Genomic DNA, 89,671 nt, shown 5'->3' with positions numbered 1-89,671 from the left:
CCTTCCCGAACTCAGAAGTGAAACCTCTTCGCGCTGATGGTAGTGTGGGGTTACCCATGTGAGAGTAAGTCATCGCCAGCTCATTATTCTAAACACCCTCAACTCACGTTGGGGGTGTTTTTTTATGCAAAAAGAAAATAAAGTTAGAAAAATAAAATTATAAAAAGAAAGGAAACATAAAAGTGAAGGCAAAATAAAACCATCTGAGGATGGCTTTAATTCAACGGGTATTGGCTACTTTATTAAGCTAGTAAGTCAAAATTAAAGTGCATCTTTTAAGTTTTTTTGGTGCTGTTTGACTTGTTTCGCGTAGCGTTTACCTTGCTTTTTCATTTTTCGATTACTATTGTAGCCAGTAGGTCCCACATTGTAATAGGCCAAAGCTTTAGGCCATTTACCCGACTGATTTTTATAATGATTTAAAATAAATGTACCACAGTTGATATTGGTATGTTCATGGAATAAATCGCCAGGACAAGTCTGCTGCCAATAACGTGGAATAATTTGTGTGAACCCAACTGCACCTGAAGGTGAAACAGCATAGGCACGATAATTCGATTCTTGTCTAATAACTGCAGCGACAAGCAGAGGATCAACATTATGTTGTTCTGCACTTTGTACAATGATTGGTGCTACACGATTTGCTGTATCAGGATGCACAGCATAAGCCTTTTGGATCCCTGTAGAAAGTTTAGCTGAGCGTTTTGCAAGAGAACCACCTCCTAGTGGAGAGCAAGCTGCTAGCGTTAAAACAGTACAACCAATACTGAATATTTTTATAGATGGATATTTTCTAAAAGTATTAAAAATCATATTAAAACTATATCTGTCATTTTGGCGTATGTGAGTATATATACTGATTTTGAGGTGAGCGATTGACCTAGTCAAGCCATTCACAGATTTGAATTGTATCGTGTCAGCATAATACAGAGGTTTCGTTTTGTTTTATCGAATGATTGGATAAACCAATGGAGTCCGATCTATCCTTAGGTTTAATAATATGTCAAATTGATGACAAGTTTTTTATTTAATATAAACTATTGGAATAGAACAAATAAACTGCAATTTTAAGATAAAAGTACGTACAATATCGGCTTTTTAGCACTTTGAAAATTGCTTATTGCACAGGGAGTAAGTGTGTTAGAAGTCTTTGTACAATTATGTGGTGGTATTGGTCTATTTTTGATTGGTATGACCATGATGACAGACAGCTTAAAAAATATGGCAGGGGAAACTTTGCGTATTTGGTTGTCTAAATTTACAGGCTCACCCATTAAAGCTGTGCTTTCAGGCATCGGTTTAACCTTAATTGTACAATCTTCTACAGCAACGACTTTAGCCACAATTGGTTTTGTCAGTGCGGGTATTCTTACTTTTGCTCAGGCAATTGGTGTCATTATTGGCGCGAATATTGGCACAACCAGTACGGGTTGGATGGTGGCATTTTTAGGTGTTAAATTTTCCATCACCAGTTTTGCATTACCTTTGCTGGGTTTGGGTGCAATGCTCAAATTATTTAGTCAGGGGCGAGTTGCATTATTTGGAATGACATTGGCAGGTTTTAGTCTGATTTTCCTTGGCATTGATATGTTGCAAGTTGCCATGTCAGGTTTTGCTGAACGTGTCGATTTATCAGTATTTTCAAGTAGATCTTTGATTGCGCAACTCAGTTTGGTTTTGGTCGGTATTATCATGACCATTCTGTTGCAATCTTCAAGTGCTGCAATTACCGCGACCTTAGCAGCATTGGCCAGTGGTGCGATTGATTTGCAACAGGCTTTAGGTTTGGTGATTGGACAGAATATTGGTACGGTGGCGACAGCCATTATTGCTGCAATTGGTTCAACTGCAAATGCCAAACGTACTGCAGCGGTTCATGTGATTTTTAACATCATTTCAGCCATTTTTGCTTTTATTATTTTAAAACCGTTATTTCTTGAGCTAACACAAAATCAACGTCTTATGGCAACATGGGACAATGTGGTGATTGTTGCTGCATTTCATACAGCATTCAGTATTTCTGGTACTTTGATTATTTTGCCTTTTATCCGTCAGTTCGAAAAACTGATTATGAAAATTATCCCAGATCAAACTCAATCGGTTTTATGTTATCTCGATCAAGCGAGTTTATCTGTGCCCGCCTTGGCTATTCATGCTGCATCAAAGGTGATTTACCATAGTTTGTATGACGTTTTGGTGATGCTAAAACTGGCTATCCAAGAGGGAAGATTACCTTCAAAAGTACGTTTATTACAGCTAGATGAAGTACTCATTCAAGTCCAACGCTATTTGGAAGAAATGTCGATTTCAGAAAATGAAGCTGATCAACAGCGTTTAATGGCGATGCTTCGTTTGATGGTGTATTTACGTGTTTTACGAAGTGATTTGGAAAATATTACTTTAGCAAAAGAAATACGCACCCAACCTGCAATTTATCAAGTTGGCATAGATTTTGTACAAATTCTTGATGAACATCTAAAAGAAATGGATGATTTTGATGTGCATAAACATGTACTAAGTCTAAATACCGAATTATCTAATTTGAAAAAATGGACAGAAGATCAACGTGCCGAAAACCGTGAAAAAGTGCTGCAATATATTGCCGTGAATCAGCTCAATGCTGCGACAGGTTTAGAGTTGTTGGCGGCACAACGTTGGTTGGATCGCGTGATTGCGCATGCACAGCGCTTAGCTAACGTGTTGGTTGAAAATTCACGTAAACCAAGTTAATGATTTTAGGCTATTTTTTCGATAGTTACTTTTATATTTAAAAATGGCCTAAGCGAATTCACTTTTAATCTCAATCAAGCGTATAATTTGAGCATCGTTTTTTACAGTATTTTTTCAATGACTCCAGCAGCTAAACTTTTAAAAGCCAAGAAAATTCAATTTTCTATGCATGAATATGAACATGATCATAATGCTAAAAGTTTTGGTTTAGAAGCTGCGGAGAAGTTAGGCTTAGATGTCACAGAAGTATTTAAAACTTTATTGGTCAGTGATGATAAGCATTATTTTGTGGCGATTTTACCTGTCCATTACCAATTAAATCTTAAAAAAGTTGCGGCTGCTTTTCAGTGTAAAAAAGTACACATGGCTGATCCTAAAGATGCTGAGCGTTTGACAGGTTATTTGGTTGGGGGCATTAGTCCAATTGGGCAGAAGAAACAACTGAAAACAGTGATTGATGCATCCGCTCAACAGCTTGCAACTATGTATGTGAGTGGAGGGAAGCGGGGATTAGATATTGGTTTAACACCAAGCGATTTGGCAAAAGTTTTAAATGCTAATTTTGTAGATATTGTAGATGCATGATATGTTGAACTTTATATTGTTTTGAGTCCAAAGCACACAGATGCTTGTTCTTGTATGAATGTAGCAACTATTCCTATTCGTTTCATCTCAGTGATTCTTGTTCCAAGCGACCATTTAATAACAAAAAAAGTTATCTTTAAGCAATAAATAGGGTAATTAAAAACTCGTATTGATGATTTTTTAACAAACTAAATTTTATGTTATATTAGTGAAAGTTAAGAAATTCTGAGAGGTGCAGTATGGGTAAGCGTCTTAAAGACTACACAATCGAAGATCGAAAAGCTCGTCCAATGTGTCCAGCTAAACCTATTGACTTTGGTGATGATGAGACTACCAATCGCATTATGTTAGATGCTGCTAAACGTGTAATTCGTCGGCATAAAAAAGAACTTATTGCGCTTGCTCACAAATGAGTCTAATGCCCTCAACTTTTGTCGTTGCTGTCTATTTTGATATATCTTTATTACGTTATGAGGCAGTCATTTAGAATGACTAAATTTTCTGCCTTATGACTTAATATCAGCCAAAAACTTGCGAAATCTCTCTCACATCGCAAACATAGACGAATAGTCAGATGAAGTTTACAAAACTTACAAGAGAATAGTTGAATAATAATTACAATAATATATTATAAAAACATATATTGTTTTGGGTGTTCAAAATGCATGATTATCTGCTGGCATTAATCGGTGGTGGATTGCTTGGTCTTGCAGTCGTGGGCTATTTATATGTTCATGGTCGTATTGCAGGCATTAGTGGTTTACTGGCTCAAGTATTAAATCCGCAAACGCTGTTCAAAACGCCTGCATTGTGGTTTGTGTTAGGTATTTTCATTGTGCCTTTTTTCTATGGCATCGTGGCTCAACCTAAAGTTGAATTGAATGCAAGCCCATTGATGATGATTGTGGCGGGATTGTTGGTTGGTTTCGGTACTCGTTTGGGTTCGGGTTGTACCAGTGGACATGGTATTTGTGGCATGAGTCGTTTATCTAAGCGCTCCATTGCAGCAACAGCTACCTTTATGTTAGCTGGCTTTATTACCGTTTATGTTATCCGCCATATCACAGGAGCATTCTAAATGAAAAATTTCTTAGCCTTTGTTTTCGGTGGTATTTTTTCAGCTGGATTGATTCTTTCTGGTATGTCGAATCCTGAAAAAGTTTTAAACTTCCTCGATCTTTTCGGTACATGGGATGCAAGTCTGGCATTTGTTATGATGGGTGCAATTGCGGTTGCCTTTATTCCATTCCAAAGAATTATGCGCCAAGCTGAACCAAAAACCATTTTAAATGAACCAATTGATTTGCCTAAACAAACTCAAATTGACTCTAAACTGATCACAGGTAGTTTTATTTTTGGTATCGGTTGGGGCGTTGCAGGAATTTGTCCTGCGCCAAGTCTAACCTTGATTGGTTTAGGTTATTATCAAGCAATCTATTTCATTGTTGCAATGTTGGTGGGGATTCTCATTCATCGTAAGGTTGCAGGAGCATAAGATGCACGCAGATATTCAGCATTTTTTTGATGAAAATACTAATACATTCAGTTATGTGGTAAGTGATCCTGTAACGCGTCAATGTGCCATTATTGACAGCGTGTTGGATTATGACCCTGCATCTGCGACTACTTCAACAATTCATGCCGATGAAATCATTGCTTACATCCAAAAAAATGAATTAACGGTTGAATGGATTTTAGAAACGCATGTGCATGCCGATCACCTGACAGCTTCTCAATATTTAAAAGAGCAGTTGGGTGGTAAAATTGCCATGAGCCATAAAATTTCGATTGTGCAAGAAACATTTAGTGCTATCTATAACTTGGATATCAAGTATTTCAATTCACATCAATCATTTGATTATCTGTTTGACGATCATGAAACTTTTACGATTGGTGAATTACAAGCCTATAACATCCCTACACCGGGGCATACGCCTGCTTGTTTAAGCTATGTGATCGGTGATGCTGTATTTGTAGGTGATACTTTGTTTATGCCTGATTATGGTACGGCACGTTGTGATTTCCCGAAAGGCAGTGCAGGGCAGTTGTACGATTCTGTGCAAACGCTATACGCATTGCCTGAAGAAACACGAGTGTTCTTATGCCATGATTATCTACCAGAATCACGTGAACAATATGAACATGAAACACTGCTCAAAACTCAAAAAGAGCAGAATATTCATATTCATACAGGGGTAAGCAAAGCTGAATTTATTGAGATGAGAACTCAGCGTGATGCTACTTTAACGATGCCTAAATTGATTCTGCCATCAATTCAAATCAATATGGACGCAGGTAAGTTCCCACAACCTGAGGCCAACGGCATTCGTTATTTGAAGTTGCCTTTGAATTATTTTAAATAAAATTTTAAGAAAAGTTCATCTTGTATGTTATTGCTTAGGCTCACACAAATAGCCTAAGTGATATTATAAGTTTCACCGTAAAAAGCACATATAAAATTTGATTTATAAACTCAAAACTCATTAAATAGATCAATCATTTGAATTCAAGTTTAGAGTCTATTTTATGTTGTTAAATTATCAAATCACGCAAAATCAGCCTGAATCTACATTGCCACCTTTGGTTTTTATTCATGGTTTATTTGGTAGTTTGAGTAATTTAGGCATGCTCGCACGTGCATTTCAAGAACAGCGCACCGTAATTCAATTAGATGTGCGCAATCATGGTAAGTCTGCGCATTGTGATGACATGAATTATGCAGCAATGGCACAAGATGTTTTAGAAACGTTGAACAGCTTGAATATCGAACAGTTTTCTGTGGTTGGGCATTCAATGGGCGGTAAAGTTGCAATGACTTTAGCTCCTCTGGCTGCTGGGCGTTTACAGCAATTGGTTTTATTGGATATTTGTCCTTTTGCTTATCCTGAAAATCGTCACGATCAAATTTTTACAGCCTTGTTTGCTGTGCAAGATGCACAAGTTGAAAGTCGCCAAGCGGCAATGGAAATTATGCGTGAGCATCTTCAAGAAGAAATGGTTGTGCAATTTTTGATGAAGTCATTTAGCAAAGGGCAATGGTTATTTAACTTAAATGCGCTACATGAACATTATGCCGAAATTTTGTCATGGCAGACGGTGCATAGTGATGTCAATACTTTGTTTATTCGTGGCGGTAATTCACCTTATATTGAGTTACCTGAGCATTATGCCGCTATTCAAGCACAGTTTCCTCACGCAAAAGTTGAAACAGTCGCTCATGCAGGGCATTGGTTGCATGCCGAAAAAACAGCAGAGGTATTGGCATTCATGACTGAGTTTTTAGATTAATCTTGTCTAGTATTTTGCATCATTCGATGATCTAAAATGATCTCAGTTTTTAAGTCAATTTTAAACCAATACTTCATTTGGAGTATTGTTTTTTTCTTCACACTGATCTGCATAGATGAACGGTTTAGCTTTTATTCTCAACAATAAAAAAGAGCTGATGTTGAATCATCAGCTCTTCATTTTAAACTTAAGCAACCTTAAATTGCTTATGCTTTTTCTTCTTCATTGCCTGCAAGTTGCTTTAGCAAATGCTTTTCAAGATAGTGAATATCCATTGCTTGTTTGCAGAAGTTTTTATCTTGCAGAATTAAGTCTTTGTGCAAAGGAATGTTGGTTTTAATTCCTGTTAAGATGGTTTCATCCAAGGCTTGACGCATACGCGCAATACTGGTTTCACGATCTTTACCATGCACAATCAGTTTAGCAATCATTGAGTCGTAATACGGCGGAATGCTATAACCTTCGTAGATGTGTGAATCTACACGAACACCTGCACCACCTGGGGCATAGAAGTGTTCAATTTTACCCGGTGAAGGTACGAAGGTGGTTGGGTCTTCTGCGTTAATACGACATTCGATTGCGTGACCACGAATTTCAACCTGATCTTGCTCAATGTCTAAACCTAGACCTGCAGCAATACGCAATTGTTGTTCAATGATGTCAATGCCTGTCACCATTTCAGTTACAGGGTGCTCAACTTGAACACGGGTATTCATTTCAATGAAGAAGTATTCGTCATCTTCAAATAAGAATTCGAAAGTACCTGCACCACGGTATTGCATTAACTTACATGCATTAACACACGCTTCTAAAATATCGGCACGTGCTTGTTCTGGTAAGTTAGGTGCTGGCGCTTCTTCAAGCACTTTTTGGTGACGGCGTTGTAATGAACAGTCGCGGTCATAAAGGTGAATCGCGTGACCATTACCATCAGCCAATATTTGTACTTCTACGTGGCGTGGCTTTTGTAAGAAACGCTCCATATAGACCGTGTCATCACCAAACCACATTTCTGCATCACGTTGAGCTGCTTGAACTGATTCAAGCAAGGTGTCTACGCGCTCTACAATACGCATACCACGACCACCACCACCAGCAGCAGCTTTTACAATGAGCGGGAAACCAATTTCTTTGGCTTCAGCTAAAGCATTGTGCGGTGTAACGGCGTGTGCTGAACCTGGTACAGTTGGTACGCCAGCTTTACGCATTGCAGTAATTGCAGAAACTTTGTTACCCATTAAGCGAATATGCTCAGGGCGTGGACCAATGAAAATGAAACCTGAACTTTCTACAATTTCAGCAAATTCGGCATTTTCAGCAAGGAAACCATAACCAGGGTGAATGGCATCTGCACCTGTAATTTCTGCTGCAGTAATAATTGCAGGAATATTCAGGTAACTTTCACTGCTCGCACCCGGACCAATACACACGGCTTCATCACAAAAGCGTAAGTGCATCAGGTCTTTATCGGCATCTGAATAGATACCCACGGTTTTGATCCCTAAAGTTTTGCAAGCTCGGGTGATGCGCAGGGCAATCTCACCACGGTTTGCAATTAAAACTTTTTGCAACATTGTGAATCCCCGAGGTCTTAAGCGCGGTAGCGGAAGAGTGGTTGACCAAATTGAATCACTTCGCCATTTTTAACTAGAATTTCTTCAATCACGCCACTTTGAGTTGCTTCAATTGGGTTCATGATTTTCATTGCTTCAATAATACCAAGCGTTTCACCAGCAGAAACAGTTTGACCCACTTTAATAAATGGTGCTTCACCTGGGCTTGGTGCTGCATAGAACACGCCAACCATTGGAGAAGTTTCAACTGCACCACGTGGTGAAGATTTAGGTGCAGATGGTACTTCTGCAGAAGGTGCAGGCATTGCAGGAACTGCTGCCGCTACTACTGGACTGCGACGAGTTAATGCAATCGACTGATCGCCTTCTTTAACTTCAATCGCTTGTAAGTCAGATTCAATCATCAAGTCGATGAGTTTCTTGATTTTACGAATATCCATGGACAGTATTCCTAGTTTAAGATTGTGTAGTAGGTTGAATTTTTTCAAGAACAAAGTCGAGTGCTGCGGCATAGCCTTTTGCGCCTAAACCGCAAATCACACCAATGGCTTTGTCTGATAAATATGAATGATGTCTAAACGCCTCACGTGCATGCACATTCGACAAATGGACTTCAATAAATGGAATAGCGACCCCTAACAAAGCATCACGTACCGCAACAGAGGTATGCGTCAATGCAGCAGGGTTAATAATGATATATTGTGTGCCATCTAACGCGGCTTGATGAATTCGGTCTACAATTGCGCCTTCCCAATTACTTTGGAAAGTATCTATAGAAATTGATGCTTTTTGCGCTTGTGAAATGAGCTGTTGATTTATATCCTCAAGAGTGAGGTAACCATAAACTTCGGGTTCACGCTTTCCTAGCAAATTTAGATTCGGTCCATGAATAACCAAAATGGTCGAACTCATTCCGCTTGCTCCAATAAATAATTGCAATAATACTTTGCAAGATGTCTGCAAAGTTTGCTAATTATGGCATAAAATTCCACATTTTTTTTGTAATTTGTTTAATTTGACGTAGAAAGCGTGTGCCAAAATGAGGCTCTATAATGAAAACTTTGCAGGGAATTCGCAATGTTAAAAAATTACATTTTTAGTTTTTTTTGCTGATTTTTATATTCTAAAACAACTGACCAAATCTATTCATTTGTTTTCTGTAACGACTGATCAAGCGAGTGACTTGAACTGGTTTGATTCGGAATGTCAAAGCCAGAAAACAACCAACATCAATATCGCATTTATTTATAGTATGTAATTCCTTGCTGTTTATAAAAAATGGCGATTCCATTTTTTCAGTTCATTCAAAGTAGATGACCACACAAACTGCAGTGGATCATCTAATACGTTTTGTGATCATCGTTCAAGTGGTTATGGATTCGATAGAAAGATCATTTCGATAATAAGATATTTTAAAAATTCAACTTTATTTAAATAAAACATGAGCTTAAATGGAATGCTTTGATTGATATATTTATCTATATTTTAGTCTGGAATAGATGCTCCTACGCTGCGTATTATATTTTGAGTGGGGTGCTGTTGGTTTTATGTACACTTTAATTAAGTTGTAGATTGATCACAAGACCAAGCACATGCACGATCTGCACGGATATCTACCTCATTTAAAAATATGACGTGGTATCGAACAAAAAAACGGTGATGAAAGTTTCAGCAATTTTTTTCTAGCCAATGTTCTTCTACTCAATAGCCCGCAGCATCTACATCATAGATAAAATTTTAGAACGCATTGACCTTTTATTTCAAAAATCACCTTAAAAATGGCGTTATCGTAAAGTAGAGCAATATGTTCGGTATTGGCAAAAGTTAAGTGATCTTGTTCTGAATCTTGCTTTATTTGCTGTTAAAGCTCAGAAAAGCTTAATCCGTCGGTTGTTTCTCTGTTGCAGAAGGTGCTGCATCAAAACTGACAATCACTTTTAAACCTTGCGGTTGGTTAGCCTGAAATTGAAGTAGGTAGCCATATTGCTCTAATAATACTTTGACTAGAGTTAGACCTAAGCCATAGCCTTGTTTATGCGCAGATTTACGCCAAAAACGCTGAGTCAGAATGGTAAAATCATCTTCATTCAGGCTTTTGCCTTGGTCTGCAATGATCAATTGCAGGTCTTGCATATAAATTTGAATGTTTGGCGCATCCTCTGCATGCAAATAAGCATTTTGAATCAAGTTTTTCAGTACCATGTGCAACGCAGGCGCTGGAATATTAATGTGTTGTGCTACCAAACTCGCCCAATCAATCTGTAATTTCGCTGATAAATTGGGATATTCCACAGTCAGTTCCGACAAGACTGTTTCTAATACGCTACGCATATCTGCATGGCTATGTGCCGCTTGAATACCTGCTTCAGTTTGACTGAGCAATAACAGTTGTTCCAAAAGTTGTTGATAACGTTGGATGCTGCGTTCTGCGTGTTTTAAATTGTCGATGACTTTGGCTGTATCTTGGGCAGATGCGGTTTGATTCAACATCAATTGGCTCAGTTGCACATGCGTTTTAATAGCCGTTAACGGCGTGCGCAGTTCATGCGCAGCAAATGCACTAAAGTTTTTTTCGTGTTCCAGACTTTTATGTAGGCGTTCAATCAGCATCAATAAGTTATCGACAAAAGGCTGAATTTCTTTAGGAATTTTTTGTGATCTCAGTTCAATTAAATAACGAGAAGCTTCATCTAAAGATTGTTTTTTCTGAATTAAGTGGCGGGTGATGTGATCGAGCGGTAAAAACTCCAGACGGATAATCCACAAAATTAGCAAAATACAAATAATCAAAGTAAGCAGTAAAGGAATCAGTACCGCCTGTAAAATTTGTTTAAGTAGGTTTTGCCGTAACTGAATTTTTTCAGCCACCACCACCTGAACTTCACCTTCACGCAGTACATAACTACGCCATTGCAGTCCATTTTCTGTCCATGTGCTGAAACCGACTTGTTGGTTTTTTAAATTTTTCGGTGCGCCTTGAGTGCGTGCAATCACATGCTGTGGTAATGAAACATCGGCACGGAAAATAGAGACTTCACAAGCAATTAAACTATGTAGCAAGGCATTTTCTGATTCGGCATGCAAACTTTCTGTGAGTTGTTCTAGGGGCAGTTGCTGAATCAGGCGGGCGACCATACGGGCTGAGGTAGAAAGTCGTTCATCCAGCGTATTTTGTAAGCGTTGTTCCAAGTCATGGTAGAGCCATGCAAAGACAATCACCCACAGCAAAATAAATGCACAGCTGATGGTCGATACCAAACGCCATTTCAGACTGTAGTTTTTCATGTCAGCAGCTCAGGTTTAAAGATGTAGCCGACACCACGCACCGTTTGAATAAAATCGGGGTGGATTTTATGCCGTAAATGGTAGATATGCACATTTAAGGCATTGCTTTCGATACTGTCTTGAAAGCCATACACTTTATCTATCAGTTCTTCATTTTTTAAGATTTGGTTCGGATGCCGTAAAAAGGTTTCCAATAGGCTATATTCACGGCGTGAAAGCTGAATGTTTTGTGAATGCCAACTGACTTCTTGTGTATCGAGGTTCATGTGTAACTGACCACTTTGCAGTTGGTTCGATGAATAACCACGATGACGGCGGCTTATTGCATATACACGGGCAATCAGTTCATTTAATTCAAAAGGTTTAGTTAGGTAGTCATCTGCTCCTAAGTTGAGCGCCTGTACGCAGTCTTGAGTATGATTCCGCGCGGTTAATACCAATACTGGAATATGAATGGCATCTTTACGCCAGTTTTCGAGTAACTGTAAACCATCTTGGTCAGGCAGACCTAAATCGAGCAGGCACAAATCTACCGCACTATGACGTATGAAGTAATCGGCATCGCGCGCGTTATTCACGTGTTCGACTGAAATACTTAAAAATTCGAGTGCTGCCACAATACTTTGGGCAATATAAGGATCATCTTCCACCAAAACGACGAACATATTTGCTCCTATACCACAGTCAGCCCAATATATGACACATCTCGATCACGCCACAAATTTAGATTAGGCACCTACAATGCTCAAGTTTACAAAGAAAAATCTTTATTAATGTTCTCTTAATCTACACTTACCGATAATACAGTCAGTTTTTTAATTTTTAGTATAAATACATGATTTTTATTCGCGTCATTGCTTATTTTGTGTTGAGTCTGTGTGCGGTGTGGGTCAATGCTGCCAATGAATTTTTAGCGTCCGATCAAGCTTTTAAGTTTCAGGCGACGTCATTGTCTGAACAAACGGTTGAACTGAAATGGGATGTCGCACCGCATTACTATTTATATCACGATCAATTCAAAGTCAGTCAGGCTCAAAAGCCGCTTGCTTTTAAATTGCCTGCAGGGCAGGAAAAAGATGATCCGACTTTCGGGCTGACACGTGTGCATTATGGGCAAGTGACAACACAGATTCAGGTGAAGCCTAATCAGCAATATCAAATTACTTGGCAAGGCTGCGCTGAAGATGGTTTGTGTTATCCCGTACAGCGTAAAACGATTCAAACCGATGCCGATGGTTTATTGCCACAGCATAATTTAAGTGCGGGCAAAGGTAATTTACTTCAGCAACTCAATCAGAATAATCAGGCTGCTTTAAACACTAACTTAAATGATGCAGATAAGCATCAAGCCAATGGTTCTAGTACACAAAAACAAGTTACGACAACTGCAAATACTGTAACGACAAAAGAACTCAAACTTGAACAGCAAACGCTAGAAAACAAAGCACAGCTTGCTGAAAATGCGGTTGCTGTAACACAAGCTGATCCTAAACTTACCCCTGAATCAGTAGAAAACGTTGATTTAGCAAATTCCTTAGAGATTGAAAATACAGATACGGCATTGACAGACAATACATTCGCTGCATCAGCCAATTCAAGCAATACGGAAACAGCCAGTAGTACGAGTCTGAATCAGCAATGGAACAATGATCAATTTTTCCTGAATTTATTGTCTGGGCAAGGGTTGTTACTGAATGCGTTTATCTTTTTAGGTTTTGGGGTATTACTGGCTTTTTTACCGTGTTCATTGCCGCTGATTCCAATTCTTTCTGGCATTTTGGTGCAGCGCAATACAGGCTATAAAGCGGCAGCAATTGCGATCACCTTTATCGTCAGTATGGCGCTAGTCTATGGCTTGATGGGCGTTGTTGCGTCACACATTGGTTATAGCGTACAGCGTTGGTTCCAAAATCCCGTAGTGATTGCAGTTTTTGCTATGTTGTTTGTGCTCTTTGCTTTAAACCTGTTTGGACTGTATCAGTTGTCATTACCACAAGCAGTGTTACAGCGTTTAGATCGTATTCAGCAATATCAAAAAGGCGGTACTTTATTGGGTGCGGGCGTTATGGGGGTGATTTCTGCACTGATTGTCGGGCCATGTATGAGTGCGCCTTTAGCGGGAGCATTGCTATACGTCTCACATTTGGATCAAGCAGCATTGGGTGGTTTATATTTGTTCCTGCTCGGTTTAGGTATGGGAATTCCTTTACTTATTGCCAGCGTGTTTGGCGCGAAATATTTGCCAAAGCCAGGTTTGTGGATGGAACGGCTAAAATTTAGCTTTGGTTTTATCATGTTGGCAATGGCTTTGTATTTTGCTCGTCCGCTATTTTCTGTGACTTGGTACTATGTTGCTTTTGCTGTGGTGTTATTTGCCTTCGCTGCATATTTAATTGCAATTTTGCGCCACGTGTTACATCGTCCACAGCGTTTTTCGTTATTGGCTTTGGTGGCAGTAATCGCCAGTAGTGGAATTTGGCATGTCAATCAGAGTATTGCCAGTGTCAATGCGCAGGTACAAGCAGACCAATTACAGCCATGGATCAAAGTACGCACAGAACAAGAGTTGAATGCAGCTTTGGCCGCACATGCTCATCAAAAGATTGTGATTGATGTCTATGCCGATTGGTGTGTGGCGTGTCAGCCGATTGAGCGTGATGTGATTCCTCGTACCGATGTGCAAGATGCTTTAAAGCATGTGGTGCGGATTAAACTCGACTTAACCGAACAGCATCCTTCACAAGATGCCTTATTGAAAAAATGGCAGATTTTAGGGCCGCCAACGTTGTTATTTTTGGCAGATCCACAACGGGAACAACGTGAATTGCGTCTAACAGGTGCTTATAACGCAGCGCAATTGATTCAAAATATTCATCAACTGCAAGAGGCTGCGCCATGATTCAATCCGCAGTCTTGCAGTTAGGCATGTTGATGATTCCATGGCCATTGGTGTTTTTATTGCTAGGACTGATTGTCGTCTTTGCAATGGGTAAATTTTTTCAGCGTCGTTATACATGGAATGCACAGACTTGGACAGGTTATCAGGATGCATTATGGAATGCGCTGTGGATTGGTGCTTTAGTTGGGCGGGCAGTTTTTGTGTTGCAGCATTATGAGCTGTACTTTGCCAACCCGATTGATATTTTAAAAATTCAGGACAAAGGCTTTCATCTGATTGCCGCAGTTATGGCAGGTGTGGCGTGGTTTGTCTGGAAAAATCGCGCTATTCAACGTGTTGTTCTGGCATGGGCAGTTGCGCTCTTTATTACAGTACAAGTTGTAGGTTGGAGTCTTATCCAACCTTTGCAGACGCAGCATGCCTATCCCAATCTAGTATTGCACAACCTAGCGCAACAACCTCAAGATTTAGCTCAATTTTCAGGTCAGCCCACCGTGATTAATCTCTGGGCGACTTGGTGTCCAGTTTGTCACCGTGAAATGCCTGTTATGCAACAAGCACAGCAAGATTTCCCTGAGGTCAATTTTGTATTTGCCAATCAACGCGAATTTGCAGCAGAGATTCAAGCCTATTTACAGAAACATCGATTTCAGTTTGAACACGTGTTATTAGACCCTGCAGCTCGTTTAGGACAACACTTCAATATGTTCGGTTTGCCAAGTACTTTGTTTTTTAATGCACAAGGAGAATTGGTCGATCATCACATGGGTGAATTGACCAAGCCGATGCTGCAGCATTATCTGAAAAAAATACAAGCGAATCCATAAACGCGCTCTTAACGATTTGAAAGAAAACCCGCCGTGAAGCCAAAATTAAGGACAATCAATATGACATCTAACATCAAAAATAACATGCTGAAACTGGCGATAGGTATGAGTCTTGCCAGTAGTGTGAGTATGCTGCAAGCACAGGACAACCTCAAACAGCACATTGAAAAAGAAGGTTTTAAGTTTGTGCAGCAAATTCAGGCACCTGCACAAATGACAGGTTGGGCAGGGCATATTGAACAAAGTCCTGCGACAGTGTTTATTTCCAATGATCAGAAATACTATATTGTAGGCACTTTGTTTGATGCACAAGGCAATAATTTAACCGTCGATGCTTTAGACCGTTATGTGAAAAAGTCGGTACTTGAAGATGTGTGGCAAAGTCTGGAACACGCCACTTGGATTCAGGATGGGCAAACCAGTGCTGAAAAAATTGTCTATGTGTTTTCAGACCCGAATTGTCCGTATTGTCATACCTTTTGGAAGCAGGCACGTCCGTGGGTGGAATCTGGAAAAGTTCAGTTAAGACACATTATTGTGGCGGTGATCCGAGCTGAAAGCAAAGGGCAGGCGGCGACTTTATTAATGGCGAAAAACCCACAGCAGACCTTTAATGAGTTCCATCGTCAATACGGACAAAAAAAGCTGATCGAGCAAAAAACTGTGCCTGTACATGTAGAAAAAACCTTAGAACAGAATCAGGCACTGATGGATAAATACGAGTTCTTTGCCACACCTGTTGTGCTTTGGAAAAATAAACAGGGCGAATTACAGTCGGTACAAGGAATGCCAAAATCTATGAAAGATGTGTTTGAGTGATTTTAAAAATTTCCGAGCAAATATCTAACTGAATATTCAAATCTAAAGCGCAAAAAAGCTTGCTCTAATTGCATTGGAGCAAGCTTTTTGATGTAAAAGATTCAGTCTTTTATTTCTGAATACGAATCGCAAATTGAATGACGTGGGATTTGCCCTGATGCAGTTTGCCTTCTGAGCGTTCTACATCGCCCACAAAGAAATGAATCAGATGATCGTGTTTAAAATGGCTTAAAAACTCGATAGGATCGTACAGCATTTCTACTGCACGTGGGCCGCCCGTTTTATATTCTAGCTGACGAGTAGAATACAGCTCACCAACAAATAAACCGCCGTTGACCAAAGTTTCGCGCACGCCATTCAATACTTTTTGCTGTGTTTCAGGGTTAAAGTGACCAAATACGCAAATCACGTTGTCATATTGATTGGCTTGCCAATCCACCTGACTTAAATCTTGCTTTCGTGTATTTAGGCTTAAACCACGTTGCTGTGCATAGCCTTGAGCCTTATCTAAAGCAACTTGCGAGTAGTCCCATAAATCTGCTTCAAATGCTTGCTCATTGGCTTGTGCCACAGCTGCCAAATATAACAAGTTACGACCTTCACCTTCGGCCAAGCCCAAAGTTTTGCCGTGAATAGACAGTTTTTGCGTAATGTCCTGAATGAACGCATTGGCTTGTTCACCATAAATATGGTCATGTTGGCTGTAGCGTTCATCCCATTCATTATGGATATTTAACATAGTTTCGACTCGGTAAATAATTTGATGCTGTTATTCGGCTGTAGATGGAGAAAACTCTTTAAATGCTGCCACGGCGTTTGCGGCATACATGAGTGATGGGCCACCGCCCATATAAACAGCAATACCTAAAATTTCATTCAATTCTTCAAAAGTCATGCCCATTTTGACCAAAGTTCTGACGTGAAAACCGATACAACCATCACAGCGTTGTGCCACACCAATTGCAAGCGCAATAAACTCTTTGGTTTTGGCATCAATTACGCCGTCTTTCATCGCAACTTGTGATAGGGCATTAAAGCTTTTAAGTAAATCGGGAGATTGTTCTTTAATGGATTTGATATTAGACGAAATTTCAGCAGTGAGTTCGGTATATTTCATGTTGTTTCACCATCAAGCAGATTAGAACCTAAAGACAATATACCATACATTTAAATATATTATGTTTGTATATATTAATTAGCAACTTTGCTTAAATTCAGTAAATCTGTATTTATAGCATTATCAATTCACCCAAATCACTTTATAATGTTGCCGCATATTCTGGAGTCGCTGTTAAATAGTTGCGATGACTTCAAACCTCATTTTTTAAGTCTTATTCTCCCTCTTGATTCGGCTTATAAATCAATATTTTATAATTTTGTGTCTGAGTAGGCACATACAATAGGTGCCTGCATGGAAATTAAAGTCAATTATTTAGACAACTTGCGTCTTGAAGCTAAATTTGACGATTTTACCGTCATTGCCGATCAGCCCATCCGTTATAAAGGCGATGGTTCTGCGCCAGGCCCATTTGATTATTTCCTTGCGTCATCTGCATTGTGTGCTGCGTATTTCGTGAAGGTTTATTGCCAATCACGTGATATTCCAACCGATAATATCCGCTTATCTCAAAACAATATTGTCGATCCTGAAAACCGTTATAAACAGATTTTTAAAATTCAGGTGGAATTGCCTGCAGATATTTCTGAAAAAGACCGTCAGGGGATTTTACGTTCTATTGACCGTTGTACCGTAAAGAAAGTCGTGCAAACAGGCCCTGAGTTTGTGATTGAGCAAGTTGAAAGTATTGATGCCGATGCACAAGCTTTGCTGATGCCGAACTTGACTTCATCTCAAGCGACTTTTATTGCTGGTAAAGATTTACCGCTTGAAGAAACTATTGCCAATATGTCGGGTATTTTGGCAGGTTTGGGCATGAAAATTGAGATTGCCTCATGGCGTAATATTGTGCCAAATGTCTGGTCATTGCATATTCGTGATGCGCAATCGCCAATGTGTTTTACCAATGGTAAAGGCGCAACTAAAGAAAGTGCATTAGCATCTGCTTTGGGTGAATTCATCGAGCGTTTGAACTGTAACTTCTTCTATAACGATCAGTTCTGGGGCGAAGAGATTGCCAATGCCGAGTTTGTGCATTATCCAAATGAAAAATGGTTTAAGCCTGGCCCAAATGGTGAATTGCCTAAAGAAATTTTAGATGAGTATTGCCTAGAAATTTATGATCCTGAAGATGAGTTGCTGGGCACACATCTATATGACACCAACTCGGGTAATACTGAGCGTGGTATTTGTTCATTGCCATTTGTGCGTCAATCCGATGGTGAAACGGTATATTTCCCATCAAATTTAATTGAAAACTTATATTTAAGTAACGGGATGAGTGCAGGCAACACGCTGGCAGAAGCGCAAGTACAGTGTTTATCTGAAATTTTTGAACGTGCAGTGAAGCGTGAAATTATTCAGGAAGAAATGAGTCTGCCTGATGTACCGCAAGAAATTTTGGCAAAATATCCAAGCATTGTGGCAGGTATTCAGGCTTTAGAAGAACAAGGTTTTCCAGTATTGGTGAAAGATGCGTCTTTAGGCGGTCAATTCCCTGTCATGTGTGTGACCTTAATGAACCCACGTACAGGCGGTGTCTTTGCTTCATTTGGTGCACATCCAAACTTTAAAGTCGCTTTAGAGCGAAGCTTAACCGAGTTATTGCAAGGGCGTAGTTTTGAAGGTTTAAATGATTTACCACAGCCGACCTTTAGCACGAATGCGGTAACTGAGCCGAATAACTATGTTGAACACTTTATTGATTCAAGTGGTGTGGTGTCTTGGCGTTTCTTTAGTGCGCAGGCAGACCATGAATTTGTAGAGTGGGATTTCACCAACAATGGTCAATACAGTAATGTCGAAGAAGCTGAGGCTTTATTTGCGATTTTGGAAGAAATGGGCAAAGAATCTTATATGGCGATTTATGAACATTTAGGTGCGATTGCTTGCCGAATTTTAGTCCCTGATTATTCAGAAGTGTATTTGGTAGAAGACCTGATTTGGGATAATACCAATAAAGCTTTGCTGTACCGTGAAGACATTTTAAATCTGCACCGTTTGGATGATGAGCAACTTGAAGCTTTAGTTGAGCGTTTGGAAGAATGTGAGCTAGATGACTATACCGAAATCAAAACCTTAATTGGCATTGAATTTGATGACAATACCGTTTGGGGGCAGCTCACCATCCTCGAATTAAAATTGTTGATTTATTTGGCATTAGAACAGTTTGAAGAAGCTAAAGATTTAGTCGAAGCATTCTTACAATACAACACCAATACCGTAGAACGTGGCTTGTTCTATCAATGTATGAATGTCGTGCTTGAAGTTATTTTAGATGATGAAATGGATATTGCCGATTATGCTGTCAATTTCCGCCGTATGTTTGGCAATGAACGTATGGATGCAGTCATGGGTTCTGTTGAAGGCACAGTACGTTTCTATGGTCTAGCCGAAACCAATATGCAGCTTGAAGGTTTAGATCGTCATTTACGTTTAATCGACAGCTACAAAAAACTGCATAAAGCACGTGCCAAGTTTGTTGGGCTGAATAAAGACTAATCTTGCAGAAGTAGAACGCTGTTCTGATTTGAATCACCGTCCAAGAAAAAGACTCGGCTTTAAAAGTCCGAGTCAGGTATTATGGCAACAACATGGTGTTGCATTTCAAATGCTATCTAAGATTTGCTGTTGCTATAGGAAAGGCAAAATAATAACCCTCGTTGTTGAGGGCTATTTCATTTAAGCGAGATGGTCACGAACAAATTGAGGATCTAAAATAAACAATTTAATCAGTGATTGAGCTGCTCCTGAAGGTCTTCTAACACCTTGCTCCCAAGATTCTAATGTACGTTTAGAGATACCTAAAATTTTAGCAAATTGATCTTGAGTGAGTTCAGACTTTCTTCGTGCTAGAGCAACATCTGTTTCATTGATCACAGTTTTTCTTGCTGCGTTATTAGCAAGCATTTGTTTAACGCCTTCTAATAATTCAACATTTAAGTCTCGTTTTGCTTCTCGAGCTTCCAATTCTTTGTCACTTAATAAACGACTCATTTCAGTAACTCCGCTAATTGTCTAAGTGTCTTTTTCTCAAGTTGGGTAATTGTGTCTTTACTATATAAGGTCAATAACCAAATTTCGCCATTTGCTAAACGGTTATAGTAAATTACACGAACACCACCTTGTTTACCTTTACTCTTTCCACCCCATCGAATTTTACGAACGCCGCCAGTACCAGGTTCTACATCTCCTGCTGTAGGGTTCTCAGCAATGAAAATTTTAAAGTCATTGTATTGTTCTTCAGTCCAATAGTAGGGATATTCATTGGTAAAAAAAGTAGTCTCACAGATGGTATACATCGAACACCTTTATACTACTTTGTAGTGTTTAATTGTATACTACTTTGTAGTACTTTCAAGCATTAAATTAGGTCTCATATTGTGAGCTTTTTTTAACCCAATCAAATCACTGCTAATCGCCAAGTGCCAATAAACCTTCCCAACTAAAATAATTCGGGCTTAAATGACTGCGCTGCATCGCCCAAGTTCGATCTTGCAATTTACATGCACCAATGGCGAGTTTTTGCATACCAAATTTACTTTTCACCGTATCTAATACTTGCTGTAATTGTTCCTGTTTTTCAATGGCGTCAGTATCTGCAAGCAGGTCGTGAATATAACTTTGTTTAGGTTCAAGTCCCGTTAAAATCACACCACATTTTTTAAAGGCAACACCTTCTTGAAAAAGCGTTGTCACATGCTTCATTATGGCCTTATTCATGAGCAAAGCAGAATCTGTTGGCTCATTGAAAGCAATAGTGACCGATTGATTGTAAAAAACTTGGCGCGGATCAAAACGGTTAGATTGCGCAAAAATGATCATACAACCACATAAACTTTTTTCAGCTCTGAGCCTTTGCACAGCAGATTGTAAATAATCGCTCAAAGCTTCTGAAAGCGCATGAATATCTGTTACACGCTGCCCAAAAGAACGTGAGCTGATGATTTGCTGCTTACTTACGGTATTGTGCTCCAGTTCAATACATGCTGTACCTGTGAGTTCAAGAATGGTTTTTTTCATCAAAATAGAAAATTGGCGCTCCATTTGGTCTGGATTGCTTGTTGCTAGATCAAATACAGAACGGATACCCAATGATTGTAATTTTTTAGCGTTTTTGCGTCCCACACCCCAGACTTCAGCGGCATCAATGTGTTGAAACAAGGCTTCTTTGCTGCATAAATCCATATCCAGTAAATTACATACGCCGTTGAAATAGCGGTTTCGCTTAGCAAGATGATTGGCTAGTTTGGCTTCAGTTTTACTTTGACCAATACCAACACAAACAGGAAGAGCCAGCCATTTCCACAAGGTTGTTTTAATTTCCTGTGCAAGTGCGTTTAAATCGCGCTGAGAATATGAACTCAACTCAATAAAAGTTTCATCAATCGAATAAATTTCAACATCTTTGGCACTGACAAATTCTTGAATAATATTATTAAAACGTCTGGACATTTCTGCATAGAGCGCATAATTACTTGAAAAGACCGCAACATCATGTTGTTGAATTAATTCTTGAACTTGGTAAAAGGGCACAGCCATTTTAATGCCAAGTCGTTTGGCTTCTTCGGAACGTGACACCACGCAGCCATCGTTATTGGAAAGCACCACCACAGGACGATGATTCAGGTGTGGTTGAAACAACCGCTCACAGCTCACATAACAATTATTAATGTCAATGAGCGCAAAAACTTGCTCTAAAGCTTTCATGACTATTTTACTTATTCGGCTTTTTTATGCATTATTGTGGTGTTTAAACCATCAGGTTTTTCAAATTCCACGTGACCACAGCAAACACTTCAAAAGTTTGCCCATCTTTCAGGTAAATGCTGTCGTAGTCGGGGCTTTCTGCCTTGAGCCAAGCTTCGGGCAAAGTGGCAGGGTCGTAGTCTTCACCAAAATGTTCAGCCAATTCACTTTTGGACATTTTGGCTGTAATCATCAAGCGTTTAATAGTCAGGTCTTTTTGGTCGATTAATGCAACCACAATGCTGCGGTGTTTGGCTTCTTTACTGCGATCTACCAGTACAATATCGCCGTATTCAAGCCCTGCATTCACCATAGAGGTGGTGCGAACTACATTTAAAAAGGTCGCATTTTCATTAGAAATAAGATATTCATTCAGATCAATATTTTTATCAATATAGTCTTGAGCAGGCGAAGGAAAACCTGCAGGAATGGATTCTATCGTTACGGGAAGATGCAGTGTTTTTCTTTTAGCAAGCGCTTGAAAATCATGCTGATTCAGCAATTCAATTTGTTCAAGCAGGGCATTCAGGCTAGGGCTGGGTTTACCATCCGCACCCATGATTTTTTGTAATGACGCCCAAGCAGCGTCAGAGAAGTAAATAGGTAACTTCTTAGACATGAGATTAACTCCTACGCAACGAGGCGTGTTTGAAGTGAAATTTGATGTTTTTATAGCATAGCTGAAAATGTGATTAAGATTCAATCTACGTGGATAATTGATTGCTAGATATAGATCACACTCTACGATTGCATAGCTATACAAACACAAGCCTTTCCGTTAGGATTTTTCTATCGCAGCAGTAAATTTAGAGATGAGTATGCATATTGTTGAAGACATTTATTTAACGAAAGAAGAAGTTGAATCTTTACTGTTGGGATTAATTAATTCACAACTTGAACCTGAGTTTTTAATGAAGGATTTCATTAAACATCAGGTCTGGTCTTTGGCTGAATATTTTAAGCAAAATACTGAACATGAAATTGATTTTGCGCAAATCAGTTGCCCGATTAAAATCAAAGCGGAATATCAAAATCATCGTTTAAAACGTCATTTTCTGGTTGAGTTTCATCTGACCACCACACCTTTTTTTAATTATGAGCCAGAAGAAAATAGCGTGGCTTACTCCTACATGATGAAAGATTTTTATCTGACCGATATTATTTTTTATGATGCCTATACGGGTGAAAATTTGCAGGCTTGGATGCAAAAAAGATTCGTGATTTTGCAGGGTAAACGTGAAATAGAAGTGAATTCATTGTCATGGTATGCAGATTACAATTTGCCGCAAGTTACACAAAATATGGTGTCTTTTGTGAGTGAAGCTGCTTATGACACAGGTTTAGATCAGATTGTAGATGAAGTGAATTTGCGTTTACGACAAGCCAAGACCGTTAATTAAATAGCTATCATCTATCTAAAAAATGATTATTTGAGATGGATGGCAGGGAATATACGATTACACAATGCTGATCAGGTTAAGGAATATCGAAAATGACCACAATCACACATGATTTAGGTCATGGCATGGGGAATGACTGGGAATATAAAGATTGGGCACATCTGACTGTCTCAGAATTACACAACCTGCAACCGTATTACCCATGCTTGCAAGGGGGTATTCAAATTCTGTGGTGCAGTCCGCGCCCATTTTCATCAGCCGCAGTGATTGAAGTCACGCAGGATGCAGTCAGTACAGATAAAATAGGAAGTCGCTCGTATTTCATTAAACGCAGTCATCGTTCATTTCGTAATGCGCAAGATATTTTGCAAGAGCATGCTTTTTTGCGACATTTAGCCAGTAAAAACATTCCTGTTGCGACATTAATTGCCTCGAATTGCGGACTGACCGCTTTAGAAATGGGCGACTGGACTTATGAAGTCTACGAAAAAGCAGCAGGTTTTGACTTATATGTCGATCAGCAATCTTGGACGCCGTTTTTCTATACAGAACATGCTGCAAAAGTGGGAAGTTTGCTTGCCAAATTGCATGTCGCCATGCAGGATTTTCCTGAGTTACATGGCAGATCGGCGCGATATTTAGTATCAAATCAGCAGCTTTTAGAAAGTGAAAATATTGTAACGGCTATTCAGCAACGTATTCAAAATAGCCCTGAATTGAGCCGTTATTTTGCCGATAAAAACTTAGACGCCGTTTTTTTAGAGCGTGTATCTCAGACGCATCATAAAATTAAGCATATATTGCAGCAGACCACTAAAATTTGGACGCATAATGATTTGCATGCTTCCAATCTGTTTTGGTCTGCGCAAAGTGCCGATGCCAATATTACAGCGGTAATTGATTTTGGCTTATCAGATCGAAATTCAGCGCTTTATGACCTTGCGGTCACGATTGAGCGTAACTTTATAGATTGGTTAGCTTTAGAACATACATTACAAATCAATATTGACGAAGCGGGTTTAAGCGCGTTTTTACAGGCGTATTTTGCAGAGATACATCCACAACAAGACTTTAGCATTTTACCCGAATTGCTAAAAATTGTGCATTTGGATTTCGCATTTTCAGAGCTTGAATATTTTGTCGGAATTACCCAAAACCTGAAACATGCCGATGCTGCTTATTATGATTGGATTGTTGGGCATGTAAATTGGTTTTTTGCAGAGCAAGGACAGCAATTTACCCAGACTTTTACTCGATTAATTCAACGCGAATTGTCATAATCTGCACAGCTAAATGCAGGGTGCTGTCTTCAGATATCTTATTTAACATAATGTACATTATACGCAATTGAATTGTAACTCCAAAATAGAAATGTCCGGTTTCTCCAAAGTAAAAATGTCCGCTTTTAGAATACGCACTTTTGCGATTTTCTTAGCGGACGGTTTGTTATGTTGGTATCTATGTCGGATAAAGAACTTAAAAGATTGTCGGTCTTGCAGGAAATCTGTGATCAACGCATAACCCAGTCCCAGGCTGCTCAGTTATTACATATCTCAGAACGTCAGATCAGACGCTTATTGCAAAAATATAAAGCTCAAGGTCCTGCTGCATTAGCACATGCTGCTCGTGGTTTCGGTCCCACTTTAGCACATGAAAAGCTGACTACCATTCATGGATTTGATATTTCGGTAGAAACCCTGCGTTCTTGGATGATTGCAGCCAATTTATGGATTCCTCGTCATAAACGTCTGAAACGCCCGTATCAGCCTCGTTATAATCGAGACTGTTATGGTGAATTGGTCCAAATCGATGGCTCACATCATGACTGGTTTGAAGGACGAGCACCTAAGTGCTGTTTGCTGGTATTTATCGATGATGCAACTGGTAAATTGCAGCATTTACGCTTCTGTGAATCAGAATCAGCCTTTGACTATATGATTTCAACACGCCTGTATGTCGAACAGCATGGTAAACCTTTAGCATTTTACAGTGATAAGCACTCAGTTTTTAGAGTCAATCAAAGCAGCAAGAAAGACACCAAGATTACGCAATTTGGACGCGTACTCAGTAGTCTCACTATTGATATTATCTTTGCCAACTCACCACAGGCCAAAGGACGTGTGGAACGCGCCAACAGAACTCTGCAGGATCGCCTGATCAAGGAAATGCGTTTGGAAGGCATCTGCTCAATTACCGAGGCCAATGCTTGGCTGCCCTGCTTCATTGAGCAGTTCAATCAGAAGTTTGCCAAGTGTGCGAGAAACTCGAAGAACTTGCATCGACCTTTAACGGAATCTGATGCTGAGCTAGAGGATATTTTTACCTGGCAGGAACCGCGTAAGGTCACGAAGAATCTGACTATCACGTATGACAAGTGTATTTATATGCTTGAGCCAACACCACTGAACCACAAACTTGTTGGGCAATACATAACATTTTTAGAGTATCCAGATGGTACTGTGGCCATCATGCACGAAGGACGGAAGATCAACTACAGTATTTTCAATAAACTGGCTAGACTGCAGCAGAATGAAGTAGTTAAGAATAAAAGATTAGGTGCGGTTCTGGCCCATATCCAGCAACAACATGAAGAGTTGGAAAAACAAAATAAAAGTTCCCGTGCCAAGAAAAGTATGCCGAGTCGTAAAGCTCAGAAAGTTGTTATTGAACAAAGAAATTTAAATCCTGTTCTTGACTCTTGCAGTTAAAAACAGGCCATTTTAAATGGTTTATCGCATAGACATTTTAATTGGTGAATAATATGAATATATTAAGCAATTGATATATATGGGTTTATTTTGAGTGTTCGGTGTCTCAATTTATCTTATCATTCACAAAAAGATAAAAAGCTACTCAATCTTTCAATCAAGTAGCTTCAAAAATACGCCGTACAATCTGTTAAAGTTTTTTCCAAGTCATCGTGCTAATCGCATTCGCGCTCTTGGCTTTGCCATATACTTTCATTTGATTATTCGCCGCATTTAATTGAGCATCAATTTTATAGACATAACCATCTTTCGGGTTAATCCATTGTCCTTGCGAAAATTGTTTTGGATTTGAATTTGCTACCAAGCCTTCTAATGCTTGCATGCCTTTTATGGGCTGATTCTTTAAGTTGCCTTGGCATTTACTGCATACCTCTAATTGAATTGTGCCTACCGATAACAAATTTCGAGTAATTACAGCACTATATTCCGAAGTTTTAGAGTTCTTACGAATCACAATTTCTGCAACATAATGCCCTGTATGATCATCAATGACTTTCCATGTACCAATCAATGGATCAAATGGCATGGCTTGAGCAGGAAAAATAAATCCCAAATATAGTGCAATTGCACCTAAAAAATTACGCATCATAAAAATATCAACTTAAAACCAATTTACAGCACGGTTGTGCTAAAAATGGGCGTGATTATAGCAATCAATGTTGAATTTAAATTAATTTTTTCATTAAAATTAAATGTTTATATGCTATTGGTTCGATGAAATATCATTAAAAATGTGAACCAATACGCTTTTTGTGGATGGATAATTTTTGATGTGTTGCAGCTTTATGTATAAAAGTGAATCTATAACGTGATTTTGTATGCAAATTAATCATCTATATTTCTATTTTCAACATTTGCTGTGTTATGGCGTAAACTAGACCTACAAGCTGTATCACTATAAGTTAAGAAATATTCACAGGAATGCTCTTAACTTTATCCTAAGTTTTTTGTTTTTACTGTCTTAAATTTATCTATCTTTAAATTTAGGTTTAGTCATCAAGGTAACATCGTATGCTCAAGTGGTTCGAGAAACTTATAGATCCTTATCCAAATAAAGGTTTGACCGAACCCTTGCCAACCACGTTTTTTGCCTTTGTTTGGCAAGCAGCTTCAGGTGTACGTCCATATTTATTGTTATTGGTTTTATGTACTGCAGGCGCTGCCAGCTTTGAAGCTTTGCTATATGCAAAAATTGGCGATTTAGTCACATGGCTTAGTCAAAGTCAGCCAGATACTTTCCTTGCGCAACATCAGCAGAACCTTACTTTGCTGTTTTGTATTTTATTGGCCAATATCTTTTTTGCCAGTGCGCAGTCAATTGTGAAGCATCAAATGTTATACAGTGGTTTTCCAATGCGTTTGCGTTGGCGTTTCCACAATTTAATGTTGCAACAAAGTCTGGATTTTTTCCATAATGATTTTGCAGGAAGACTCTCTGCCAAAGTCATGCAAACCGCCTTAGCAGTACGTGAGTTTTGGGTCATTTTGGGCGATATGCTTGCCTATGTATTCATTTACTTTATTACGATTAGTCTGGTATTGGGCGCAATTTCTCCAATGCTCATTTTGCCGTTATTGCTATGGTTGGCTTTATTTATTCTTGCAGCAGCTTATTTTATTCCGCGTTTGAGCAAAGTATCTAATGAACAAGCCGATGCACGTGCGGTGATGACAGGACGCGTGACCGATGCTTATACCAATATTCAAACCGTAAAATTATTTGCGCATGCAGGTCGCGAAAGCCAATATGCCAAAGCGTCGATGCAAGAATTTATGTTGACGGTTTATAAACAAATGCGTTTGGGCGCTCAATATGAAATCAGCATCAATTTATTAAGCGTGGTGTTGTATGTGGGCGTTTTAGGTACAGCAATTTGGCTCTGGTTAAATGGCCGTGCAGAATTGGGGATTATTGCTGCCACTACAGCCATGATTCTTAAACTCAACAGTATTGCCGAGTTTATGATGTGGCAGACCTCTGCCCTGTTTGAAAATGTCGGCACCATTCAAGATGGTATGAAAACTCTTGGACGTCCAATTGCGATTCAAGACAAAGTCAATGCGAAGCCATTACAAGTTGCTCAAGGCGAAATTCAGTTTAAAGATGTCAGTTTTGCTTATAACAGTAAAAACGTGATTGACCAGTTTAATCTGCATATTCGTGCAGGCGAAAAAATTGGTATCGTGGGACGTTCAGGCGCAGGTAAATCGACCTTAATTCAATTGCTTTTACATTTTTATGAGCTTAAACACGGCTCAATTATGATTGATGGGCAAAATATTGAAGATGTGACCCAAGACAGTTTGCGTAAAAATATTGCACTTGTGACTCAAGATACTTCGCTATTACACCGTACTGTGGCTGAAAATATTAAATATGGTCGTCCTGACGCGACTGATGCAGAAATGTTTGAAGCTGTACGCAAAGCCAAAGCCGAAGAATTTATTCCACAATTGACCGATTTACGTGGCAAAAAAGGCTATGAAGCCTACGTGGGCGAACGGGGTGTTAAACTTTCAGGTGGACAACGTCAACGTATTGCCATTGCCCGTGTTTTCTTAAAAGATGCACCTATTTTAATTTTAGATGAAGCCACCAGTGCGCTCGACTCTGAGGTTGAAGCGGCAATTCAATCGAGCCTCGATGAACTCATGCAAGGTAAAACTGTAATCGCGATTGCACACAGACTATCTACCATTGCACAAATGGATCGTTTAATTGTGCTCGATCAAGGACGTATTGCAGAACAAGGTACGCATGATGAACTGGTGGCTATGAACGGAATTTATGCACAACTTTGGCAGCGTCAAACAGGTGGTTTTTTAATTGAACAAGATAAAATCGTAAAACCATCGACTGATAAAAATTAGCATCTCCAGCAACTTTGCTGTAACTCAGGCTTTGATGAAATGCAGATTTATCGCATATAGTCAAAGCCTGTTTTGTCTAACAATTTCCATAGGATTTCTTTAATTTTCATGCCAAGATGCAATATGTCATCTACGTTCTTATGTCGCCGTTTGGCAAACTAAGATATGCATAGATGACAGTCGCTAAGGCAAATTAAAATAAAATTAGCAAATGCAATGGAACATGCATGAAAACAATATCAGCACGTCAGGAACAAGGTGTTCCAGGGGTTTATGGCTTATTGGTTTTGGATGTTGTATCCCGTTGGGGTTATAACGCAGATACCTTATTTGCACCATTTCAACTCAATAGCGAAATGTTGGCAGACCCAGAATGTCGTATTCCTACACCTATTGCCAATGAGTTGGTTAAACATGCTTTAAAACTTACAGGCGAATCGACGCTCGGTTATCATCTTGGTACGCAAATGCGCATTTCCATTCATGGCTTTATTGGCTATGCGATTATGACTGCGCATGAAATTAGTGATGCGTTGATTTTAGCCAATCGTTTTATTCAACTGCGTATGCCCTTTTTACAATTGTTTTTCTCAACTTTTGGTGAAAAAGCCAGTCTGCAATTGCAGTGTGATATTCACATGGAACCTTTACGCACAGAAATTGCCATCGCTTTAATTATTGGCATGATTACCATGAGTAAAGCCATGACAGGTACCGAACACTTTACAGGTGAAGTCGATTTTGACTTTCCTAAACCTGCAGGTTTTGATCAGTATTTTTCGAAATTTCCTTATCATCAATTCCGTTTTGATCAGCCGTATTTAGGTTTAAGTTTTGACAAGCAATATCTAGGCTTAAAAATGATTAATGCCGATCCTATTGCCAGTCAAATTGCGATTAATCAATGTGAAGCCGAACTTTCTGCTTTAGGTGAACGTCGCCGCATTTCTATGCGAGTACGTGATATTTTAACCCACGCAGAACAGCATTATTTAAGCATTGAAAATGTTGCCGACTATCTACACATGTCCGACCGCACACTCAAACGTCAACTGGCTGCAGAAGGTACTTCATTTTCAAACTTGGTCGATGAAGTACGTTATCGGCATGCAACTTCCCTGCTTTCCCGTACAGACTACACGCTAGAACAAATTGCCGATGAATTGGGTTATAGCGATGTGGCAAATTTTAGTCGTGCTTTTAAACGCTGGAGTGGACGCAGTCCGAGCAATTGGCGTAAAGATCCGTATTTATAAACTTTTGTTTTTAGCAAAAAGCATGTATAAAACATGGCAAAAAGATTCGATACAATTTAAGGAGTTATCAAATGAATCACCCAGCGGAATTAAAATATGCAAGAACACATGAATGGGTGCGTATTGAAGGTGATTTGGTCGTCACAGGCATTTCAGACCACGCACAAGATGCTTTAGGCGATTTGGTCTATGTAGAAGCACCTGAAGTTGGTCAAAAAGTAATTGCGGGTGAACAAGCAGGTGTGGTTGAGTCTGTTAAAACAGCTTCAGATATTCACGCCCCTGTTTCAGGCGAAGTAGTTGAAGTAAATAGCAATTTAGACGATGACCCTGACTTTGTAAATGATGAACCGTATGGCAAAGGCTGGATTTATAAAATCAAGCCAGACAATATGGCAGATGTGGAACAGCTTTTATCAAGTGCGGACTATGAATCTGGCTTATAAGCCTTAAATTTGTAGTGTTTAATCGCTCAAATTCAAAGAAATCAGCTTCGGCTGATTTTTTTTGCATTGCAATTTGCGAAATAAATTAAATTATCTTTATTTGATAGAACAATTAAAAAAATAGAATTAAAATCTAATTTTAGTTTTAATTTTATTAAATAACTATACTTTTCACATAAATGGGTTTATTATTTTTTGCATGATCTTACTGTGTGATGACTTCCAATAACAAAGCATCTGTATAACAAAGTACACATTGCACGCTACTCCACTCACCATATATAGGTTTAAGTTATGTCAGCTATAAATGTCGAACATTTATGGAATAAGTCGTTTATTCTCTGCTTATTCAATAACTTGTTCTTATTCATATTTTATTTTGCGCAAACGACAATTTTGCCTATTTATATTGTGAATGAGTTGGGTGGTAGCTTGTCACAGGCAGGTTTAGCCATGACTTTGTTTATGTTATCTGCAATCGCGATTCGCCCATTTAGCGGTTTGATTATTGAAAAATTTGGTGTAAAGAAAACCTTATATGTTTCTGAAATCATGTTTTGTCTGTGTAGCGTGGCATACATTTTTGTAGATAGTTTACTGTTTCTACTCGTACTGCGTTTTTTACATGGGATTTGGTTCAGCATTGTCACCACAGTTACCGTCCCTATTGCCAATAACTTTATTCCAGACAGTCGCAAAGGTGAAGGTATGGGCTATTTTTTGGTGTCAGTAAATTTAGGGATTGTACTGGGGCCGTTAATTGGTTTAGGCTTAATTCAAACCATTTCCTATTCAGCCATTTCAACTTTATTGTCTTTAAGTGTTTGGGTTGGTTTTGCTTTTTGTTTGATGATTCCGCTTGTGGCAAATGCCAATAAAGCACAAGTTGAATCGATACCAAAGCGTAAATTAGGACTGCATGATTTTGTAGAGAAAAAAGCACTGCCAGTTTCACTAATGGCAATGATGGTGTCCTTTGCGTACGCCAGCATTATGTCGTTTATTTCTACCTTTGCAGAATCGCGTCACATGCTGTCTTATGCCAGTTTATTCTTCGTGGTTTTTGCAATTTCGATGATGAGTTTACGCCCGATTACAGGCAAAATTTATGATCGTCATGGCCCAAGCGTGGTGATTTATCCTGCAATTGCCCTATTTGCTTTAGGATTAATAGTCTTGAGCCAAGTACAAAGTGTGATTGGTTTTATGTTCGCAGCAGTATTGATTGGTGTCGGTTTTGGCTCAGCACAACCATGTTTACAAACCATTTCAATTCAGCGCTCACCAAAAGATCGCATTGGACATGCCACCTCAACCTATTTCTGTTGTTATGATATTGGGATTGCCATTGGTGCTTTAGTTTTAGGTTATGTGATTGCAGGTTATGACTATACGGTGGCGTATTTGTTGTGTGCTGTTTTGACGTTTATCAGTTTAATTTTCTATAAATTTGTTGTGGCTAAACAACCTAATGCAGATATTCAGGCTTAGTTTTTAATAGCAGCAAAAGAATTGTTATTTTAAAAACTAATCTAAGAAGAGTTGATTTTTAAATACTCTCCCACCCAAAAAACCTGAAATTTCAGGTTTTTTGGGTTTCTGGAGTTTTATTTTTTATGCAGTTTTAGCCAAAACCTGACGATTTAAGCTTTCAGCGACCTCAATAAGCAGTTGTTCAGTCTTATCCCAACCCAAGCAGCCATCGGTAACAGATTGACCATAAGTCATCTCGCAAGAAATCTTTTGATTTCCATCCACCAAATGACTTTCTAACATGATGCCACGGACTTGCGTCTGTTCACGTTCTGCCACAATGGTACGCAAGACTTGCGGTTGTTGTTGTGGGTCTTTATGGCTGTTACCGTGACTACAGTCAATAATCAATGCAGGCAACTGCCCTTTGGCTTTGTGCTGAATTTTCTCAATTTCTGCCAATTGATAATTTGGCCCTGAATTTGCACCACGTAAAATTAAATGCGCGTGCGGATTACCTTGTGATGACAAAATAGCAGGTAAACCCGACTGGCTCATTCCCATGAATTGATGTGGATGACTTGCCGATTGAATTGCATCTAATGCAATTTGAATTGAGCCATCAGTTCCGTTTTTGAAACCAATGCTATACGGCATGGCGCTAGAAATTTCACGGTGAATTTGTGATTCACTGGTACGTGCGCCAATTGCACCCCAAGCCAGTACATCATCAAAATATCCCGTTGCCATTGGGCTTAAAATTTCAGAAGCAATTGGTAAACCCATTTCTATAATTTGTAGATACAGTTCACGTGATTTTTCTAAGCCTAATTGCATGTTTGCAGAGCCATCTAAGTCTGGGTCATACAAAAAGCCTTTCCAGCCTACCGTAGTACGTGGCTTTTCGATATAGGCGCGCATCACCAAGAAAATTTGATCTGAAACTTGGCTTTGTAATTGTTTTAATTTTTCTGCGTATTCGAGTGCTGCTTGCGGATCATGAATTGAACAAGGTCCTGTAATGACCAATAAGCGAGGGTCTGTGCCCGCTAAAATGTTCTGAATAATTTGTCGATGTTGTGCGATTTGTTGTTTTAGCGCAGATGAAAGTGGGAGTTGCGCTTTGAGTTGATGCGGTAAACTTAAACTAATTTCAGTATTGTTGGTCTGTTGTTGTAAAGCAGTATTTAAAGCATTCATTGGTCTGTTCCTTTGGACTGTTTCTCTTTTTTACAGTCCGATCATTTATTTCAGCGTTATGGGTCTAATGGATTGCAAGGTTTGAGTCATAGATTGACTAAAGTAAAACCAATAAAAGTTGCTAAAGTATGAATAATTAACGTTGTACATGATTAAATCTCCGAAAAACCTATAAAATTCAAAACACCAGACATAAAAAAACCTGATCAGGGTTGCCGATCAGGTATCAACTGGTGGGCAACCTTTTGCCCGAACGCGACTCAGGCAATCATTGAAACTGCCAAAAGTAATAGTAAGCGTTTGCGATTAAAGGTTGCTTTAACATCTTGTTTTCATCAAAAAATGAACTGTTAAAATTAAAATACGCTGTATTGTTCCGTTTGGCAATCCTTTTTGTAAAATAATTTTTATTGGATGTATTTATTAAAATTAAGCTGCTGTTTTAGCGAATCCAGGGGTTAAAAAAACCAAGCCGAAGCTTGGTTTTTGTTGGGTCTTTATTTAAGCGCGTTACTCATCATTGATCAAAATGAATCACACTACGAATAGATTTACCCTCATGCATTAAATCAAAGGCTTCATTAATTTGGTCTAGCCCCATGGTGTGCGTTACAAATGGTTCGAGTTGAATATCACCCTTCATGGCTTCTTCAACCATGCCTGGCAATTGCGAACGACCTTTTACACCACCAAACGCAGTTCCTTTCCAAGTACGACCTGTCACCAATTGGAATGGACGAGTTGAAATTTCCTGACCTGCACCTGCAACACCAATAATAATGGATTGTCCCCAACCACGATGCGCACATTCCAAAGCGGAACGCATCACATTGGTATTTCCAATACATTCAAAAGAATGATCTACGCCCCAACCTGTTTTTTCCACAATGACTTCCTGAATTGGGCGGTCATAATCTTTTGGATTTAAGAATTCGGTTGCACCAAATTGTTCTGCCAATTTGAATTTCTCTGGGTTGGTATCAATGGCGATAATACGGCTGGCTTTGGCTTTATGCGCACCTTGCACAACTGCTAAACCAATACCACCTAAGCCAAATACCGCAACGGTATCGCCTTCTTGGACTTTTGCAGTATTTTTAACTGCACCTAAACCAGTTGTAACACCGCAACCTAATAAGCAAACTTGCTCATGATTGGCTTCAGGATTAATTTTTGCTAAAGATACTTCAGCAACTACCGTATATTCACTAAAGGTTGAACAGCCCATGTAGTGATAAATCGGTTGTCCATTATAAGAAAAACGTGTCGTGCCATCAGGCATTAAACCTTTACCTTGTGTCGCACGTACGGAAACGCATAGGTTGGTTTTACCAGATTTACAGAATAAACATTCGCCACATTCTGCTGTGTAAAGCGGAATCACATGATCGCCTGGTTGAACACTGGTCACACCCTCACCAACTTCAACCACAATACCTGCACCTTCATGGCCAAGAACTGCAGGGAAAACACCTTCAGGATCTTCACCCGATAAGGTAAATGCATCGGTATGGTATACCCCTGTGTGGGTAATTTTGACCAAGACTTCTCCAGCCTGCGGCGGTGCAACATCAATTTCAACAATTTCAAGCGGCTGACCTGGGCCGAATGCGACGGCTGCACGTGATTTCATGAGCAAATTATCCCTAAAAAATACATTAACAGATGATAAGGGGCTGCTGACAATTCGTCTATGTTTGCGATATGAGAGAGATATCTCGCAAGCTATTTATAAAATATCAACAGACTCTCACAATACCCTCTTTCTATTCAGAGTTTCAAGCATTAACATGAGGATAATCTCCATGTATAAATACAGAATGACTTAAGAATAATCATGAAGATCCAAAGACCTTGTTACTGGCTTGGAATGTTGGCTTTTTTCGCTATTTTACTGACAGGATGCAGTTTACCGATGAATCAAGCGAGCAAAGATAGCCCTGTTGAGCATTATGTAGATCATTGGCTGAATGGTCAGGAAATTGATGCACATTTATCCCAAAATTTAACAGCGTATCTTTCTCTAAATGATGCCTTTAGTAGCATCGCCTCGCGTTTATATTTGATTCAAAAAGCACAGCACCATTTAGATTTACAATATTACATTTGGGAAGATGATTTAATTGGTCAGTTGATGTTGGCTGAACTGCTCAAAGCAGCAGATCGTGGTGTAAAAGTTCGTTTATTAATTGATGATCAAAATGGTACGCAACTTGATCCAACCTTAAAACGGCTTGCTCAGCATCCTAATTTTGAAATAAAAATTTTCAATCCGTACAAATATCGGCATTTTCATGTGATGGATTATTTGTTTCGTTTTAAACAAATCAATCGCCGTATGCACAATAAACTAATTATTGCCGATGGGGCGATTGCCGTGACAGGTGGGCGTAATATTAGCCGTGAATATTTTGATGCCAGTGAAAATTTTCAATTTACTGATATGGATATTCTATTCTATGGCAGTGCTGTCCCCCAAGCCAATGCCGTGTTTTTAGAGTTTTGGAATGACGAACTAAGCTATTCAGTAAAGCAATTATTAGGCACAGGCAACGCGTTGCAATTGAGAGAATTGCGTAATCGCTATGAATTAAATGCCAAATATAAAGATAAAATTCGTGAACGTGTGGCTAACGCGCAAGAAGAAGTCAGCATCAAATTAGAACAACATCCTGTACAGTGGGTATGTGCGCATTTTGTGGCAGATTCTCCGAATAAAATTCGGGGTACAGCTCAAGGCGAGCAACTGATTTACAAACAAATGTTAAAGTTAATGGGTGTGCCCAAACAACATTTAGAACTGGTTTCTGCCTATTTTGTCCCAACAGAAGATGGTCTTAAAACACTCACTCAACTGGCTGAAAAAGGAATACAGATACGTGTATTGACCAATTCATTTTTAGCCAATGATGTGCCTTTGGTACATGCATTTTATCAGCAGTATCGCGTAGATTTACTTAAATCAGGTATTCGTTTATATGAATTTAAGCCTTATATTGAACGAAAAAAGCGTACTTGGTATGAAGTTGCAACGGGTAACGTAATTCCTGCCAAAGGCAAAAACGCCTCGAGTTTACATGCCAAATTCTTTGATATAGATGGCATGGTCTTTGTAGGTTCTTTTAACCTTGATCCTCGTTCTGCAAAATTAAATACCGAAGTTGGCTTGGTGTTAGAGTCTGAACAATTGCAAAACGATGTTTCTCAATCTTTAGACCGCTATTTGCCACAAATTGCGTATGAACTGCAATTAGACGAAAACGGTCAAATTATTTGGTTAGATCATCAGGCAGATGGCAGTATTCAAACGTATCATCATGATCCTGAAACCACACAGTTTCAGCGTTTTATGATGAAAACAGTTTCATTATTCCCTATTGAATGGATGATGTAATGACAATAGGTAGACATTAATTATGGAAGCGTATTTTTCTTTCTCTGCCATCACTGTCTACAATTATTTAAAGTTACTTATAGTAAGCCTATTTCTTTAAATAAGTTAAAATACGCTTCTGCCTTTTTCTCTAAAGCTAAAGGATAGGCTCGTGAAGATGAAGGCATCCGATATAAATGCAGCTCACGCTTGGCAAAATAGCAATGTGTCGCCTGCCCAATTTGAGGTTTTTCGGCAGATTCAGGCATAGATAACATGAGTGTATCAGTCGCTTTATCGCCTGTGGTCATAATGCTTTGACATAAAGGTATCTTGCTTAAAAGTGCTGCAATATCCATTGGTTTTTCAATCTGTAAAAATTTGTCTGATGCATTGCCTTTTAAGCGAATCACCTGCTGCGCCGTATCTGAAATAGCAATGCCAGTGGTGTTTAAAAAATCAATAATTTTATGAAGATGAAAATTTTTAGCTTCTAAATCTAAAAAGTAGTTTTTATCTTGAAAAAAGCATAAGCCCAAAATTCGCCACATATCATTTTGATAATTCGGATAATAAAAATCCATTTTCCAACGGCTTTTAGGTGGTGGAAAACTCCCAAGCATTAACAGCTTGGCATTGGCTGGTAAAAAGGGTTCGAGTGGATGGGTTTCTATTTTAGAATCAGACATTTATAGATTGAACCTTTGGTCTTTAAATTAAGCTAAGACATTGCAGTACGAGCAACTTCATAATGATTTTTATGTAACTTCCCTTGATTGAATAACCATGTCGCAACTTCTGGCCAAAAATACATTGCAGATCTAGATGCAAGTCCATACATCGGACGTGGAAAGTTTCCGTCACCACGTTTATTTTGCGCATATAAAGATAATGCTTGACGAGTCATTCCAGCACGTTCAGCCATTACTGCCAAAGTTGAATAACCTTGCTCTTCTACTATCAGATCATGAAATCCTAATGAGCGAATATTGTCTAATGCTGAGTGAATCGCTTGTTCTGCATTTTCAGCTTCACGGTCAAACTCAAGATAAATTGTATCGTTATAACTGCAAACTAATGCATCATCACAACCCGCTTCAAAGAACTTATCTTCTAGCACAGACAGATCAGAACGTGCGTCACGTACCACAACAGTAAAGTGATAGTTATTCATAGTTCATCTCTATGACATTCCTTTACTTTACGCAAGATTTGTTTTGCATGTGCTGATTTACCTGAATCGACAACATCCCAGCCGTTTTCAATCGCATATTCAATTGCTTCGCGAATATGTTTATTGGGATGTTTCTTCATATTTTCATTCTGCTTGATGATTTAATTATAATTTAGTGTTGACGATTGTTAACACTATACCATTATTTAAGTTAATTTACCTAAAACCACTCCAAAATCCTATCCGAGACTTCTTTCCCCCAAATCTGGTAAATTTCTTTACTTGGATGAAAACCATCTTTTGCCATTTCTAAATTCATGGATTGATATTTTCGAATATCATATTCAATCCACTGCATATCTTCTTGTTGTGCAATCATTTTTTCTAATTGTAAGTTCATTTGTTTTGCGTATTGTCCAAATAGCCAAGATAATGGATTGGGCAATGCGGGAAATAAATGCATTGGTGGAACCCCCGTAGCAATGATTAATTCAGGTTGGAATTTCGCTTGAATAAGTTGATAAAAATGTTGCTGTTGTTTAATCCAAGTCTGAGCCGACATTAAGCGTGTTACATCGTTGACACCAACAGAAGTAACCACAACATCATATTTTTGATTTACCAGTTTTTTCGTTTTTTGAATGACTTGTGAGGTAGTATCTCCAGACTGCGCCTCTAAACGCCAATGTACTTGGTACTGATGCTGCAAAGCAGAAATCACCGCACCTAAAAGCGCATCATTTTGATGTGCTACCCCAACGCCTGCAGCGGCAGAATCGCCTAAAATCAATAATGACAGCGTTTGCCCTTGCCCTGTAATACCTTCTCGTGCGCCTTCGGCTTCAGGCAATCGGATCGTGTTCTTTTTAACACGACTTCCCTGAATCACCAAAGCGGGAATTAAGGCAAGGGTTGCTGTTCTAAGCCACATCACATTTCACTCTTAAATACGAAAACCGAAAATACAAATTTTAAACCCAAACAAAAGTAGAGACTCAAATATAAAAATAGCATCGTGTCATTTAAAGTGATTGCATTCATCATCAGCTTTAAATTTCAGGATGCTATTCAAATACTATGATATCGCTGCTATTTAGCCGAGTTTATTGACCAATTTTAATGGTAAAACTTTCATAGCTAAGCCCAATGGCAACCATGGCCATTTAGGTACATAGGCTTTAATTGGCGCTTTTTCAATTTCTGCAGCAAGTAAGCGTGAACCTGTTTTTTCATCAACTTCAAAAGGCAGTTTTTTTGCACCTTCGTTGATTTCGGTACGAATATAACCAGGGAAAATAGTCGTAACTTGAATAGGTGTATCAATTAATTCTGCACGAATTCCTTCTGCTAAATGTGCTACTGCAGCTTTACTTGCACCGTAAGCAGTAAGATGTTTTGGCATACCACGAATGGCACTCATAGATGAAATCATCACCAAATGCCCTGAGTTTTGCTCACGGAAAATTTCAACCGCGGCTTCACACTGCGCCAAAGCTGAAATAAAGTTGGTTTCTACTGTGGCTTTGTTGATGGCAAAATTACCTTTACCAATGCGACGTCCTTCGCCCACGCCTGCATTGACAATAATGCGGTCAATTTGTCCAAAATCTTGTTTAAATTCACGAAACACCTGAAACACCTGATCATAATTGGTGACATCCAGCGTTTTTGCAATAACACGAATACCAAACTGGCTTTCCAGTTCTTGTTTCAGCGTTTCCAAACGCTCTAAACGTCGGGCGCAAATTGCAAGGTTATAACCCATTTGAGCAAATTCACGTGCCATACCCGCACCAATACCTGAACTTGCACCTGTAATTAGAATTGTTTTTGTCATGGTTTGATCCTTAAATCCAAGTCAATAAATTTGAGTTTTCAGCTTTAATATAATGATGTTCATTCAAGCTTAACAGTTGTGGTTCACTGCCGACCAAACGTAAAGTGGTGATACTTGAGTTAGTAATTGCCCAGTTCAATGCAAAGGTTTTATTGGGCGTTAAGCCTAAAATTTTACCTGCAGCCACAGAAATCACACCACCAGAAGTAAATACCACAGCATATCGTGGTTGTTTTTGGGCTAAGTCATCACATAAATGCTGCAATGCATCTTCGACACGCTGTTTAAAATGCGGCCAAGATTCTTCATATTCATGGTGATATTCACCGCCCGTCCAGCGTTCTATCGCACCTTCAAAAATTTTTGCCAAATATGCACGAGGATTGACCTCTTTGGCGACATCTTCTTTCATCAATTCAGGTTGATTAAAACGCGGTTCATACTGCGCGAAAACCTGTTGATGATTAAACTCGTTCCATGCACTGTCGGTATGAATTTCGACCTCAGGAAAACATTCTGCCAAAGCCAGTTGTGCAGTTTGCTGATGGCGCTGCATTGAACCAGCCACCACATAGGGTGCTTCTTTTAAAATGCGATCAAAATAACGTCCGAGCAATTTGGCTTGTAACTCACCATTAGGCGAAAGTTGATCATAACTTTCTGCCCCAAAAGATGCTTGCCCATGACGAATTAAATAAATGGTGGTCATTTCGGCATCAATTCCTTAAATTTGGCGATATATTTTTGTGCTAGTTCATTTGCTTCCAGTTTTTGTAAACCAATTAACTTTAAGGCACGAATATGCAAAGCATGAATGACAATCCAGAAATCCTTAAATGCAGGATTATTGGTTTGCTTGTGGAAATAACGATAATAAATTTGCTGGGCGATCACCGCTAAACGGAAAATTCCAAATACTTCATAGAAAGTCCAGTTGTCGGTGCTTAATCCAGTTTTTTGCAAATAGTAATCCACCACTTGCTGACGCGTGAACATGCCTTTTAAATGCGTTGGTTGACGACGAGTGGCTTTAAAAATTTGGTTATCGGTATCTTCCACCCAATACGCCAAAGCCGAGCCTAAATCCATAAGTGGATCACCCAATGTCGCCATTTCCCAGTCCAGCACGCCAATAACTTGCGTCGGATTTTTCGGGTCTAAAATGACATTATCAAAACGCCAGTCATTATGAATAATGCAAGTTTTTGAATCAGCAGGAATATGGTCTAACAACCATTTACGCACATACTTAAAAGATGGCACGTTAATGGTGTGTGCTTTAACATAGCGAGCATCCCAACCTTCTACTTGACGTCGGCAATAGCCATCGCCCTTGCCTAATTTTTCTAGCTCAGTTCCTGCATAAGGCACTTGATGCAGCTCAATCAGTTTATCAATGACATTCACACAAAGTTCATGTACTTGCGTTTCGTTAAACTCAAGTTCAGGCGGCAATTTAGCACGTGGAATAATACCTTCAATGCGTTGCATCACATAAAAATCACAGCCAATTACAGATTCATCCTGACACAAAGCCACCATTTCGGGTAATACAGGATAAAATGGTGCTAAATTCTTTTGCACATGATACTCACGTGCCATGTCATGGGCGGATTTGGCCTTAGTACCTTTAGGCGGACGACGTAAAATTAAATCAGTATTGCTATACTTGAGACGATAGGTCCAGTTTGATGCACCACCTGAATATTGTGTGACTTCTACAGGTTCAACGACTTCTACATTTTGTTGTTTTAACCATGCCGTGACCGCCTGAATATCGAGCTCTTCGCCTTCGCGTACTGTGCCGCCTACATCAATAACTGACATTATTTTTCCCTAATTTTCTATCTTTTTAAATCTAGCATAAATTTTCTGCGTTCTCTTGAGATGTATAGGCAATATCAACAATATTGCCAAATACCATATCAGGGACACAGAAAAAAGTGTGCGCTAATGCCCTATTTTTTACGACCGCTACGGTAGCCACGTTTTGCCAACTCGAGTTTAGCAATCATGCCTTTATGTACTTCATCAGGCCCATCGGCAAGACGTAAACTACGCGCTTGGGCAAAGAAACCTGTGAGCGGTGTATCTCTAGATACGCCTGCACCGCCATGAATTTGCATAGCCATATCTACCACTTTTTCCAAGACACTTGGTGCAACAACTTTAATTGCTGAAATTTCAGTCAATGCCGCCATATTACCTAAAGTATCCATTTTATAGGCTGCATAGAGAGTTAATAAACGTGCTTGGTCAATCGCCACACGTGCTTCTGCCACACGTTCCAAATTACCACCAAGTTTTAAAATTTCCTTACCAAATGCAGTGCGGCTCATGCCACGGTCGATCATCAATTCTAAAGATTTTTCGGCTGCACCAATACAACGCATACAGTGGTGAATACGGCCTGGCCCTAAACGACCTTGCGCAATTTCAAAACCTTGTCCTGCACCGCCAATAAAGTTTGCAACAGGCACACGCACATTATCAAAACTAACTTCACCATGACCATGAGGTGCGTCATAATCGCCAAATACAGGTAACATGCGCTCAATTTTAACGCCCACAGTATCTACAGGTACTAAAACCATAGAGTGTTGGTGATGTCGGTCTTTGCTTTCATCAGGGGTATGCGCCATAAAGATAATAATTTTGGCATTTGGATCGCCTAAACCTGAAGACCACCATTTACGGCCATTTAAGACAATTTCATCTCCATCTACCACTGCTGTCGCCTGCATATTGGTGGCATCACTTGAAGCCACTGCAGGTTCAGTCATGCAAAATACTGAACGAATTTTTCCTTCAAGCAGCGGTGTCAGCCATTCTTGTTTCTGTGCTTCAGAACCATAGCGCCATAAAACTTCCATATTGCCGCTGTCTGGTGCATTACAGTTGAAAACCGTTGGTGCAATTAAACTGCGACCACTGAGTTCTGCAATGTGTGCATATTCTTGTACCGACAAGCCCTGTCCCAATTCTGGACAAGGTAAAAACATATTCCACAAGCCAGCAGCTTTGGCTTTGGCTTTCAGTTGTTCTAATTGTGATGGCCATTGCCATTTGGTCCAATCACCACCCTGATTCAGCTCATGGACTTCTGCCCAAAATTCAGCTTCAATTGGCTCAATTTCTTGGGCAATAAAGGCTTTGGTACGTTCTATATAGTCTTTGGCGCGTGCAGATAGCTCAAACATGGTTCAAATCCCTTAAAATATTGTATTCATTGCTTTACAACACCTTAACTTGAAAACTAATATGAACAAAATGATTTAATTCAATAAAACACTATGAATCATATTCATAATAATGCAAAAGTTGATCTTGCCGTTTTTCATCGCTTAGACATCAATTTATACCCGATGTTTGTTGCAATTTATGAACAGCGCAGTATTTCCAAAGCAGCACAAATTTTGTGTATCAGCCAATCTGCTGCTAGTCATGCCTTGCAACGTTTAAGACAGCATTTACAGGATGATTTACTGGTACGTAATGGCAATAAAATGTTGCCTACTCCTTTTGCCGAGCAAATTTATCCCACCATAAAAAATGCCTTGTTGGCCATTCAAAGTATTGCAATACAGAAACAGCAATTTGAGCCGAATATGTTGCAATCGCTCAAAATTGCTATCCATGATGAAATTGAACCGATTATTTTTCCTAAATTGGTGGCGCATTTTCAAAACCTGTACCTAGATATTCAGTTCTTTAGCCACAAATTAGAGCGTAAAACGGTTTTGGCCGATTTAGCCGCCCAGCAAATTGATTTTGTCATTGATTTAGAACAAAACTTTGGCGACAAAATCCAGTTTCAATCTTTGGTACAAGATCAATTTGTAGTGTGTAGCCAATTAAATGAAATGACGACGGAACTGTATTTATCATCTGCGCACATTGGGGTTTCATCACGGCGTACAGGTATGTTGCTAGAAGATATTTATTTGCATCAAAAGCAATTATCACGGCAGGTTTTTTTACGTTGTCAGCACTATTCTACGGCGTTACAGATTTTACAGCAGCATCCTCAAGCCATACTAACTATTCCTAAAATGATTTTAAAGCATTTGAATATGAGCCAAAAATTGAATATTTTTGATGTGCCTGTAGACTTGCCTGTAATTAATATGGGGATGTATTGGCATAAAGATTTACAGGAAAATTCAAGGCATTATTTCTTAAGAGAGGAAATTTCTAAAATCTTTGCTTAGGCTATTTTGAATTAATCTTGAATTTGCAAGTGGTTGCTAATCGTCTTGTATGATTCTATAAAAAATAAAAGCCGCCGAGACAGCTTTTTAATATGGGTTTGTTCTTAAAACTTCGCTTCCAATACTTTTGTAGATACTTTGCCTTTCCATAAATCACGCAAAATTGGCAAATAGAACTTTTCACCTACTTCTACCAATTCAGCATCAATTAAGGCATGTGTTTCATGCATAAATAAGTAATCTAGCTCCACAGTTTGTAATTGTTGTTGTGCTTTGGCGAAATCTTTACGTTTTTGTTGGGCTTGTTTCACTAACTGATCTGCAAATGTCTTGCCCTTGAACTGACTGAGCGCATTTAAACGTAATTCAATCACGCCCCACCCACTGAGCAGCAATTTAAATAACTCTAAATCTGCAGTGGTTGATTCCCACGTCATTTCTTCCAGATTTTCATTTTCAGGCAATACAGGTAGTAAAAGCTCCATTACACTTGGAAAAATCTTTTTAAAATTCAAGATAAATTTAACAGGCTGCTCACCCGGGTAATCTTTAAATTGCACGTGTTGCTGAACATCTGTTAAATAAATTGAGAGCATTGAAAATTTCCGTAGTTAAGATATTGAGTTGCTTATAAAAAAATTAAATTTTGCAAAATAAATGCAAAACTTTAGCAAAACAGTATTTTGAAGTATTGCGTATTCTAGCAATTATGGCAGCTTAATCAATGTAAGTTGAATAAGGAACGGACATAAAAGAAAGCATCTAAAAGTGGTTAATGCGACTAAATGACGGGTTTTGAACTATTACATTTAGATAGCACCTTGTAGCAGCCTATTCTGCCGTTATGCAAATTATGTCTTTACACCAACACATAAATTTAAAATCGTATTAGGATGAATTACCCCTCTACATTCAAATTAGGTGCAATAGAAAACCCAGCATTTAGGCTGGGTTTAGTATATTTTACTTGATTAATGCAACGCCATTTCCGCGCTTTTAGCTAAGAATGCCGAACGGCTTAAATGTTGTTTTTTTGCAACAGCATCAATACGTTTCACTAAAGCTTCTGGCATGCTGATATTAATACGAATAGACTTTGTATTTACTTTTGTTGTATCAATATCAACTAACAACCAAAACCCCCCCTCAAATCGCTCATCACCTAACCATTGCTCTGGGCTTGATGGTTCTGGTAACGGAATATCTTCACCATCAAAGTGAACTTCAACCGCTTCCTGTGCCATGCGCTGAATATCTTGCATCTCATCTGCTGCGCTAAAGCATCCATCAAAGTCAGGAAAGGTTAAACCGTATGCGCTATCTTCATCTTTGTGAACATATACTGGATATAACATTTTTACCTCCACTCCCAACCAGCCTGTTTATATATATTGCGTAGAGTTCCTATTGGCATATCTTTACGTGGATGTGGTACCACAACATGTCCAGGCTTTTCAGGATGCTTATACTTTTCATGGTCGCCTTTACCACCCACTTTGTACCAGCCTTCCTGCTCAAGACGCTTAATAATGTCTTTGCTGTTCATTGTGTAATTATACACAACATAATTTTAATAAGGAAGGATGCCCAAAATTTTCCCTGATTTTCATAAACAAAGTCTGTGTCTACCTCGCATCATGTGCAGACAAACACAGACCTTGAATTTGTTTAAAACTGATTACTTGGTATTCGGTGCAATCATTTGTTCAGGACGTACCACTTCATCAAACTGCTCTGCTGTGACCAAATTCAGCTCTACTGCAACTTGCTTTAAGGTTTTATTTTCCTTATAAGCTGTTTTAGCCACCTTCGCTGCATTCTCATAACCAATTACAGGATTCAAAGCGGTCACTAACATGAGTGAATCATGCAAAAAGTGATCTATTTTTTCACGGTTTGCTTGAATGCCAACGGCACAATGCTCATTAAAGCTATTGCAGGCATCACCCAAGAGTTGAATAGATTGCAATAAGTTATATGCGATCACTGGCATAAATACATTCAGCTCAAAATTGCCCGATGCACCTGCCACGTTAATCGTGGTGTCATTGCCCAATACCTGTGCAACTACCATGGTCATCGCTTCGCTTTGTGTTGGATTAACCTTACCCGGCATAATACTTGAACCAGGTTCATTTTCTGGAATACGCAACTCACCAAAACCACAACGCGGGCCACTGGCTAACCAGCGAATATCATTGGCAATTTTATTTAAACTCACCGCCAAAGTTTTTAATGCACCCGAAGCAAATACTGCAGCATCACGCCCTGCCAAAGCCTCAAACTTATTTGGTGCAGTCACAAAAGCTAAGCCTGTAAGCTGTGCCAATTGCTCCGCTGCCTGTACCGCATAATCAGGATGTGCATTTAAGCCTGTACCGACTGCTGTACCACCAAGCGGCAACTCATACAAGCCTGTTAAAGCCTGTTCCAAACGCTTTAAACTATGATCTAATTGAGATACATAGCCACTAAATTCCTGCCCTAAAGTTAATGGTGTCGCATCTTGTAAATGTGTACGTCCAATTTTGACAATTTCAGAAAATTCTTCACTTTTCGCATGCAACGTATCGCGCAAACTCTTTACTGCAGGAATGAGCAGTTCATTAATTTGCAAACTCGCTGCCACATGAATTGCAGTTGGAAAAGAATCATTGGTCGATTGGGCGCGGTTGACATGATCATTCGGATGTACAGGCTTTTGTGCACCTAAAGGATTCCCCAGTTTTTGATTGGCGATATTGGCAATCACTTCATTACAGTTCATGTTACTTTGCGTACCCGAACCTGTTTGCCACACCACCAAAGGAAATTGACTGTCCCACTGCCCTGCAATGACTTCATCTGCTGCACCGACAATGTACTGCGCCAACTCTTGAGGGATTTGCCCTAAGTTTGCATTGGTTATTGCCGCAGCTTTTTTAACCAAACCCATAGCGCGAATCATGGCGCGTGGTAAACGCTCATTGCCGATTTTAAAATTTTGTAAGCTGCGCTGAGTTTGTGCGCCCCAAAGCGCGTCATTCGGAACTTCAACCTCACCCATGGTGTCATGTTCAATACGTGTTTGCATGTTCAGCCTCATTCCTTCGTGATTTCAATGATGTCATGTGCTCTTATCTCGATCTTATAAAAAACAGACAGCCTAGTAAATGATAATTATTATCAATAATTCCGTTGCATTGTATCTGTTTCAGCTATGAGGCTTCGTGAATCGCATCTCAACGAATTTTATAGCGCTTACTTTTAATGCTTAAGCGTATTTTGATAAAAACGCCATTCATCCTCTAGCATTTTTTCCAGACTACGTTTTGGCTGCCAGTGTAAATATTGTTGTGCCTTATCTACGACTGCACCTAACTGATCTAACTCAGGATATTCATAATGAATTGCAGGAACTGTAGCAATTTCAGTGTCAGTGACTTCACTAATACGTGCAAGTAATTGTTGAATTGAAACCACTTCTCCCGCAATATTAAAAGCTTCACAGCTATGCGTTTGCTCAAATAACCAATGCAGGCTTGCAATCACAGCATCACAGGCATCGAGTACGTGCACAAAGCTACGTTCTACAGTTTGATCTGCAGTATTAGCTTGCTGACGTAATTCAATCGCTTCACGCTGCTGTACTGCGACTTGCATCGCCAAAGGAATAATATTTTTAGGTAACGGAGCAACGACTTCACCTAAAATGCCGTGTTCAAATGCACCTGCTATATTACTCAAGCGCAAAATAGCAATATTCCATTCATTATCGGTTCTAAAAGTATCGCGGATGATTTCTTCAACCATCTGCTGAGATTTCACATACGGATTGGCATAGGTGTAATTAAAACTCTGGCTTTCTTCCAGATTCAATCCTGACTTGCCATAGACCGCTATACTTGAAAGATGCACTAAACGACGCACACCTGTACGTTGCATGGAACGTAATAAACTCATAATACAACTGACGTTATCGTTATAATATTCCAGTGGTTTAAGCACCGATTCTTCTAAAGATTTAAACCCTGCACAATGCACCACCGCAATAATCGAATATTGTTCAAAAACTTTGTTCAGCGCAGGCGTATTTCTTACATCCAGTTTGGAAAAAGGCACATAACGCCCTGCAATATATTCAAGTCGCTCTAAAGTCTGCATACTTGCATTGGATAAATTATCTACAATAATGACCTCTTGCCCTTGAGCCATTAGGCTTAGTGCAATGTGTGAGCCTATAAAGCCTAAACCACCAGTCACTAAAATCATTTATACTACCTTTTTTTATAAAGTCTGAATGCGCCTTGGCACATTGCATTAGTGAATTTTGATGAGCACCTTATTACTAATAACCTCCGCACCAACCTCTATTCATGCATGGCATGCACTCGGTCTTGCTCAAGCCTTACAACAGAAAAATGAGGCTTTTCGTGTGTTTTTTTATCAAGATGGCGTTGCTGTAGCGAATGAGTTGCAATGGGTACCCGATGATCAACGCAACCTCAAAACAGAATGGCAAAAATTGTCTATTCGTTTACCCGTATGTGTAAGTGCCGCACTGGCACGTGGTATTAGCGATGCAGACAATGCCAAACGCCATCAACTGAGCCAACACAATTTAGCCGCAGGCTTTGAATTGGTTGGCTTGGGCGAACTGGCCGATGCAGTGCAAAGCACAGAACGCCTGATTCAATTTTAAGCGATTCATTTTGTAAATCTGTTGCATTTAAAAGGTAAATTGTGTGAAAACTGTACTCGTGGTTTTACGTCAGGCCAATTTAAACAGCTTACAAGTGCATGAAAGCTTGTCTGCAACAATGGTACTGGCAACTTTTGGTTGTGAAGTCAAAGTGTTATTACAAGATGCGGCATTAAGCCTATTACAGTCGGAACTGGCATTTGATTCACTAAAACATGCTTTTAAAGTGGCATCCAATTTGGTCGATAGCTTTGAGTTTTATGACCTCAGCCCAATTTTGATTGAAAATAAACATGCTAACTCGCCGTTTATCAAAAATACGGTACATGAAATTGAATGGGTGGAACTGAATCGGGAGCTGATTCAAACCTTTGATCGGGTTTTATATTGGTAGGTTGATCGGTGGTTTAACAATCTGATTGATCATTTGACCATATCTAAACATCTAAAGAGAAAAGCATGTCTGACGCAAATTTATATTTAATCCAAGCGAGCTTTGATAGCACCGCAACAATTTTAGCAGAGCTAAATGCCTTGTATGCTCCGCAAGACAGCGTTGTACTTATGGGTGATGCGGTATTGCATCAGCAACATCCACTCTGTGCCCAGCTAGACAAAATATATGTACTGGAAAATGATGCAGAAATATTGAATGGTCATTTGGCGGAAAATGTACAGCCGATTAATTATGCAGCTTTTGCAACGCTGTGTTTAACACATCAGCGCTGTATCAGCTTTAAATAACAAGCCGTAATGATATGAAACCAATGCAAAGCATTTTTAAGGGTGAATGAAACAAGAGATGACACTAGAATTAGATCAAGATGGACATTTGCTGGATTACACTGTCTGGAATGAACAAGTGGCGCAAGAATTGGCGCAAAGTTTAGAGCTTGAACTCACAGCTTGGCATTTTGAAGTTTTGCACGCTGTACGCCAATTTTATCAGCAATTTGGACACTCACCTGCAACCCGTCCTTTAATCAAATTTTTAATGAAAACTGTAAGCCCAGAGATTAACAACGCTGTTTTGCAGGAAAAATTTAATACAGGTTTGGTGGCACGGCATTTAAGTCGTTTAGCGGGTATTCCTAAACCAGCCAACTGCTTATAGACAAACTGTTGCTGATTAATACAGCACTGATTTAGGCTTGTTTTAAATTCTGCTGTGCTTGGATGTACTGATAATACACTGGGGTAAAATGTGGTTTTACTTGCTTGGCATGCAGTTCTTCACCACATTCCGAACATACCACGACAGGTTGAAACGTCTTAGCACAATTTTTATGGATGTATTCCACAGGCTTACCTAAACCTTGATCCATCCATTTATCTGCCCAATTTGCCATAGACAGCATTAAGGGATAAAGCTCCAAGCCCTTCTCTGTCAATTTATATTCAAAACGTTCTTGGCGCTCTACATAAGGCACTTTGACTAAAATTTCATGTTCCACCAAACGCTTTAAACGATCTGACAATACATGCCGCGTTACGCCCAAATGTTGTTGAAAATCATCAAAGCGACGCATGCCCATAAAGGCATTACGAATAATCAGCATCGTCCAACGGTCACCAATCACCGACAAGGTTCGTGCAATCGAACAAGGCTGCTCGCCAATTTCATCCCATTTCATCTATGTCGCCTATCCCTCAGTTCACTACCTGCAAGTTAAAAGATTCTACAGTCTTTGCAAAGTTAGTTTTGCATGAAAATTGATAAAAAATGAAGTATGACTTCACAATCTGCTTAAAAGGAATCCCCAGTTTTTGGGGCTTTATACACCTGCATCTTCAATCTTTAAATTTGCTATTCACTTATAAGGCAGATCACACTATTTAGATATAGCTCCTGCACAAAAAACTTGTTCAGTCATACCTGAAGCCGTGAAACTGTTGTGCTGCTGTTCTAAATAACGCCTTGCCACCATTAACATCACAGGTGCAGGATACAAGTTTGGATTGTACTCGGAAATTTCAGCAATATTTTTATAGGCGTGATAGCGTGCACAAAATGCCTGTTTTTGTTGTTCTGCCGTTGCTTGGCTAGCTGGGTCATCCAGTATTTTTTTGCTGTCATTCACAATTTGCGTGTATTGATTTAACAAATATTGATATTGCGTTTGGGTCAATCCATCGACTGCGTGTTGGATTGTAATAGGCGTCGATGATGCTTCAAGTGCCAACTGCTGCGCTTGAATACCTTGTGCCATTACGCTCAGACTTTGCAGTCCAAGCATAATGCTCACCGATATTTTTGCCATGTTCGACATGCGCATAAGCTTAAGACTCATCGCCTTCTTTCCAGACATCTTCATAGTCATCAGCATCAATCATAAAGCGGTAGCCTTGTTCTAAAGCCAGATATGGAAGCACGTCAGGCAAAATATCTTGCAACTCGCGCACAGGCATGGTTTCAAAGTTCACTTCATCTTCACCCAATTCACCGCCATAAATGTACCACGCGACTTTTTCTTCACCTTCTGGCGCTTTACGCAAGCCCACAATTGGGTCTTTATTTAAGGTCTGGACTGCAACTGCGACAACATCATCGCCACTCACTGCAATATAGGCTGAACCAAATTCTTCACAGAGCAGTTTTTGTTCTTCTATCAATTCTGCCAAGGCTGAGTTTTTTTGCTTTTGCTGTGGTTTAGACATGACAATTCTCTAAGATAAGCTGTGAGTATTCTAACGAGATTGTACGGATAGAGAATCTTTATTTTTATATTTCTGAGATGCTCAAATGAAGTGCAACGGATATGACATGAATTTGAAATTACTTAGCTTTGAAATATGATGCTACGCCCAAATAACCAACATTGCCGCAAGCACGACCAATCCCAATCCCCAATGATCGGTACGAGCAAGTTTTTCTTTAAAGAAATACGCTGAAATAAGTAAGCTGAATAATATTTCAATTTGTCCGAGTGTTTTCACAATCGCCACAGTTTGCATACTCATGGCATTAAACCAGCCCAATGATGCTAAAAAACTGCAGACGCTCACTTTAAAAGTTAATCCAACCCGCTGCCACATGGCATATAAGGTATGTCGTTTAAATATGCCTAAAAAAGCCAATAAGATAAAACATTGTAAGCCAATAACCCACACCAAAACCCATGCAGCACGATGAATAAACGGTAAGAAATCGAGTTCTAGACTGGCTTCACGCACCAATAAAGAAGTCACCGCGAAGCTGAGTCCACTACCGATTCCAATGGCTAAAGTCGTGAATGAAAAATCACTGCGTTGATTGCCTTTACTGAGTAGAAATACCGCAATACCGCCTATCGCAACGCCGAACCAAGCCAATGCACTTAAATGTTCTTGTAAGAAAATCACGCCTACAATTGCGGCTAAAACTGCTTCACTTTTGGCAAGCCCGACACCTACTGCGTAATTTTTTTGTTGAAACAGTTTTACCATTAAAGCCGTGGCTAAAATCTGACACACTGCTGCAATAATGATATACAGCCAAAACACCGAACTAAAATGTAGTTTGGCTTGAACAGGCTGCTGCCATTGTAAAATGCTTAAATACGCCAATGCAAAAGGCAAGGCAAAAATAAAACGTGCCAAAGTCACGCCATAAACATCTACACTTGTGCTGAGTTGTTTTTGAAAGGCATTGCGCCATGCCTGCATAAATGCAGCCATTAAGGTAAAGAGCACCCAACTCGAAATCATTGCAACCACAAATGCTTTACTGATAAAGTTATAATTTACGCCTATTCCGTTATTTTTGCGATCTTTATTGCTTTTGAGTTATGCGCTTACGATCTCTTTTATAAACAAAAAAAACATTCATTAAAATTCAAATGAATGTTTTTCATATCTTGAAGCGATTATAGGTGTGCTGTTATTCAAAAACTGTTTAGAACTTATCTAAATTCACCACAACAGCCACGCCGATACAAAATAAAGCTACATACACGGTAAACCAAATAATCATGTGCTTAAATGCTTTGTCTGAAATACTGCTATCGGCATATTTCTGTGGTTTGCGTGAGTTATCTTCTTGCATATCGACTCCAATCTAGCCAGATTATGGGGATATACAGATTATGTAAAATTCTAAAGCATTGCTGTAGATACAAAATATTTATTAAAAACTATAACAGTTGATTTTTGATACATGCCAATCTGTTATAAAAAAAGAAATTATTTAATGTTTTAAACCTAAAAATAGATCAAAATAAGTAACAGCTGCAAAAAATGCTTGAGTCATACCATGTATAAATCTGAACAATTGGCGTTGAACATTCGGCAACTCATTGAAAATGGTGCATGGAAAGCACATAGCAAGTTACCTTCGTTAAGAGAACAATCACAAATCAGTGGTTATAGCTTAATGACCGTGCTAAACGCTTATCAAGAACTTGAAGCTCAGGGATTGGTTTACGCTAAACAAAAGTCGGGGTTTTATGTCGCAGAACGTCTCAATCAAACTGAACGACCTGTACCAAGCAGTTTGAGTTTAAATGCACATATTCAAATGAACTCTTTGGTCTTTGGCTATTTAAAATCAATTCAGTCTGCAGATGTCAGTCCTTTAGGCTCTGCCTTTCCCAATGCAGAATTACTGTTTAACCCAAAGTTAATGCAAATTTTAGCGCAGCACGCCAAGCGAAAAAGCAGTTATTTTAGCCACGACCACATGCCACCGGGCAATTATGAATTAAGAACCATAATTGCAAATCGCTACTGTTTACAAGGCATACCCACCCATGCAAATGACATTGTCATTACATCTGGCGCATTAGATGCGCTCAATTTGTCATTACAAGCTTTGACCAAACCTGGAGATTTTATTCTATTACAAGAAACTATTTTTTATGGTGCATGGCAAGCGGCTGAACGTCTTGGTTTACAGGTGATTACCATTCCAGAACACCCTGTTTCAGGTTTCGATTTAGACTCATTTGAACAAGCCTTAAAACAATACCCAATTAAAGTCTGCTGGTTGATGTTGAATATTCATAACCCTATTGGCTTTAGTGTCAGAGATGAAATTAAGCAACGTATTGCGAGTTTGCTTGAAGAATATCAAGTGTATTTAATTGAAGATGATGTCTATCAAGAATTGTATTACGGTACGCAAAAACCACTGCCCATGAAGTATTTTGACCGACAACAACGCGTACTGCATTGCGCTTCTTTTTCTAAAACTTTGGGTTCTGCTGTGCGGGTCGGTTGGGTTTATGCAGGTCAATTTTCCAATGCTATTCAGCATTTGCAACTCATGAGCACGGTTTCTGCAAGTCCCTTACTGCAAAATACTTTGGTGGATTTTCTTTCGCATCATCATTATGAAAAACATTTGCGTCAATTACGCAAACAATTGGAAAAACATAAAAAAGTGTTTTATCAGCAATTGAAACAGCGCTTAAACCCAGCTTGTAAAATTCACTACTATTCTAGTGGTTACTTTTTATGGATTGAACTGCCTGCATATATAGATGGCTATACGATTTATCAGCAATTGATTCAAAATAAGATTGGCATTGCGCCAAGTCAGTTGTTCCGTTCTGAACAGGTCAGCCAGAACTTTATTCGTTTAAACTGTTCTTTTGCTTGGAACAGTGATATTGCGACTGCACTGGATGTTTTGTCTGCGGTAATACAGCAACACATCACCCAATATACTCATGCCTAAAATTACAGAGCCGATCACCCGACAATAAAAAAGAGCTGAGTTTTGGCTCAGCTCTTTTGTGATTGACAGGGCTATTTTAGAAGTTATAAATTGCGACTGCATTGATTCGGTTATCTTCACCTGTTTTACTACCATTAACAGCTTCTAAAGCAGTACGTTCACCATAGACATACTCTAGACCAAAGCTTAATGGTTTACGCGGGCTATAGAAAATATTTGCCCAGCCTTGCCATAATTCTTTGTTAGCACGAGTCGCATCAGATTGCGTTGAATCTTTTGGAAAAGAGTTTTTCAAAATATTAGTATAACTTTGATTTTCATCAAAACTCATATAACCATAGCCAAGTGTGCCGTGTATTTTATCGCTGAATTTTTGAGTTATACCCACCATAATTGAATCAAATTCACTTTGAATAAGATCACCATTTGCTTGAGCAACTACGCCTCTGTTTGTAAATGACACAAAGCTGCTATCACCTTTAACATGGTAATAATCTGCTTTAAGGGTTGTGCCAGGGACAACTTCATATTTTACACCTAAGCCCACACCCCATGCCATTTCATCTTCAGAATTAACACGTTTTTCATGGCCCATAGCACGAACACTAACATTTAAATTATCTGCAAATTGATGATTTAAACGTGCTGTTAATGCAGGTAAACGCTGGCTAATTGTGGCATCTTTAGGGTCTTCAGCAGCCACCACCAAATTAGTTTGTGGACTAAATTTTGTAGTATGACGTACCTGAGGTGTACGTTTTACTGCACCACCTACAAATGCCAAAGCATCAATGGTTTCTGGCATATAGTCTGGAATGGCAAAGTTTGACCAAGTTTGACCAATTAACCAGTTGCCATAATTTAAGTAAGCATGACGAATACGTAAATTATCAAAATTTGAACCGCCCAAGAAATCGACTTCAATTTTACCTTTTACGTCTCGATCGCCCACTGGGCTTTTAAAATCCAAACCTAAACGTGTAGCAGAAAGCGTTGATCTTAAACGATCACTACTTTCATTATTGCCTTCTAACGCCACTGCATTAATGTGGTTATATGGCAAATCTCTGCTACTGCCCTCAACCTGATAAGACGCATCTAAACGCACATTACCATATAAGTTGAACTCAGCACCTTTGGCTGTTTTCAGAATTGGACTCGGGCTTGCTGAACTGCGTTGTACATTGGCAATTGCACTTGCTGTTTGCGCATTTTGTACTTTTTGCTGTTCTATCAGACCACGTAAAGCTTGAACTTCCTGTCTTAGTTGCTCAATTTCCGTTTGCTGTTGGGTCTGCGCCTGAGCTGCAACACTCATACCACCCATACTCAATGCAATCATGCTCATCATGAGCGTGCGCTGCATTGTTGGTCGAACCGTTGTAGATTGAAAATTAAAAGATTGGGTTAATGTTTTCGCGTTCATCCTAAACTCGCTTGTTATTGTGCCATCAAATTCTAGCAACAGATCACCATCGCTTACGATGGCGATCTATATCATTGATGACTGTAGATTAATGGAAAGGTAAAGAAATTATTGGGTTGCTTTTTGTGCGACTGGATTGCTTTCTACAGCAGGCTCCGCAGCGGCTTTAGCTTCTACAGACGTTTTTAAATTCACCATGAAGATTGCTAAGGCAGCAATTACACCTGGAATCGCAATAGCAAAGAAGTTCATTTGGTGCGGTAAATTCATGGTCAATAATGCGCCAGTTAAGACAGGTCCAACGATCGCGCCGATACGACCAATACCTGATGCCCAGCCCATACCTGTAGAACGTACAGTAGATGGGTAATATTGTGCGACGAAAGTATAAAGTAAGATTTGTGAACCAATGGTTGCTGCCCCAGCAACTGCAATTAAGGTGTACAACACAATTTGTGGACTGTTAAAGCCAAGCAGAATTAATGCTGCTGCACCACAGATAAACATAATGGTGAGTACTTTTTTGATATGGAAGCGATCAGCCAATGCACCACCACCAATTGCGCCAATCATGCCACCAATATTCAGTGCGAATAGGAAGATCATACTTGCACCCAATGAATAACCCGCTTGGATCATTAATTTTGGTAACCAGCTGCCCAAAGCATAAACCATTAACAAGCACATGAAGAATGCGATCCAGAACATGAACGTACTGAACATACGGCCTTGCTGGAACAATGCTTTTACAGGTGCTTCATCGCCTTTAGTCACTTCATTCAGTACAAACTCAGTGTCACCATTTAATTGTTGGCTTGGTGAAATTTTTTGCACAATACTACGGGTTTGCTCAATTTCTTTCTTGTTGGTCAAATACATGAGTGACTCAGGCAAGAATTTCCAAATTAATGGTAAAGCCACCAATGGAATAATTGCGATGTAAAACATGATTTTCCAACCAAACTCTGGCACTAACCATGCACCCAACAATGCTGAAGTCATACCGCCAATGGCATAACCACTAAACATCAGCGCAACCAAAGTACTACGAATACGCTTTGGCGCATATTCAGTCATTAATGCCACTACGTTTGGCATTACACCGCCAATACCTAAGCCTGCAAGGAAACGTAAAATACCAAATTCAACAGGGTTAGTCGCAAATGCGCCAAAGAAGGTAAAGCCACTAAAAATAGCCACACAGATCATAATGGTTTTTTTACGACCCAACTTGTCCGATAACGTACCGAAGGTCATGGCACCAAACATCATGCCAAACAATGCCGTACTGGCCAGTAAACCTGCTTGTACCGCACTGAGCGCCCACTCTTGCATAAGTAATGGTAATGCAACCCCATAAATGACCAAATCGTAACCGTCAAAAATAATGATCATCAAACACCAAAACAATACGCCCCAATGGAATGGCGTGAACTTGGCCTCGTCAATCAAGGTATTAATATTAATTTTATTGCTTTGCATCTTGCTTCACCTCCTAATTGTGAAGTCCGTTACTCCAACTCAGATGCACACAATGAATAATAAGTTAAAATTTGTCCAAAACTGAATAGGCATGGATACATACCTAAAAAGTCTATAATTTGTAAGATATTGATTTTAAAATAGATAAAAATAACAAGGCGAAAAAAATACTGTAATGTGATGCTTAAAAAAGTTTTTTCAGGCAATTCACATAACAGTATTTTGTTAAAAATATCTGTGCTTTTATATAAAAAATATAGTTATAAATATTTGTTTTATATGGCTTTACTAGAATACATTGCGATCATAAGTAAATGCTTCCAAATCATAAACTTGATAAATGCAGTCAAACAAAGATCGAATGTCTTCACTTTCATCCATATTACGAATTGCCATAAACACAGGACTTACAGCCGAGTCATCTAATAAAGGTATAAAGTGCAAATGTGCCAAATGAATACTTTGTGCGCTTTCTGGCACGATACACAAGCCCTCACCTGCAGCAACAAAACCCAACGCCAATTGTAATTCACGCACTTCACGAATTTTGCGAGGTTCTAAACCATACTCAGAAAACACGCCACGAATTTGGGTAGAGAAGTTTGGCTTGTTGTGATTTGGATATAAAAATACTTGTTGATCAACAACATCCGCCAAATATACACCTTCTTTTTGTGCCGCAAATGGGTGGCTCGAATGTACTGCAACCATCAAGCGTTCTTCACGTAATAAGATACGTTTAACTGCAGGATCAGAAATTCTTAAGCGTCCAAATCCAACATCTATGCGCCCTTCTTTAAGTGCCTGAATTTGGTCATTGGTGGTCATTTCCACCATTTCTATTTTTAAATGCGGATGCTGCTGCTTAAACAAATACACAATTCTTGACAATAATCCGAACAATAAAGAACCAACGAAGCCAATAGTCACAGTACGACCAGCAATACCGACACGTTTTGTCATCGACTTGATTTCTTCCGCATTAGACAAAAGTTTAACGGCATGTTGGTAAAAGAATTGGCCTGCTTCGGTGGTCTTAAGCGGTCTACTTCCACGCTCAAATAGTTGAATTCCAAGCTCTTGTTCTAAATTTTGGATCTGTCTGCTCAAAGGTGGTTGAGCAATAAAGAGTTTTTCTGCTGCCTTGGTGAAACTTTGCTCTTCTACAACAGCAACAAAATAACGTAAATGTCTGAGTTCCATAGCTCAAAATACCTTTTAAGTATAAAAAAATGCATATTTGATCTTCGACCAATGCAATTTATTCTTTTAAGGTATATCACATAACTGTAATAAAGCAATGATATGAAGGGCAAACCATGTATAAGTCAGTAGAAACTTTGCTGGTGGAAATACCAACCATCCGTCCACATAAGATGGCGGTTGCAACCATGCAAACCCAAACCCTGGTATTAGTCAAAATCACCACTGAAGATGGTTTTGTTGGCTGGGGCGAAGCGACCACAATTGGTGGCTTGGGCTATGGTGAAGAAAGCCCAGAAAGTGTGAAAACCAATATTGAAACATATTTCGCACCATTGCTAAAAACTTTAGCTGGCTTGAACGTTGCGCAAACTTTACAGGTCATTAAAAAGAATATCAATGGCAACCGTTTCGCGAAATGTGCCATTCAAACTGCTTTATTAGATATTCAAGCGCAGCGCTTAAACCAACCTTTAAGTGAAATTTTAGGTGGTCGCCTACGCAACTCGGTTCCTGTGTTATGGGTACTTGCATCTGGCGATACAGAAAAAGACATCGCTGAAGCACAAAAAATGATTGCGGCTAAACGCCACAACACATTCAAGCTCAAAATCGGTTCACGCCCAGTAGAGCAAGATGTAGAACACGTATTGGCAATCAAACAAGCATTGGGTAAAGACGTTTCTATTCGTGTAGACGTAAACCGTGCTTGGTCAGAACTTGAAGCAATTAAAGGCATCCAGCTTTTACAAGATGGTGGTGTCGATTTAATTGAACAACCATGTGCAATTGACAACATTGATGCCATGGAGCGTTTAACACGTAAATTTGATATTGCCATCATGGCAGATGAATCATTGATGGGCCCACAAAGCGCTTATCAATTGGCAAAACGTAATGCTGCATCTGTATTTGCAGTTAAAGTTGCCCAATCTGCGGGTCTAATCGAAGGTTGTGAAGTTGCAACAATTGCACAGTTGGCAGGCATCGACCTATATGGCGGCACCATGCTTGAAGGCCCTGTCGGCACGATTGCATCTGCGCATGTGTTCTCGACCTTCCAGAATTTAGCTTATGGCACAGAATTATTTGGTCCGTTATTGCTGACCGAAGAAATTTTAAAAACTCCACTTCAGTACCAAGACTTTGAATTACACCTTCCAACAGGTGCAGGTTTAGGTATTGAGTTGGATGAAGACAAAATTGACAACTTGCGTCGTCAGTAATTAGGAGAAACCCATGCTTTTCCACGTACGTATGGATGTAAACATTCCATTGGATATGCCAGCAGAAACTGCTAACGAAATTAAAGCCGTTGAAAAAGCATATTCGCAGGAATTACAGCGTCAAGGTAAATGGCGTCATATTTGGCGTATCACTGGCCAGTATTCAAACATCAGTATTTTTGATGTTGAGAGCAATGAAGAACTTCACAACATTCTGCAAGGTCTTCCGCTCTACCCTTACATGAATATTGAAGTAATGGCATTGAACCGTCACCCTTCATCAATTCGTGAAGATGACACCTGATTCAACTCGGAAACTGGAGTAAGCACCTTACTCCAGCACCAAAGTAAACATTTAGCAAACCAAGTAAACAAGGAAAGTGGCAGCCAATTATCTCGTTTTAGTCCAGAGATATTCGCCACCGAAGCACACCTCCAAGGAGAATGAAAATGGATCGTCAAACCATTGAAAATGTAGTTAAAGCTTGTAACGTGGACACTTCAGAAGGTCCAGTAAATGCACGTGTACAACAGGTACTTGTTCGTTTAGTTACAGATTTATTCCAAGCGATTGAAGACTTAGATTTAAGCCAATCTGAAGTTTGGAAAGGTATTGAAACTATCATTGATATTGCAAAAGCTGATGAGTTTGCATTGATGGGTTCTGCTGTAGGTCTTGAACACTTCCTAGACTTACGTGCTGACGAAGCTGACGCGAAAGCAGGCTTGACTGGTGGTACGCCACGTACAATTGAAGGTCCATTGTATGTTGCTGGTGCGCCTGAATCTACTGGTTTTGCTCGTATGGACGATGGTTCTGAAGAAGGCAAAATCCCAACTTTAATCATTGACGGTACAGTAACTGACACTGACGGCAACATCATTCCTGGTGCTAAAGTTGAAGTATGGCATGCAAACAGCCACGGTAACTATTCATTCTTTGATAAGTCACAAAGCCACTTCAACCTACGTCGCTCAATCTTAGCTGATGAAAAAGGTCAATATGTTGCTCAAACAACTATGCCTGTAGGTTATGGCTTAAACCCTGAAGGTCCACTTCAAGGTGTATTGAACCAAATCTCTCGTCACGGTCAACGTCCAGCACACGTGCACTACTTCATCTCTGCACCTGGCTACCGTAAGCTTACGACTCAGTTCAACATCGAAGGTGATAAATACCTTTGGGACGACTTCGCATTCGGTACTCGTGAAGGTCTAGTTGCTGAAGCTGTAGACGTAACTGACGAAGCTGAAATCGCACGTCGTGGTTTGAAAGGTCCTTTCAAATACATCCAATTCAACGTTGTTCTTCAGAAAGATAAAGAAGGCGCTCCTTCTACTGAAGTTGAACGTCGCCGCGCAAGCGCATAATTTGAATGGAATCGGGATGCAATCATTAGATTCATCCCGATGACTTCCCCTCCTTGGAAAGTCGGAGAAAGGACATGCCTCGTATTCCTGTAATTAACACCAGCCACTTAGACCGCATTGATGAGCTATTGGTTGATGATTTTGAATCTGGTGAATTTAAACTACACCGTTCAGTATTCACAGACCAAGCCCTGTTTGACCTAGAAATGAAATACATTTTTGAAGGCAACTGGGTTTATTTGGCACACGAAAGCCAAATTCCAAACAACAATGACTACTACACCACTTACATTGGCCGTCAGCCAATCATCATTGCACGTAACCGCAATGGTGAATTAAATGCCATGATCAATGCGTGTTCACACCGTGGTGCACAGTTATGTCGTTACAAGCGTGGTAACAAAGCAACTTATACTTGCCCATTCCACGGTTGGACTTTCAACAACTCTGGTAAGTTGTTAAAAGTGAAAGACCCTGCCGATGCGGGTTATTCAGATTGCTTCAACAAAGACGGTTCACACGACTTGAAAAAAGTTGCCCGTTTTGAAAGCTATAAAGGTTTCTTGTTTGGTAGCTTAAACCCAGATGTTCCTTCTTTAGAAGAATACCTAGGTGAAGCAACTAAAATCATTGACATGATTGTAGGTCAATCACAACAAGGTCTTGAAGTTTTACGTGGTTCTTCAACTTACACCTATGAAGGTAACTGGAAGTTAACTGCTGAAAACGGTGCCGATGGTTACCACGTGTCAGCAGTACACTGGAACTACGCTGCAACAACTCAGCAACGTAAAGAAAAAGAAGCTGGTGACAACATTCGTGCTATGAGCGCAGGTTCATGGGGCAAACAAGGCGGTGGTTCTTACGGCTTTGAAAATGGTCACATGCTACTTTGGACACAATGGGCAAACCCAGAAGACCGTCCTAACTTTGCCAAGAAAGATGAATACACCGAGCAATACGGTGAAGCGATGGCGAAATGGATGATCGAACGTTCACGTAACTTGTGTATCTATCCAAACGTGTACTTCATGGATCAGTTCGGTTCACAAATTCGTGTGTTACGTCCGCTGTCTGTAGATAAGACTGAAGTGACAATTTACTGTATCGCACCTGTAGGTGAAGAGCCAGAAGCACGCGCACGCCGTATCCGTCAATACGAAGATTTCTTTAACGCATCAGGTATGGCAACCCCAGACGATCTTGAAGAATTCCGTGCATGTCAAGCAGGTTACGCAGGTATCGCACTTGAGTGGAACGATATGTGCCGTGGCTCTAAGCATTGGATCCAAGGTCCAGACGATGCAGCCAACGAAATTGGTTTAAAACCAAAACTGTCTGGTATTAAAACTGAAGACGAAGGTTTATACCTTGCTCAGCACCAACACTGGTTAGAACTCATCAAACAAGGCATCGCAACTGAAAAAGAAATTGCGGCATCTACTGAAGGAGAAAACGCATGAGCGACATCACTTTAGAAAAAGTTGCGCAGTTCCTTTATCAAGAAGCTCGCTTTTTAGATGATGAGCAATGGGATGAGTGGTTACAGTGCTACGCTCCTACTGCTTCTTTCTGGATGCCAGCTTGGGATGACGATGACCAATTAACCACAGATCCACAGTCTGAAATATCTTTGATTTACTACCCAGACCGTCAAGGTTTAGAAGACCGTGTGTTCCGTATCAAAACTGAGCGTTCATCTGCAACCATGCCAGATACACGCACAAGCCACAACATCAGCAACATTGAAATTGTTGAACGTGATGGCGATAAAGTCACTGTACGTTTTAACTGGAACACTTTAAGTTTCCGTTACAAAACTAACTACAGCTACTTTGGTATGTCGCGCTATGAAATTGATTTTTCTGGCGACAAACCGCAAATTTTAAGCAAGTACGTGGTGCTGAAAAACGATTACATCAACCAAGTAATCGATATCTACCACCTCTAAGACTGTATTCATTTACAGCAAGGTAAAAACCTTTCAGCCAGATGGAATTTTGGCTGAAAGGTCAAGTTTTAAAGATTTCTATAGGATATTCAGCCATGTCAAACCACAATGTTGCACTTCAATTTGAAGATGGCGTTACACGTTTTATTTCTGTTACAGATGGTGAAACACTGTCAGACGCAGCTTACCGTCAAAAGATCAATATTCCTTTGGACTGCCGTGACGGTGCATGTGGAACGTGCCGTGCGTTTTGTGAATCAGGTTCGTATGACATGCCTGAAGAAACTTATATTGAAGATGCATTGACACCAGAAGAAGCTGAACAAGGCTACATTCTTGCATGCCAATGTAAACCAACTTCTGACGCAGTATTCCAAATTCAAGCAACTTCTGATGTATGTAAAACTGAAATTCATGCATTTGAAGGTACTTTGGCTCGTGTCGAAAACTTATCTGACTCGACCATTACTTTTGACATTCAGTTAGATGAAGGTCAACCAGACATTCACTTCCTTGCAGGTCAATATGTGAATGTGGGTATTCCTGGTACAACAGAAACTCGTTCGTATTCTTTCAGCTCTAAGCCTGGTAACCGCTTAACTGGCTTTGTGGTACGTAACGTACCAAACGGAAAAATGAGCGAATTCTTAAGCCAAAACGCTAAAGCTGGCGACAAAATGACCTTTACTGGTCCATTTGGTAGCTTCTACCTACGTAATGTAGCACGCCCTGTGGTGATGTTAGCGGGTGGTACAGGTATTGCGCCATTTATGTCTATGCTGCAAGTGCTTGAAGAAAAAGGTTCTGAGCACCCTGTACGTTTAGTCTTTGGTGTGACCAATGACTTTGACTTAGTCGCAATTGAAAAATTAAACGAACTACAAGAAAAATTCTCTTGGTTCGAGTATCGCACTGTAGTGGCAAATCCAGAATCTGCACATGAGCGTAAAGGTTACGTGACTGGCCATATCGAAAACGAATGGCTCAACGGTGGTGATGTAGACATCTACCTATGTGGTCCAGTGCCAATGGTAGAAGCGGTACGTGGCTGGTTAGATGCAGAAGGTATTAAACCTGCAAGCTTCCTATTTGAAAAATTCTCTGCCAACTAAGTTTGTTAGACAGTCTAGAAACATAGTCGGAGAATACAATGAATCGCTCAAAAAGATTTGAAAACAAAGTTGTAATCGTGACTGGTGCCGCTCAAGGCATTGGTCGCGGTGTGGCTTTACAAGTGGCGAGTGAAGGCGCACAAGTAGTCATGGCCGACCTTTCTCCTTATGTAGAAGAAGTGTTGGCTGAAATTGAAGAGCTTGGTGGCGATGCTGTTACTGTAAAAGCCAATCTTGAAACTTTTGCAGGCGCAGAATCTGTTGTTGCAAAAGCACTCGATACCTATGGCCGTGTCGATGTACTCATCAACAACGTCGGTGGTGCAATTTGGATGAAACCTTTCCAAGAATTTTCTGAAGAAGAAATTATCAAGGAAGTGAATCGTTCATTGTTCCCAACCCTATGGTGCTGCCGTGCCGTGTTGCCAGAAATGATTAAGAATCAAAAAGGTACGATTGTAAACGTATCTTCTATTGCAACACGCGGTATTAACCGTGTGCCATATTCGGCTTCAAAAGGTGGTGTGAATGGCTTAACCGCTTCCCTAGCCTTTGAACATGCCAAAGATGGTATTCGTGTCAACGCGATTGCCACAGGCGGCACTGAAGCACCGCCACGCAAAGTACCACGTAATGCCAACCCGCTTTCTGAATCAGAACAAGCGTGGATGCAAGAAGTAGTAGATCAAACCATTGATCGTACTTTCTTGGGTCGTTACGGCACTATTCAGGAACAAGTGAATGCGATTTTATTCCTTGCTTCTGATGAATCATCGTACATGACAGGTACGGTTGTACCTGTAGGTGGTGGTGATCAGGGTTAAGCCAAGATCATGACCAACTTTAACAGGATCATTGCTTGATGCAAGGAGGCAAATATTCAATGAGTCACCTGTTCCAAACTTTAAAAAATGACTGGTCAATTTCAGCCACTGTTGCAGGATTCTTAGCAGTGCTGATCTCCTATTCGGGTCCATTGATCATCTTTTTTCAGGCAGCACAGCAAGCCCAAGTTTCCCCAGACATGATGATTTCATGGATTTGGGGAATTTCTATTGGTGCTGCAGTCGCAGGTATCTTTTTGTCCATTAAATACAAAGTGCCTGTGGTCACCGCTTGGTCTGCACCCGGTACCGCATTGCTGGTCACACTGTTTCCCGATATTACCCTGAATGAAGCAGTTGCAGCCTACATCACCTCTGCTGTGGTGATTTTTTTGATTGGAATCACAGGTTATTTTGACAAACTCCTGTCTTGGATTCCGCAAGAAGTCGCAGCAGGCATGATGGCAGGTATTTTGGTTCAATTTGGCTTAGGCTTATTTACTGCAACCGATACCCTGCCATACATTGTATTTGGGATGCTAGCGGTATTTTTATTGGCAAAGCGTTTTAGTCCACGTTATGCCATGATTTGGGTGCTTGCTGCAGGCATTATACTCAGCTTAATGCTCGGTAAAATTAACCCTGTCACCACCAATTTTAGTTTGGCAATTCCACAGTTTATTGCACCTGAATGGACGTGGAATTCAACCTTAAACTTGGCATTACCTTTAATTTTAGTCAGCTTGTCTGGGCAGTTTTTACCGGGTATGGCAATTATTAAAATTAGCGGTTATGACATGCCTGCTAAGCCTATTATTAGTGCGACCAGTATCGCTTCTCTTGCCGTTGCGTGTGTGGGAGGAATTACCATTGTACTTGCCTCTATTACTGCAGCATTATGCTTAGGTAAAGATGCGCACGAACTGAAAGAAAAGCGATATATTGCAGGTGTTGCAAACGGTATTTTCTATATTTTAGGTGGGTTATTTGCGGGTAGCATCGTCATGCTATTTAGCCTATTGCCCAAAGAACTGATTGCAGCTTTGGCTGGACTTGCACTTTTGGGTGCAATTGCCACCAATATTTCAGTTGCAATGAGTAAAGAATCACAGCGTGATGCAGCCCTCATCACCTTTTTAGCAACTGCCTCTGGCATGCAGTTTTTAGGGCTAAGTTCTGTATTTTGGGGCATCTGTATTGGTTTGATCGCACATTGGGTATTAACCAAACGCGACAACTCAGCAGCACCCCTACCTTCAACTCAAAGTTCCAAAAGTTAATGGACAGGCAATTGTCTAGGACACATTATGATTGATAAAAGTCAAACTTCTTTAACAGAAGTCCTTTCGCAAATTAAAGATGGTTCAACCATCATGATTGGTGGTTTTGGTACCGCAGGTCAGCCAGCGGAACTCATTGATGGTTTGATTGAACTTGGCATCAAAGATTTAATTATTGTAAACAACAACGCAGGTAATGGTGACTACGGTTTAGCGAAACTGCTAAAAGCTGGCGCGGTACGTAAAATTATCTGTTCATTCCCACGTCAGTCTGACTCTTGGGTATTTGATGAACTTTACCGCGCAGGCAAAATCGAGCTTGAACTGGTGCCGCAAGGTAACTTGGCATGCCGTATTCAGGCTGCAGGTATGGGTCTAGGTCCAATCTATACCCCTACAGGTTTTGGTACTTTACTTGCAGAAGGCAAACCAACCTTAAATTATGAAGGTAAAGACTACGTACTAGAAAACCCAATCCGCGCAGACTTTGCTTTAATTAAAGCACAGCAAGGCGACCGTTGGGGTAACTTGGTGTACCGTAAATCTGCACGTAACTTTGGCCCAATCATGGCGATGGCTGCCGATGTGACAATTGCACAGGTTTCTGAAGTGGTTGAGTTAGGCGCGTTAGATCCTGAACACATCATCACTCCGGGTATTTTCGTTCAGCACGTTGTTGCCGTTGGCGCAAAACAACCTGAACAATCTGCATAACTGTCACGTGAAGGAGAACATCATGAGCTATACCAAATTAACACGTGATCAAATCGCTGAACGTGTGGCACAAGACATTCCAGACGGTGCTTATGTCAATCTCGGCATTGGCTTACCAACTAAAATTTCAAACTACCTGCCTTCAGACAAAGACGTATTCTTACACTCTGAAAACGGTTTATTGGCTTTCGGTCCACCACCTCCTGCAGGTGAAGAAGACCCTGAGTTAATCAACGCAGGTAAAGAATTCGTGACCATGCTAACAGGCGGCTCATTCTTCCATCATGGTGACTCTTTTGCCATGATGCGTGGCGGTCACTTAGACATCGCAGTATTGGGTGCATTCCAAGTGGCTGAAAATGGCGACTTGGCAAACTGGCACACAGGTGCGCCAGATGCGATTCCTGCTGTTGGTGGCGCAATGGACTTAGCCGTTGGTGCGAAAAAAGTCTTTATCACAACCGATCACGTCACCAAAAAAGGTGAACCAAAAATCGTGGCTGAATTGACTTACCCAGCAACTGGCTTGAAATGTGTAGACCGCATTTACACTGACTTATGTGTGATTGACGTAACTCCTGAAGGCATGAAAGTTCTTGAAAAAGTTGAAGGCTTGAGCTTTGAAGAATTACAGTCATTGACTGGTGCAAAGCTGATTGATGCGACTCAGGCTTAATCGTCTTTAAATATAATTTTTAATCCCCCTAAATCCCCCTTTTTCAAAGGGGGACTTCCATCAAGTAATTTTAGGTGGGAATCTCCTCCCTTTTTTAAAGGGAGGTTGGGAGAGATTAAGATATTTGGAAAATAAAATATGAAAAACGCATATATCGTCGATGCCATCCGTACCCCATTTGGTCGTTATGCAGGTGGTTTAGCTCCAGTCCGTGCTGATGACTTAGGCGCATTACCGATCAAAGCACTTATGCAACGCAATCCATCTGTAAACTGGGAACAAGTTGATGACGTGATTTACGGCTGTGCCAACCAAGCAGGTGAAGACAACCGTAACGTGGGTCGTATGTCTGCACTTTTAGCAGGTTTACCGTACCAAGTGCCAGCAACCACTGTAAACCGTTTATGTGGTTCATCGCTAGACGCAATTGCAATGGCCGCACGTGCAATTAAAGCAGGTGAAGCAAACCTGATTATTGCAGGTGGTGTTGAATCAATGAGCCGCGCTCCATTTGTGATGGGTAAATCAGAATCTGCTTATGGTCGTAGTCAAAAAATTGAAGACACCACAATGGGCTGGCGTTTCATTAACCCGAAACTCAAAGAAATGTACGGCGTAGAAACTATGCCGCAAACTGCTGAAAATGTAGCGGAACAGTTCAATATTAACCGTGCCGATCAAGACTTGTTTGCTCTAACCAGCCAACAACGTACTGCTGCTGCACAAGCACGCGGTTTCTTTGACAAAGAAATTATTGCAGTGGAAATTCCACAACGTAAAGGCGAGCCTGTCGTTGTTGCTGCAGACGAACATCCACGTGCATCAACCACAGCAGAAGCATTGGCAAAATTAAAGCCAGTGGTAAAAGCAGACGGTACTGTGACTGCAGGTAACGCGTCAGGTATTAACGATGGTGCGGCTGCCCTACTGATTGCTTCTGAAGAAGCGGTTGCACAACACGGCTTAAAACCACGTGCCAAAATCATTGCTTCAACTGTTGTTGGTGTTGAACCACGTATTATGGGCTTTGGTCCTGCGCCTGCAATCAAAAAATTGTTGGCACAAACAGGTTTGACCATTGAACAAATGGACGTGATTGAACTGAACGAAGCCTTTGCTGCACAAGCATTAGCATGTACTCGTGACTTAGGCATTGAAGATGGTTCAGAGAAAGTCAATCCAAACGGTGGTGCAATTGCTTTAGGTCACCCACTTGGTGCATCTGGTGCGCGTTTAGTCACTACAGCACTGAACCAACTTGAACAAACTGGCGGTAAATACGGTTTATGTTCAATGTGTATTGGTGTTGGTCAAGGTATTGCTTTGATTATTGAACGTGTTTAATCCTCATTAAAAGTTCCCCTTTCATAAAGGGGGATTTAGGGGGATTTATAAGATTAAGGATTTAAAAAAAATGCCAACTTTTACCTCAAATGATGCGCAAATCAATTACCAAACTTTTGGTGATGCTACAAAACCTGCACTGATTTTTTCAAACTCGCTGGGTACAAACTTCAAAATGTGGCAAGCACAGATTGATTTTTTCCAGCAAGACTTTTTTGTAATTTGCTACGACACACGTGGTCACGGTGCATCATCAGCTCCGCAAGGTCCATATAGCATTGATCAATTGGGTCAAGATGTTGTAAATCTACTCGATCACTTAAATGTTGAAAAAGCGGCATTCTGTGGTATTTCTATGGGCGGTTTAACAGGTCAATGGTTAGCGATTCATCGCCCTGAACGTTTTAATCAGGTGGTGGTGTGTAATACTGCGGCAAAAATTGGTCAAGAACAGGCTTGGAATGACCGTGCCGCATTGGTACGCGAACAAGGTTTACAACCGATTGCTTCGACTGCAGCATCACGCTGGTTTACTGAACCCTTTATCCAAAGCAACGCGACAGTGGTCAACAATCTTCAAAACGACTTGGCAGCTGGCAGCGCCGAAGGTTATGCGAGCTGTTGCGAAGCTTTGGCTAAAGCGGATGTACGTGAACAACTTAAAGACATCACTGTGCCTGTTTTAGTGGTTGCAGGTCAGCAAGACCCTGTGACAACAGTTGTCGATGGTCAATTTATGGTTGAACGTATTGCCAATAGCCAATTGTTTGAAATCAATGCATCGCACATTTCTAACGTAGAATTGCCAAATGAATTTAACCAAGCAGTGAAGCAGTTTATCCAAGCATAAAACTTCATTGTTATTGTTAATAAGTTAAAAGTTAAAAAATAGAGTTCTTTCGAGAACTCTATTTTTTATAGATGAATCTGCAGTTAGACGAGCTGGACTTAAACTAACTCCACCGCAATCGCTGTGGCTTCACCACCGCCAATACATAAAGATGCCACGCCTTTTTTCGCGCCTATACGTTGCAATGCATGAATGAGCGTCACAATAATACGTGAACCTGAAGAACCTAGAGGATGCCCCAAAGCACATGCACCGCCCTGAATATTCACTTTGGCAGGGTCTAAATCAAAAGCATCTATCGCAAGCATGGTTACCATGGCAAAGGCTTCATTAATTTCCCACAAATCTACATCGGCAACCGACCACCCTGCTTTATCTAGCACTTTTTGAATCGCCCCTACAGGAGCAAGAGTAAACTCAGAAGGATGTTGTGAATGTGTCGCGTATGCCACAACTTTTGCAAGCGGTTTTAAGCCACGCTCTGCCGCAACCACATCTGATGTAATCACCAGAGCAGATGCGCCATCTGAAATAGAGCTGGCATTGGCGGCTGTAATCGTGCCATCTTTTTTAAATGCGGGACGCAAACTGCTAATTTTATCGACTTTGGCATTTAACGGTTGTTCATCCTGATCGACAATCACATCACCTTTACGTGAATGAACAGTGACAGGCACGATTTCATTTTTAAAATAACCGTTTTGAATGGCTTCTACCGCGCGGTTTAAAGAGCGAATTGCGTATTCATCCTGCTGCTCACGGGTATAGTTTTTCTTGTCTGCCATGTCTTGCGCCAGCACGCCCATCGACAAGCCTGTTTCAGCATCTTCTAAACCTTCCTGAAACATGTGGTCTGTGACTTTGCCGTGTCCCATACGGAAACCTGCACGTGCTTTATCTAGCAAATACGGCGCATTCGACATAGATTCCATACCGCCAGCGACCACAATCTGCGCTGAACCTGCCTGAATAGCATCGGCTGCCTGCATAACAGCTTTCATGCCAGAGCCACAAATTTTATTGATGGTGGTTGCACCTGTACTATCGGGTAAACCCGCTTGACGCATCGCCTGACGTGCAGGGCCTTGCTTCAAACCTGCAGGCAATACACAACCAAAAATTACTTCATCAATGTCAGTCCCACTTAAACCTGCACGTGCAACTGCGTGTTGAATTGCAACCGCGCCTAAATCGGGTGCTGTACAACTTGCCAGTGAACCTTGAAAGCCGCCCATTGCGGTACGTACAGCATCTACAATTACAATCATTTTTAGTCCCTTATTACCGTCTTTTTAAAGTGATTACCGTAAAAGCCATGCTTTTTAAAATTACAAATAACATCCCTGTGAGTTAGCAAGTAATTCACGTTAAATGTAAATCAAAAGATGAGCATTGCAATCTCGCAAAGTGCTGAATTGCTATGCTTGATTGATCTTAGACTTTTAGGCCTTGCTTATGAAAAATAGAATAAAAGTTTTAGAAATCCAATTTTATTTCACTAAAATGACCTGTTTGGTTCAGTTTTATTGACAACCGATTTGGCTTATGGATTGTGCTATTTTTCACATGATATTTTTTAAATTCATTGGTTCACTGATGAACATACGTTAAAACTTACCTTTTCAAGACCTTGGTGCTATTTTCAAGTTGCTCAAACTGCACTAGACTCCAACATGCTTAATTGGTTGTAATTGGAATATTGATTGATGACGACTCTACGCCAAGAAAATTTCCGACGTCGTAAAGAGAAAATTTTGGCAATGGCTGAGGTTTTATTACTGGAAAATCATAATGATATTACATTAAGTGAGTTGGCTGCAGAGTTAGATATTGCCAAAGGCACAATTTATAAATATTTCAAAAGTAAAAATCAGCTCTATTTAGAGTTAATTATTTTAAATGAACAGCGTTTATTGGATATTTCCAAACAGTATCACCATAACTTTCAAACTTATGTTTCGCAGTACATGCTGTATAACATGCTTAATTCCAACCGTACGATTTTGCTGCACTCAATTGAAGAACGCTTAACCAATAATGAACGTAAACTAAATGAATTGTTTGAACAGTTATACGATATTCGTGAGCAGCGTATTTTAGAAATTAAGGACATCACCCAAGCCTATTTAGAGTCCTTTAACAGCGCGATGTCGATCCGTGATTATCTGTCTTATATTTGGACAGTAACTTATGGTGCGTCGTTATTACTCAATTCTACCCATTATCAAAAAGCTATTGGGTCACGTGAACGCTTAATCAAGCTATATATTAATCAAGCACTGATGACGCCAGATAAAGTATCTGCGATTGTTTGATTTTTACATAGTTAGCTTCGTTGGATTCATTGCTGATCCCGCTAAATATTAGCGTCTAATTAGAAAGAAATTTGCTTTTCAGAACGTATTAACTCACCTCATAAATTTATTCTCTAAATAAAAAATCCCAAAGTTCAAACTTTGGGATTTTTCAAATTCTTTTGACTGTCTAAAGACACATCATTCTGCACTAATATCTTCAAATAATACTGAAGATAAATAACGCTCACCACTGTCAGGTAAAATCACCACAATATTTTTACCTGCATTTTCAGGACGTACCGCCAATTTTGCAGCAGCAGCCATTGCTGCACCACTTGAAATACCGACTAAAATACCTTCTTGGGTTGCTGTTTTACGCGCCCAGTCAATTGCTTCAGCACTTTCAATCGCAATCACTTCATCCACCAAATCTAAATCTAGGTTTTTTGGAATAAAGTTAGCGCCAATCCCCTGAATTTTATGTGGTGCAGGCGTAATGGCTTCACCACGCTTGGCCTGAGCGATAATTGGAGATTCAGCAGGCTCGACTGCAACAGTATGCAATGCCTGACCTTTTACCTTTTTGAAATAACGCGAAATACCAGAAATCGTACCGCCTGTACCTACACCTGCAACAAGAATATCGACCTTGCCGCCTGTTGCTGCCCAAATTTCTGGGCCTGTGGTTTCTTCATGAATTTGCGGATTGGCAGGGTTATTAAACTGCTGCGGCAAATAATAAGTTTCAGGATGTTCGGTTGCCAAACGCTCTGCTTCATCCACCGCGCCTTTCATACCTTTTGCAGGCTCAGTCAGCACCAAATTTGCACCCAACGCTTTCAACACCTTACGGCGCTCAATACTCATGCTTGCAGGCATCGTTAGTGTAATCTCATAACCTTTTGCTGCAGCTACAAATGCCAAAGCGATTCCTGTATTACCACTGGTCGGTTCTACAATATGCATACCTGCTTTTAACACGCCACGTTTTTCAGCATCGGCAATTAAAGCAGCACCAATACGGCATTTCACAGAAAATGCAGGGTTACGGCTTTCCACTTTGGCTAAAACCGTTGCATCGGCAGAAATTAAACGGTTAATGCGTACCAATGGCGTGTTACCAATCGCTTCTGCATTATTGCTATATACGGCAATCCCTAAATTTGCTGGTGTTGAAAAAGCTGCATCTGTGGTCATGATTATTCCCTAAGTTATATCTATATAAACAAAATTTAAATTATCATACCTTTTTATAAAATTTTTGCCGATGTTTCACGAAAATTGTTTTATACAAAAATATGATTAGCTTTCAACAAAATGCGAATTAGAATAAAGAGATGACGACCTCAGTTTAATTGTCGATTTTCTCGGCACTTGGGTTTGAAATTCGCTATTTATTTTTTGACAATAGCAACACATAACAAAATGTAGGGAATGCAATGTCTAATAAACGTTACAGTCAGCTTTATCGTAATTTCACTAAAAAAATCTTAGATAAGATTGTGACGCCACAAGTATTAGGCACGACTGCAGAATTAGAACATCGTGTTGCACAAAGCTCTGAAAAAACACAATTTTGTTATGTGCTGCAAGATGCCTCTCTCAGCAATACCGTATTGATTGATCAGCAGACGCAATCTCGTGGTTTACCTTCTGTGTATGCGCCTTTAAACATTGCCGAGCATCAGGAAGACGATTCCATTTTGGTCTTGCGTGAGAAAAACCCACAGCACAGTGCTTATCACTACTCTGCTAAATTGATTCGACTCATTGAAACCTTAGAGCAACATCCTGAACATGATGTGTTGTTAGTTCCCGTAACTGTACTTTGGGGACGTTCACCCGAATACGAAGACTCTTGGTTTAAAGCATTATTTGCCGATGCATGGTCTACGCCAAACAAGCTTAAACAAACCATTAATATTTCGCTCTATTCACGTGATAACTACATCGAGTTTCATAAAGCAATTTCCTTACGTCAGCTTATTGAACAAGCCACACAACAACAACCACACTTATCGCCTGCGCACTTTATTGAGCAACATCTGGAACACAATTTTAATCAACACAAAGAAGCGATTTTAGGCCCAGACTTATCTGACCGCCGTAATTTGATTCATGCGTTGATGAAAAGTGAAGCAGTACAACAAGCTATTCGTAAAGAAAGTATCGAACAAAAAGTCAGTATGTTTGAAGCAGAAAACCGTGCTAAAAGCTATTTAACTGAAATTGTATCGGACTTTTCTTATTCGACTTTGCGTTTTGCTGAACTGGCACTGACCAAGCTTTGGACACAGCTCTATGATGGCATTGAAGTGCATCACTTTGACACGGTACGCGAACTCGCCAAAGACTATGAAATCGTCTATACCCCTTGTCATCGTAGCCACATCGACTATTTGTTGCTGTCTTATGTGATTTTTAATCGTGGCTTGATGGTGCCGCATATTGCAGCAGGTATTAATTTAAATTTACCAATTGTGGGTCAATTAATGCGTGGTGCAGGTGCGTATTTTATTCGCCGTACTTTCAGCGGCAATGAATTATACACCTCGGTATTTAAAGAATATTTACACAGTTTATTGTCACGCAACACCCCACTCGAATACTTCATTGAAGGTGGACGCTCACGTACAGGTTTATTGTTACCGCCGAAAAAAGGCATGTTGTCGATGACCATTCAAAGCCATTTACGCGGAGCAACCAAACCAATTGCATTTATTCCAACGTATTTTGGTTATGAAAAACTGATTGAAGGCACATCTTATTTAAATGAATTAAACGGCAAACCGAAAGAAGCCGAATCTTTATGGGGTATTTTAAACTCTGCCCGTAAAATTGAAAAAGTCTTTGGTCAGGTCTATGTCAACTTTGGCGAACCTGTATTTTTAGATGATGTTTTAACTGCCAACCAAGCACGCGATGTAAAACTGAACATAAATGATGAACTACCGACCTCTGTGATTCACACGGTAGATCATACTGCGCATGCAATCTTGGAAAATATCAATAAAGCGGTGGTGATTAACCCAATCGCCCTCATCTCTCTGATTTTATTAAATGCCGATCAGCATGCATTGAAACAAGATGAGCTGCTCGCCCGAATTGAACAATATCGACGTTTGCTCAAACAATTGTGCTACGACCCACGTATGATTATTACGGGTTTAAATCCACAAGAAATTATTGAATATGCGCTAAAACTTAAACAAGTTGAGCGTTATAACCAAGATGGTGTAGAACAGATTCGAGTCGCAGAAAGCCAAAAAATCTTATTGAGCTATTTTAGCAATAATATTTTGCACTGCTTTATTTTGCCTGCGTGTGTAGCATTAATTGTGCAGCAGTTTAATGAACAAAATTTAGCATTATCATGCGCAGATTTAATGCAAAAACTGCAGGCGATTTATCCATATTTGAAGCAAGAGTTTTTCTTGGCATGGACGGCGCAAGAACTTTCTCAAGAAATCGAAAAAATTGTGGCGTACTTTATTCAGCAAAATTGGGTTACAGAAGCAAATCTGCAATTACAGCCGAACCCAGCTACACAGCATGAACTCTATGCCTTAGCTGAACTGGCAAAACCAAGTTTAAATAATTTCGTATTGATTCAATGGCTTTTGCAGCGTTATAGCGCACACATCCCTTTAAATCTGAAAGTTTTGGAAAAAATGACCAAAACCGTATTACAACGCGCTGCAGATTCTGCACAATTTAAGTCTGCATATTATTTTGATAGTGCCACCTTAAAAAGTTTTATCAGCAGTTTAGATCAGCAAGCCTTGTTGCAACACAATGCTGCGCAGATAAGCCTAGATGATACTTTTAGTGCCAAAATGTCTGAATACTTTGCTTGGTATAACCCAGAAATTCACGAGTTATTAGCTGCATCGAGTGAATTTAGTGAGAAAGAATTAAAAAGTTTTGAACAGGTGAAAAAATAGGTTTTATTGTAACTCAGCCACTTTTTTATCAACTTTTTGATTAGAATATCAGCCCATTATTTATGATTGGCTGATATCTTTTCTTAAATGATACTTGTTCTCATATATAAATAATGATTTATGTTATATAATTTATCTTCCACTCCCGCCTAATATATATTGGGTTAGCTGTAAATTAAGAGAATAAAACAATGAACGATGGTCTTGAAATCACATCAATGCGTGAATCTGCGGATACCGTTGTTGGAATTTTAAAATCTTTGGCGAATAGTGACCGTCTTTTAATTCTTTGTCATTTATCTCAACAAGAATTAAACGTATCGCAAATTGAAGAAATAACTCAAATTCATCAGCCTACTTTATCGCAACAATTAATGATGCTGCGTAAAAGTGATGTGGTGAATACCCGCCGTGATGGCAAGCAAATTTTTTATTCAATTAAAGATGAAAAAATGGTGCAGGTACTTAATACCCTCTATGCACTTTATTGCCCGCAGGTCTAAATGATAATGCCTGTATTATCAGGCATCACCATAAAACTTGAATACTCTCCTGCTATTTCAAAGACTTCTTAGCATTTTTTGTTCATAATATATCTAAATTTATGATTTAGATTTCAGTATGTCAGATTTCAATTCACGTTTGGCTCGTGTACTGCCTGCTTGGCAATGGCTGCGAAAATACAATGCAGAAACATTGAAATCTGATCTGCTGTCTGCGTTTATCGTCATTGCCATGCTTGTACCTCAAGGGATGGCTTATGCCATGCTTGCAGGTTTACCTCCTGTCATGGGTTTATATGCCAGCGTGATCCCCATGATCATGTACGCCTTGGTTGGTGGCAGTCCAACCTTGTCCATTGGCCCAGTCGCCATTATTTCCATGATGACCTTTGCGACGCTCAATCCATTATTTGAAGTCGGCTCGGCAGCTTATATTCAAGCAGCCTGTTTACTTGCTGTGATGGTCGGCATTATTTCGCTACTTTTAGGGATTTTTCGCTTCGGTTTTTTAATTCAACTCATTAGCCATCCTGTTATTAAAAGCTTCATTATTGCCTCTGCATTAATGATTGCGATTGGACAGCTTAAATTTGTGTTAGACATCCCCCTTAAAGCCAATAACTTACCTGAGTTCTTATACAGCTTTTGGAAATATGTGGGACAAACCCATTTTTATAGCGTGCTCTTGGGTGTTGCTGCCATTTTATTTCTAATTTATGCCCCTAAAATCATCAACAGTAATGCCATTCGTGAGCGTGTTCGAGGTAGCGGCTTTATCTTAAAAGCCTTGCCATTGGTATTGGTGATCGGTTCAATTGCTTTGGTTTATTCATTGCATTTGCAACAAATCGGCATTAAAACAGTCGGAGAAATTCCTTCAGGATTTCCGCCTATTCAATTCCCTGAATGGAATGCACAACTTGTTCTACAACTCCTTCCTGGCGCAGCCATGATTGCCATGATCAGTTTTGTGGAATCTCTGTCTATTGCGCAAGCCACCGCCTTACAACAACGTAGTCACTTAAATAGCAATCAGGAACTGATTGCACTCGGTTTAGCCAATTTTGGCGCAGGTGTTAGCTCCTCTTTTCCCGTCACAGGCAGTTTGTCGCGTACCGTGGTCAATGCCGATGCAGGTGCAAAAACACCCATGGCAGGTGTATTTACCTCCATCGTGATTGTTATTGTCAGTTTATACTTCACGGGATTTTTCCAAGACTTACCACTGGCTGTTTTGGCTGCAACCATTATTGTTTCAATTTGGAAACTGGTCGAGTTCCAATCTTTTAAAGAAACTTGGCGTTATTCCAAAGCCGATGGTCTGGCCATGTGGGTGACGTTCTTTGGTGTTGTATTCATTGATATTTCGACAGGTTTAATTATTGGGATTGTGTCCACCTTTATTCTAATGTTGTGGCGTATTAGCCGACCACATATTGCGGTAATTGGTTTACTTGAAGGCACACAACATTTTCGTAATATTCAGCGGCATCAAGTGCGTACCGCGCCACACGTGCTATCCATGCGAATTGATGAAAATCTAACCTTTTTAAATGCCAATACTTTAAAAGGCTTTTTTATTAATCAAGTCAGCCAAAACCCTCAGTTAAAGCATGTAGTGGTGAATTGTTCGAGTATTAGCAGTATTGATTTAAGCGCACTCGAAATGCTGGAAGATTTAAATCTTGAACTAAAAAAATTGAATATTTGTCTGCATTTTTCTGAAATTAAAGGCCCGGTAATGGACAAATTACAACACTCAAAACTTTTGCAGCATTTAAATGGAAAAGTTTTTTTTTCACATTATTTAGCCATGCAAGAGCTTGCGCCTGAACTGACTTAAAGATCAAGAAATTGATCTTTAATTTTATCTTTAAAACTGGATGTTCAACACACATACTTTTTGATCAATGAGTACTTTTATCTTGCTGAAATTTAAACAGTTTAATAAATATCACTTTTAAAAATATAGACTTAACTTTTAAATCAAAATTATTTTTAAGCACATGGATATTTCAGTATAAAATAGCCGCTTTTCTTTTACCTTATTTTCGTATGTTTTCAGCTTTTTTGCGTTTGAGTTTAGTCTCCCGAATTATGATTGCAATTGTACTCGGTGTGGCTGTTGCAATTTTATTTCCAGAATCTGCGCCTTATTTAAGCCTTTTGGGTGATTTATTTATTAAAGCCCTAAAGTCTGTTGCGCCAATTTTAGTGTTTATTTTGGTCATGGCATCCATTGCCAATTTTAAAATTGGAAGCAGCAATGCTTATATCAAACCGATTATGCTGATGTATGCGATTGGTATGTTCTTGGCTGCGCTCAGTGCGGTCATTGCAAGCTCACTTTTCCCAAGTACATTATTTTTAGATGTTGCGACACAGGCAGATTTAACACCGCCGGGTAGTCTTGCTGAAATTTTGAAAAACCTTTTACTTAGTTTTGTTGCTAACCCTGTAGTTGCCATTGCCGAAGCCAACTTTATTGGTATTTTGGCTTGGGCTGTGGCTTTAGGGATTGCCTTCCGCCATGCTACAGAGTCCACCAAAGCATTGTTGAATGATGCAGCCAATGCAGTCAATCGCGTTATTCGCTTGGTGATTAACTTTGCGCCTTTCGGTATTTTTGGCTTGGTTGCCGTGACATTTGCCGATGCAGGCTTGAGCACCTTAGCCAGTTATGCTCAATTATTGGCAGTCTTGTTAGGTACGATGTTCTTTGTCGCGTTGGTCATCAACCCAATCATGGTGGCATTTGTGACCCGCAGCAATCCTTATCCTTTAGTTTTTCAATGCTTACGCGAAAGCGGCATTACTGCTTTCTTTACCCGTAGTTCTGCAGCCAATATCCCTGTCAATTTAGACTTAGCCAAGCGTTTAGGCGTACAGGAATCAACCGCGAGTGTTGCAATTCCGTTAGGTGCAGTAATTAACATGGCAGGCGCATCAGTCACCATTACCGTTTTGACCTTAGCTGCAGTAAATACCTTAGGGATTTCTGTCGATTTTAGCACCATGCTGATTTTATCTGTGGTTGCAACGGTGTCGGCCTGTGGTGCTTCAGGCGTTGCGGGCGGCTCGTTACTGCTGATTCCTGTAGCGTGTGGCTTATTTGGTATTTCTTCAGATATTGCCATGCAAGTTGTTGCAATTGGTATGGTCATTAGCGTATTGCAAGATTCAACCGAAACTGCACTTAACTCATCTACCGATGTGCTATTTACTACTGCGGTTGACCGTGGTTTGAGTTAAGATACAATGCGTTAGGAAACTTACGCAATCACTCATTATGCCTTTTCAAACTTTACCCCTTTGGGTGCAATTTGGTGCTTTTTTTCTAGCCGTCAATGCTGGAATTATTAACGTACTCGGATTGGTGACCGTATTGCACCAGTCCGTTTCGCACATGACTGGTAACGTTAGTATCTTGGCGATGGCGCTAATCGACTGGAAACCAGAAGCCATGATTTTCTTGTTTCTGGTGATTTTGTGCTATGTGATTGGCTCATTTTATAGCGGCGTCATTTTAGGAAATAGCAATTTTCGCTTAGGGCGTCGTTATGGTTTGCCCATGAGTTTGGTGGCTTTTTTTATTTTAATCTGCTGGGTATTATTGCCTTATTTCCCACGTTATGCCCTGCTTTGGGCATCGGTTGCCATGGGCATACAAAATGCCATGATCAGCTACTATAAAGGCACCATCATCCGCACCACACATTTATCTGGGGTATTGACCGATTTAGGCTTAGCTCTCGGTTATCGAGTGCGGGGCTTACAAGTTGAAAAAAGGCGTATTGTTTTACACCTACTGATTTTAATTGGTTTCTTTGTGGGTGGATTACTCGCTGCAGCCATTTATCCTACATTTAAACTGAATTCTTTTCTGGTACCTGCAGGACTCAGCCTAAGTTTGAGTTTGGTGTATTGGATTATTTATTTTCGCTATCGACATCTTCAACATTAAGTTTCGGAAATTATCATGGTTAAAAATGCACTACAGGCACAATTGCTCAAAGCGGGTTTAGTGGATAATAAAAAAGCAAAAAAACTGTCTAAACAAACCTTACACGAACAGCGCACAGGTGAAAGTAAAGATGCTGAAGTGAAAGCCAAAATTGCACAGGCACAGCAAGAAAAACTCGCCAAAGACCAAGCTATTGAGCAAGAAAAGAAAGCCGCTTTACAGGAAAAAGAACTGAAAGCAGCAATTATGCAAATGATTCAGCAGCATAAAATTCGTGATACCGATGGTGAAGTGGCTTATCAGTTTTTAGATGGCAAGATTAAAAAAGTGTATATCAATCAACAAATTTACAATGCACTCGTGGCAGGTAGTTTGGTGATTGCCAAAGAAAATGACAGTTATGCGTTCCTGCCTAAAGCTTTAGCTGAACGTATTAATAGCAAAATGGAAGGCTTTATTATTGTCAATAATGCCGAGAAAAATGAAGCCACGACAGATGAAGAAGATCCATACGCAGCCTATGTGATTCCAGATGATTTAATGTGGTAGATCACGCAAGTATTTATGCAAATATTTATGCTAGGTATCTATTCAAAGCCAGTATCTGTACTGGCTTTTTTATTATGACTGCAACTTGATTGAAAACTTTCAGTAAAAACAAATAATTGAAATGTAGCAAAAAGTTACTCAGCCTTCAAATTTAAACTTTAGTCGATACACTATCTAACAATTTCATACATCAATGAAGAATTAAGGTGAATTGCAGGCCAAAATTCTAAGTGCCGTGCAGACGAAAATCAGCAACCTTAAAGCGAGGACCTTTTGCAAGAATTTAATTTTATTCAAAATATTCAGGAATGGTATAACCAATACCCTTGGTTAGAAATGCTGACCTCACTCAGTATTGTGATTCTACTGGCAATTTTAGCCAACTTTATTGCCAAGCAAATTGTAGTGCGCGGGATTCGCAAACTGATTTCTAAAATGACCTTTGCCAATAGTGAAATTATTTCACAGCATAGTGTCATCCGACGTATTGCCAACATTGTCCCAGCTGTCGTGATTATGAACGGCATCACCACCGTACCGCATTTGTCAGATAAAGTAGAAAGCTTTGTGCAAATGGGTGCGCAAGCCTTTATATTCCTGACCATTGCATTGGCAATTTCTGAATTTTTAAATATTTTTAACCTGTTCTATCAACGCAACCCTAAGTCACGCAACAAGCCAATTAAGGGCTATTTGCAGTTAGTTAAACTCATTATTTATGTGGTCTGTGCCCTCATGATTTTAGGCACTTTCCTGAAAAAAGATGTGTTTACCTTACTCGCAGGTTTTGGTGCGATGGCTGCTGTTTTGATGTTGGTTTTCCAAAATACCATTTTATCTCTAGTGGCTTCGGTACAAATTTCTTCCTACGATATGGTACGGATTGGTGACTGGATTGAAATGCCTTCTTTAAATGCCGATGGTGATGTCATTGATATGTCATTACATACAGTCACCGTGCAAAACTGGGATAAAACCCTGACCACTATTCCAACCAATAAACTCATTACCGATACCTTTAAAAACTGGCGTGGCATGCAGGAAGCTGGTGCCCGACGTATTAAACGTGCCATTTTAATTGATCAAAGTTCTGTGCACTTTATGACTGAACATGAACAAAGCAAACTTAAAGAGTTTTTGTTATTGGATCAATATTTACATAGCAAAAATGAAGAAATTGAGCAGTTTAATCAGCAGTTAGCAAATCAATCACAATACAACCAACGCCGTTTAACCAATTTAGGGACTTTCCGCGCCTATGTTGAGTTTTATCTGAAACAACATCCAGGTATTAATCAATCTCAGTCATTGATTATTCGTCAACTACAGCCAAGCAGTGAAGGTTTACCACTAGAAATTTATGCCTTTACCAAAACCACTGCATGGAAAGAATATGAAAGTATTCAATCCGATATTTTTGATCATTTGCTGGCAATTATTCCGGAGTTTGGCTTAAAAGTGTATCAAGCCCCATCGGGTTCAGATTTAAAGCAAATTGCTGCACCATTTAAAGCAAGTTCTGTCCAAAGTCTAAATCCTTTAGAAATTGACGAGGCATAATTATGGATTTATTGCTGAGCCATGTGTCGCAAAATGCTTGCATGGCTCAGTAGCCGTTTTTATTTTCAGCAAGACGATAAAATTTTCATTAAATTAAAATGCACTCGTACACTCGTATATGAATAAGAGAAAATAAAGTCTTATTTGTAAGAGCTTTGTTGAAACAAATATCTAACACTATGTTTTAATTATATTTAAATTTCCTCAAACCTTTAAATCACAGCTTGCTCCAAATTTATGTAATAAGGTCATTGCCGGTTGAAAAAGTCTAATGATTCTAAGAATTCACCTAACTTTTCAACTCACTAAAATGTGTCGCTCTTGTTAATTGATTCTGGATTCGAAAAATGATCATCAATAATTCGTCTAATGAAAGATTGAAATTCACTACTTTTGTGCTTTAGCGCTCTAGATGATCAATACACGCGCTACAGGATGAGGGGTACGAGTTTATAAAAGATCTCTAATAGACCAAATAATGAAAAGTTTAAGGCAGGACGCGGTACAACGTCGCAAAACATTGTTCTGCTTTTTCATTACTACAGAAATTAATGGTGTGCGCATTTTTCCATTTTACAAAATATTGTGAAATATCGCCTGTTTGGTCTTCCTGATAACCAGAACAATCCACTTCATTATTGTCATATTTAACTTGCAAAATTAAAGCCGGTAACGAATTTGCAGGGTCTTGTGAAGGTTGATAATCATATACACCTGCAGACCATTCTTGACCGCTTTTAATCACCACATCGCTATTACTTTTAAAGTTGTAATATTCAATACATTTACGATTATTTGGGATTTGCATGCCCCACAGCCCCACAATTTCTGGACGGGTCACCACACGAAATTTATTGGTCGTTTCTGCTGCTACTGGCGTTAACTTGGCTGAATCTATTGTTGTATTTTCATTCGCAATCGCGCAGACAGAACATAAGCTTAAAACTGTGGTTAGATATATTTTTTTCATACATTTATTTAAAGATATAAACCGTTTAGACAACTTAGCATATTTTTAATCCAAATCTGCAAGCAAAAACATAACACAACAATTTTATTTAACAAAAGTGTGACTCAGTTTACATTTAATCGACTTTGTAGGTAATGGTTATTTGATATGATCGCGTTTCTGTTGTGAGTGTCACACTCATTCAAGTTTTTTTCTTAATTATCAACCCATTGCAAAAGTGAGTTTAGTACTTGCAAAACTTTAGCATACCGCAAACTATATCTTCGACTCAAAAGCAAATATTTGCCTTTGGGCTGCTTGCCGTTGTGGTATTTTTTGCTTGTTTATTGGGTATTTTTACTCGCCCGCTTAGCTACTTTTCGTTTTTTTGGCCAACCAACGCCCTCTTGTTAGGTCTACTCATTCGCTTTCCATCTTTAAAAAGTTTTGGTGGAATTTTGGGTGCATTTATTGGCTATATGGGTGCCGATTTAGTTACAGACAATACCTTGCTGATGACGCTAGGTTTAACGCTTTCAAACTTTGTTGCTGTTTTTAGTGGGTTGTTTTTCTTTAATTTTGCCCGCGCTAAACTTCCAGCGAGCAATAATAATGTGTCAGAGCTATATCCACATATTATTGCTGTAACTTTAGGCTGTTTCTTTGGGGCTTTATTTGCCATTCTTCTGCTGCCAAATTTGCCGCACACCTTTATGTTAAAAGAAAATCGTTGGATTGATTTTTTTACTTGGTGGTCTGGTGAAATTTTAAATGCGGTAATTGTCTTACCTTTAATTTTGGCTGCCCCAGGCTGGTCTAAATTCAAAAAACTTATAAATAATCAATATGCTAAAGAAACTCAAATTCAGGATATCTTGCCCTTTTTTGCATTACTGATCTCTATCGCCTGCACCCATATTTTCTATGGGCCAGGCGCACTATTATATCCATTGGCTGCGTTAATTTGGGCAGCTGCCAGCTATCAACTTTTTAATTTGGCACTGATTAATAGCTTGGTCTGTTTAACTCTGTATCACAGCGTCACAGGCTTGTTTATAGATCAAGTGAATTCGAGTTATTTAACCACCATTATTTCTATTCGTGTGGGTTTAATTATTTTAGGTCTTGCCACGTTAATTTTATGTGTGATTAGCCAAAACCGAAATCAGTTGTATAGAGAAGTATTGTATTTGGCAAATCATGACAGTTTAACCGAAACACTGAACCGCCGTAGTTTTACTCAGTTAAGTGAAAAAGCTTTAAAGCATAAAAACAATCATTCATTGTCTTTAATTATGTTAGATATCGACGATTTTAAAAAAATGAATGATCAATATGGGCATTATGTCGGTGACCGTGCTTTGCAACATCTCTCTAACATCGTTAAAAGCAATTTACGTGATCACGATTTATTTTGTCGCATTGGTGGTGAAGAGTTCATTATTTTGCTGAACAATAATAACTTAAATAAAACTCAACGCATTGCAGAACGTATTCGTATGTGTATTGAACATCAAGCGTTAAATTTAGAAAACCTTGAACCCATTCATTTTACAGTAAGCATGGGCGTGTCACATACACACTTACCCACCAATCTCCCTTTACAAGATTTAATTATTCAGGCAGATCAGGCGCTATATCAGGCAAAAATGCAAGGTCGTAATCGGGTCATTCTTGCTTCTTAAACAAAAATAGCATACAACATCAATTTGACAATACAGATTTTCAGGATTGAAATGAAACTTGCAGAATACCTCCAATATGATGCTTTAGGCTTGGCAGAGCTGGTTGCCAAAAAGGATGTTCAGGCCTCAGAATTATTAGATATTGCGTTACAACGTGCTGAACAAACCAATCCACAATTAAATGCCATTATTATTCCTATGCATGAACATGCACGGCAGCGCACACAAACAAAATTAACAGGCCCATTTGCAGGTGTGCCCTTTTTAGTCAAAGACTTATTTCAACAATATGCAGGCTATCCGACTTCATTTGGTTGTCAGGGTTTAAAACGTGCGCATCATCTTGCAGAACAAAATGCAGAAATTGTAAATCGTTGGGAAAATAGCGGAATCGTTACCTTTGGACGTACCAACACGCCTGAATTTGGGATTAAAGGGATAACCGAGCCAGATGCTTGGGGTGCATGTAAAAATCCATGGAATTTGAAACACAATAGTGGTGGTTCTTCTGGTGGTTCTGCGTCTGCAGTTGCGGCAGGTATTGTGCCGATTGCAGGGGCAAGTGATGGCGGTGGTTCAATTCGTATTCCTGCGTCTTACTGTGGTTTGTTTGGTTTAAAACCAAGTCGTGGACGCACCCCGTGGGGGCCACAACTCAGTGAAGCCATGCATGGTGCAGCGATGCAACATATTTTAAGTAAAAGTGTACGTGACAGTGCGGCAATGCTCGATGCAACGCATGGCGCAGATGGTCATTCACTTTTCAAAATTGAAGCTCCTGAACGCAGTTATTTAGATGCAATTCAGCAAGCGCCAAAAAAATTAAGAATCGCATATTCGACCCAATCTCCGATTGGTACAGCTGTTTCACAAGATGCGATCAATGCCATTCAAAAAACCGTACAGCTTTTAGAATCTTTAGGGCATGAAGTTGTTGAAGACCGTCCGGCTATTGATGGTATGCAATTGGCCAAAGATTTTATTACCACATGGTTTAGCCAATTTGCTTATTTAATTGCTGAAATTCAAACTCGCCTGCCAAATCATTCCGATAATTTTGAGCTCGACTCTTTGGCTTTGGCTGCCTTTGGCGCAAAAACCACGTCAGTAGATTACATTCGTAATTTGAATAATTGGGGGGTATATGTCGCGCAAATGAATCAATTCTTTGAGCGTTATGATTTATACCTCATCCCTGCAACTGCCTCAGTTGCACCAAAAAATGGCGAAGTTAAAACTCCTGCATGGCAAAAACCAATTTTAAAAACACTATTACATGCAGGTAAAGCACATTGGTTAGCGCAAGGTAAATTGGTCGATCGCATTGTCAAAGAAAACCTAAAATGGGTGCCATTTACTCAACTTGCCAATATTACTGGGCTGCCAGCAATGTCTGTGCCATTGTATTGGAATAAAGATAACTTACCATTGGGTTCGCAGTTTAATGCGCCTTTTGCACGTGAAGATGTGCTTTTACAACTGGCTGCACAACTTGAAACGGCTCAACCGTGGTGGCATCAATACGCTAAAATCCGTATTTGATGTAGCAATGAGTAAGAAGCAAGCAAACTATGCTAATCCAACGTTGCTTGCTTCTATTTTTGATAAAAGAACGGTATCACTGCAAAATCACCAATCTAGGCTTTCGTATCGCTCGACATTAACTGCGATTCTAATTGCTTTGGCAATCCCCAAATAAAACACAGACCAATCAGTGTAGATAATCCTGCAAAAATAAAAATCCATTCGCCTGAAACAATATCCCAATAATGCCCTGCCAAAATACTCCCCAGTGCAACCCCTAACCCCCACATGGTACTGTAAAGTGCTTGCCCGCGACCTTGTTGCCCTGCAGAAAAGTTTTGAAAAATCACCCGCATGGCAATGATATGAAATAAGCCAAAACTAAAGGCATGAACACTTTGTGCAAAAAATTGCGCAAAAAATATGGATGGAAATAAACCGACAATTACCCAGCGTAAGCCTGTCAAAATTAAACATACTGCAACCAGTGAACGCCAAGACCAACGCTTTAAAAACAAACTTGCGTAGGCAAACATAATAATTTCAGCAATCACTCCGACAGACCACAAGAAACCGATCTGACTTGTGCTAAAGCCTGCCTGACTTAAAAAATTACTGTAGAAACTATAAAATGGCGCATGCGAAAACAGTAAAATCAATTCAATTATAAAAAATGAATAGACTACTGGGCGCTTTAAAATAGGCAATAAGGGTTCAAGTTGTTTTTGTGCAATGGGTGCGGAGCTTGGTTCTTGAATACTGAATGACCATAGAAATGCCAGTAAAGAAATACTGAGTAGCAACATCGGTAACATGGAGATTGGTATAATTTCCAAAATAGCACCTATGCCAAAAACCCCGACAATAAAACCTATAGAGCCCCATTTACGCACTTTGCCATAGAGTTCCGCACGTTTCTCGCCCAACCAAAACAAAGTCACGCCTTCAAATTGTGCCAAAATTGCGTTTTGGAAAAAGCTAAAAATTAGCATGAGTAATGCAACAGACTGAAAGCTATTCGGAACAATAAAAATCAGTAACCAAATACTGGCTTCCATCCAAGTTGCGATGCGCACCAAAAGCATCCGTTTGCCTGATTTATCGGCAATCCATCCCCAAATAAAAGGCGCGAAAAAGCGCGTTAAAATGGCAATAGAAGATAAAACACCAATTTCCTGATAATTAAAGCCCTGATCTTCTAAATACAGGCTCCAAAAAGGCAAAAACGTCCCAACAATTGCGTAGTAGAAAAAGTAGAATCCACCTAAGCGTGTCGATATATTCAAGGCTTGCATCAATGTGTATTTCCTTGATTTTTCAAACACATAAATAAGTGCATTATCTGACCTGATCTAAAATTTTATGACAACCGATATATTAATACTGTAGTCCTTTAATTTTGAGTGATTGGCTGATTAAAACGCAAAACCCTGAAAATCAGAGCAAAATTTCAGGGTAATATTGAGAAAATTTCTTAAAATTTTTAGCCGCAAGAAGCTTGTATAATAATTTTAGTTTTCGGATCGACCACCACAGTGACTCGATTCATACGATAATCCATTGTTACAGGCTGACCTGGTGCAACCATTCTCACAATTTCAGCTCGGGTAAGCGCTTTAATTTGTGTTTCAGTCAAACCTGTTTTACCAACTAACTGCGCAGCAGATTCTGGGACACAATTTTGCATGGTCTGTGGCACCTGAGTTTGTTCATTGATAGGCTGATTACTACACGCAGCTAAAGTTGCCACACTTAAAACAGCCAAAACACTATATAACTTTTTCATGTTGATACTCGTTTTTAATTTCTTCAAACCAACTCAAAATAACATAACTGATTAAATATGCAGTAAATTTACTGAATAAAACTGTGATGATAGTTTTATTGATCAAAATAAATTAGATGTAAGTTTGGATTAAGTTTAATTCTCAATCACACTTAAACTCAGTTTCATCCAATCAATTGCCTGTTGGCGACGCTCTTCTAAAGCATTCCATAGCGTATCTTGCGATAATATAGAATATTCCCCTTCGCGGCAGCTAAGTTCAGGCGCATTTTCATAGTCCTCAAGCCATTGTTCACTTTGATAATAGGCCTGTAATTCTTGCCAGAGCTTTTCTGCAGCTTGCCATTTTTGCTGCGCTTCTCTCATCTGTCGATGTAAATCATGCCATTGCTCATATTGTTGCTGTAAAACCTGAGCATCGTACATTTTATTTTTACTCATAGCTGAAATTCAAAAATTAAGATGACATGAGCGTACAATAATTCAAGATCAAGGAATGTGAGTGTATGTAGGTTTTATTTAAAGAAACATATATTGCTATATTTTTTTGCATTAATTTTAAAGAAGACAATTCCTGATTTATTTAGTCAACTTTAGCTTCATTACTTTCAGTAAAATTTAGTATAAAAGTGTAATTCCATCTTTTTATCAAAAGTTAAAGTCATTAGTATAAGTTTGCTTCAATTTTATAGAAAAGGTACAAAAATGAAATATATTTTAGGGGCAACATTACTTGCATTCGGTTTAATGGGATGTAACTCAAATTCAAATAATGAAGTGAGCCAAGAAAAAGTACAAAGTAATGCACCTGCAGAAACACAAGTTATTTATTTTAATGGCCCACAAGATTTAACCATTGAATTAAAATCTTCAGATAATTTTGAAACTGCAGAAATGGTAGATAATTCAGACACAGTTTATCATTTAAAACGTACTGTATCTGGTAGCGGTATTTTACTGAGCAATGATGATGGTGTATCTATTCACTTTAAAGGTGGTGAAGGAGTACTTGAGTTAGTCAAAGATCAGCCTATTAATATTACTGAATTTAAAAAATAGATTTTTTGCTGATTTTAGGCATACATAAGGACGAAAGTAATAATACTAACCTGAGTTCGATATAAAAAAAGAGTAGAAAAAAAGCCCTGTATTTGTAACATATTGGTTCTCAAGACAAAATGTGATAAAACAAGGCTTTTCAATGGATCATATTACCGAATTATTTTGTATTT

At 39.6% G+C, this 89,671-nt stretch carries 89 protein-coding genes and 1 pseudogene; 48 read left to right on the top strand and 42 right to left on the bottom strand.

What is annotated here, in order from left to right; translation table 11 throughout:
• Positions 1-261: 261 nt before the first annotated feature.
• Positions 262-813, bottom strand: coding sequence for a lytic transglycosylase domain-containing protein (locus tag FTU71_RS06645; protein ID WP_096902336.1), 552 nt, complete (start codon positions 811-813; stop codon positions 262-264).
• Between the two features lie 324 nt (positions 814-1,137).
• Between FTU71_RS06645 and FTU71_RS06640 the strand changes: the two genes are divergently transcribed.
• The 7 genes from FTU71_RS06640 to FTU71_RS06610 all read left to right on the top strand — a co-directional run bounded on the left by FTU71_RS06640 (position 1,138) and on the right by FTU71_RS06610 (position 6,603).
• Positions 1,138-2,730, top strand: coding sequence for a Na/Pi symporter (locus FTU71_RS06640; protein WP_180111738.1), 1,593 nt, complete (start codon positions 1,138-1,140; stop codon positions 2,728-2,730).
• Between the two features lie 117 nt (positions 2,731-2,847).
• Positions 2,848-3,315: a Cys-tRNA(Pro) deacylase gene (gene ybaK, locus FTU71_RS06635; protein WP_004973860.1), complete on the top strand. Its 468-nt coding sequence runs from the start codon at positions 2,848-2,850 to the stop codon at positions 3,313-3,315.
• Between the two features lie 239 nt (positions 3,316-3,554).
• On the top strand, positions 3,555-3,728 hold the full coding sequence (locus tag FTU71_RS06630; RefSeq protein WP_004973856.1) for a hypothetical protein: 174 nt from the start codon (positions 3,555-3,557) through the stop codon (positions 3,726-3,728).
• Between the two features lie 248 nt (positions 3,729-3,976).
• Entirely contained in the window at positions 3,977-4,393 is a 417-nt protein-coding gene (locus FTU71_RS06625; RefSeq protein ID WP_004973854.1) for a YeeE/YedE family protein, read from the top strand.
• A complete protein-coding gene (locus FTU71_RS06620; RefSeq protein ID WP_004973852.1) occupies positions 4,394-4,810 on the top strand; it encodes a DUF6691 family protein in 417 nt (138 codons plus the stop codon).
• A gap of 1 nt (position 4,811) precedes the next feature.
• Positions 4,812-5,678 (top strand): MBL fold metallo-hydrolase, encoded by an 867-nt coding sequence (locus FTU71_RS06615; RefSeq protein ID WP_004973849.1) that lies wholly within the window; start codon positions 4,812-4,814, stop codon positions 5,676-5,678.
• 163 nt (positions 5,679-5,841) lie between these two features.
• Positions 5,842-6,603: an alpha/beta fold hydrolase gene (locus tag FTU71_RS06610; protein WP_096902339.1), complete on the top strand. Its 762-nt coding sequence runs from the start codon at positions 5,842-5,844 to the stop codon at positions 6,601-6,603.
• 206 nt (positions 6,604-6,809) lie between these two features.
• Here the strand turns inward: FTU71_RS06610 and accC are convergent, their stop codons facing one another.
• The 5 genes from accC to FTU71_RS06585 form a co-directional block, all read right to left on the bottom strand.
• The gene (gene accC / locus FTU71_RS06605) at positions 6,810-8,177 is read right to left on the bottom strand and encodes an acetyl-CoA carboxylase biotin carboxylase subunit (protein ID WP_179997504.1); all 1,368 of its coding nucleotides are present in this window, start codon (positions 8,175-8,177) and stop codon (positions 6,810-6,812) included.
• Between the two features lie 17 nt (positions 8,178-8,194).
• Positions 8,195-8,617 carry an acetyl-CoA carboxylase biotin carboxyl carrier protein gene (gene accB, locus FTU71_RS06600; RefSeq protein WP_004973838.1) on the bottom strand — a complete coding sequence of 141 codons (423 nt, stop codon included), beginning with the start codon at positions 8,615-8,617 and terminating at the stop codon, positions 8,195-8,197.
• 16 nt (positions 8,618-8,633) lie between these two features.
• Entirely contained in the window at positions 8,634-9,089 is a 456-nt protein-coding gene (aroQ, locus tag FTU71_RS06595) for a type II 3-dehydroquinate dehydratase (RefSeq protein ID WP_004973836.1), read from the bottom strand.
• Between the two features lie 966 nt (positions 9,090-10,055).
• Positions 10,056-11,462 (bottom strand): ATP-binding protein, encoded by a 1,407-nt coding sequence (locus tag FTU71_RS06590; RefSeq protein ID WP_180111737.1) that lies wholly within the window; start codon positions 11,460-11,462, stop codon positions 10,056-10,058.
• The gene (locus FTU71_RS06585) at positions 11,459-12,127 is read right to left on the bottom strand and encodes a response regulator transcription factor (protein WP_180111734.1); all 669 of its coding nucleotides are present in this window, start codon (positions 12,125-12,127) and stop codon (positions 11,459-11,461) included. Before FTU71_RS06585 ends, FTU71_RS06590 begins: the two co-directional genes overlap by 4 nt.
• A 170-nt stretch (positions 12,128-12,297) precedes the next feature.
• Here FTU71_RS06585 and dsbD point away from each other — a divergent pair, with 170 nt between their 5' ends.
• Genes dsbD through dsbG form a run of 3 tightly spaced genes read left to right on the top strand, consistent with a single transcriptional unit; the run spans position 12,298 to position 16,007 of the window.
• Positions 12,298-14,361, top strand: a complete 2,064-nt coding sequence (gene dsbD / locus FTU71_RS06580) for a protein-disulfide reductase DsbD (RefSeq protein ID WP_180005938.1) — start codon at positions 12,298-12,300, stop codon at positions 14,359-14,361.
• Complete coding sequence (locus FTU71_RS06575) at positions 14,358-15,188, top strand: TlpA disulfide reductase family protein (protein WP_180005939.1); 831 nt, start codon at positions 14,358-14,360, stop codon at positions 15,186-15,188. The genes dsbD and FTU71_RS06575 overlap by 4 nt, the downstream gene beginning before the upstream one ends.
• A gap of 60 nt (positions 15,189-15,248) precedes the next feature.
• Positions 15,249-16,007 carry a thiol:disulfide interchange protein DsbG gene (gene dsbG / locus FTU71_RS06570; RefSeq protein WP_180037733.1) on the top strand — a complete coding sequence of 253 codons (759 nt, stop codon included), beginning with the start codon at positions 15,249-15,251 and terminating at the stop codon, positions 16,005-16,007.
• 109 nt (positions 16,008-16,116) lie between these two features.
• Here the strand turns inward: dsbG and FTU71_RS06565 are convergent, their stop codons facing one another.
• Complete coding sequence (locus FTU71_RS06565) at positions 16,117-16,746, bottom strand: class I SAM-dependent methyltransferase (protein WP_154320754.1); 630 nt, start codon at positions 16,744-16,746, stop codon at positions 16,117-16,119.
• A 30-nt stretch (positions 16,747-16,776) separates the two neighbouring features.
• Entirely contained in the window at positions 16,777-17,124 is a 348-nt protein-coding gene (locus tag FTU71_RS06560; protein ID WP_004973824.1) for a carboxymuconolactone decarboxylase family protein, read from the bottom strand.
• Between the two features lie 294 nt (positions 17,125-17,418).
• Between FTU71_RS06560 and FTU71_RS06555 the strand changes: the two genes are divergently transcribed.
• Positions 17,419-19,626 carry an OsmC domain/YcaO domain-containing protein gene (locus FTU71_RS06555; protein ID WP_180111732.1) on the top strand — a complete coding sequence of 736 codons (2,208 nt, stop codon included), beginning with the start codon at positions 17,419-17,421 and terminating at the stop codon, positions 19,624-19,626.
• Positions 19,627-19,806: 180 nt separating this feature from the next.
• Here FTU71_RS06555 and FTU71_RS06550 read toward each other — a convergent pair whose 3' ends face one another.
• The 4 genes from FTU71_RS06550 to FTU71_RS06535 form a co-directional block, all read right to left on the bottom strand.
• Positions 19,807-20,121, bottom strand: coding sequence for a DNA-binding transcriptional regulator (locus FTU71_RS06550; protein ID WP_004973819.1), 315 nt, complete (start codon positions 20,119-20,121; stop codon positions 19,807-19,809).
• Positions 20,118-20,426, bottom strand: a complete 309-nt coding sequence (locus tag FTU71_RS06545; protein WP_096902348.1) for a transcriptional regulator — start codon at positions 20,424-20,426, stop codon at positions 20,118-20,120. Before FTU71_RS06545 ends, FTU71_RS06550 begins: the two co-directional genes overlap by 4 nt.
• Positions 20,427-20,538: 112 nt before the next feature.
• Positions 20,539-21,834 (bottom strand): Y-family DNA polymerase, encoded by a 1,296-nt coding sequence (locus FTU71_RS06540; protein ID WP_180060046.1) that lies wholly within the window; start codon positions 21,832-21,834, stop codon positions 20,539-20,541.
• Between the two features lie 43 nt (positions 21,835-21,877).
• Positions 21,878-22,492, bottom strand: a complete 615-nt coding sequence (locus FTU71_RS06535) for a LexA family transcriptional regulator (protein WP_179990444.1) — start codon at positions 22,490-22,492, stop codon at positions 21,878-21,880.
• A gap of 199 nt (positions 22,493-22,691) precedes the next feature.
• Between FTU71_RS06535 and FTU71_RS06530 the strand changes: the two genes are divergently transcribed.
• The 3 genes from FTU71_RS06530 (at position 22,692) to FTU71_RS06520 (ending at position 25,981) form a co-directional block, all read left to right on the top strand.
• Positions 22,692-23,273, top strand: coding sequence for a hypothetical protein (locus FTU71_RS06530; protein ID WP_180111730.1), 582 nt, complete (start codon positions 22,692-22,694; stop codon positions 23,271-23,273).
• Between the two features lie 92 nt (positions 23,274-23,365).
• A complete protein-coding gene (locus FTU71_RS06525) occupies positions 23,366-24,553 on the top strand; it encodes a phosphotransferase enzyme family protein (RefSeq protein WP_179994440.1) in 1,188 nt (395 codons plus the stop codon).
• A gap of 180 nt (positions 24,554-24,733) precedes the next feature.
• Complete coding sequence (locus FTU71_RS06520) at positions 24,734-25,981, top strand: ISNCY family transposase (protein WP_179988969.1); 1,248 nt, start codon at positions 24,734-24,736, stop codon at positions 25,979-25,981.
• A 190-nt stretch (positions 25,982-26,171) separates the two neighbouring features.
• On the opposite strand, the gene FTU71_RS06515 is transcribed toward FTU71_RS06520, so the two are convergent.
• The gene (locus FTU71_RS06515) at positions 26,172-26,630 is read right to left on the bottom strand and encodes a DUF2147 domain-containing protein (RefSeq protein WP_004973733.1); all 459 of its coding nucleotides are present in this window, start codon (positions 26,628-26,630) and stop codon (positions 26,172-26,174) included.
• A gap of 422 nt (positions 26,631-27,052) precedes the next feature.
• Between FTU71_RS06515 and FTU71_RS06510 the strand changes: the two genes are divergently transcribed.
• The 4 genes from FTU71_RS06510 to FTU71_RS06495 all read left to right on the top strand — a co-directional run bounded on the left by FTU71_RS06510 (position 27,053) and on the right by FTU71_RS06495 (position 32,105).
• On the top strand, positions 27,053-28,912 hold the full coding sequence (locus FTU71_RS06510; protein ID WP_180037740.1) for an ABC transporter ATP-binding protein: 1,860 nt from the start codon (positions 27,053-27,055) through the stop codon (positions 28,910-28,912).
• A 227-nt stretch (positions 28,913-29,139) separates the two neighbouring features.
• The gene (locus FTU71_RS06505; protein WP_004973729.1) at positions 29,140-30,168 is read left to right on the top strand and encodes an AraC family transcriptional regulator; all 1,029 of its coding nucleotides are present in this window, start codon (positions 29,140-29,142) and stop codon (positions 30,166-30,168) included.
• 71 nt (positions 30,169-30,239) lie between these two features.
• Positions 30,240-30,614: a glycine cleavage system protein GcvH gene (gene gcvH, locus FTU71_RS06500; RefSeq protein WP_096902550.1), complete on the top strand. Its 375-nt coding sequence runs from the start codon at positions 30,240-30,242 to the stop codon at positions 30,612-30,614.
• Between the two features lie 294 nt (positions 30,615-30,908).
• The gene (locus tag FTU71_RS06495) at positions 30,909-32,105 is read left to right on the top strand and encodes an MFS transporter (protein ID WP_180037742.1); all 1,197 of its coding nucleotides are present in this window, start codon (positions 30,909-30,911) and stop codon (positions 32,103-32,105) included.
• 123 nt (positions 32,106-32,228) lie between these two features.
• On the opposite strand, the gene FTU71_RS06490 is transcribed toward FTU71_RS06495, so the two are convergent.
• Both FTU71_RS06490 and FTU71_RS06485 read right to left on the bottom strand, forming a co-directional pair.
• The gene (locus FTU71_RS06490) at positions 32,229-33,287 is read right to left on the bottom strand and encodes a 3-deoxy-7-phosphoheptulonate synthase (RefSeq protein ID WP_104851962.1); all 1,059 of its coding nucleotides are present in this window, start codon (positions 33,285-33,287) and stop codon (positions 32,229-32,231) included.
• 517 nt (positions 33,288-33,804) lie between these two features.
• Positions 33,805-34,920: an S-(hydroxymethyl)glutathione dehydrogenase/class III alcohol dehydrogenase gene (locus FTU71_RS06485; RefSeq protein ID WP_180111728.1), complete on the bottom strand. Its 1,116-nt coding sequence runs from the start codon at positions 34,918-34,920 to the stop codon at positions 33,805-33,807.
• Between the two features lie 237 nt (positions 34,921-35,157).
• Between FTU71_RS06485 and FTU71_RS06480 the strand changes: the two genes are divergently transcribed.
• Positions 35,158-36,681 (top strand): phospholipase D family protein, encoded by a 1,524-nt coding sequence (locus FTU71_RS06480; protein ID WP_179994196.1) that lies wholly within the window; start codon positions 35,158-35,160, stop codon positions 36,679-36,681.
• A 77-nt stretch (positions 36,682-36,758) separates the two neighbouring features.
• On the opposite strand, the gene FTU71_RS06475 is transcribed toward FTU71_RS06480, so the two are convergent.
• The 8 genes from FTU71_RS06475 to FTU71_RS06440 form a co-directional block, all read right to left on the bottom strand.
• Positions 36,759-37,349: a uracil-DNA glycosylase family protein gene (locus tag FTU71_RS06475; RefSeq protein WP_104851964.1), complete on the bottom strand. Its 591-nt coding sequence runs from the start codon at positions 37,347-37,349 to the stop codon at positions 36,759-36,761.
• Between the two features lie 32 nt (positions 37,350-37,381).
• On the bottom strand, positions 37,382-37,834 hold the full coding sequence (locus tag FTU71_RS06470; RefSeq protein WP_154320746.1) for an XRE family transcriptional regulator: 453 nt from the start codon (positions 37,832-37,834) through the stop codon (positions 37,382-37,384).
• Entirely contained in the window at positions 37,831-37,974 is a 144-nt protein-coding gene (locus tag FTU71_RS06465) for a hypothetical protein (protein WP_180111726.1), read from the bottom strand. The genes FTU71_RS06470 and FTU71_RS06465 overlap by 4 nt, the downstream gene beginning before the upstream one ends.
• A gap of 80 nt (positions 37,975-38,054) precedes the next feature.
• Complete coding sequence (locus FTU71_RS06460) at positions 38,055-38,765, bottom strand: SGNH/GDSL hydrolase family protein (RefSeq protein ID WP_004973578.1); 711 nt, start codon at positions 38,763-38,765, stop codon at positions 38,055-38,057.
• A 162-nt stretch (positions 38,766-38,927) separates the two neighbouring features.
• Positions 38,928-39,671, bottom strand: coding sequence for an SDR family oxidoreductase (locus FTU71_RS06455; protein ID WP_004973576.1), 744 nt, complete (start codon positions 39,669-39,671; stop codon positions 38,928-38,930).
• Between the two features lie 10 nt (positions 39,672-39,681).
• Positions 39,682-40,380: a histidine phosphatase family protein gene (locus FTU71_RS06450; RefSeq protein WP_180111724.1), complete on the bottom strand. Its 699-nt coding sequence runs from the start codon at positions 40,378-40,380 to the stop codon at positions 39,682-39,684.
• A complete protein-coding gene (locus tag FTU71_RS06445; RefSeq protein ID WP_180111722.1) occupies positions 40,377-41,498 on the bottom strand; it encodes a phosphotransferase family protein in 1,122 nt (373 codons plus the stop codon). The genes FTU71_RS06450 and FTU71_RS06445 overlap by 4 nt, the downstream gene beginning before the upstream one ends.
• A 131-nt stretch (positions 41,499-41,629) precedes the next feature.
• A complete protein-coding gene (locus FTU71_RS06440; RefSeq protein ID WP_180111720.1) occupies positions 41,630-42,871 on the bottom strand; it encodes an acyl-CoA dehydrogenase family protein in 1,242 nt (413 codons plus the stop codon).
• Positions 42,872-42,964: 93 nt separating this feature from the next.
• Between FTU71_RS06440 and FTU71_RS06435 the strand changes: the two genes are divergently transcribed.
• A complete protein-coding gene (locus tag FTU71_RS06435) occupies positions 42,965-43,882 on the top strand; it encodes a LysR family transcriptional regulator (RefSeq protein WP_180111718.1) in 918 nt (305 codons plus the stop codon).
• A gap of 104 nt (positions 43,883-43,986) precedes the next feature.
• On the opposite strand, the gene FTU71_RS06430 is transcribed toward FTU71_RS06435, so the two are convergent.
• The 5 genes from FTU71_RS06430 to FTU71_RS06410 form a co-directional block, all read right to left on the bottom strand.
• Positions 43,987-44,478 carry a hypothetical protein gene (locus FTU71_RS06430; protein ID WP_004973565.1) on the bottom strand — a complete coding sequence of 164 codons (492 nt, stop codon included), beginning with the start codon at positions 44,476-44,478 and terminating at the stop codon, positions 43,987-43,989.
• Between the two features lie 375 nt (positions 44,479-44,853).
• On the bottom strand, positions 44,854-45,237 hold the full coding sequence (locus FTU71_RS06425) for a type II toxin-antitoxin system HicB family antitoxin (RefSeq protein WP_004973564.1): 384 nt from the start codon (positions 45,235-45,237) through the stop codon (positions 44,854-44,856).
• Positions 45,238-45,239: 2 nt separating this feature from the next.
• The gene (locus tag FTU71_RS06420) at positions 45,240-45,428 is read right to left on the bottom strand and encodes a type II toxin-antitoxin system HicA family toxin (RefSeq protein ID WP_004973562.1); all 189 of its coding nucleotides are present in this window, start codon (positions 45,426-45,428) and stop codon (positions 45,240-45,242) included.
• A 132-nt stretch (positions 45,429-45,560) separates the two neighbouring features.
• The gene (fumC, locus tag FTU71_RS06415; protein WP_167846017.1) at positions 45,561-46,955 is read right to left on the bottom strand and encodes a class II fumarate hydratase; all 1,395 of its coding nucleotides are present in this window, start codon (positions 46,953-46,955) and stop codon (positions 45,561-45,563) included.
• A gap of 173 nt (positions 46,956-47,128) precedes the next feature.
• A complete protein-coding gene (locus tag FTU71_RS06410) occupies positions 47,129-48,133 on the bottom strand; it encodes an SDR family NAD(P)-dependent oxidoreductase (protein WP_180037746.1) in 1,005 nt (334 codons plus the stop codon).
• 61 nt (positions 48,134-48,194) lie between these two features.
• Between FTU71_RS06410 and tusD the strand changes: the two genes are divergently transcribed.
• From tusD to FTU71_RS06390, 4 genes are all read left to right on the top strand, one after another.
• Positions 48,195-48,563: a sulfurtransferase complex subunit TusD gene (tusD, locus tag FTU71_RS06405; RefSeq protein WP_154320742.1), complete on the top strand. Its 369-nt coding sequence runs from the start codon at positions 48,195-48,197 to the stop codon at positions 48,561-48,563.
• Positions 48,564-48,606: 43 nt separating this feature from the next.
• Entirely contained in the window at positions 48,607-48,957 is a 351-nt protein-coding gene (locus FTU71_RS06400) for a hypothetical protein (protein ID WP_004973555.1), read from the top strand.
• A 65-nt stretch (positions 48,958-49,022) separates the two neighbouring features.
• Positions 49,023-49,307, top strand: a complete 285-nt coding sequence (locus tag FTU71_RS06395) for a DsrH/TusB family sulfur metabolism protein (protein WP_179994191.1) — start codon at positions 49,023-49,025, stop codon at positions 49,305-49,307.
• Between the two features lie 58 nt (positions 49,308-49,365).
• Positions 49,366-49,677, top strand: a complete 312-nt coding sequence (locus tag FTU71_RS06390; RefSeq protein ID WP_026438386.1) for a TusE/DsrC/DsvC family sulfur relay protein — start codon at positions 49,366-49,368, stop codon at positions 49,675-49,677.
• Positions 49,678-49,708: 31 nt separating this feature from the next.
• On the opposite strand, the gene FTU71_RS06385 is transcribed toward FTU71_RS06390, so the two are convergent.
• The 5 genes from FTU71_RS06385 to FTU71_RS06365 all read right to left on the bottom strand — a co-directional run bounded on the left by FTU71_RS06385 (position 49,709) and on the right by FTU71_RS06365 (position 52,587).
• Positions 49,709-50,197 carry a helix-turn-helix domain-containing protein gene (locus FTU71_RS06385; RefSeq protein ID WP_004973550.1) on the bottom strand — a complete coding sequence of 163 codons (489 nt, stop codon included), beginning with the start codon at positions 50,195-50,197 and terminating at the stop codon, positions 49,709-49,711.
• Positions 50,198-50,395: 198 nt separating this feature from the next.
• The gene (locus tag FTU71_RS06380) at positions 50,396-50,854 is read right to left on the bottom strand and encodes a hypothetical protein (RefSeq protein ID WP_228274460.1); all 459 of its coding nucleotides are present in this window, start codon (positions 50,852-50,854) and stop codon (positions 50,396-50,398) included.
• Positions 50,844-51,221 carry a hypothetical protein gene (locus FTU71_RS06375; protein WP_096902818.1) on the bottom strand — a complete coding sequence of 126 codons (378 nt, stop codon included), beginning with the start codon at positions 51,219-51,221 and terminating at the stop codon, positions 50,844-50,846. The genes FTU71_RS06380 and FTU71_RS06375 overlap by 11 nt, the downstream gene beginning before the upstream one ends.
• 141 nt (positions 51,222-51,362) lie before the next feature.
• Complete coding sequence (locus FTU71_RS06370; protein ID WP_131261930.1) at positions 51,363-52,250, bottom strand: DMT family transporter; 888 nt, start codon at positions 52,248-52,250, stop codon at positions 51,363-51,365.
• 187 nt (positions 52,251-52,437) lie between these two features.
• Entirely contained in the window at positions 52,438-52,587 is a 150-nt protein-coding gene (locus FTU71_RS06365; protein WP_004973540.1) for a hypothetical protein, read from the bottom strand.
• A gap of 207 nt (positions 52,588-52,794) precedes the next feature.
• Between FTU71_RS06365 and FTU71_RS06360 the strand changes: the two genes are divergently transcribed.
• Entirely contained in the window at positions 52,795-54,219 is a 1,425-nt protein-coding gene (locus FTU71_RS06360) for a PLP-dependent aminotransferase family protein (protein ID WP_096901620.1), read from the top strand.
• 76 nt (positions 54,220-54,295) lie between these two features.
• Here FTU71_RS06360 and FTU71_RS06355 read toward each other — a convergent pair whose 3' ends face one another.
• From FTU71_RS06355 to FTU71_RS06345, 3 genes are all read right to left on the bottom strand, one after another.
• Positions 54,296-55,645 (bottom strand): DcaP family trimeric outer membrane transporter, encoded by a 1,350-nt coding sequence (locus tag FTU71_RS06355; protein WP_257222460.1) that lies wholly within the window; start codon positions 55,643-55,645, stop codon positions 54,296-54,298.
• A 108-nt stretch (positions 55,646-55,753) separates the two neighbouring features.
• The gene (locus tag FTU71_RS06350) at positions 55,754-57,127 is read right to left on the bottom strand and encodes an MFS transporter (protein ID WP_163145796.1); all 1,374 of its coding nucleotides are present in this window, start codon (positions 57,125-57,127) and stop codon (positions 55,754-55,756) included.
• A gap of 288 nt (positions 57,128-57,415) precedes the next feature.
• Positions 57,416-58,330 carry a LysR family transcriptional regulator gene (locus FTU71_RS06345; protein ID WP_179988978.1) on the bottom strand — a complete coding sequence of 305 codons (915 nt, stop codon included), beginning with the start codon at positions 58,328-58,330 and terminating at the stop codon, positions 57,416-57,418.
• A gap of 116 nt (positions 58,331-58,446) precedes the next feature.
• Between FTU71_RS06345 and FTU71_RS06340 the strand changes: the two genes are divergently transcribed.
• The 12 genes from FTU71_RS06340 to pcaD all read left to right on the top strand — a co-directional run bounded on the left by FTU71_RS06340 (position 58,447) and on the right by pcaD (position 69,678).
• Entirely contained in the window at positions 58,447-59,556 is a 1,110-nt protein-coding gene (locus tag FTU71_RS06340; protein ID WP_104851981.1) for a muconate/chloromuconate family cycloisomerase, read from the top strand.
• A 13-nt stretch (positions 59,557-59,569) separates the two neighbouring features.
• Positions 59,570-59,860, top strand: a complete 291-nt coding sequence (gene catC, locus FTU71_RS06335; protein WP_096901615.1) for a muconolactone Delta-isomerase — start codon at positions 59,570-59,572, stop codon at positions 59,858-59,860.
• 146 nt (positions 59,861-60,006) lie between these two features.
• Positions 60,007-60,927: a catechol 1,2-dioxygenase gene (gene catA / locus FTU71_RS06330; protein WP_131261935.1), complete on the top strand. Its 921-nt coding sequence runs from the start codon at positions 60,007-60,009 to the stop codon at positions 60,925-60,927.
• Between the two features lie 74 nt (positions 60,928-61,001).
• Positions 61,002-62,390 carry a benzoate 1,2-dioxygenase large subunit gene (gene benA, locus FTU71_RS06325; protein WP_180005949.1) on the top strand — a complete coding sequence of 463 codons (1,389 nt, stop codon included), beginning with the start codon at positions 61,002-61,004 and terminating at the stop codon, positions 62,388-62,390.
• Positions 62,387-62,878 (top strand): benzoate 1,2-dioxygenase small subunit, encoded by a 492-nt coding sequence (benB, locus tag FTU71_RS06320; protein ID WP_154320736.1) that lies wholly within the window; start codon positions 62,387-62,389, stop codon positions 62,876-62,878. Before benA ends, benB begins: the two co-directional genes overlap by 4 nt.
• 95 nt (positions 62,879-62,973) lie before the next feature.
• On the top strand, positions 62,974-63,990 hold the full coding sequence (gene benC, locus FTU71_RS06315) for a benzoate 1,2-dioxygenase electron transfer component BenC (protein ID WP_180037751.1): 1,017 nt from the start codon (positions 62,974-62,976) through the stop codon (positions 63,988-63,990).
• Between the two features lie 38 nt (positions 63,991-64,028).
• A complete protein-coding gene (gene benD, locus FTU71_RS06310; protein ID WP_160241299.1) occupies positions 64,029-64,814 on the top strand; it encodes a benzoate diol dehydrogenase BenD in 786 nt (261 codons plus the stop codon).
• 59 nt (positions 64,815-64,873) lie between these two features.
• Entirely contained in the window at positions 64,874-66,094 is a 1,221-nt protein-coding gene (benE, locus tag FTU71_RS06305) for a benzoate/H(+) symporter BenE (protein WP_004973520.1), read from the top strand.
• A 27-nt stretch (positions 66,095-66,121) separates the two neighbouring features.
• Positions 66,122-66,808, top strand: a complete 687-nt coding sequence (locus FTU71_RS06300) for a 3-oxoacid CoA-transferase subunit A (protein ID WP_104851986.1) — start codon at positions 66,122-66,124, stop codon at positions 66,806-66,808.
• A 22-nt stretch (positions 66,809-66,830) separates the two neighbouring features.
• Positions 66,831-67,484 (top strand): 3-oxoacid CoA-transferase subunit B, encoded by a 654-nt coding sequence (locus FTU71_RS06295; RefSeq protein ID WP_104851987.1) that lies wholly within the window; start codon positions 66,831-66,833, stop codon positions 67,482-67,484.
• 138 nt (positions 67,485-67,622) lie between these two features.
• Positions 67,623-68,828: a 3-oxoadipyl-CoA thiolase gene (pcaF, locus tag FTU71_RS06290; RefSeq protein WP_070155120.1), complete on the top strand. Its 1,206-nt coding sequence runs from the start codon at positions 67,623-67,625 to the stop codon at positions 68,826-68,828.
• 70 nt (positions 68,829-68,898) lie between these two features.
• Positions 68,899-69,678: a 3-oxoadipate enol-lactonase gene (pcaD, locus tag FTU71_RS06285; protein ID WP_096901607.1), complete on the top strand. Its 780-nt coding sequence runs from the start codon at positions 68,899-68,901 to the stop codon at positions 69,676-69,678.
• 98 nt (positions 69,679-69,776) lie between these two features.
• On the opposite strand, the gene FTU71_RS06280 is transcribed toward pcaD, so the two are convergent.
• Positions 69,777-70,946, bottom strand: coding sequence for a thiolase family protein (locus tag FTU71_RS06280; protein WP_096901606.1), 1,170 nt, complete (start codon positions 70,944-70,946; stop codon positions 69,777-69,779).
• A gap of 438 nt (positions 70,947-71,384) precedes the next feature.
• On the opposite strand from FTU71_RS06280, the gene FTU71_RS06275 reads away from it, so the two are divergent.
• Positions 71,385-71,993, top strand: coding sequence for a TetR/AcrR family transcriptional regulator (locus FTU71_RS06275; protein ID WP_004973506.1), 609 nt, complete (start codon positions 71,385-71,387; stop codon positions 71,991-71,993).
• 180 nt (positions 71,994-72,173) lie between these two features.
• Here FTU71_RS06275 and cysK read toward each other — a convergent pair whose 3' ends face one another.
• Positions 72,174-73,172, bottom strand: coding sequence for a cysteine synthase A (cysK, locus tag FTU71_RS06270; RefSeq protein WP_180111716.1), 999 nt, complete (start codon positions 73,170-73,172; stop codon positions 72,174-72,176).
• A 242-nt stretch (positions 73,173-73,414) separates the two neighbouring features.
• Between cysK and plsB the strand changes: the two genes are divergently transcribed.
• The 7 genes from plsB (at position 73,415) to FTU71_RS06235 (ending at position 82,495) form a co-directional block, all read left to right on the top strand.
• The gene (gene plsB / locus FTU71_RS06265) at positions 73,415-75,919 is read left to right on the top strand and encodes a glycerol-3-phosphate 1-O-acyltransferase PlsB (protein ID WP_180111714.1); all 2,505 of its coding nucleotides are present in this window, start codon (positions 73,415-73,417) and stop codon (positions 75,917-75,919) included.
• Between the two features lie 191 nt (positions 75,920-76,110).
• On the top strand, positions 76,111-76,422 hold the full coding sequence (locus FTU71_RS06260; RefSeq protein ID WP_004973501.1) for a metalloregulator ArsR/SmtB family transcription factor: 312 nt from the start codon (positions 76,111-76,113) through the stop codon (positions 76,420-76,422).
• Between the two features lie 118 nt (positions 76,423-76,540).
• Positions 76,541-78,265, top strand: coding sequence for a SulP family inorganic anion transporter (locus tag FTU71_RS06255; protein ID WP_136143917.1), 1,725 nt, complete (start codon positions 76,541-76,543; stop codon positions 78,263-78,265).
• Positions 78,266-78,477: 212 nt separating this feature from the next.
• A complete protein-coding gene (gene sstT / locus FTU71_RS06250; protein WP_167846027.1) occupies positions 78,478-79,674 on the top strand; it encodes a serine/threonine transporter SstT in 1,197 nt (398 codons plus the stop codon).
• Positions 79,675-79,711: 37 nt separating this feature from the next.
• Positions 79,712-80,386 carry a YoaK family protein gene (locus FTU71_RS06245; RefSeq protein ID WP_180060067.1) on the top strand — a complete coding sequence of 225 codons (675 nt, stop codon included), beginning with the start codon at positions 79,712-79,714 and terminating at the stop codon, positions 80,384-80,386.
• Between the two features lie 15 nt (positions 80,387-80,401).
• Positions 80,402-80,935, top strand: coding sequence for a DUF2058 domain-containing protein (locus FTU71_RS06240; RefSeq protein ID WP_004973493.1), 534 nt, complete (start codon positions 80,402-80,404; stop codon positions 80,933-80,935).
• Positions 80,936-81,208: 273 nt separating this feature from the next.
• Positions 81,209-82,495 (top strand): mechanosensitive ion channel family protein, encoded by a 1,287-nt coding sequence (locus tag FTU71_RS06235; RefSeq protein WP_096901601.1) that lies wholly within the window; start codon positions 81,209-81,211, stop codon positions 82,493-82,495.
• A 487-nt stretch (positions 82,496-82,982) separates the two neighbouring features.
• On the opposite strand, the gene FTU71_RS06230 is transcribed toward FTU71_RS06235, so the two are convergent.
• Positions 82,983-83,465 (bottom strand): hypothetical protein, encoded by a 483-nt coding sequence (locus tag FTU71_RS06230; RefSeq protein ID WP_004973490.1) that lies wholly within the window; start codon positions 83,463-83,465, stop codon positions 82,983-82,985.
• A gap of 230 nt (positions 83,466-83,695) precedes the next feature.
• On the opposite strand from FTU71_RS06230, the gene FTU71_RS06225 reads away from it, so the two are divergent.
• A complete protein-coding gene (locus FTU71_RS06225) occupies positions 83,696-85,129 on the top strand; it encodes a diguanylate cyclase (protein ID WP_216076352.1) in 1,434 nt (477 codons plus the stop codon).
• A gap of 51 nt (positions 85,130-85,180) precedes the next feature.
• Positions 85,181-86,671 carry an amidase gene (locus tag FTU71_RS06220; protein ID WP_180111704.1) on the top strand — a complete coding sequence of 497 codons (1,491 nt, stop codon included), beginning with the start codon at positions 85,181-85,183 and terminating at the stop codon, positions 86,669-86,671.
• Between the two features lie 95 nt (positions 86,672-86,766).
• Here FTU71_RS06220 and FTU71_RS06215 read toward each other — a convergent pair whose 3' ends face one another.
• From FTU71_RS06215 to FTU71_RS06205, 3 genes and pseudogenes are all read right to left on the bottom strand, one after another.
• Entirely contained in the window at positions 86,767-87,948 is a 1,182-nt protein-coding gene (locus FTU71_RS06215) for an MFS transporter (RefSeq protein WP_180005958.1), read from the bottom strand.
• A 188-nt stretch (positions 87,949-88,136) separates the two neighbouring features.
• Positions 88,137-88,337 (bottom strand): annotated as a pseudogene (locus FTU71_RS06210) (I78 family peptidase inhibitor); the annotation flags it as partial.
• Between the two features lie 237 nt (positions 88,338-88,574).
• Entirely contained in the window at positions 88,575-88,880 is a 306-nt protein-coding gene (locus tag FTU71_RS06205; RefSeq protein ID WP_096901595.1) for a DUF4298 domain-containing protein, read from the bottom strand.
• Positions 88,881-89,144: 264 nt separating this feature from the next.
• Here FTU71_RS06205 and FTU71_RS06200 point away from each other — a divergent pair, with 264 nt between their 5' ends.
• Positions 89,145-89,498 (top strand): hypothetical protein, encoded by a 354-nt coding sequence (locus FTU71_RS06200; protein WP_178319619.1) that lies wholly within the window; start codon positions 89,145-89,147, stop codon positions 89,496-89,498.
• The last annotated feature ends 173 nt before the right edge of the window (positions 89,499-89,671 follow it).

Source organism: Acinetobacter sp. YH12136 (genome assembly GCF_013418545.1).
Classification (GTDB): Bacteria; Pseudomonadota; Gammaproteobacteria; order Pseudomonadales; family Moraxellaceae; genus Acinetobacter; species Acinetobacter towneri.
This window is presented reverse-complemented; position numbering and strand designations above follow the sequence as displayed.

What these genes read in the sequence shown, in the direction of transcription:
- FTU71_RS06645 (WP_096902336.1), bottom strand. Translation starts at nt 813, where the DNA reads ATGATTTTTAATACTTTTAGAAAATATCCATCTATAAAAATATTCAGT.
- ybaK (WP_004973860.1), top strand. Translation starts at nt 2,848, where the DNA reads ATGACTCCAGCAGCTAAACTTTTAAAAGCCAAGAAAATTCAATTTTCT.
- FTU71_RS06630 (WP_004973856.1), top strand. Translation starts at nt 3,555, where the DNA reads ATGGGTAAGCGTCTTAAAGACTACACAATCGAAGATCGAAAAGCTCGT.
- FTU71_RS06625 (WP_004973854.1), top strand. Translation starts at nt 3,977, where the DNA reads ATGCATGATTATCTGCTGGCATTAATCGGTGGTGGATTGCTTGGTCTT.
- FTU71_RS06620 (WP_004973852.1), top strand. Translation starts at nt 4,394, where the DNA reads ATGAAAAATTTCTTAGCCTTTGTTTTCGGTGGTATTTTTTCAGCTGGA.
- FTU71_RS06615 (WP_004973849.1), top strand. Translation starts at nt 4,812, where the DNA reads ATGCACGCAGATATTCAGCATTTTTTTGATGAAAATACTAATACATTC.
- FTU71_RS06610 (WP_096902339.1), top strand. Translation starts at nt 5,842, where the DNA reads ATGTTGTTAAATTATCAAATCACGCAAAATCAGCCTGAATCTACATTG.
- accC (WP_179997504.1), bottom strand. Translation starts at nt 8,177, where the DNA reads ATGTTGCAAAAAGTTTTAATTGCAAACCGTGGTGAGATTGCCCTGCGC.
- accB (WP_004973838.1), bottom strand. Translation starts at nt 8,617, where the DNA reads ATGGATATTCGTAAAATCAAGAAACTCATCGACTTGATGATTGAATCT.
- aroQ (WP_004973836.1), bottom strand. Translation starts at nt 9,089, where the DNA reads ATGAGTTCGACCATTTTGGTTATTCATGGACCGAATCTAAATTTGCTA.
- FTU71_RS06590 (WP_180111737.1), bottom strand. Translation starts at nt 11,462, where the DNA reads ATGAAAAACTACAGTCTGAAATGGCGTTTGGTATCGACCATCAGCTGT.
- FTU71_RS06585 (WP_180111734.1), bottom strand. Translation starts at nt 12,127, where the DNA reads ATGTTCGTCGTTTTGGTGGAAGATGATCCTTATATTGCCCAAAGTATT.
- dsbD (WP_180005938.1), top strand. Translation starts at nt 12,298, where the DNA reads ATGATTTTTATTCGCGTCATTGCTTATTTTGTGTTGAGTCTGTGTGCG.
- FTU71_RS06575 (WP_180005939.1), top strand. Translation starts at nt 14,358, where the DNA reads ATGATTCAATCCGCAGTCTTGCAGTTAGGCATGTTGATGATTCCATGG.
- dsbG (WP_180037733.1), top strand. Translation starts at nt 15,249, where the DNA reads ATGACATCTAACATCAAAAATAACATGCTGAAACTGGCGATAGGTATG.
- FTU71_RS06565 (WP_154320754.1), bottom strand. Translation starts at nt 16,746, where the DNA reads ATGTTAAATATCCATAATGAATGGGATGAACGCTACAGCCAACATGAC.
- FTU71_RS06560 (WP_004973824.1), bottom strand. Translation starts at nt 17,124, where the DNA reads ATGAAATATACCGAACTCACTGCTGAAATTTCGTCTAATATCAAATCC.
- FTU71_RS06555 (WP_180111732.1), top strand. Translation starts at nt 17,419, where the DNA reads ATGGAAATTAAAGTCAATTATTTAGACAACTTGCGTCTTGAAGCTAAA.
- FTU71_RS06550 (WP_004973819.1), bottom strand. Translation starts at nt 20,121, where the DNA reads ATGAGTCGTTTATTAAGTGACAAAGAATTGGAAGCTCGAGAAGCAAAA.
- FTU71_RS06545 (WP_096902348.1), bottom strand. Translation starts at nt 20,426, where the DNA reads ATGTATACCATCTGTGAGACTACTTTTTTTACCAATGAATATCCCTAC.
- FTU71_RS06540 (WP_180060046.1), bottom strand. Translation starts at nt 21,834, where the DNA reads ATGAAAGCTTTAGAGCAAGTTTTTGCGCTCATTGACATTAATAATTGT.
- FTU71_RS06535 (WP_179990444.1), bottom strand. Translation starts at nt 22,492, where the DNA reads ATGTCTAAGAAGTTACCTATTTACTTCTCTGACGCTGCTTGGGCGTCA.
- FTU71_RS06530 (WP_180111730.1), top strand. Translation starts at nt 22,692, where the DNA reads ATGCATATTGTTGAAGACATTTATTTAACGAAAGAAGAAGTTGAATCT.
- FTU71_RS06525 (WP_179994440.1), top strand. Translation starts at nt 23,366, where the DNA reads ATGACCACAATCACACATGATTTAGGTCATGGCATGGGGAATGACTGG.
- FTU71_RS06520 (WP_179988969.1), top strand. Translation starts at nt 24,734, where the DNA reads ATGTCGGATAAAGAACTTAAAAGATTGTCGGTCTTGCAGGAAATCTGT.
- FTU71_RS06515 (WP_004973733.1), bottom strand. Translation starts at nt 26,630, where the DNA reads ATGATGCGTAATTTTTTAGGTGCAATTGCACTATATTTGGGATTTATT.
- FTU71_RS06510 (WP_180037740.1), top strand. Translation starts at nt 27,053, where the DNA reads ATGCTCAAGTGGTTCGAGAAACTTATAGATCCTTATCCAAATAAAGGT.
- FTU71_RS06505 (WP_004973729.1), top strand. Translation starts at nt 29,140, where the DNA reads ATGAAAACAATATCAGCACGTCAGGAACAAGGTGTTCCAGGGGTTTAT.
- gcvH (WP_096902550.1), top strand. Translation starts at nt 30,240, where the DNA reads ATGAATCACCCAGCGGAATTAAAATATGCAAGAACACATGAATGGGTG.
- FTU71_RS06495 (WP_180037742.1), top strand. Translation starts at nt 30,909, where the DNA reads ATGTCAGCTATAAATGTCGAACATTTATGGAATAAGTCGTTTATTCTC.
- FTU71_RS06490 (WP_104851962.1), bottom strand. Translation starts at nt 33,287, where the DNA reads ATGAATGCTTTAAATACTGCTTTACAACAACAGACCAACAATACTGAA.
- FTU71_RS06485 (WP_180111728.1), bottom strand. Translation starts at nt 34,920, where the DNA reads ATGAAATCACGTGCAGCCGTCGCATTCGGCCCAGGTCAGCCGCTTGAA.
- FTU71_RS06480 (WP_179994196.1), top strand. Translation starts at nt 35,158, where the DNA reads ATGTTGGCTTTTTTCGCTATTTTACTGACAGGATGCAGTTTACCGATG.
- FTU71_RS06475 (WP_104851964.1), bottom strand. Translation starts at nt 37,349, where the DNA reads ATGTCTGATTCTAAAATAGAAACCCATCCACTCGAACCCTTTTTACCA.
- FTU71_RS06470 (WP_154320746.1), bottom strand. Translation starts at nt 37,834, where the DNA reads ATGAATAACTATCACTTTACTGTTGTGGTACGTGACGCACGTTCTGAT.
- FTU71_RS06465 (WP_180111726.1), bottom strand. Translation starts at nt 37,974, where the DNA reads ATGAAGAAACATCCCAATAAACATATTCGCGAAGCAATTGAATATGCG.
- FTU71_RS06460 (WP_004973578.1), bottom strand. Translation starts at nt 38,765, where the DNA reads ATGTGGCTTAGAACAGCAACCCTTGCCTTAATTCCCGCTTTGGTGATT.
- FTU71_RS06455 (WP_004973576.1), bottom strand. Translation starts at nt 39,671, where the DNA reads ATGACAAAAACAATTCTAATTACAGGTGCAAGTTCAGGTATTGGTGCG.
- FTU71_RS06450 (WP_180111724.1), bottom strand. Translation starts at nt 40,380, where the DNA reads ATGACCACCATTTATTTAATTCGTCATGGGCAAGCATCTTTTGGGGCA.
- FTU71_RS06445 (WP_180111722.1), bottom strand. Translation starts at nt 41,498, where the DNA reads ATGTCAGTTATTGATGTAGGCGGCACAGTACGCGAAGGCGAAGAGCTC.
- FTU71_RS06440 (WP_180111720.1), bottom strand. Translation starts at nt 42,871, where the DNA reads ATGTTTGAGCTATCTGCACGCGCCAAAGACTATATAGAACGTACCAAA.
- FTU71_RS06435 (WP_180111718.1), top strand. Translation starts at nt 42,965, where the DNA reads ATGAATCATATTCATAATAATGCAAAAGTTGATCTTGCCGTTTTTCAT.
- FTU71_RS06430 (WP_004973565.1), bottom strand. Translation starts at nt 44,478, where the DNA reads ATGCTCTCAATTTATTTAACAGATGTTCAGCAACACGTGCAATTTAAA.
- FTU71_RS06425 (WP_004973564.1), bottom strand. Translation starts at nt 45,237, where the DNA reads ATGTTATATCCAGTATATGTTCACAAAGATGAAGATAGCGCATACGGT.
- FTU71_RS06420 (WP_004973562.1), bottom strand. Translation starts at nt 45,428, where the DNA reads ATGAACAGCAAAGACATTATTAAGCGTCTTGAGCAGGAAGGCTGGTAC.
- fumC (WP_167846017.1), bottom strand. Translation starts at nt 46,955, where the DNA reads ATGCAAACACGTATTGAACATGACACCATGGGTGAGGTTGAAGTTCCG.
- FTU71_RS06410 (WP_180037746.1), bottom strand. Translation starts at nt 48,133, where the DNA reads ATGATTTTAGTGACTGGTGGTTTAGGCTTTATAGGCTCACACATTGCA.
- tusD (WP_154320742.1), top strand. Translation starts at nt 48,195, where the DNA reads ATGAGCACCTTATTACTAATAACCTCCGCACCAACCTCTATTCATGCA.
- FTU71_RS06395 (WP_179994191.1), top strand. Translation starts at nt 49,023, where the DNA reads ATGTCTGACGCAAATTTATATTTAATCCAAGCGAGCTTTGATAGCACC.
- FTU71_RS06390 (WP_026438386.1), top strand. Translation starts at nt 49,366, where the DNA reads ATGACACTAGAATTAGATCAAGATGGACATTTGCTGGATTACACTGTC.
- FTU71_RS06385 (WP_004973550.1), bottom strand. Translation starts at nt 50,197, where the DNA reads ATGAAATGGGATGAAATTGGCGAGCAGCCTTGTTCGATTGCACGAACC.
- FTU71_RS06380 (WP_228274460.1), bottom strand. Translation starts at nt 50,854, where the DNA reads ATGAGTCTTAAGCTTATGCGCATGTCGAACATGGCAAAAATATCGGTG.
- FTU71_RS06375 (WP_096902818.1), bottom strand. Translation starts at nt 51,221, where the DNA reads ATGTCTAAACCACAGCAAAAGCAAAAAAACTCAGCCTTGGCAGAATTG.
- FTU71_RS06370 (WP_131261930.1), bottom strand. Translation starts at nt 52,250, where the DNA reads ATGATTTCGAGTTGGGTGCTCTTTACCTTAATGGCTGCATTTATGCAG.
- FTU71_RS06365 (WP_004973540.1), bottom strand. Translation starts at nt 52,587, where the DNA reads ATGCAAGAAGATAACTCACGCAAACCACAGAAATATGCCGATAGCAGT.
- FTU71_RS06360 (WP_096901620.1), top strand. Translation starts at nt 52,795, where the DNA reads ATGTATAAATCTGAACAATTGGCGTTGAACATTCGGCAACTCATTGAA.
- FTU71_RS06355 (WP_257222460.1), bottom strand. Translation starts at nt 55,645, where the DNA reads ATGAACGCGAAAACATTAACCCAATCTTTTAATTTTCAATCTACAACG.
- FTU71_RS06350 (WP_163145796.1), bottom strand. Translation starts at nt 57,127, where the DNA reads ATGCAAAGCAATAAAATTAATATTAATACCTTGATTGACGAGGCCAAG.
- FTU71_RS06345 (WP_179988978.1), bottom strand. Translation starts at nt 58,330, where the DNA reads ATGGAACTCAGACATTTACGTTATTTTGTTGCTGTTGTAGAAGAGCAA.
- FTU71_RS06340 (WP_104851981.1), top strand. Translation starts at nt 58,447, where the DNA reads ATGTATAAGTCAGTAGAAACTTTGCTGGTGGAAATACCAACCATCCGT.
- catC (WP_096901615.1), top strand. Translation starts at nt 59,570, where the DNA reads ATGCTTTTCCACGTACGTATGGATGTAAACATTCCATTGGATATGCCA.
- catA (WP_131261935.1), top strand. Translation starts at nt 60,007, where the DNA reads ATGGATCGTCAAACCATTGAAAATGTAGTTAAAGCTTGTAACGTGGAC.
- benA (WP_180005949.1), top strand. Translation starts at nt 61,002, where the DNA reads ATGCCTCGTATTCCTGTAATTAACACCAGCCACTTAGACCGCATTGAT.
- benB (WP_154320736.1), top strand. Translation starts at nt 62,387, where the DNA reads ATGAGCGACATCACTTTAGAAAAAGTTGCGCAGTTCCTTTATCAAGAA.
- benC (WP_180037751.1), top strand. Translation starts at nt 62,974, where the DNA reads ATGTCAAACCACAATGTTGCACTTCAATTTGAAGATGGCGTTACACGT.
- benD (WP_160241299.1), top strand. Translation starts at nt 64,029, where the DNA reads ATGAATCGCTCAAAAAGATTTGAAAACAAAGTTGTAATCGTGACTGGT.
- benE (WP_004973520.1), top strand. Translation starts at nt 64,874, where the DNA reads ATGAGTCACCTGTTCCAAACTTTAAAAAATGACTGGTCAATTTCAGCC.
- FTU71_RS06300 (WP_104851986.1), top strand. Translation starts at nt 66,122, where the DNA reads ATGATTGATAAAAGTCAAACTTCTTTAACAGAAGTCCTTTCGCAAATT.
- FTU71_RS06295 (WP_104851987.1), top strand. Translation starts at nt 66,831, where the DNA reads ATGAGCTATACCAAATTAACACGTGATCAAATCGCTGAACGTGTGGCA.
- pcaF (WP_070155120.1), top strand. Translation starts at nt 67,623, where the DNA reads ATGAAAAACGCATATATCGTCGATGCCATCCGTACCCCATTTGGTCGT.
- pcaD (WP_096901607.1), top strand. Translation starts at nt 68,899, where the DNA reads ATGCCAACTTTTACCTCAAATGATGCGCAAATCAATTACCAAACTTTT.
- FTU71_RS06280 (WP_096901606.1), bottom strand. Translation starts at nt 70,946, where the DNA reads ATGATTGTAATTGTAGATGCTGTACGTACCGCAATGGGCGGCTTTCAA.
- FTU71_RS06275 (WP_004973506.1), top strand. Translation starts at nt 71,385, where the DNA reads ATGACGACTCTACGCCAAGAAAATTTCCGACGTCGTAAAGAGAAAATT.
- cysK (WP_180111716.1), bottom strand. Translation starts at nt 73,172, where the DNA reads ATGACCACAGATGCAGCTTTTTCAACACCAGCAAATTTAGGGATTGCC.
- plsB (WP_180111714.1), top strand. Translation starts at nt 73,415, where the DNA reads ATGTCTAATAAACGTTACAGTCAGCTTTATCGTAATTTCACTAAAAAA.
- FTU71_RS06260 (WP_004973501.1), top strand. Translation starts at nt 76,111, where the DNA reads ATGAACGATGGTCTTGAAATCACATCAATGCGTGAATCTGCGGATACC.
- FTU71_RS06255 (WP_136143917.1), top strand. Translation starts at nt 76,541, where the DNA reads ATGTCAGATTTCAATTCACGTTTGGCTCGTGTACTGCCTGCTTGGCAA.
- sstT (WP_167846027.1), top strand. Translation starts at nt 78,478, where the DNA reads ATGTTTTCAGCTTTTTTGCGTTTGAGTTTAGTCTCCCGAATTATGATT.
- FTU71_RS06245 (WP_180060067.1), top strand. Translation starts at nt 79,712, where the DNA reads ATGCCTTTTCAAACTTTACCCCTTTGGGTGCAATTTGGTGCTTTTTTT.
- FTU71_RS06240 (WP_004973493.1), top strand. Translation starts at nt 80,402, where the DNA reads ATGGTTAAAAATGCACTACAGGCACAATTGCTCAAAGCGGGTTTAGTG.
- FTU71_RS06230 (WP_004973490.1), bottom strand. Translation starts at nt 83,465, where the DNA reads ATGAAAAAAATATATCTAACCACAGTTTTAAGCTTATGTTCTGTCTGC.
- FTU71_RS06220 (WP_180111704.1), top strand. Translation starts at nt 85,181, where the DNA reads ATGAAACTTGCAGAATACCTCCAATATGATGCTTTAGGCTTGGCAGAG.
- FTU71_RS06215 (WP_180005958.1), bottom strand. Translation starts at nt 87,948, where the DNA reads ATGCAAGCCTTGAATATATCGACACGCTTAGGTGGATTCTACTTTTTC.
- FTU71_RS06205 (WP_096901595.1), bottom strand. Translation starts at nt 88,880, where the DNA reads ATGAGTAAAAATAAAATGTACGATGCTCAGGTTTTACAGCAACAATAT.
- FTU71_RS06200 (WP_178319619.1), top strand. Translation starts at nt 89,145, where the DNA reads ATGAAATATATTTTAGGGGCAACATTACTTGCATTCGGTTTAATGGGA.